The 115343-nt window shown below is 72.8% G+C and carries 101 protein-coding genes, 5 tRNA genes and 1 pseudogene (1 of these 107 running past the window's edge); 30 read left to right on the plus strand and 77 right to left on the minus strand.

Annotated elements, in window-relative coordinates; genetic code table 11:
- The coding region (locus tag CLV63_RS34050) for a hypothetical protein (RefSeq protein WP_211301270.1) at window positions 1-561 on the plus strand (561 nt) is incomplete at its 5' end.
- A 196-nt stretch (window positions 562-757) separates the two neighbouring features.
- Here the strand turns inward: CLV63_RS34050 and tyrS are convergent.
- Window positions 758-2056, minus strand: a complete 1299-nt coding sequence (gene tyrS, locus CLV63_RS11465) for a tyrosine--tRNA ligase (protein ID WP_106582971.1) — start codon at window positions 2054-2056, stop codon at window positions 758-760.
- 212 nt (window positions 2057-2268) lie between these two features.
- Between tyrS and CLV63_RS11470 the strand changes: the two genes are divergently transcribed.
- The 4 genes from CLV63_RS11470 (at window position 2269) to CLV63_RS11485 (ending at window position 5094) form a co-directional block, all read left to right on the plus strand.
- The gene (locus tag CLV63_RS11470) at window positions 2269-3114 is read left to right on the plus strand and encodes an alpha/beta fold hydrolase (protein WP_106582972.1); all 846 of its coding nucleotides are present in this window, start codon (window positions 2269-2271) and stop codon (window positions 3112-3114) included.
- Window positions 3107-3721 (plus strand): TetR/AcrR family transcriptional regulator, encoded by a 615-nt coding sequence (locus tag CLV63_RS11475; RefSeq protein WP_106582973.1) that lies wholly within the window; start codon window positions 3107-3109, stop codon window positions 3719-3721. Before CLV63_RS11470 ends, CLV63_RS11475 begins: the two co-directional genes overlap by 8 nt.
- 4 nt (window positions 3722-3725) lie before the next feature.
- Window positions 3726-4301, plus strand: a complete 576-nt coding sequence (locus tag CLV63_RS11480) for a permease (RefSeq protein WP_106582974.1) — start codon at window positions 3726-3728, stop codon at window positions 4299-4301.
- Between the two features lie 148 nt (window positions 4302-4449).
- A complete protein-coding gene (locus CLV63_RS11485; RefSeq protein WP_106582975.1) occupies window positions 4450-5094 on the plus strand; it encodes an HNH endonuclease family protein in 645 nt (214 codons plus the stop codon).
- A 76-nt stretch (window positions 5095-5170) separates the two neighbouring features.
- On the opposite strand, the gene CLV63_RS11490 is transcribed toward CLV63_RS11485, so the two are convergent.
- The 29 genes from CLV63_RS11490 to CLV63_RS11630 all read right to left on the minus strand — a co-directional run bounded on the left by CLV63_RS11490 (window position 5171) and on the right by CLV63_RS11630 (window position 39070).
- Window positions 5171-5533 carry a DUF742 domain-containing protein gene (locus tag CLV63_RS11490; protein ID WP_106582976.1) on the minus strand — a complete coding sequence of 121 codons (363 nt, stop codon included), beginning with the start codon at window positions 5531-5533 and terminating at the stop codon, window positions 5171-5173.
- Entirely contained in the window at window positions 5526-7655 is a 2130-nt protein-coding gene (locus tag CLV63_RS11495; protein WP_106582977.1) for a sensor histidine kinase, read from the minus strand. Before CLV63_RS11495 ends, CLV63_RS11490 begins: the two co-directional genes overlap by 8 nt.
- Window positions 7656-7826: 171 nt before the next feature.
- Window positions 7827-8654, minus strand: coding sequence for a sirohydrochlorin chelatase (locus CLV63_RS11500; protein WP_106583163.1), 828 nt, complete (start codon window positions 8652-8654; stop codon window positions 7827-7829).
- Between the two features lie 188 nt (window positions 8655-8842).
- A complete protein-coding gene (locus tag CLV63_RS11505; RefSeq protein WP_245928740.1) occupies window positions 8843-9457 on the minus strand; it encodes a GTP-binding protein in 615 nt (204 codons plus the stop codon).
- Window positions 9438-9806 carry a DUF742 domain-containing protein gene (locus CLV63_RS11510; protein ID WP_245928762.1) on the minus strand — a complete coding sequence of 123 codons (369 nt, stop codon included), beginning with the start codon at window positions 9804-9806 and terminating at the stop codon, window positions 9438-9440. Before CLV63_RS11510 ends, CLV63_RS11505 begins: the two co-directional genes overlap by 20 nt.
- 170 nt (window positions 9807-9976) lie before the next feature.
- On the minus strand, window positions 9977-10420 hold the full coding sequence (locus tag CLV63_RS11515; protein ID WP_106582980.1) for a roadblock/LC7 domain-containing protein: 444 nt from the start codon (window positions 10418-10420) through the stop codon (window positions 9977-9979).
- Between the two features lie 4 nt (window positions 10421-10424).
- Window positions 10425-12944 (minus strand): sensor histidine kinase, encoded by a 2520-nt coding sequence (locus tag CLV63_RS11520; RefSeq protein WP_106582981.1) that lies wholly within the window; start codon window positions 12942-12944, stop codon window positions 10425-10427.
- Between the two features lie 360 nt (window positions 12945-13304).
- Window positions 13305-14762, minus strand: a complete 1458-nt coding sequence (gene argH, locus CLV63_RS11525; RefSeq protein ID WP_106582982.1) for an argininosuccinate lyase — start codon at window positions 14760-14762, stop codon at window positions 13305-13307.
- Between the two features lie 74 nt (window positions 14763-14836).
- On the minus strand, window positions 14837-15382 hold the full coding sequence (locus CLV63_RS11530) for an arginine repressor (RefSeq protein WP_106582983.1): 546 nt from the start codon (window positions 15380-15382) through the stop codon (window positions 14837-14839).
- A complete protein-coding gene (locus CLV63_RS11535) occupies window positions 15379-16590 on the minus strand; it encodes an acetylornithine transaminase (protein ID WP_106582984.1) in 1212 nt (403 codons plus the stop codon). Before CLV63_RS11535 ends, CLV63_RS11530 begins: the two co-directional genes overlap by 4 nt.
- The gene (gene argB / locus CLV63_RS11540) at window positions 16587-17534 is read right to left on the minus strand and encodes an acetylglutamate kinase (protein ID WP_106582985.1); all 948 of its coding nucleotides are present in this window, start codon (window positions 17532-17534) and stop codon (window positions 16587-16589) included. Before argB ends, CLV63_RS11535 begins: the two co-directional genes overlap by 4 nt.
- On the minus strand, window positions 17531-18682 hold the full coding sequence (gene argJ / locus CLV63_RS11545) for a bifunctional glutamate N-acetyltransferase/amino-acid acetyltransferase ArgJ (RefSeq protein WP_106582986.1): 1152 nt from the start codon (window positions 18680-18682) through the stop codon (window positions 17531-17533). Before argJ ends, argB begins: the two co-directional genes overlap by 4 nt.
- A gap of 82 nt (window positions 18683-18764) precedes the next feature.
- The gene (argC, locus tag CLV63_RS11550; RefSeq protein WP_106582987.1) at window positions 18765-19793 is read right to left on the minus strand and encodes an N-acetyl-gamma-glutamyl-phosphate reductase; all 1029 of its coding nucleotides are present in this window, start codon (window positions 19791-19793) and stop codon (window positions 18765-18767) included.
- A gap of 127 nt (window positions 19794-19920) precedes the next feature.
- Entirely contained in the window at window positions 19921-21369 is a 1449-nt protein-coding gene (locus CLV63_RS11555) for an NAD(P)/FAD-dependent oxidoreductase (RefSeq protein WP_106582988.1), read from the minus strand.
- Between the two features lie 117 nt (window positions 21370-21486).
- Window positions 21487-21984: a MarR family winged helix-turn-helix transcriptional regulator gene (locus CLV63_RS11560; protein ID WP_106582989.1), complete on the minus strand. Its 498-nt coding sequence runs from the start codon at window positions 21982-21984 to the stop codon at window positions 21487-21489.
- Between the two features lie 196 nt (window positions 21985-22180).
- Window positions 22181-23410: an aminotransferase family protein gene (locus CLV63_RS11565; protein WP_106582990.1), complete on the minus strand. Its 1230-nt coding sequence runs from the start codon at window positions 23408-23410 to the stop codon at window positions 22181-22183.
- A gap of 415 nt (window positions 23411-23825) precedes the next feature.
- The gene (pheT, locus tag CLV63_RS11570) at window positions 23826-26321 is read right to left on the minus strand and encodes a phenylalanine--tRNA ligase subunit beta (protein ID WP_106582991.1); all 2496 of its coding nucleotides are present in this window, start codon (window positions 26319-26321) and stop codon (window positions 23826-23828) included.
- The gene (pheS, locus tag CLV63_RS11575; RefSeq protein ID WP_106582992.1) at window positions 26321-27439 is read right to left on the minus strand and encodes a phenylalanine--tRNA ligase subunit alpha; all 1119 of its coding nucleotides are present in this window, start codon (window positions 27437-27439) and stop codon (window positions 26321-26323) included. Before pheS ends, pheT begins: the two co-directional genes overlap by 1 nt.
- A gap of 158 nt (window positions 27440-27597) precedes the next feature.
- Window positions 27598-28689, minus strand: a complete 1092-nt coding sequence (locus CLV63_RS11580; RefSeq protein ID WP_106583164.1) for a sensor histidine kinase — start codon at window positions 28687-28689, stop codon at window positions 27598-27600.
- A 464-nt stretch (window positions 28690-29153) separates the two neighbouring features.
- Entirely contained in the window at window positions 29154-29972 is an 819-nt protein-coding gene (locus CLV63_RS11585) for a TrmH family RNA methyltransferase (RefSeq protein WP_106583165.1), read from the minus strand.
- A gap of 15 nt (window positions 29973-29987) precedes the next feature.
- Complete coding sequence (rplT, locus tag CLV63_RS11590) at window positions 29988-30365, minus strand: 50S ribosomal protein L20 (protein ID WP_106582993.1); 378 nt, start codon at window positions 30363-30365, stop codon at window positions 29988-29990.
- A gap of 108 nt (window positions 30366-30473) precedes the next feature.
- The gene (gene rpmI, locus CLV63_RS11595) at window positions 30474-30665 is read right to left on the minus strand and encodes a 50S ribosomal protein L35 (protein WP_106582994.1); all 192 of its coding nucleotides are present in this window, start codon (window positions 30663-30665) and stop codon (window positions 30474-30476) included.
- A 194-nt stretch (window positions 30666-30859) separates the two neighbouring features.
- Window positions 30860-31555 carry a translation initiation factor IF-3 gene (infC, locus tag CLV63_RS11600; RefSeq protein WP_106583166.1) on the minus strand — a complete coding sequence of 232 codons (696 nt, stop codon included), beginning with the start codon at window positions 31553-31555 and terminating at the stop codon, window positions 30860-30862.
- Window positions 31556-31966: 411 nt separating this feature from the next.
- Window positions 31967-32812 (minus strand): shikimate dehydrogenase, encoded by an 846-nt coding sequence (locus CLV63_RS11605; protein ID WP_106582995.1) that lies wholly within the window; start codon window positions 32810-32812, stop codon window positions 31967-31969.
- The gene (gene mltG, locus CLV63_RS11610; RefSeq protein WP_146165549.1) at window positions 32812-35133 is read right to left on the minus strand and encodes an endolytic transglycosylase MltG; all 2322 of its coding nucleotides are present in this window, start codon (window positions 35131-35133) and stop codon (window positions 32812-32814) included. The genes CLV63_RS11605 and mltG overlap by 1 nt, the downstream gene beginning before the upstream one ends.
- Window positions 35130-35609 (minus strand): Holliday junction resolvase RuvX, encoded by a 480-nt coding sequence (gene ruvX / locus CLV63_RS11615; RefSeq protein ID WP_245928742.1) that lies wholly within the window; start codon window positions 35607-35609, stop codon window positions 35130-35132. Before ruvX ends, mltG begins: the two co-directional genes overlap by 4 nt.
- A 40-nt stretch (window positions 35610-35649) precedes the next feature.
- Entirely contained in the window at window positions 35650-38322 is a 2673-nt protein-coding gene (alaS, locus tag CLV63_RS11620) for an alanine--tRNA ligase (RefSeq protein ID WP_106582997.1), read from the minus strand.
- Window positions 38322-38681, minus strand: a complete 360-nt coding sequence (locus CLV63_RS34520) for a DUF6167 family protein (RefSeq protein WP_245928743.1) — start codon at window positions 38679-38681, stop codon at window positions 38322-38324. The genes alaS and CLV63_RS34520 overlap by 1 nt, the downstream gene beginning before the upstream one ends.
- Complete coding sequence (locus CLV63_RS11630; protein WP_106582998.1) at window positions 38678-39070, minus strand: DUF948 domain-containing protein; 393 nt, start codon at window positions 39068-39070, stop codon at window positions 38678-38680. Before CLV63_RS11630 ends, CLV63_RS34520 begins: the two co-directional genes overlap by 4 nt.
- A gap of 375 nt (window positions 39071-39445) precedes the next feature.
- On the opposite strand from CLV63_RS11630, the gene CLV63_RS34525 reads away from it, so the two are divergent.
- The 5 genes and pseudogenes from CLV63_RS34525 to CLV63_RS11655 all read left to right on the plus strand — a co-directional run bounded on the left by CLV63_RS34525 (window position 39446) and on the right by CLV63_RS11655 (window position 46341).
- Window positions 39446-41326, plus strand: a complete 1881-nt coding sequence (locus CLV63_RS34525) for a serine/threonine protein kinase (protein ID WP_245928744.1) — start codon at window positions 39446-39448, stop codon at window positions 41324-41326.
- A gap of 507 nt (window positions 41327-41833) precedes the next feature.
- A pseudogene (locus CLV63_RS11640) lies at window positions 41834-43781 on the plus strand (SpoIIE family protein phosphatase).
- A gap of 22 nt (window positions 43782-43803) precedes the next feature.
- The gene (locus tag CLV63_RS11645) at window positions 43804-44484 is read left to right on the plus strand and encodes a phosphatase PAP2 family protein (protein ID WP_146165550.1); all 681 of its coding nucleotides are present in this window, start codon (window positions 43804-43806) and stop codon (window positions 44482-44484) included.
- 64 nt (window positions 44485-44548) lie between these two features.
- Window positions 44549-44971 (plus strand): acyl-CoA thioesterase, encoded by a 423-nt coding sequence (locus CLV63_RS11650; RefSeq protein WP_106583000.1) that lies wholly within the window; start codon window positions 44549-44551, stop codon window positions 44969-44971.
- Between the two features lie 44 nt (window positions 44972-45015).
- Window positions 45016-46341 carry a replication-associated recombination protein A gene (locus tag CLV63_RS11655; RefSeq protein ID WP_106583001.1) on the plus strand — a complete coding sequence of 442 codons (1326 nt, stop codon included), beginning with the start codon at window positions 45016-45018 and terminating at the stop codon, window positions 46339-46341.
- A 10-nt stretch (window positions 46342-46351) separates the two neighbouring features.
- Here the strand turns inward: CLV63_RS11655 and CLV63_RS11660 are convergent, their stop codons facing one another.
- Complete coding sequence (locus tag CLV63_RS11660) at window positions 46352-46984, minus strand: TetR/AcrR family transcriptional regulator (protein WP_106583002.1); 633 nt, start codon at window positions 46982-46984, stop codon at window positions 46352-46354.
- 119 nt (window positions 46985-47103) lie between these two features.
- On the opposite strand from CLV63_RS11660, the gene CLV63_RS11665 reads away from it, so the two are divergent.
- Window positions 47104-49326 (plus strand): MMPL family transporter, encoded by a 2223-nt coding sequence (locus tag CLV63_RS11665; RefSeq protein ID WP_106583003.1) that lies wholly within the window; start codon window positions 47104-47106, stop codon window positions 49324-49326.
- 69 nt (window positions 49327-49395) lie between these two features.
- Here the strand turns inward: CLV63_RS11665 and aspS are convergent, their stop codons facing one another.
- Entirely contained in the window at window positions 49396-51165 is a 1770-nt protein-coding gene (gene aspS / locus CLV63_RS11670; protein ID WP_106583004.1) for an aspartate--tRNA ligase, read from the minus strand.
- Window positions 51166-51332: 167 nt separating this feature from the next.
- A complete protein-coding gene (locus CLV63_RS11675; RefSeq protein ID WP_106583005.1) occupies window positions 51333-52007 on the minus strand; it encodes an MBL fold metallo-hydrolase in 675 nt (224 codons plus the stop codon).
- A gap of 448 nt (window positions 52008-52455) precedes the next feature.
- On the opposite strand from CLV63_RS11675, the gene CLV63_RS11680 reads away from it, so the two are divergent.
- The gene (locus CLV63_RS11680) at window positions 52456-53688 is read left to right on the plus strand and encodes a DUF349 domain-containing protein (RefSeq protein WP_106583006.1); all 1233 of its coding nucleotides are present in this window, start codon (window positions 52456-52458) and stop codon (window positions 53686-53688) included.
- 73 nt (window positions 53689-53761) lie between these two features.
- Here the strand turns inward: CLV63_RS11680 and CLV63_RS11685 are convergent, their stop codons facing one another.
- From CLV63_RS11685 to CLV63_RS11775, 19 genes are all read right to left on the minus strand, one after another.
- On the minus strand, window positions 53762-55942 hold the full coding sequence (locus CLV63_RS11685) for a RelA/SpoT family protein (protein ID WP_106583007.1): 2181 nt from the start codon (window positions 55940-55942) through the stop codon (window positions 53762-53764).
- Window positions 55943-56384: 442 nt separating this feature from the next.
- A complete protein-coding gene (locus CLV63_RS11690) occupies window positions 56385-56918 on the minus strand; it encodes an adenine phosphoribosyltransferase (RefSeq protein WP_106583008.1) in 534 nt (177 codons plus the stop codon).
- 230 nt (window positions 56919-57148) lie between these two features.
- On the minus strand, window positions 57149-57577 hold the full coding sequence (gene yajC / locus CLV63_RS11695) for a preprotein translocase subunit YajC (RefSeq protein WP_106583009.1): 429 nt from the start codon (window positions 57575-57577) through the stop codon (window positions 57149-57151).
- A 229-nt stretch (window positions 57578-57806) separates the two neighbouring features.
- Window positions 57807-58898: a Holliday junction branch migration DNA helicase RuvB gene (gene ruvB, locus CLV63_RS11700; protein ID WP_106583010.1), complete on the minus strand. Its 1092-nt coding sequence runs from the start codon at window positions 58896-58898 to the stop codon at window positions 57807-57809.
- Window positions 58899-58918: 20 nt separating this feature from the next.
- A complete protein-coding gene (gene ruvA, locus CLV63_RS11705) occupies window positions 58919-59551 on the minus strand; it encodes a Holliday junction branch migration protein RuvA (protein ID WP_106583011.1) in 633 nt (210 codons plus the stop codon).
- A 34-nt stretch (window positions 59552-59585) separates the two neighbouring features.
- Window positions 59586-60134: a crossover junction endodeoxyribonuclease RuvC gene (gene ruvC / locus CLV63_RS11710; protein WP_106583012.1), complete on the minus strand. Its 549-nt coding sequence runs from the start codon at window positions 60132-60134 to the stop codon at window positions 59586-59588.
- A gap of 183 nt (window positions 60135-60317) precedes the next feature.
- A complete protein-coding gene (locus CLV63_RS11715) occupies window positions 60318-61067 on the minus strand; it encodes a YebC/PmpR family DNA-binding transcriptional regulator (protein ID WP_106583013.1) in 750 nt (249 codons plus the stop codon).
- Window positions 61064-61672, minus strand: a complete 609-nt coding sequence (gene pdxT / locus CLV63_RS11720; protein WP_106583014.1) for a pyridoxal 5'-phosphate synthase glutaminase subunit PdxT — start codon at window positions 61670-61672, stop codon at window positions 61064-61066. The genes CLV63_RS11715 and pdxT overlap by 4 nt, the downstream gene beginning before the upstream one ends.
- A 145-nt stretch (window positions 61673-61817) precedes the next feature.
- On the minus strand, window positions 61818-62597 hold the full coding sequence (locus tag CLV63_RS11725) for a hypothetical protein (RefSeq protein ID WP_106583015.1): 780 nt from the start codon (window positions 62595-62597) through the stop codon (window positions 61818-61820).
- Window positions 62598-62848: 251 nt separating this feature from the next.
- Window positions 62849-63490, minus strand: coding sequence for a Uma2 family endonuclease (locus CLV63_RS11730; RefSeq protein ID WP_106583016.1), 642 nt, complete (start codon window positions 63488-63490; stop codon window positions 62849-62851).
- 106 nt (window positions 63491-63596) lie between these two features.
- A complete protein-coding gene (gene pdxS / locus CLV63_RS11735) occupies window positions 63597-64523 on the minus strand; it encodes a pyridoxal 5'-phosphate synthase lyase subunit PdxS (RefSeq protein WP_106583017.1) in 927 nt (308 codons plus the stop codon).
- Between the two features lie 159 nt (window positions 64524-64682).
- Entirely contained in the window at window positions 64683-65609 is a 927-nt protein-coding gene (locus CLV63_RS11740) for an FkbM family methyltransferase (RefSeq protein ID WP_245928746.1), read from the minus strand.
- A 104-nt stretch (window positions 65610-65713) separates the two neighbouring features.
- Window positions 65714-66244, minus strand: a complete 531-nt coding sequence (locus CLV63_RS11745) for a hypothetical protein (RefSeq protein ID WP_106583019.1) — start codon at window positions 66242-66244, stop codon at window positions 65714-65716.
- A complete protein-coding gene (locus tag CLV63_RS11750; RefSeq protein ID WP_106583168.1) occupies window positions 66241-67401 on the minus strand; it encodes a glycosyltransferase family 4 protein in 1161 nt (386 codons plus the stop codon). The genes CLV63_RS11745 and CLV63_RS11750 overlap by 4 nt, the downstream gene beginning before the upstream one ends.
- 4 nt (window positions 67402-67405) lie before the next feature.
- Complete coding sequence (locus CLV63_RS11755; protein WP_106583020.1) at window positions 67406-68317, minus strand: phosphatidylinositol mannoside acyltransferase; 912 nt, start codon at window positions 68315-68317, stop codon at window positions 67406-67408.
- 75 nt (window positions 68318-68392) lie between these two features.
- Window positions 68393-69016, minus strand: coding sequence for a phosphatidylinositol phosphate synthase (gene pgsA / locus CLV63_RS11760; RefSeq protein ID WP_106583021.1), 624 nt, complete (start codon window positions 69014-69016; stop codon window positions 68393-68395).
- Window positions 69017-69122: 106 nt separating this feature from the next.
- Window positions 69123-69680 carry an HIT family protein gene (locus CLV63_RS11765; RefSeq protein ID WP_106583022.1) on the minus strand — a complete coding sequence of 186 codons (558 nt, stop codon included), beginning with the start codon at window positions 69678-69680 and terminating at the stop codon, window positions 69123-69125.
- A gap of 74 nt (window positions 69681-69754) precedes the next feature.
- Window positions 69755-70594: a TerC family protein gene (locus CLV63_RS11770; RefSeq protein WP_106583023.1), complete on the minus strand. Its 840-nt coding sequence runs from the start codon at window positions 70592-70594 to the stop codon at window positions 69755-69757.
- Between the two features lie 156 nt (window positions 70595-70750).
- On the minus strand, window positions 70751-72412 hold the full coding sequence (locus tag CLV63_RS11775) for a DUF885 domain-containing protein (protein WP_106583024.1): 1662 nt from the start codon (window positions 72410-72412) through the stop codon (window positions 70751-70753).
- Window positions 72413-72589: 177 nt separating this feature from the next.
- On the opposite strand from CLV63_RS11775, the gene CLV63_RS11780 reads away from it, so the two are divergent.
- On the plus strand, window positions 72590-74314 hold the full coding sequence (locus CLV63_RS11780; RefSeq protein WP_106583025.1) for a hypothetical protein: 1725 nt from the start codon (window positions 72590-72592) through the stop codon (window positions 74312-74314).
- Here the strand turns inward: CLV63_RS11780 and CLV63_RS11785 are convergent, their stop codons facing one another.
- Window positions 74315-76441, minus strand: a complete 2127-nt coding sequence (locus tag CLV63_RS11785) for a tetratricopeptide repeat protein (protein ID WP_106583026.1) — start codon at window positions 76439-76441, stop codon at window positions 74315-74317. It abuts the gene before it with no gap.
- 264 nt (window positions 76442-76705) lie between these two features.
- Here CLV63_RS11785 and CLV63_RS11790 point away from each other — a divergent pair, with 264 nt between their 5' ends.
- Window positions 76706-76999, plus strand: a complete 294-nt coding sequence (locus CLV63_RS11790; protein ID WP_106583027.1) for a YciI family protein — start codon at window positions 76706-76708, stop codon at window positions 76997-76999.
- Between the two features lie 19 nt (window positions 77000-77018).
- Here CLV63_RS11790 and CLV63_RS11795 read toward each other — a convergent pair whose 3' ends face one another.
- Both CLV63_RS11795 and thrS read right to left on the minus strand, forming a co-directional pair.
- The gene (locus CLV63_RS11795; protein ID WP_106583028.1) at window positions 77019-77561 is read right to left on the minus strand and encodes a DUF1707 SHOCT-like domain-containing protein; all 543 of its coding nucleotides are present in this window, start codon (window positions 77559-77561) and stop codon (window positions 77019-77021) included.
- Window positions 77562-77702: 141 nt separating this feature from the next.
- The gene (gene thrS / locus CLV63_RS11800; RefSeq protein ID WP_106583029.1) at window positions 77703-79673 is read right to left on the minus strand and encodes a threonine--tRNA ligase; all 1971 of its coding nucleotides are present in this window, start codon (window positions 79671-79673) and stop codon (window positions 77703-77705) included.
- A 572-nt stretch (window positions 79674-80245) separates the two neighbouring features.
- Between thrS and CLV63_RS11805 the strand changes: the two genes are divergently transcribed.
- Entirely contained in the window at window positions 80246-80533 is a 288-nt protein-coding gene (locus tag CLV63_RS11805; RefSeq protein ID WP_106583030.1) for a PGPGW domain-containing protein, read from the plus strand.
- Window positions 80534-80675: 142 nt separating this feature from the next.
- Here the strand turns inward: CLV63_RS11805 and CLV63_RS11810 are convergent.
- A tRNA-Val gene (locus CLV63_RS11810) sits at window positions 80676-80749 on the minus strand.
- A 433-nt stretch (window positions 80750-81182) separates the two neighbouring features.
- On the opposite strand from CLV63_RS11810, the gene CLV63_RS11815 reads away from it, so the two are divergent.
- A complete protein-coding gene (locus CLV63_RS11815) occupies window positions 81183-81602 on the plus strand; it encodes an SsgA family sporulation/cell division regulator (RefSeq protein ID WP_106583169.1) in 420 nt (139 codons plus the stop codon).
- A 236-nt stretch (window positions 81603-81838) separates the two neighbouring features.
- Here CLV63_RS11815 and CLV63_RS11820 read toward each other — a convergent pair whose 3' ends face one another.
- Window positions 81839-82681, minus strand: a complete 843-nt coding sequence (locus CLV63_RS11820) for an aminotransferase class IV (RefSeq protein ID WP_106583031.1) — start codon at window positions 82679-82681, stop codon at window positions 81839-81841.
- 340 nt (window positions 82682-83021) lie between these two features.
- On the opposite strand from CLV63_RS11820, the gene CLV63_RS11825 reads away from it, so the two are divergent.
- The 5 genes from CLV63_RS11825 to CLV63_RS11845 all read left to right on the plus strand — a co-directional run bounded on the left by CLV63_RS11825 (window position 83022) and on the right by CLV63_RS11845 (window position 84001).
- On the plus strand, window positions 83022-83453 hold the full coding sequence (locus CLV63_RS11825; RefSeq protein WP_106583032.1) for a roadblock/LC7 domain-containing protein: 432 nt from the start codon (window positions 83022-83024) through the stop codon (window positions 83451-83453).
- A 142-nt stretch (window positions 83454-83595) separates the two neighbouring features.
- Window positions 83596-83668: transfer RNA gene (locus CLV63_RS11830), tRNA-Gly, on the plus strand.
- Between the two features lie 52 nt (window positions 83669-83720).
- A tRNA-Gly gene (locus CLV63_RS11835) sits at window positions 83721-83793 on the plus strand.
- Between the two features lie 50 nt (window positions 83794-83843).
- A tRNA-Cys gene (locus tag CLV63_RS11840) sits at window positions 83844-83915 on the plus strand.
- 14 nt (window positions 83916-83929) lie between these two features.
- A tRNA-Val gene (locus CLV63_RS11845) sits at window positions 83930-84001 on the plus strand.
- 114 nt (window positions 84002-84115) lie between these two features.
- Here CLV63_RS11845 and CLV63_RS11850 read toward each other — a convergent pair.
- From CLV63_RS11850 to CLV63_RS11885, 8 genes are all read right to left on the minus strand, one after another.
- Entirely contained in the window at window positions 84116-84988 is an 873-nt protein-coding gene (locus tag CLV63_RS11850) for an alpha/beta fold hydrolase (protein WP_106583033.1), read from the minus strand.
- 238 nt (window positions 84989-85226) lie between these two features.
- Window positions 85227-85424: a ferredoxin gene (locus tag CLV63_RS11855; protein ID WP_106583034.1), complete on the minus strand. Its 198-nt coding sequence runs from the start codon at window positions 85422-85424 to the stop codon at window positions 85227-85229.
- Window positions 85421-86662: a cytochrome P450 gene (locus tag CLV63_RS11860; protein WP_106583035.1), complete on the minus strand. Its 1242-nt coding sequence runs from the start codon at window positions 86660-86662 to the stop codon at window positions 85421-85423. Before CLV63_RS11860 ends, CLV63_RS11855 begins: the two co-directional genes overlap by 4 nt.
- 74 nt (window positions 86663-86736) lie before the next feature.
- The gene (locus CLV63_RS11865) at window positions 86737-88152 is read right to left on the minus strand and encodes an MFS transporter (protein ID WP_245928747.1); all 1416 of its coding nucleotides are present in this window, start codon (window positions 88150-88152) and stop codon (window positions 86737-86739) included.
- 274 nt (window positions 88153-88426) lie between these two features.
- Window positions 88427-89614, minus strand: a complete 1188-nt coding sequence (locus CLV63_RS11870; protein ID WP_106583036.1) for an acyltransferase family protein — start codon at window positions 89612-89614, stop codon at window positions 88427-88429.
- Entirely contained in the window at window positions 89611-90009 is a 399-nt protein-coding gene (locus tag CLV63_RS11875; protein ID WP_106583037.1) for a hypothetical protein, read from the minus strand. Before CLV63_RS11875 ends, CLV63_RS11870 begins: the two co-directional genes overlap by 4 nt.
- A gap of 160 nt (window positions 90010-90169) precedes the next feature.
- Complete coding sequence (locus CLV63_RS11880; protein ID WP_106583038.1) at window positions 90170-90829, minus strand: response regulator; 660 nt, start codon at window positions 90827-90829, stop codon at window positions 90170-90172.
- Window positions 90817-92073: a sensor histidine kinase gene (locus CLV63_RS11885; protein WP_245928748.1), complete on the minus strand. Its 1257-nt coding sequence runs from the start codon at window positions 92071-92073 to the stop codon at window positions 90817-90819. Before CLV63_RS11885 ends, CLV63_RS11880 begins: the two co-directional genes overlap by 13 nt.
- 378 nt (window positions 92074-92451) lie before the next feature.
- On the opposite strand from CLV63_RS11885, the gene CLV63_RS11890 reads away from it, so the two are divergent.
- Window positions 92452-94023 (plus strand): long-chain-fatty-acid--CoA ligase, encoded by a 1572-nt coding sequence (locus CLV63_RS11890; RefSeq protein WP_106583039.1) that lies wholly within the window; start codon window positions 92452-92454, stop codon window positions 94021-94023.
- A gap of 70 nt (window positions 94024-94093) precedes the next feature.
- Here the strand turns inward: CLV63_RS11890 and CLV63_RS11895 are convergent, their stop codons facing one another.
- The 7 genes from CLV63_RS11895 to CLV63_RS33530 form a co-directional block, all read right to left on the minus strand.
- A complete protein-coding gene (locus CLV63_RS11895) occupies window positions 94094-95206 on the minus strand; it encodes an ABC transporter substrate-binding protein (RefSeq protein ID WP_106583040.1) in 1113 nt (370 codons plus the stop codon).
- Between the two features lie 60 nt (window positions 95207-95266).
- On the minus strand, window positions 95267-96127 hold the full coding sequence (locus CLV63_RS11900) for an ABC transporter permease (RefSeq protein ID WP_106583041.1): 861 nt from the start codon (window positions 96125-96127) through the stop codon (window positions 95267-95269).
- A complete protein-coding gene (locus tag CLV63_RS11905) occupies window positions 96124-96954 on the minus strand; it encodes an ABC transporter ATP-binding protein (protein WP_106583042.1) in 831 nt (276 codons plus the stop codon). The genes CLV63_RS11900 and CLV63_RS11905 overlap by 4 nt, the downstream gene beginning before the upstream one ends.
- The gene (locus CLV63_RS11910; RefSeq protein WP_211301271.1) at window positions 96954-97958 is read right to left on the minus strand and encodes a dipeptidase; all 1005 of its coding nucleotides are present in this window, start codon (window positions 97956-97958) and stop codon (window positions 96954-96956) included. The genes CLV63_RS11905 and CLV63_RS11910 overlap by 1 nt, the downstream gene beginning before the upstream one ends.
- Before the next feature lie 88 nt (window positions 97959-98046).
- Window positions 98047-98742, minus strand: coding sequence for a hypothetical protein (locus tag CLV63_RS11915; protein WP_106583043.1), 696 nt, complete (start codon window positions 98740-98742; stop codon window positions 98047-98049).
- Window positions 98739-99503: an IclR family transcriptional regulator gene (locus CLV63_RS11920; RefSeq protein WP_170134204.1), complete on the minus strand. Its 765-nt coding sequence runs from the start codon at window positions 99501-99503 to the stop codon at window positions 98739-98741. Before CLV63_RS11920 ends, CLV63_RS11915 begins: the two co-directional genes overlap by 4 nt.
- Before the next feature lie 112 nt (window positions 99504-99615).
- Window positions 99616-101382 (minus strand): hypothetical protein, encoded by a 1767-nt coding sequence (locus tag CLV63_RS33530; RefSeq protein WP_170134205.1) that lies wholly within the window; start codon window positions 101380-101382, stop codon window positions 99616-99618.
- A gap of 243 nt (window positions 101383-101625) precedes the next feature.
- Between CLV63_RS33530 and CLV63_RS11930 the strand changes: the two genes are divergently transcribed.
- Window positions 101626-103224 (plus strand): PucR family transcriptional regulator, encoded by a 1599-nt coding sequence (locus CLV63_RS11930; RefSeq protein ID WP_170134206.1) that lies wholly within the window; start codon window positions 101626-101628, stop codon window positions 103222-103224.
- Here the strand turns inward: CLV63_RS11930 and gabT are convergent.
- Window positions 103219-104655, minus strand: coding sequence for a 4-aminobutyrate--2-oxoglutarate transaminase (gene gabT, locus CLV63_RS11935; RefSeq protein ID WP_106583046.1), 1437 nt, complete (start codon window positions 104653-104655; stop codon window positions 103219-103221). The genes CLV63_RS11930 and gabT overlap by 6 nt on opposite strands.
- Window positions 104656-104884: 229 nt before the next feature.
- Here gabT and CLV63_RS11940 point away from each other — a divergent pair, with 229 nt between their 5' ends.
- The 3 genes from CLV63_RS11940 (at window position 104885) to CLV63_RS11950 (ending at window position 108705) form a co-directional block, all read left to right on the plus strand.
- Window positions 104885-106078, plus strand: a complete 1194-nt coding sequence (locus tag CLV63_RS11940; protein ID WP_106583047.1) for a CaiB/BaiF CoA transferase family protein — start codon at window positions 104885-104887, stop codon at window positions 106076-106078.
- A gap of 127 nt (window positions 106079-106205) precedes the next feature.
- Window positions 106206-107396, plus strand: coding sequence for an acyl-CoA dehydrogenase family protein (locus tag CLV63_RS11945; protein WP_106583048.1), 1191 nt, complete (start codon window positions 106206-106208; stop codon window positions 107394-107396).
- Window positions 107397-107622: 226 nt separating this feature from the next.
- A complete protein-coding gene (locus CLV63_RS11950) occupies window positions 107623-108705 on the plus strand; it encodes a type I restriction endonuclease (protein WP_106583049.1) in 1083 nt (360 codons plus the stop codon).
- 140 nt (window positions 108706-108845) lie between these two features.
- Here CLV63_RS11950 and CLV63_RS11955 read toward each other — a convergent pair whose 3' ends face one another.
- Complete coding sequence (locus tag CLV63_RS11955; protein ID WP_106583050.1) at window positions 108846-109811, minus strand: HAAS signaling domain-containing protein; 966 nt, start codon at window positions 109809-109811, stop codon at window positions 108846-108848.
- Window positions 109808-110140, minus strand: a complete 333-nt coding sequence (locus tag CLV63_RS11960; protein ID WP_106583051.1) for a PadR family transcriptional regulator — start codon at window positions 110138-110140, stop codon at window positions 109808-109810. Before CLV63_RS11960 ends, CLV63_RS11955 begins: the two co-directional genes overlap by 4 nt.
- Before the next feature lie 236 nt (window positions 110141-110376).
- Here CLV63_RS11960 and CLV63_RS11965 point away from each other — a divergent pair, with 236 nt between their 5' ends.
- On the plus strand, window positions 110377-111126 hold the full coding sequence (locus tag CLV63_RS11965) for a S1 family peptidase (RefSeq protein WP_106583052.1): 750 nt from the start codon (window positions 110377-110379) through the stop codon (window positions 111124-111126).
- 36 nt (window positions 111127-111162) lie between these two features.
- On the opposite strand, the gene merB is transcribed toward CLV63_RS11965, so the two are convergent.
- A complete protein-coding gene (gene merB / locus CLV63_RS11970; RefSeq protein WP_106583053.1) occupies window positions 111163-111879 on the minus strand; it encodes an organomercurial lyase in 717 nt (238 codons plus the stop codon).
- Between the two features lie 95 nt (window positions 111880-111974).
- Window positions 111975-112964, minus strand: coding sequence for a LacI family DNA-binding transcriptional regulator (locus CLV63_RS11975; protein WP_106583054.1), 990 nt, complete (start codon window positions 112962-112964; stop codon window positions 111975-111977).
- A gap of 169 nt (window positions 112965-113133) precedes the next feature.
- On the opposite strand from CLV63_RS11975, the gene CLV63_RS11980 reads away from it, so the two are divergent.
- The 3 genes in view from CLV63_RS11980 to CLV63_RS11990 are tightly spaced (at most 27 nt apart) and all read left to right on the plus strand, a layout consistent with a single transcriptional unit that may run on beyond the window.
- The gene (locus CLV63_RS11980) at window positions 113134-113961 is read left to right on the plus strand and encodes an ABC transporter permease (RefSeq protein ID WP_245928749.1); all 828 of its coding nucleotides are present in this window, start codon (window positions 113134-113136) and stop codon (window positions 113959-113961) included.
- Window positions 113958-114746 (plus strand): ABC transporter permease, encoded by a 789-nt coding sequence (locus CLV63_RS11985; RefSeq protein ID WP_106583055.1) that lies wholly within the window; start codon window positions 113958-113960, stop codon window positions 114744-114746. The genes CLV63_RS11980 and CLV63_RS11985 overlap by 4 nt, the downstream gene beginning before the upstream one ends.
- 27 nt (window positions 114747-114773) lie before the next feature.
- Window positions 114774-115343: the 5' portion of an ABC transporter ATP-binding protein gene (locus tag CLV63_RS11990; protein ID WP_106583056.1), read on the plus strand. Its footprint extends 447 nt past the window's final position; the window shows 570 of its 1017 coding nt (coding positions 1-570); the start codon lies at window positions 114774-114776; the stop codon falls past the right edge of the window.

The following is a 115343-nucleotide window of genomic DNA, read 5'->3' on the forward strand; positions in this document are numbered from 1 at the left end:
GGTGGTCAAACCATTGTGAAGGCGAACCCTGACCGACATGGTCCTGGCGGACCATCATTGTCAATCAAAGGAATCCCACCACCACACACCCCGAAGGGTCCGGGTGGACGGGGCCAAAACAAACTTTGGCTTAAAGAAAATCGAACACGCGCTGTTGAGTTCTCAAGAAACAACCCGCACACCCGCATACAAAACCCGGAGGCTTCTTCTGTCGGGACGGTGTTGCGTTTCGTTTGTATCTTCTACGTTAACAGCCGTTTCCTGATCCGCCAAACCGGCGATATTCAGAATCAGACTGCCGAAAACCCGAATTCCTACGAGCAGAAGAACCGAGAGGAAGACTATCAACCGAAATCGAATGCTTCGGTCGATGAGGTTTTCGTGGGTATCGTGCGAGCTGGTTTCGAGGGCCGTGAAGGCCGCTCACCGCCTCGCAGTGCGTTCGTAACTATAAGGGCCGCACTCGGACGCGTCAAACTGGACCCCGGCTCTGGGCCGCTGCCCGAGCGCCGGAGCGTTTCGGCCTTCGGAGCAGGCCGCCACGTTCCCGAGTTCACGTGAGCCGGATCTTGCAGCCCACGTGGTAGGTCAGGTCTGTTATCTGCTGCACGAGCTTACTTGCCCCCGTGCCTGTCCGCTTAAACACGCGCCCCGCAAGGTTTGTTCCGGCCGTCCCGGACGCCGGGCAGCGGCGCAGCTCAGCGCGCTGCCCGGCCGCGGGCGCCCCCGGCGAGGCGGGGGCACCCGCGGCCGGCCGTCAGGTGACGACGACGCCGCCGACGCTGCGCTTCCCCCTGCGCAGCACCAGGTACCGGCCGTGCAGCAGGTCGCCGTCCGCCACGCGCGCGTCGATGTCGGTGACCTTGACGTTGTTCACGTACGCCCCGCCGTCCTGGACGGCGCGCCGCGCGGCCGACTTGCTCGGGACCAGGCCGCTCGCCGCGAGGAGGTCCACAACGGGCGGCAGCGCCGCGGCCGGGCCGTCGGCCTCGGTGCGCGGTACCTCGGCCAGGGCGGCGTCGAGGGTCGCGGCGTCGAGCCCGGTGAGGTCGCCCTGCCCGAACAGCGCCTTGCTCGCCTCGATGACCTTCCGGCACTCGTCCTCGCCGTGGACGAGGGTGGTGAGGTCCTCGGCGAGGGTCCGCTGCGCGGTGCGAGCGGCCGGCCGCTCGGCGGTCAGGCGTTCCAGCTCCTCGATCTCCGCACGCGTGCGGAATCCGAAGACCTTCAGATACCGGACGACGTCGCGGTCGTCGGCGTTGAACCAGAACTGGTAGAAGGCGTAGGGAGAGGTCAGCTCCGGGTCGAGCCACACCGTTCCGCTCTCGGTCTTGCCGAACTTGGTGCCGTCGGCCTTGGTGAGCAGGTTGGTGGTCAGCCCGTGGACCGGGCCGTGCGGCTCGTTGCCGTCCATCCGGCGGATGAGGTCGGTGCCGGCGGTGATGTTGCCCCACTGGTCGGTGCCGCCGATTTGCAGGGTGCACCGGTGCCTGCGGTAGAGCTCCACGAAGTCGTAGGACTGGAGCAGCACGTAGCTGAACTCGGTGTAGCTCATGCCCTCGCCGCCGAGGCGGCTCTTGACGGTCTCGCGGGCCAGCATCTGGTTGACGCTGAAGTGCTTGCCGACATCGCGCAGCAGTTCGATCGCGCCGATGGAGTCGAGCCAGGCCCCGTTGTTCTCCAGGACCGCGTCGGTCGGCTGCGGCGCGCTTCCCTCGGGGGTGAAGCGCAGGAACGCGGACAGCTGCCGGCCGAGCACGTCGACCCAGTGCGCGATGGTCTCCGGTGAGTTGAGGGAGCGCTCGCCGCCGGGCTTGGGGTCGCCGATGAGCCCCGTTCCGCCGCCGACCAGCGCGATGGGACGGTGACCGGCCCGCTGGAACCGGGCGAGCGTGAGGACCTGGGTGAGGTGCCCCACGTGCAGGCTCCCGGCGGTGGGGTCGAAGCCGCAATAGAGGGTGATCGGGCCATCGGCGAGAGCCTTGCGGAGTCCGTCAAGGTCGGTGGTCTGCGCGAGCAGTCCGCGCCATTGGAGTTCGTCGATGATCTCGGTCACTGTGCTGTCCCGTGCTCTTTCCATGCGGCCCACGCGCGTTGCGCGGTGTGCGACTCGGGTCGTCCGGGCGCAGTGCCGCCCCCTGGACCTGCGGGTGCGCCCGTGTGCCCGCGGACTCCCCCACGGTATCGGCTGCCGATGGGCACCACCGAACCGATATCCGCGCATCGAACCGCTTGACGCGCGAGGCTAACGATATTAGCTTTCTGGCTATGGACATTAACGAGCAGGCGTCGGCACCACCCGAGACCCGGTTCCTGAACCGCCCCGAGGGCCGCATCGCGTACGACCTCTACGGTGTCGGCAACAGCGGGCCGGTCGCCATCTGCGCCCCCGGCATGGGCGACCACCGCACCACCTACCGCCACCTCGCCCCCGCCCTGGCGGCCGCCGGCTGGCGGGTCGCGGCGCTGGACCTCCGCGGCCACGGCGACAGCGACACCGGCTTCACCGACCACTCCACCCGCGCCCTCGCCGACGACATGACGGCCCTTGCCGAAGAGCTCGACGGCGGCCCCGCCCTCCTGATCGGCAACTCCATGGGCGGCACCGCCGCTGCCTGGGCCGCGGCCGCCCGGCCCGACCTCGTCCGGGGCGTGGTCCTGATCGCGGCCTTCCTGCGCGGCGAGGGGGTCCAGGGCCCGATGAAGTGGGCGCTCAAGCTCGCACTGCTGCGGCCGTGGGGGCCCAGGTTCACCCACTCCTACCTGTCGGGCCTGTTCTCCGGCCGGACCGCCGACGACCACGGCGACCACGTCGGCGCCATACGCACCCACCTGTCCGACCGCCGGCGCTTCCCCGAGATCATCGCCACGGTCGGGAACGCGTTCCACGCGCCGCCCGCCCGGCTCGACGACGTCCGGGCGCCGGTCCTCGTCGTCATGGGCGAGCTCGACTCCGATTTCCCCGACCCCGCGGCCGAGGCCGCGTGGCAGGGCGAGCGCCTCGGCGCCGAGGTGCTGACCGTCCCCGACGCCGGGCACTACCCGCAGGCGCAGCGCTCCGATGTCGTGGCGCCCGCCGTCGTCGCGTTCGCCCGGGCGGCGTCCCGTGGCTAGGGCCGGCCTGACACCCAAGGCCGTCGCGCAGGAGGCCGCCAAGGTGTGCGACGAGAAGGGGGCGGCGAGCCTGTCCTTGGCGACGGTCGCCAAGCGGTTCGGCGTCGCGGTCCCGAGCCTCTACAAGCACGTCGACGGCTTGGGCGGGCTGCGGCGCGAGGTGGCGCTGCTGGCCTTGGCCGAGCTCGGCGCCGCGCTGCGCCGGGCGACGACCGGCCGTTCCGGCCCCGATGCGATGCGCGCCCTCTCCCGTGCCTACCGCGGCTACGCCAAGGCCCATCCGGGACGCTACAGCGCCTTGCAGCAGGCACCGGGGAGCGGCGACGCCGAGGCGACCGCGGCCGCGGAGGAGGTGCTCGAAGTGATCTTCGCCGTGCTGCGCGGCTTCGCGGTCCCCGAGGGGTCGATGGTCGACGCGGTGCGCGCCTTCCGCAGCACCGTTCACGGCTTCGTGGACCTGGAGGCGCGCGGCGCGTTCGGCCTCCCCCAGGACGTCGACCGCAGTTACGGACTGCTGGTCGAGGGTTTCATCGGCACGCTCGTGTCATGGCCGCCCACCGAATCGCCCACCGAATCGATGGATCCGGACAACCGGAAGAAGGGATAGCACCATGCTCGCTGGACATTTCGGAGTCGCGGGGATCGTCAAGGCGGTACGCCCCGAACTGCCAATGGGGGTGCTGCTGGTCGCCAGCCAGGTGCCCGACCTGTTCTTCCTCCCACTGAGCATGGCGGGGGTCGAGCGGCTCGCCCCGGTCGCCGGGGCCGACGGCTACGGCGCCAACCTCATCACGGCCCCCTTCTCGCACGCGCTGGTGTCGAACGTGGTGTTCGCCGCCCTCGCCGGGGTGCTGGTCGCCGTCCTGGCCCGCGGCCGGTGGGGCCGGGGAGCGGGGTGGATCGTCGCCGGCACCGTGTTCAGCCACTGGCTGCTGGACCTGATCGTGCACCGCCCCGACATCGCCGTGCTGCCAGGGAACGCGGGCGGGCTCCCGTTGCTGGGCCTGGGCCTGTGGGAGGCCCCCGTCGCCGCGGCGGTGGTCGAAGGGGCGCTCGTCCTCGCCGGGATCGTGCTCTACGCGTGGCGCACGCTCCGCGATCACCCGGACCGCACGCGGGCGCTGCTGTACAGCGCGGGGATCGCCCTGCTGCTCGCCGGCTCGTTCGTCGCCGACCTGCTGGGCTGATGCCGGAGGCCGCCCGAAACCCCCGCGCGGGCGGCCACATCCGGCCACGCTTCGTCACCTTCCATTAACCGCCCGCTATTGCGCTCTCCGCTGTTTCGGTTGAGGGTTTCCAATGTCCGAAAGCACCCGCTCTGCTTTGGAGACCTTTATGCGCACCCCCCTGCGCCGCATTCCCGGGGCAGTCCTGGCCGCGGCCGCAACCACCCTCCTCGTCCTCGGCGGCGCCGCACCGGCGTCCGCCGCCCCTCCCCCGCCGCCCTCACTCGACGAGGTCCGCGGCCTGCTCGCCGAACTGGAGGTCGAGGACGAGGGCTCCGGCTCCGACTACGACCGCGACCTCTTCCCGCACTGGTCCACCGTTGAAGGCAACTGCAACACCCGCGAACACGTCCTCAAGCGCGACGGCGACGGTGTCGAGACCGGCGAGGACTGCTATCCGACAGCGGGCTCGTGGACCAGCGTCTTCGACGACGTCACCGTGTCCGACCCGTCGGAGATCAGCGTCGACCACTTCGTTCCGCTCGCCGAGGCGTGGCGCTCGGGCGCCGACACCTGGACCACGGATGAGCGGGAGAAGTTCGCCAACGACATCGACACCGGCCAGCTCTGGGCGGTGACCCCGGCCAGCAACTCCGCCAAGGGCGACAAGGACCCCGCCAAGTGGATGCCCGAGCAGGAGTCGATCCACTGCGACTACGCCCTGACCTGGGTCCACGTGAAGTCGACGTGGAAGCTGAGCATCGACGCGGAGGAGAAGGCCGCCGTGGAGGGGCTGCTCGACTCCGCCTGCTGACCCCCGCCCATTGATCGACCCGCGTCGGCGGCCGGTATCCGTACCGGCCGCCGACGCTCGTGTGCGCGGCCGGCGTCTACAGCGCGCGCAGGCCGTCGAGGACGGCCCGCAGGATGCCCTGGTCGGCGTCGTCGCCCGCGTGCCGCGCCGCCCCGCGGCGCAGGTCCCCTTCGGCGATCATGTCGGCCGCGAGCCGCTTGACCACGCTGACCGGCAGGTCGAGCCGCGCGGCGAGTTCGGCGATCGAGAGCGGCCGGGCGCACACGGTCAGCGCCTGCTCCCGCTCGGGCCGCAGGGCGTCGTCGCGGTCGGGCGCCCGGGTGGCGGCGACCATGGTCATCAGGTCGACGGCGGGCCCCGCGGCGCCGGCCGAGACCTGCACGGCGAACGGCCGCAGCAGGCGTCCGGGGTCCTCGTCGGCGGCGTGCCGGCTAGTCATCGGCCTTGCCCCTGCCCCGGCCCCCTTGGCCGTCGAGGCCGCGCGGGTCCGCGGTGCCCCGGCCGGTCTTCGTGCTGAGGAGGGTCACGGGGGCGAGCTGCGACTCGTCGGGCCCCGGGGCGTCCTCCAGCAGCCGCTGCGGCAGCAGCGCCGTGGCACGGGTGCCGCCGTAGGGCGACGGGGAGAGGCGCACCTTGACGCCGTGCCTGGCGGCGAGCCGGGCGACGACGAACAGGCCGAGCCGGGGCTCCTCCGGGAGCGCCATCACGTCGAACTCGGGCGGGTCGGCGAGGGTGCGGTTGGCGGCGTCCATGGTCTCCTCGGTCATGCCGAGCCCGCGGTCCTCCACGTCGACGGCGAGCCCGCCGGGGACGGCCCCGCTGTTGACGTCGACGGGCGAGCCCGCCGGGGAGAACTGGGTGGCGTTCTCGACCAGCTCCGCGACCAGGTGGACGACATCGGCCACGGCGAACCCCTGGATGTGCAGCTTCGGCGCCGAGGTGAGACGTACGCGCTCGTAGTCCTCGGTCTCGGAGATGGCGGCGCGCAGCACCTCCACCAGCGAGCGGGGTTCCCGCCAGCGCCGTGCCGAGCCCGCGCCGCCGAGGATGATGAGGTTGTCGGCGTAGCGCCGCCCGCGGGTGATGAGGTGGTCGAGGCGGAACAGCCGTTGCAGCGCGGGGGCGTCCTCCTCGGCGAACTCGATCTCGTCGAGCAGCCGCAGCTGCCGCTGGACGAGTGCCTGGTTGCGGTAGGCGATGCCGAGGAACACGCGGGTGGCGCCCTCGCGGATCTCGGCCTGCTTGACGGCCGCCCCCACGGCGGTGCGCTGGGCGGTGTTGAAGGCGTCGGCGACCTGGCCGATCTCGTCGTCGCCGTGGGACAGCGGGGGCAGCTCCTTGGCGACGTCGACCCGGCGCCCGCTCTGCGCCGCCGCCACGAGTTCGGGCAGCCGGGTGGCGGAGAGCTCCAGTGTGTCGCCGCGCAGCCCGCGCAGGCGCTCGGTGACGCGGCGCGAGGAGCGCAGCGCCACGACGATGGCGACGCCCCCTGCCGCGAGGGCGATCAGGCAGCCGCTGAGGTTGGTGCCGATGCGCCACAGCGCCGCGCTGGTCGCCTCGCTGATCGCGGTGTCGGTCTGCGCGGCGACCAGCGCGTCGAAGGCGGGTGCGGCGTCGCGGACGGCGTTGTCCCAGTCGGTACCGCTCACCGGGATCTCGGTGTTGAAGGCGGCGCCGTCGCCGGTCGTGGCGCCGGGCGGGTCGGCGACGACCGGGGCGCGGGTGACGACCCGGCGGCTGAACTGCTCGGTGCGGACCCAGGACGCGTCGCCGAGCATCTCCTTGAAGGAGGCGCGCTCGGCGGGCCCGAGGTTGCGCTCGGCGCGGGTGAGCGTGTCGCGGTAGGAGGCGGAGAGGTAGGTGAACCGGGCCGTCTCCTCGTAGGTCATCTCGCCCGCGGTGAGGGCGCCGGCGAGCAGCGCGTCGGCCTGGGAGTACTGGTCGAGCGCGCCCATCAGGTCGAGCGCGAGGACGCCGGCGGCGAGGCTGCGGTCGTCGTCGAGCTGGACGACGACGGCCTCGGCGACGAGGAGCGCGTCGCTGATGACGGCGGTGTAGCCGTCGAGGACGGCGGCGCGGTCGGCCGGCCCGGCGGAGTCCTGCTCGTCGACGCCCGTGCGCAGGGCCGCGAGTTCGGCGCGGTCGCCGAGGAGGCTGTCGACGCGCCGGTCCAGCTCTCCCTCCCCGTGGTCGTACAGGCCCTCGGCGCTCTTCGCCGCACTCTTCAGGGCGCGGTCGGTCTCGGCCCGTTGGCCGCGCAGCCGGGCGAGGACCGACACGGCGGCGTCCTCGTCCAGGCCGGCCAGGTGGACTTGGCTGAGCCTGCGCTCCTTGCGCAGTTCGGCGGCCACATCGGTGAGCGCGTCCAGGCCGCGGCCGCCCTCCTTGACGGTGAGCAGCGCGGCCCCGGCCTGGACGGTGCCGGTGGCCGTGATGACGGCCCACAGCGCAAGGAAGCTGATGCTCGGGATCAGCACGATGCGCGTGAGCTGGCGCCGGATGGTCCGCTTCGGGCCCTTCCCCTGGTCCGGGGCGGCCTTCGACGCGTGTTGTCCTCCCATGTCCCCTCCCCTGAGACTTGGGTGGGCGCACGTGCCGCGTAGGCCGCGGGGGGAACGACGCGTGTCAGGGCCGTGCGGTGCTTCCGTGCGCCCGGGAATGCGACGACGCTACCGGAAAAACATTGCCCTGTGTTGTCAAATAATTACGATAAGTTATCGAGGTGCGGTTGTTCAGCTCTCGGGGCGGTGCCTCGATCCCACCGGAGCGGGGAGTTCCTCCAGCGAGGGCTGCCTTTCGGCGCCGAGCGCGTTGAGGACCTCGGCGTAGCGCCACGCCACGATCTTGCCCAGCAGCGGCTCGGCGCCCAGCGGCGAACCGACCCTGATCCGGTGGCGCTCGGAGAGCCGGGCCAGCGACCGCGGCCCGAACTCGGCCGCGATGACGCTCGGCGCGACGACCGGCCGCACACTCCCCGCCTCGGACAACTGGGCGAGGACCCCCTTCAGCCCCGCGTCGTCGCCGAGGTCGGCCGGCAGCACGGTGACACCGAGCCGCGCCGCCAGCAGCACCGCGGAGACACCGGCCCCGCTGACCGCCTCGGCGCCGCCCACGGCGCCGACGATCACCCCGTCGGCCATGGTCGCGGAGGCCGCGGTCACGCTGATCCGGCGCATCCGGTCGGCACGGACCAGGCCGTCGACGGCGAGGCGCTGATGCAGGGCCTCGGCGAGCATGGGGTGCGGGCCGAGGACGTCGGTGACCCTGGCGTCGGCGCCCGCGGCCCGCACAGCGGCGTCGACGGCGTCGGTGACCTCGGGGTAGGGCGCGGTGAGCAGGGGGACGACGACCGCGCGCAGGGCGCGGCCCTCCTCGGCGCGCAGGCCGCCCAGCGCCTCGGTCAGCGTCTCGCGCTCGCCCTCGGTGTGCCCGTAGCGGACCTCCACCTCGGGCCGGTGCGCGCGGACGAGGTCGACCATGCCGGGCCCCACTGTGCCGCCGGCCGGCCCGGGGACGGCGAGCACCAGCGCCGGGGTGCCGATCCACTTGTCGAAGGACAGCGGGTCGCGGTGGCGGCCTGATCGGCGCTTGGGCAGAGCACGCGGGGGGAGGGCGCCCGATTTCGGCGTCGTGTCAGAATTCACGCGAACGATGCTAACGACTCAGGGACGCCGATCTCTCCGCAACCTGTACTCAACAGCATGGAAGCACTCCGAGGGGTGATGTCCGGCGCACGCGCCGGGTCGTGTCAGTCCAGCGCGGCACCCGCGCCTCCGTTGCGCCGGATCGCCTGCTCCACCAGGGTGATCAGCACGTTCTTGCCGGCCTCGCGGTCGCGGGCGTCCGACATGAGGACGTCGACCTCGCCGCCGACGTCCAGCGCGGCGCGGATCTCGGCCGCGGTGTAGGGGCAATCGCCGTCAAAACGATTCACGGCGATGACAAACGGCATACCCCGCTCCTCGAAGAAGTCGACCGACGGGAAGCAGGTGTCGAGCCGGCGGGTGTCCGCCAGCACCACCGCGCCCAGCGCGCCGCGCGCCAACTCGTCCCACATGAACCAGAACCGCCCCTGCCCCGGGGTCCCGAAGAGGTAGAGCACCACCTCGTCGTTGACGGTGATGCGGCCGAAGTCCAGCGCCACGGTGGTGGTGGTCTTCTGCTCCACACCGTCGAGGTCGTCGACGCCGAGGCTGGCCTCGGTCATGACCTCCTCGGTGTTCAGCGGGGGAATCTCGCTGACCGCCCCAACGAGGGTCGTCTTCCCCGCCCCGAATCCCCCGGCGACCAGGATCTTCACCGCCGCCGGGATGGCCGGTGCCATGGCGCCCGCAGGCGCCTGCTCAAAGCTTGCGGATTCCATCGAGTACCGCCTGAAGTATGTTCATTTCGGGAGGCTCCGCGGCGGGCCGCGGAGCCCGCGTGTGCACGTCGCCCCTGCTGATCAGATCCCCCAGCAGCACCTTGACCACGGTCATCGGCAGGTCGAGGCGCGCCGACACCTCCGCCACCGACACCGGGCGCCGGCACAGCCGCAGGATGTCGGCGTGCTCGGGTTCGAGCATGCGCCAGTCGATCCGGGTCCGCGCCGCCACGACGAGGCTGATCATGTCGAGGCCGGTGCCCTTGGGGCGGGTCCGCCCGCCGGTGACCGTGTAGGGGCGCACCAGCGGGCCCGTCCCCTGATCCCCGCCGGCGGCCGGGGCTGCCACGGCGGCGGGCGACGTCGGGGGCCGCGCGGCGGCGCCGGACGGCTCGGGGGCAGCGTGCGCCCGGCGCGGCGGCGCGTTCGCGCCCTCGCGGCCGCGCAGCCCGGGGTGGCGCGAAGGCGCGGGGAACGCCTCCGGCGCGGTTCGGCGCTCCCCCGGGGCGTCGGGGTAGGTCATGATCCCCCTGTTCCGGCCGCGCCGGCGGTCGAGGGCTCAGCGTCGTCCTCGGTGCGGCGCGGCGCCGAACTCAGGAACTGCCCGACCCGCTTCACCCGCATGTTCATCTCGTAGGCGACGAGGCCGACATCGGCGTTCTCCGCCGCGAGGACGGCGAGGCAGGCCCCCTCGCCCGCCGCAGTGACGAACAGGTACGCGCATTCCATCTCCACTACGGTCTGGCGCACCGCACCGCCGCCGAAGTGGCGGCCCGTTCCGCGCGCCAGGCTCTGGAAGGCCGACGCCACGGCGGAGAGGTGCTCGGCGTGCTCGCCGGACAGCTCCCTCGACCGGCCGATGGGCAGCCCGTCGGCGGAGAGCACGATGGCGTGATCAGCGCCGACGACCCGGTCGACGAGGTCGTCGAGCAGCCAGTTCAGATCGCCCGCGGTGTTGCTCATTCGGTCACTCGCTCTTCTCAGTAGGATCGCCGGTTCCCGACCGACCGGTGCCGCGGGAGGTGCTGCCCGCGGGTTCACGGGCGGGCCCGTCCCCGCCTCGGGGGGCGGACGCCTGCGGCCCGGAGGGCGCCTGCGCGGGTGGCGAGCCGTTGTCGGCCGGGTCGGCCTCGCGGCCGCGCCGGGTGCCGCTCTGGAACGCGCTCAGCGTCCTGCGGATCTCCTCCGGCGAGCGGTCGGTGCCGCCCGCCGGCGCGGCCTGCTCGGCGAACACGCCCGGCCCGTTCTCCTGGGAGCGCAGCTGGGGCGCGAGGCTGGCCTGGCGGCGCCGCTTGGGCAGGCCGGGCGTGCCCCCGCCGGGCGCCGCGCCGTCGGCGGCACCGTCCAATGCGCCGGCGGACCCGACGCGCGGCTGCCGCTTCGGCAGCGCGTCGACGCTCGGCAGCGGCGCCTTGGCGGTGGCGGGCGGTTCGGGCGGGCGCTCCCTTGGTGGGCGGCGCCGGGGATCCGCGCCCGGCCCGGCGCCGGTTGCCGACGCGAGGAGGTCGCCACTGGGCTCGGCGGGCGGCGCGCCGCCGTCGGAGCGTGCGCCGACCGCCCGCAGCGAGCGCTGCCGGGTCTCGGCGCCCCGGTCGTGCTGCGGCGCGATGAGCACCGACGGCAGCAGCACCACCGCGCGCACCCCGCCGTAGGGCGAGGGGCGCAGCTCCACGCGGACGCCGTGCTTCTCGGCGAGCCGGGCGACGACGAACAGGCCGAGCCGCGCGTCGTCGGTCATCGCCATGACGTCGTACTCGGGTGCGTCGGAGAGGGTGCCGTTGGCGTCGGAGAACGCCTGATCGCTCATTCCGAGCCCGCGGTCCTCGATCTCCAGGACGACGCCCTTGGGCACGTTCTCGCAGTGGATCTGGACGACGGAGTGCGGCGGGGAGAACGCGGTGGCGTTCTCCACGAGCTCGGCGACGAGGTGGATGATGTCGGCCACAGCGGCGCCGTGCAGCGCGATGTCGGGCACCAGCCGCAGCTTGACCCTGGCGTACTCCTCGGTCTCGGAGATGGCGCCGCGCAGCACGTCGACGAGCCGGATGGGGTTGCGCCAGCGCCGGCCCGGCTGCGAACCGCCGAGGATGATGAGGTTCTCGGCGTTGCGGCGGCCGCGGGTGGCCAGGTGGTCGAGCTGGAACAGCTCGTGCAGCAGGTCGGGGTCGTCCTCCTCGCGCTCGATCCGGTCGAGGAGTTGCAGTTGGCGCTGCACCAGCGACTGGTTGCGGTGCGCGATCCCGAGGAAGACCCGGTTGGCGCCGTCGCGGATCTCGGCCTGCTTGACGGCCGCGGAGACCGCGGTGCGCTGGGCGATGTTGAACGCGTCGGCGACCTGGCCGACCTCGTCGTCGCCGTAGTCGAGGTGCTGGAGTTCGGTGTCGAGGTCGACGGGCTCGCCCCGGCCCAGGCGGCGCACGATCCGCGGCAGGTCGTCGCGGGCCAGCCCCAGTGCGTCGGCGCGCAGGGACGCCAGGCGGGCGATGAGGCGGCCGGCCGACCGGGACGCGGCGATGTAGGCGAGGCTGCCGGCGAGCATCGCGATGGCGGCGCCCACCGCGGCGAGGGCGAACGCGCGGTTCGCCGCGGCCGCCGTCGCGTCGACGGCGAACTCGGCCTGCGCGTCGGCGAGCACGATGAGGTCGGCCGCGACGGGGTCGGCGACGGCGCGCCAATCGGCCCGCTCGGGCGCGGCCCTGGCGTCGTCGGCGACCCGCTCGGCGAAGGTGGCCGTGCGCCGCCACTCCGACGCCTCGGTGAGCGCGCGGTGGGCGCCGGCGGGCGCGCCCGTCAGCGCCGGGACCGCGTTGGCGAGGTACTCGCGCGTGGCGGAGTACAGGCCCGCGAACCGGGTCCGTTCGGGCCCGGTGAGCCCGTCGTCGCCGAAGGAGCCGCTGAGCATCGCGTCGGCCTCGGCGAACTGCTCCTGGGCGCGCATGAGGCGCAGCGCGTCGGCGCTGGCCGACACCGCGGGGCCGTCGGCGAGCAGGCGGCCGGTGACGTCGTAGAGGCCCAGTGCGGGGTCGATGAGCTCGCGGTAGCCGTCGATGGCGGCGCCCCTGCCGATGGTCGACGCCATGACCTGCTTGCGCAGGTCGGTGCGCTGGTCGAGGGCGCCGAACAGGACGGTGGCGGCCTTCTGGACGGTGGCCTCGCCGTGCCCGCGCAGCGCGGGGCCGCGGTCCTGGAGGTCGTCGATGGTGGCGTCGGTGGCGTCGGCCTGGCCGCGCAGCGCCTGGAGCGCCCGCGGCGACGGTCCGGCCAGGAACTCCACGGCGAGGCGCCGCTCCTTCTGCAACTCGACCACCGTGGTGTAGAGCTGCACCCCGCTCCTGCCGTCGGACGCCGCGATGTGCAGGGACACCGCGCGCATCAGGGTGGCGCCGCTGATGGCGGCGAACAGCAGGAGGAAGGTGACGCTCGGGATCAGCACGACCCGGTTGAGCTGCGACCTGATACTGCGCTCGGCACGGCCCGGCTGGCTCATCGCGCTCCTCCCACGGCGTACGCGCGGGCACCGGCGCACCCGCGCGGCGGCGCGGTCGGTGGTGTCCCGTCCGGGACGGGCGGCGCCGCAGTGGCACGGCGACGGCGGAGCGCACCGGCCCCGGCGGCACCATCAGCACCCGCGGCACCTCTGGTCACTTTCCGCCAGTGGACGCACACCCTTGGTGCCCACAGCTTCAGGACGCTACAGGATCGGTGTCGCCGCTACCTCGGTTTCCGCGAATTCGCCCCGCGGGTGCCGACCTCCCGGGTGCAGCGGCCGCGCCCGGGTCAGGGACACGCGCCGGCCCGGGGCCGCCGCCTGCGCCGCCGCCCCGGGCCGGGTACCCCGCAGGGCCGGTCAGCCGCCTGCGGCGAACGCGCGGTGCTCGGCCGCTTCGGCGCGGGCCTGCTCCAGCTGCTCCTCGACCCGCGCGGGGGCCGTGCCGCCCTTGCCGGAGCGCGACGCCAGCGACCCTTCGACGGTCAGTACCTCGCGCACATCGGGTCCGAGGTGCGGGGAGATCGCGGCGAAGTCCGCGTCGGTGAGGTCGGGCAGGTCGACGCCGCGCTCCTCGCAGACCCGGACGCAGGCCCCGGCGATCTCGTGGGCGTCGCGGAACGGCACCCGGCGGCGCACCAGCCACTCGGCGATGTCGGTCGCCAGGGAGAACCCCTGGGGCGCGAGTTCGGCCATGCGGTCCCTGTTGACGGTGAGGGTGGCGACCATGCCGGTGAACGCGGGCAGCAGCAGGGTGAGGGTGTCGGCGGCGTCGAACACCGGCTCCTTGTCCTCCTGGAGGTCGCGGTTGTAGGCGAGCGGCAGGCCCTTGAGGGTGGTGAGCAGCCCGGCGAGGTCGCCGACGAGCCGCCCGCTCTTGCCGCGCGCCAGTTCGGCGATGTCGGGGTTCTTCTTCTGCGGCATGATGGACGACCCCGTTGCGAACGCGTCGTCCAGTGTCACGAAGGAGAACTCCTTGGTGGACCAGAGGATGACCTCCTCGGCCAGCCGCGAGAGGTCCACGCCGATCATCGCGGTGACGAAGGCGAACTCGGCGACCACGTCGCGCGCCGCGGTCCCGTCGATGGAGTTCTCCGCCGAGGCGGAGAACCCGAGTTCCGCCGCCACCGCCTCGGGGTCGAGGCCGAGGGAGGATCCGGCCAGCGCGCCGGAGCCGTAGGCGGAGACGTCGGCGCGCCGGTCCCAGTCGCGGAGCCGGCGCACGTCGCGCAGCAGCGGCCAGGCGTGCGCCATGAGGTGGTGGGCGAGCAGCACGGGCTGGGCGTGCTGGAGGTGGGTGCGCCCCGGCATGGCGACCCCCTCGTTGGCGTGCGCCTGGTCGATGAGCGCCCCCACCAGGTCGAGGACCTCGGCCGCGATGGCGCGGGCCTGCTCGCGCAGGTACATGCGGACCAGGGTGGCGATCTGGTCGTTGCGGGAGCGCCCGGCGCGCAGCCGGCCGCCCAGCTCCGGCCCGACCCGCTCCATGAAGCCCCGCTCCAGGGCGGTGTGCACGTCCTCGTCGGCGAGGACGGGCGTGAACGCGCCCGAGGCGACATCGGCGGCCAGCACGTCCAGTCCTTCGAGCATCGCCGCGAGTTCGGCGTCGGTGAGCAGCCCGGCCCCGTGCAGGACGCGGGCGTGCGCGCGGGAGCCGGCGATGTCGTGGCGGGCCAGCCGCCAGTCGAAGTGCGTGCTCAGGGAGAGCCGCGCCAGCGCCTCCGAGGGTCCGCCGGCGAAGCGGCCGCCCCACAGGCGGGTGACCTCGGCGCCGTTCTCCTGGGGCGCGGTGCTGCTGGATTCGGGTCCCTCACCCACGGTGGGCCGCCCTTTCGCGTGAATCGTGCATGGGGCCGTCCCGGGCGGCGCGGCGCCGTTCCGGGGCGGCGGTGTCAGGGGCGGCGGTCGGCCAGCCGCAGCAGCGCCGCGGCGAGCTCCCCGCCGCCTTCGGGGTCGCGGGCGATCACCAGGATGGTGTCGTCGCCCGCGATGGTGCCGAGGATCGCCGGGATGTCGGTGTGGTCGATCGCCGACGCCAGGTACTGGGCCGCGCCGGGCGGGGTGCGGACGATGACCATGTTCGCCGACGCCTCGGCCGCGACCAGCAGGTCCTCGGCCAGGCGGCTGAGCCGGGAGTTGGACATGTGCGCCAGGTCCAGGTCGTCGGGCCGGGCGCGCTGGAGGCGCTCGCCGCCCTCCCCCGGCAGGACGTACACCAGGTTCCCGTCGACGGTGCGGAGCTTGACCGCCCCCAACTCGTCCAGGTCGCGCGAGAGCGTGGCCTGGGTGACCAGGACCCCGGCTTCGGCCAGCAGCCGGGCCAGCTCGCTCTGCGAGCGGACGTCGCTGCGGGTCAGCACCTCGGTGATGCGGGCGTGCCGGGACGCCTTGGTCAGCGGGTTGTGGGACGCGGCCGGCCCCTGGCCGTCGGCGGTCATCGTCGGCGGTCCCCGTCGTCGCCCTCGGCGGCGTCGGCCAGGATGGCGGGCAGCGCCGCGGTGAACTCCAGGACCTCGGCGCGGGTGATGGTCAGCGGGGGCGCGATGCGGACGGTGTCGGGCGCCACGGCGTTCACGAGGTACCCGCGCCGCGCCGCGGCGTCTTGGACCCGGGCCGCCGCGGGCCCGTCGAGGACGACGCCGCGCCACAGCCCGGCGCCGCGCACGGACGCGACGAGCGGGTGGCCGAGCGCCGTGATCCGCTCGGCGAGCAGCGCGCCGAGTTCGGCGGCGCGGTCGAGCAGCCCCTCGCCCTCGATGGTGTCGAGGACGGCGAGGGCGGCGGCGCACGAGACGGGGTTGCCGCCGAAGGTGGAGCCGTGGTCGCCCTTCGCGAAGGCGGTGGCGTAGTCGCCGAACCCGACGCACGCGCCGATGGGCAGGCCGCCGCCGAGCCCCTTGGCAAGGGTGAGGACGTCGGGCACGACGCCCTCGGCCTGGTGCAGGAACCAGTGGCCGGTGCGCCCCACCCCGCTCTGGATCTCGTCGAGGACGAAGGCGGCGCCGGTCGCGTCGCAGATGGCGCGCGCCTCGCGCAGGTACCCCGCGGGGGGCGGGACCACGCCGGCCTCGCCCTGGACGGGTTCGAGGAACACCGCGGCGCAGGAGTCGGTGACCGCGGCGCGCAGCGCGTCGGCGTCGCCGTAGGGCACGAACCGCACGTCCATCCCGAAAGGGCCGAACGGTTCCCGGATGGCGTCCTTGCCGGTGAGGGCGAGCGCCCCGGAGGTGCGGCCGTGGAACGCGGCGGCAGCGGCGACGAAGTAGCCGCGTCCGGGGCCGGCGGCGCGCTTGACCAGCTTCAGCGCCGCCTCGTTCGCCTCGGTCCCCGAGTTGGCGAGGAACACCTTCGCGTCGCCGCCGAGCAGGGCCCGCAGCCGCTCGGCCAGTTCGACCTCGCGCTCGTGCAGGTACAGGTTGCTGGTGTGCGCGATGGCGGCCGCCTGGTCGGCGACCGCCTTGACCAGGGCGGGGTGGCCGTGGCCGAGCGCCGACACGGCGATCCCCGCGACGAGGTCGAGGTAGCGGTTGCCGTCGGCGTCGTAGACGTGCCGTCCCTCACCGTGCGAGAGCGCGATGGGCGGGGTGCCGTAGTTCGGCATCAGCGCGGCGTCGAACCGCGCCTGGAGCTCCGTTGTGGCGCTCATTCCGCGGCCGCCTCCTCGCCGAGCCCGACGGCGCCGGTGAGGTCTTCGGGTCCCGCCGCCTCGGCGACGACCATGGTGCCGATGCCGTCGTTGGTGAACACTTCGAGCAACATGGCGTTGGGCACCCGGCCGTCGAGGATGTGCGCCTGGGGGACGCCGCCGCGCACCGCGCGCAGGCACGCCTCCATCTTCGGGACCATCCCGCTGGTCAGGTCGGGGAGGAGGGATTCCAGCTCGCTGGCCGACAGCCGGTTGATCAGCTCGGTGTTGTCGGGGTAGTCGGCGAACAGCCCTTCGACGTCAGTGAGGACGATGAGCTTCGCGGCGTCGAGGGCGACGGCGAGCGCGGCGGCGGCGGTGTCGGCGTTGATGTTGTACACGCCGTCGCCGAGGTCGGAGCGGGCGATGCTGGACACCACGGGGATGCGCCCGTCGTCCAGCAGCGAGCGCACCGCGCCGGGCTGCACGTCGACGACCTCGCCGACGAGGCCGATGTCGACGGGCACGCCGTCGACGATGCCGGGGCGGCGCTCCGCGGTGAACAGGTGCGCGTCCTCCCCCGACATGCCGACGGCGAACGGGCCGTGGTCGTTGACCAGCCCGACGATCTCCCGGTTGACCTGGCCGACCAGGACCATCCGCACGATGTCCATGGTCTCGGGGGTGGTGACGCGCAGGCCGCCGGCGAACTCGCTCTGCACGCCGAGCCGGTCGAGGTGCGCGCTGATCTGCGGGCCGCCGCCGTGCACCACGACCGGGCGCAGCCCGGCGTAGCGCAGGAACACGATGTTCTCGGCGAAGCGGGCCCGCAGCCCCGGGTCGGACATGGCGTGCCCGCCGTACTTGATCACGACGGTCTGGCCGTGGAAGCGTGCCAGCCAGGGCAGCGCCTCGATCAGCGCGTTGGCCTTGTCGAATGCTTGCTGGTGGGTTCGCGCAGTCATGTGGAGTAAGCCGAATTCTCGTGAACGTAGCCGGTGGTCAGGTCGGTGGTCCAGATGGTCGCGGCGGCGCTGCCCGCTGACAGGTCGACGGTGACGGTCACATCGCGCGGCTTCAGGTCGACCTTGGACCGGGAGTCGCCGACGGCGCCGCTCCGGCAGATCCACACGCCGTTGATCGCGACGTTGAGCTGGTCGGGGTCGAACACCGCGTCGGTGGTGCCCACCGCCGCGAGTACCCGGCCCCAGTTGGGGTCCTCGCCGAACATGGCGCACTTGAACAGCGCGTTGCGGGCGATGGTGCGGGCGACGGTGAGCGCGTCGTCCTCGCCGGCCGCGCCCACCACCTCGATCGCGATGCTCTTGGTCGAGCCCTCGGCATCGGCGATGAGCTGCTGGGCGAGGTCGGCGCAGACCTCGGTGAGCAGGGTCTGGAACTCCGCCTCCGACGGTGCGGTGCCGCTGGCGCCGTTGGCGAGCAGCAGCACCGTGTCGTTGGTGGACAGGCAGCCGTCGGCGTCGATCCGGTCGAAGCTGACCGCGGTGGCGGCGCGCAGCATCCGGTCGCACTGCTCGGCGGTGAGGTCGGCGTCGGTGGTGACGACCGACAGCATGGTGGCGAGCGCCGGGGCGAGCATGCCGGCGCCCTTGGCCATGGCGCCGATGGTGTAGCCGCTGCCGCGCCGGAACGCGATCTTGGCGACGGAGTCGGTGGTGCGGATGGCGTCGGCGGCCGGGAGCCCGCCGTCGCGTGCCGCGGCGGCCACGGCGGCGTCGGCGCCGGCGAGCAGCTTCGGCATGTCGAGCCGCTCCCCGATGAGGCCGGTGGAGCAGACCGCGACCTCGGCGGCGGAGTCGTCCAGCGCCGCCGCCACCCGCTCGGCGGTGGTGTGGGTGTCGGCGAACCCGCCGGGGCCGGTGCATGCGTTGGCGTTGCCGGCGTTGAGGACGACGGCGTGCACCCGCCCGCCCTTGACGACCTGCTCGGACCAGAGGACAGGGGCCGCCTTGACCCGGTTGCGGGTGAAGACCCCCGCCGCGGCGCGGTTGGGTCCGTCGTTGACGATGAGGGCGACGTCGCGGGCGCCGCTGGGCTTGAGCCCGGCGCAGACGCCGGCGGCGCGGAAGCCGCGTGGTGCGGTGACACTCACGGTATGGCCTTTCGGATCGTCGTGCCGCACGGGGCGCGACGCGTGGTCTCGGAGGTGCTGCGCTGGTGCTGCGGCGGTGCGCCTAGGGCGCGACGCCCGCCTGCGGCAGGCCGGTGGTCTCGGGGAGTCCCAGTGCGAGGTTCGCGCTCTGGACGGCGCCGCCCGCCGTACCCTTGGTCAGGTTGTCGATGGCGGCGACCGCGACGAGGCGGCCGGCCGCGGCGTCGACGGTGACCTGGATGGCCGCGGTGTTGGCGCCCAGGGTCATCGCCGTGGTGGGCCACTGCCCCTCGGGCAGCAGGCGCGCGAAGGGCTCGGCCGAGAGTCGCCGCTCGTAGGCGGCGCGGACCCGGTCGCCGTCGGCTCCGGGGCGCAGCCGCGCCGTGCAGGTGGCGAGGATGCCGCGGGCCATGGGCACCAGGACCGGGGTGAAGGACACGGTGACCGGGGCCCCGGCCAGGCCGCTGAGGTTCTGCGCGATCTCGGGTGTGTGCCGGTGCGCGCCGCCGACCCCGTACACGCTCGCCGAGCCCATGACCTCGCTGCCGGTCAGATGCTGCTTGGGTGCCTTGCCCGCGCCGGAGGTGCCGGAGGCGGCGACCACGACGACGTCGGGTTCGACGAGCTCCTCGGCGAAGGCGGGGAGCAGGCCGAGGGTGGCGGCGGTGACGTAGCAGCCGGGGACGGCGACCCGGCGGGTGGCGGCGAGCGCCGCGCGCGCACCGGGGAGTTCGGGCAGCCCGTAGGGCCAGGTCCCGGCGTGCGGGCTGCCATAGTGGCCCTCCCACGCGGCGGGGTCGGCGAACCGGAAGTCGGCGCCGCAGTCGACGATGAGCGCGGCGTCGCCGAGCTCCTCGGCGATGGCGGCGGACTGCCCGTGGGGCAGCGCGAGGAAGACGACGTCGTGCCCCGCGAGGTTCTCGGCGGTGGTGGCGAGCAGCTCGCGGTCGGCCAGCGGGAACAGGTGCGGGTGGTGCCCGCCCAGGCGGGTGCCTGCATTGCCGCCGGCGGTGAGGGCGCCGATCTCGATCTCGGGGTGGTCGATCAGGATGCGGAGCAGCTCGCCGCCCGCATAGCCGCTGGCTCCGGCGACCGCCGCCGTGTGCCCCATGTCGTTACTCCCCGATCAGTGTGCCGCCCGCCGCGGAGGACCCCGCGAACATCTGGACCATCATGCATCCGAATGCAAATCTATGCAAGCCACGGGAGGGCGGCGGAGCCGGAACCGCGCGGCCCGGTCACCGCTCGGCGATACGGGCCGCCAACCGCGCCCACGGGGAGGTCTCCGATCCGCCGGCGGCCTCCCTGCGGTCGGCGGTGCGGCGCAGGCTGTGCACCGCCTGCGCGCCGAGCCGGTGCGGCCGGTCGGGGCCGCCGCCCTCGCGGCCGGCCCACGGCAGCCGGGTCAGCTCGGTCGAGCGGCCCAGTACGAGGTCGCGCAGTGTCCGGCCGGCCAGGTTCGCGGTGGTGACGCCGCTCCCCGCGGCGCAGCCGGCCCAGCCGAGCCCGGTCGCGGGGTCGAGGTGCAGGGCGGGGGCGCCGTCGCCCGGCACCGCCACCGCGCCGGACCACGCGTGCGCGACCGGCACCTCGGCCGCAGCGGGGAACATCCGGACCAGCACCCGCCACAGCTCCGCGATCGCCTGCGGAGCCGTCGAACCCGCGCGGTCCTCCGCAGCGCCGGACCGCGACGGGACGCCGGGGCCGCCGATGGCGATGCGGTCGTCGGCGGTGCGCTGGGCGTGGACGGAGGCGTGCGAAGCGTCCACGACGAGGCCGCCGCCGTCCCAGCCGATCTGCTCCCACACCGCTGCGCCGATGGGCTCGGTCGCGATCATCGAGGCGCGCGCGGGCGGCCCGCTCCGGCCGCCGAGTGCGCCGGTGTACCCCTCGGTCGCGCGCAGCACGTGCTCGGCGCGCACCGCGCCGCGCTCGGTCACCGCGCACGCTGCCGCACCCTGGCGGCGCGGCCGGATCTCGATGACCGCGGTGTCCTCGAAGAGGTCGACCCCCAGCGCCTCGACCGCCGCGGCGAGGCCGACCGCCAGCTTCGCCGGGTGGATGCGGGCGGCGTGCGGACTGAAGGCGGCGCACAGCGCCCCGTCGACGCGCAGGAGCGGTTCGCGGGAGAACTCCGCGGCCTCGCGGAGGTACAGGTCCTCCGGCCAGTGTCCCCACTCCTGGAGGTAGTCGACCAGCCCGTGCAGGCGGGCGCGCTGCGCGGCGTTGGTGGCGACCAGCCGCACCCCGTCCTTTGCGGCGTCGGCGTCGATGCCCTCCTCGGCGGCGACCCCGATGACCTCGTCGACCGACGCCATCATGGCCCGTTGCAGGGCGACCGTCGCACCCTTGCCGTGGCTCGCCGCGAGGCGCTCCTGCACGCCGAGCCGCCCCGGGAACTCCGCGGAGAGGCGGCCGCCGTTGCGCCCCGCCGCGCCGAACCCGGCGAACTCGCGCTCGACCACGGCGACACGCAGGTCGGGCTGGGCCTTCTTGAGGTAGTAGGCGGTCCACAGGCCGGTGTAGCCGGCGCCCACGACGCACACGTCGTAGTCGGCCGAGCCCGGCAGCGGAGCACGGCGCGCGGGCGGCCCGCTCTCGCGGAACCAGAAGGAGACCCCGCCGTTGCGGAACCCGGCCGAGCGCGGGATCGCGCGCATCTCCGCGGCACTGGCAACGAGCTTCATGGGTCCCCCCGAACGGTTCCGCACACCCCGCGGCGGGGCTTGTGCGGCGCGCCGGCCGGGCCGCGCTGCGGCCGCCGACGGCCGGACCCGCGCCGATCTGCCGGGGTCATCCGGATTTTAGCGCGCCGCCGCACCCCGCTCGGCGTCGGCGCTGGCCCGCGCCTCGTCGCGGAGCAGCCGCGCGGCGTCGGCGAAGGCGCGCAGGCCGTCGTCGCCCAGCGGCGCCAGGACGTGCTCGCGCAGCAGGGCGACGTGCTTGGCGCGGGCCTGCTCGGCGAGCGCGATGCCGTCGTCGGTCAGCGCGGCGTAGGTGACCCGGCGGTCCTCGGGGCAGTGCTCGCGGCGGAGGTAGCCGCGGTGCTCCAGGCGGTCGGCGAGCTTGGTGAACCCGCCGCTGCTGAGGGAGACCTCGCGCGCCAGGCGGCTCATTGGCAGCCGGTGCTCGGGCGAGCGCTGCAAGCGGATCAGCACCTCGAACCAGGGGCCGGACATGTCCTTGCCGCAGGGGTCGATGCCGCGCAGCAGCAGCGGCTCGGTGTCGCGCAGCGCCTCGTGCAGCAGCCCCCATGCCGTGATGAGTTCGTCGTCGGTCGGCGCCCGCACTGGTTTACCCACCTCTCGCTCCACCTCCCCGTCCGGACGCGGCACGGGCCTGGGGGCGACCGGCGCCGGTCACCAGCCATCCTAACAGGAAATATCTTTCCAGTTAACTAAATGGGAACTCGGGGGGCACCCGCGGCACCGCCGCCCGCGGCGGCACGATCGGGGTGCGGCCCGGCCGCACCCCGATCGACGACACACCCCGCGGCGGCTACGCCGAGTGGCGGTCCGCCACGGCGTCGAGCCCGTAGCGGAGCGTGGAGACCAGGTGGTCGATCTGCTCCCAGGTGGTGATCAGCGGAGGCGAGACGAGCAGCCCGGTCGGCACCGCCCGCAGGACCACGCCCCGCGCCCTGCACTCGGTGAACACCTCGGCGGAGGTGATGCCCGATGCGAGCGCCTCAGGCGTGAACTCCACCGCGGCCATGACACCCGTCCCCGAGCGCACCTCGCGCACGAGCGGGTGGTCCGCCAGCGGGCGCAGCGCGTAGTCGAGCCACGCCTCCACCTCCAGCGCGACGGTGAACAGGTCCTCGCGCTCCAGGATGTCGAGGTTGGCCAGCGCCGCGGCGCACGCCGTGGGGTGCCCCGCATAGGTGGTCCCGTGGTGCAGCGGGTTGCCGGGCTCGTTCCAGAACGGCTCGGCGATCTCACCGCTCACGACGATGCCGCCGAGCGGCAGGTAGCCGCTGCTCACACCCTTGGCGAAGACGATCATGTCGGGGGTGACGCCGAACCGCTCGATCCCGAACCAGTTGCCCAGCCGCCCGAACGCGCAGATGACGCTGTCGACGATGAACAGGATCCCGTACTGCTTGCACAGCTCGGAGACCCCGGCGAAGTAGCCGTCGACCGGCGCGTGGACCCCGCCGGAGCCGATGACGGGCTCGGCGAAGAACGCCGCGACGTTCTCGGGGCCGATCCGCAGGATCTCGGCCTCCAGCGCCTCCAGCGAGTCGTGCGGCACCACCGAGGTGTCGGCGAGCAGGGGCCCGTACCCGGCCTGGAACCGCTCCATGCCGATGAGGCTGGTGCCGATGCCGTTGAGCCCGTGGTACCCGCCGGTGCGGGTGATGAAGTGCACCTTCTCCGGGCGGCCCCGGACCGACCAGTACTGGCGGGCGATCTTCGCCGCGCTGTCGATGGACTCGCCGCCGCCGCACGTGAGGACGACCCGCGCGTCGGCGACCGGCGCGTGCGCCCCGATGCGCTCGCTCAGCGCGAGCGCCGGCACGTTGGCGAAGTCGCCATAGGTCGCGAACGCGTCGAGGCTGGTCATCTGCTTGTAGACGGCCTCAGCGATCTCGACGCGCCCGTGCCCGACATTGCAGTACCAGAGGCTCGACGTGCCGTCGAGGAAGCGGTCGCCCGCTTCGTCCCACAGCCACGCGCCCTCGGCGCGGGCCACCACGAACTTCGGTCCTTTGGAGACCACGTTCATATCGGAGAACGTGTGCCAGTAACGACTCGGCTCAAGAGCCTTCGGCTGGTTTTGGGCATACGAAACCACTGTTTCGGTCAATTGACGACCTCCGAGCTGGGATGTGCGTGTGATCCGCACAAGTAAACGCCGAATGAAACAGCTGTTCCGCGAAGGTGCTCATAGCCCTGATCGCGGCAGATGCCTGCACACTAAATTCTCGACCCGCCCCCGTACAAGAGCCGAAACGAGAAATAGTTCCCCGGTTAACACGAAGCATTCGCGCTACCCAGGGAGCGCATCCCCAAAACACCCCCTGACGTGCGAAAACACTGCCCAAAGAAAAATATGATCAGGGTGTTTCGGGGCAACACGCGGGGGGCCCGCCCCCAAGGACGGACCCCCCGTAAACCGCCGCAGCGGTCCGAAACGACGCTCAGCCGCGCAGCCGCGCTCCCGTCAGCTCCCCCGCACTCGCCACAGCGGCGTCGCGCGCCGCGGTGGCCTCCTCGGCCGTGAGCGTGCGGTCGCCCGCGCGCAGGCGCAGCGTGTACGCGAGCGACTTGCGGCCCTCGCCGACCTGCGCGCCCGTGTAGACGTCGAACAGCCGCACCGCCTCCAGCAGCTCCCCCGCGCCGCTGCGCAGGGCCGCCTCGACCGCACCGGCGGGGACGGACTCCTCGACCACCAGTGCGACGTCCTGGGTCGCCACCGGATAGGTGGAGATGAACGGGGCGTCCGCCGGGGCGATGGCGGCCTCGATGAGGTCGAGCCCCACCTCCATGGCCACACTGCGCTCCGGCAGCCCGTACGCCTTGACCACGCGCGGGTGCAGCTCCCCCGCATGGCCCACGACGACCTCGCCGTCCGGGCCCGGCACCGAAAGGGCCGCGCACCGGCCCGGGTGCCACGGTACGGCCTGCGCCTGGGCGACCCGCAGCGCCACCCCGGCGGCCCGAGCCACCTCGTGCGCCGCCTCCACGGCGTCGGCCCAGTTCGCCTGCCTGCCGCCGCCCCACCAGCCGGCGGGTTCGCGGTCGCCGGCCAGCACGGCGCCCACCCGGTAGGGCTGGTCGGGGATCGCGGCGGCCAGCGCGGTCAGCTCATCGGCGCCGGGAGCGCGGTCGACGGCCGGGGCGGGGGCCCGCGCCGGCGCCCCGTCGCGCGGGAGGTAGACCAGGCCCGCCTCGAACAGCGACACCGACGTGCTGCCGCGCCCCGCGTTGCGCGCCAGCGTCTTGAGCAGCCCCGGCAGCAGTGTGGTGCGCAGCAGCGGCTCGCCGTCGCTCATGGGGTTCGCCAGCGCCAGGCTCGCCCGGCGCGGGTCGTCCTCGGGCAGGTGCAGGCCGTCGAGGTCGCGCTCCCCGACGAACGGGAAGGACAGCACCTCGGAGTAGCCGGCCCCCGCCAGCCCGCGGCCGACCGCGCGGCGCAGCCGCTGGGTCCGGGTCAGCCCGCGCCCGGCGGGTGCGCGCGGCGGAATCGCCGGGATGTTCTCGTACCCCTCGAACCGGATGACCTCTTCGGCGAGGTCGTTGGGGTCGCTGATGTCGGTCCGCCACGGCGGCGGCACGACGCTGAGCACACCGGGCAGCTCCTCGACCGTGCAGCCGATGGCGCGCAGCCAGGTCGACGAGGTCCCCGCCGGGTAGTCGACCCCGGCGACCTTCGCCGCGTGGTCCTCGGCGACCACGATCGGCGGCGGTGCCAGCACCTCGGGGTCGACGTCGGTGAGTCCGCCCATGCGCCCGCCGCCCAGGAGCAGCAGCAGCTCGACCGCCCGCGCCGACGCGTACGGCGGCAACCGGCGGTCGACGCCCCGCTCGAAGCGGCGCGACGCCTCCGAATGCAGGTTGTGCCGGCGGCTCATCCGCGCGGTCCCGCTCTCGGAGAAGTGCGCGGCCTCCACCACGAGGTCGGTCGACGCGTCGTCGATCTCGCTGTTGAGGCCGCCCATGGTCCCCGCCATGGAGATGGGGCCCGAATCGTCGGTGATGAGGATGTCGTCGGGGTCGAGCGCGCGGTCGACGTGGTCGAGGGTCTCCAGCCGCTCGCCGGCGCGGGCCCGGCGCACCACGATCCCGCCGCTCAGCTTCGCCCGGTCGAACGCGTGCAGGGGCTGCCCGGTCTCCCACATGACGTAGTTGGTGACGTCGACGGCCAGCGACACGGACCGCATGCCGGCCAGGGCGAGCCGGCGCTTCATCCACAACGGGGTCGGCGCATCGGTGTCGAACCCGCTGATGTCGCGCAGGACGAAGCGGTCGCAGGCGTCGAGGTCGGCGATCGCGGCCGGATAGCCCTCCCCCTCGGTGGCGGGCGGCTTCACCTCGGCGGGGTCGGTGAACGCCGCCCCGTACAGGACGGCGGCGTCGCGGGCCACGCCCCGCATGGACAGCGCGTAGCCGCGGTCGGGGGTGACCGCGATGTCGAGCACGTCGTCGCGCAGGCCGAGCAGGTCGAACGCGTCGGTGCCGGGGTCGGCGAAGCCCTCGGGCAGCACGACGATGCCGGCGTGGTCCTCCCAGAGGCCCAGCTCGGTGGCGGAGCAGATCATGCCCTCGGACAGCCGCCCGTAGGTCTGCCGCGACCCGATCGCGAACCCGCCGGCGAGCACCGCGCCCGGCAGCGACACCACGACGAGGTCGCCGACGGCGAAGTTGACGGCGCCGCAGATGATGTTCTGCCGCTCACCGCTGCCGTTGGCGGTGCCGACGTCGACCTGGCAGTAGCGGATGGGCTTCTTGAAGCCGGTCAGCTCCTCGATGGCGGCGACGCGGCCCACCACGATCGGCCCGGCGAGCTCGGCGCCGACCTCGTCGACGGTCTCGACCTCCAGGCCGACCGAGATGAGCTTCGCGGCGAGGCCGCGGGGGGTCACGTCGGCCGGCAGGTCGACGTACTCGCGGAGCCAGGAAACGGGGACGCGCATCAGATCTCACTCCCGAACGCCGCGGTGAAGCGGACATCGCCCTCGACCATGTCGTGCATGTCGCGCACGCCGTGCGCGAACATCAGGGTCCGTTCGACACCGAGCCCGAACGCCCAGCCGCTGTACCGGCCGGTGTCGACACCGGCGGCCGTGAGGACCTTCGGGTTCACGACGCCGCAGCCGCCGATCTCGATCCAGCCCTCGCTGGAGCAGGTGCGGCACGGGCGGTCGGGGTCGCCCACCGAGGCGCCGCGGCACGCGAAGCACTCCATGTCGACCTCGGCGGACGGCTCGGTGAACGGGAAGTAGGACGGCCGGAACCGGGTCTTGAGCCTCTCGCCGAACATGCCGAGCACGAACGCGTCGATCGCGCCGCGCAGGTGCCCCAGTGTGATGCCCTCGTCGACGACCAAGCCCTCGACCTGGTGGAAGACCGGGCTGTGGGTGGCGTCGAGCTCGTCGGTGCGGAACGTCTTCCCCGGGCTGATCACATAGACCGGCAGCTCGCGGTCGAGCAGCGCCCGCACCTGCACCGGCGAGGTGTGGGTGCGCATGACGAGGCCGGACTCGGCGCCGTCGGCCCCGGCGACGAAGAAGGTGTCCTGCATGGAGCGGGCGGGGTGGTCGGGCAGGAAGTTCAGGGCGTCGAAGTTGTACCACTCGGCCTCGACCTCGGGGCCTTCGGCGACCTCGAAGCCCATGGCGACGAAGATGTCGGCCATGCGCTCGGCGACCGTGGTGATGGGGTGGCGCGCGCCCCGCTGGCCGCGGTCCCACGGCAGGGTGACGTCGACCGCCTCCTCGACCAGCACGCGGGCGTCGCGCTCGGCCTCCAGTTCCGCCTGCCGGGCCTGCACCGCCTCCGACACCTCGCGGCGGGCGCCGCCGACCCGCCGGCCGGCGTCGGACTTCGCGGCGGGCGGGAGCGCGCCGATCTCGCGGTTGGCCAGGGCGAGCGGGGACCGGTCGCCGACGTGCGCGACCCGGACCGCTTTCAGCGCGTCGAGGTCGGCGGCGCCGGCGATGGCGGCGAGCGCGTCGTCGCGCATGCGGGCGACCGCGTCGGGGTGCAGCGAAGCGACCTCGACCGGATCGTATGAGTTGTTGGGTGCAGACATGTTCAATCGCCTCGCCGCCCGCACGTGAAGAGCGGGCGGTGCGTCACGGTCCGCGGCGCGCGAACGCCGCGGAGCCAAGCCGACAAGAAGGAAAAGCTCGTTGCGGTGGTGGAGCGCCCGCCGCTCCCAGCCGGATCGTCGGAGGAGTGGGGTCCTCGCTAGACGAACTCGGGGGTGCCGACGGGCACGGTAAATCGGAACTCCGCGCCGCCGCTGGGCGCGTGGCCGACCGTGATCTTGCCGCCATGCCCCTCGACCAGGCCCTTGACGATGAACAGCCCCAGGCCGGTCCCGCTGCGGCGCTTGCCGCTCCAGAACTGGCGGAACACGCGCGGCACGGCCTCGGGCGCGATGCCCTCGCCTTCGTCGCGCACCGACACGGCTGCTCCCCCTTCGTGCGGCTCGATCACAATGGTGACAGTACCAGCGCCGTGCCGCATCGCGTTTTCGAGGAGGTTCGCGAGGATCTGGTCGATCTTGTCGGCGTCGAGCCAGGTCTCCGGCAGCGGGCGGTGCACCTCCAGGCGGAACCGGTCCTCGGGGTCGCCGGAGGCGACCCGCCCGGCGATGATCTTGCGAGCGCGTTCGGGCAGGTCGACGAGTTGGCGGCGGATCTCCAACCGGCCGGCCTCGATGCGCGACACGTCGAGCAGTTCGGCGATGAGCCGGGTGACGCGGTCGGCGTCGACGTTGACCGTCTCCAGCATCATCAGCTTCTGGTTCTCGGTGAGGCGGTCCCACTTGGCCAGCAGCGTGGCGGTGAACCCCTTGACGCTGGTCAGCGGCGAGCGGAGCTCATGGGCGACGGTCGACACCAGGTCGGCGCGGTTGCGCTCGCCGCGCGCCCGGCGGCGGGCGTCGCGGAGGGTGACCACCAGGCGTTCGAGGCTGCCGTTGGGCGCGCCCCTGAGGTAGCGGGCCGACATCAGGACCTCGCGGCCATCGGCGAGGAGCAGCGGGCGCTCGGGCTGGCGGGTGCGGATGCGCAGCCCGCCGTAGGGGTCGGTGCACTTCCACCAGTCGCGGCCGTCGAGGTCGTGCAGCGGCAGGACGTCGCGGAAGTCACGGCCCAGCGCGGCCTCCTCCGGGATGCGCAGCAGCCGGGAGCCCACCTTGTTGAGCGTGACGACCCGGCAGGAGCGGTCGGCGATCAGCACTCCGTCGGGGATGTCCTCGGCCGACAGCGATGCGGGTGGCGCCGGCACACGGTGCACCGGCCGGGCGGCACGCGGCGGATCGTCGGTTCCCATGCCTGCGCCATTGCCCGACTGGTCGCTGCTCACGACCGCCTCCCCGCCCTCAACTCGACCATCAGCGCTGCCGGAATGCCGGACCCGTGGAAGCCACCGGTGCAGCGCCGACCGGCGCTCCCCTCCGCCGGCGCTACCGAAGTGGTCAGTACCCGCGACTCCGTTCGACTACGCGTGGGAAGACGCCTCTGCGGCGGCCGGATGCGCGACAGGCATGATCCTGCGCACCGGCGCCGTACGAAGCTTGCAGCGTATCGGCAACAGAGGGTAGGCGGGCAAGTCACAGCCGGGACGGCGCACCGCCGAAATGGGCGCCAACGCGGCGTTTGCGCCGCCCGAACGGCCCGAACGGCCCCTCCGACCAGCACGCGGACCAACCGGCCCGCGCCTACCCGCATTACGGGTAGGCGGGTGTGTGACGCATAGCATTCCGGCCGATCGGGAGCCGCGCGCACCGGCAGCGGTCAGCGCACCGGTGCCGACCGCTGGCAGCGGGCGGTGGTGTACAGGCACACCGCCGCGGCGGTCGCGAGGTTGAGGCTCTCGGCACCGCCGTAGATGGGGACGCTCACGGCGCCGTCGGTCAGCGCGACGGTCTCCTCGGGCAGGCCCCACGCCTCGTTGCCGAACACCCAGGCGACCCCGTCGTCGAGGGTGCCGGAGTCGGCCGCGGTGTCGAGGTCGGCGGGCCCGCCGCCGTCGGCGGCGAGGATCCGCATGCCGTCGTCGCGCAAGTGGGCGACGACGTCGCCGATGCGCGGGCCGACCACGATCGGCAGGTGGAACAGGCTCCCGGCGGACGCGCGCACGCACTTGCCGTTGTACGGGTCGACCGAGGCGTCGGTGAACACCACGAGGTCGGCGCCCGCTGCGTCGGCGGTGCGCAGCACGGTCCCGGCGTTGCCGGGATCGCGCACGTGCGACAGCACCGCCGCCAACCGGGCGCCGCGGACGCTTTCGAGCGGCACGTCCACGAACTCGCAGACGGCGAGGATGCCCTGCGGGGTGACCGTCTGGGCGAGCTCCGTCATGACACCGAGGGTGACCGGCTGCACCGGGAGCCCCGCGGTGTACGCGGCGTCCACGAGGTCGCCGTGCCGCTGGATCGCGTCGGAGGTCGCGAAGAGCTCCTTCGCGACGCCGTCGGTGGCCAGCGCCTCGCGGACGGCCTGCGGGCCCTCGGCGAGGAAGCGCCTCTCACGCTGCCGGAACGCGCGTTTGGCGAGCCGACGAGCCGCCTTGATCCGAGGTGAGTGGATACCGGTGAACTCGTGGCCCGCCATCATCGACGACCGGTGTCAGGCCGCGGTCTGCGCGGGAGCCGGGATGTTCTGCTTCGCCACGTGCACGAGGGACGCGAACGCCGCGGCGTCGGTCACCGCGAGGTCGGCCAGCATCCGGCGGTCGACCTCGATCCCGGCGGCCTTGAGGCCCTGCATGAACCGGTTGTAGGTGAGGCCGTTGGCGCGGGACGCTGCGTTGATGCGCTGGATCCACAGGCGCCGGAACTGCCCCTTGCGGTCCTTGCGGTCCCGGTAGGAGTAGGTCATCGAGTGGAGCATCTGCTCCTTGGCCTTGCGGTACAGCCGCGAACGCTGGCCGCGGTAGCCCTTGGCGCGATCGAGAACGACCCGGCGCTTCTTCTTGGCGTTGAGAGCCCGCTTCACGCGTGCCACTGGAACTCCCTGGTCTCATGTTTCCGGTCGGCGCGGGCGCGCGCCGCCGGACGGCCCGCGGGGATCGCCCGCGCGCCGGTTTCGGCAATGGTGCTGGGAACGGCTCGATCAGCCGAGGAGCTTCTTGATCTTCCTGGTGTCAGCCGGGGCGAGCACGACCTCGTCGCTGAGGCGGCGCTTCCGCTTGCTCGGCTTGTGCTCAAGGATGTGGTTCTTGTTGGCACGGCGGCGCATGATCTTGCCGGAGCCGGTGACCCGGAAGCGGTCCTTGGCTCCACTGTGCGTCTTGTTCTTCGGCATGTTCGCCGTCGTCTCCTTACAGCATTGGCTACATGTGCCGCCGGTGCACCGGCGGCACGGTCCGACGATCGCTTCGGTACCGCGACTCGATCTCGGGCCCCACGGCGAGGGCACCGGGTCCGGGCACGCGGGAGCAGGCACCGGGACCAGCAGGTCTCCGGCGGTGCTCCCGGTACCGGCGGACCGTCGAGCGGTCAGCTCTCGGGCAGGTCTTCCCCTCCGCCGGCCCCGGCCTCGACCGCGGCGTCGTGACGCTGCTCGCGGCGGGTCCGGCCACCGGCGGCGGCGCGCGCCTCGGCCTTGTGCTCGGACCGCCGCTTGTGCGGGCCGAGAACCATGACCATGTTGCGGCCGTCCTGCTTGGCCTGGGACTCGACCAGGCCGAGGTCCGCGACGTCCTCGGCGAGTCGGCGCAGCAGGCGGTGGCCGAGCTCCGGCCGGGACTGCTCGCGACCGCGGAACATGATCGTCACCTTGACCTTGTCGCCGCCCTTGAGGAACCGCACCACGTGACCCTTCTTGGTCTCGTAGTCGTGCGGGTCGATCTTCGGGCGGAGCTTGATCTCTTTGATGATCGTGTTCGTCTGGTTCTTGCGCGACTCACGCGCCTTCACCGCGGACTCGTACTTGAACTTGCCGTAGTCCATCAGCTTCGCGACCGGCGGGCGGGCGGTCGGGGCGACCTCGACCAGGTCGAGGTCTGCCTCCTGGGCCAGACGCAACGCGTCCTGCACCGGGACGATGCCGACCTGTTCGCCATTGGGCCCGACGAGTCGGACCTCGTTCACCCGAATACGGTCATTGATGCGGGGCTGCTCAGCGCTGATGGGACCCCTCCCTAAATTCGTCGTATGGGATCTGCGTGGTGGGGCCGCGTCCGCAATAGGGATGCGGACGCAAAAAACCCCGCCGGCGTGTGCAAGCGGGGTGATCCAACCGGTAAGCGCGGACATCGGCCGAAAAGGCCGCGGTGCCGACGCGCCGCGATCCCGGAACCGCCTGGGGCTGCCGCCCCGGGTGGCGCCGGATTCGCGCACCGGATACCTCCACGGGTTGCAACCCGGCAGGTGGGAGGATCGACCTCCGCTTACGTGTCCGGCGGCCGACTGGTGGGCCGGTCACCGGATCAGGTTCGTGAGGCCAACTCTACCAGCAGCGCAACACCTGGGAAGCCCGCCGACCGCACGGAACCGCCCGGCCGCCGCCGTGCCCGCCACGGCCCCCGCCACCTGCGACTCCGCCGCCGGACAGCGGGGCCGGGGCCGCCGTTCCGATGCGGCAGCGGTGTGGCGGGCCGGACGCTAGGCACCGCGGCGGCGCAGTTCCGCCTCGCCCGCCCTGCGCATGGCCGCCACCGGGGCGTGCTCCACCCCGGTCATCAGCTCGACCTGGCGGGCCGCCTGGTGCAGCAGCATGGGGAACCCGCCGACCACGGTGCCGCCCGCCGCGGTGACCGCGGCGCCCAGAGACGTCGGCCACGGGGCGTAGACCACGTCGAGCACCGGCACACCGCTCTTCGCGACCGCCGGCGCGAACCGGTCGGCGGCCCCCGCGGGGAGCGTCGACACGACAAGGTCGACGCCGAGGTGCGCCTCGATGCCGCCGGGCCCGCCGAACTCCGCCACCGCGATCCCCGCGCCCATCCGCTCCGCGGCGGCGCCCAGCTCGCCCGTGCGGTCGAGCGAGCGGACCAGCGCGGTCACCGCTCCGTCGCCGGTGGCGCCGAGGCCGCGCAGCGCGGCGAGCGCCGACGCCGCCGTCGCCCCGCCGCCGAGGATCGCGGCCGTGCGGACGCCGCCGATCCCCGCCTCGCGCAGCGCCGCCACGATGCCGTCGACATCGGTGTTGTGGGCGTGCCGGGACCCGCCGCGAAACACCAGCGTGTTGGCGCCGCCCACCTCGACAGCCACCGGGTCGACGGTGTCGGCGAGCGTCATGGCCACGCGCTTGAGCGGCATGGTAAGCGACAGTCCCGCCCACGGGTCGGCGGCCTCGCGCTCGCAGCGGGCCAGGAACACGGCCAGCCCCTGCTCGTCGCACTCGTGGCGCTCGTAGTGCCAGTCCATGCCGAGTTCGGCGTAGGCGGCGGTGTGCAGGACGGGCGAGAGCGAGTGCGCGATCGGCGACCCCAGGACGGCGGCGCGCATCACCCGGGGCTCTGCGTCTGCCGGAACTTCTGCTGCAACTTCTCGAAGTCCTCGTAGGTCTCGGCGAACTCGGTCACATTGTTCTCCGGGTCGGTCGCCACGAAGTACAGCCACTTGCCTTCGGCCGGGTCCAGCGCCGCCTCGATCGCGTGCGTGCCGGGGCTGACGAACGGACCGGCGGGCAGGCCCTTGCGGCCGTAGGTCGCGTAGTCGCTGTTGGCGGCCTTGCACGCGGTGAGCTGGGGCGCGGTCAGCGCGATCCCGTACTCGTCGATGACGTAGAAGCAGGAGCTGTCCATGCCGAGCTCCATGTCCTCCTCCAGCCGGTTGTGCACGACCCGGGAGATCTTCGGCATGTCGGCGTGCTTGCCCGACTCGGCCTGGATGATGGCCGCCGCCGCCATGACCTCGTTGGGCTTCAAGCCGACCGCGTCCGCCCGCTGCTCCAGGTCCAGCTTCTCGGTCTGCTGCTTGTAGCGGGCGACCATGTCCTTGAGCAACGACGCCGCCGTGGCCTTCGGCTCGACCGTGTAGGTGTCGGGGAACAGGTAGCCCTCGGGGCCCTTGGCCGCGTAGTCGGGCAGGCCCAGCGCCTTGGTGTCCTTGTAGGCGGCCTTCAGGTCCTTGAGCGGGATGTCGGTCTTCTTGGCGAGCTCGGCCAGGATCTGGGTGGAGCGGAGCCCTTCGCGGATCGTCACGCGCGCACCGACCCGCGACGCGGGGTCGAGGAGCATGTCGAGGGCCGACTCGGCGCTCATCCCGCTGCGCAGCGCATAGGTCCCCGGGGTGATGCCGCCCGCGTTCTCGCCGCTCATGGCGTTGGTGAAGGCGCGCACGCTCTTCACCACACCCTTCTCCTCCAGCGTCTCCCCGACGTCGGTGCCGGTCTCGCCCTCGGCCACCACGACCTGGACGTCGCCCTTCCCGTCGCCCTCGAAGTCGGGCGGGACCACATAGGTCCGCAGCAGGACGTAGCCGCCGGTCCCGACGCCCCCGATGAACAGCAGGACGACGAGCACCGCCAGCATGGACGCCTTGCGGCCGCGTTTCGGCCCGCGTTTCGCCGCGGGGCCGGGGCGCCGCCCGCTGCGCGCGGCGCGCTTGCGCGTACCGGCGCGGCGGCGGCGCGGTTCGGGATCGTCGTCCTCGGGGCCGTCGTCATCGAACGGGAGGTCGAGCGGTACCGCGCCCGCCGCGGCGGCGTAGTCCTCGACTTCGCCGTACGGGTCGTCCTCCGCGGGTTCGCCGCCGAAGGGGCGGCTGCGCGCGCGCCCGGCCGGCTCGTCGTCGAGGTCGCGCCGCAGCGGGGCGTCGTCGCGGTCGGCGTCGAAGGCGTCGAACCCGGCGCCGCCCGCGGGGTCGTCGCCCGGCGGGTCCTCGCGCCGGCGGCGCGGGCGCCGCCGCGGCGGCGCGTACTCCTCGGGCTCGTCGTCCTCGGGGACGTCGTAGCCGCCCCTGCGCGCGGGGCGGGGACGCAGGGCGTCGTAGGGGTCGCGGACCGGAGTCGCGGCAGCGGCGGCCGCGCCCGCGGCGTAGGCGGTGTCGGGGAGGTCGTAGTCGTCCAGGTCGTCGACCGGATCGGGCGCGGCGCGGCGGCTGCGCGGACGCAGAGCGGCGTAGGGGTCGGGGCCCTCGGGCGCGGCGAACGGGGTGGGGTCGGGCTCGTGGCCGCCCGCGCGGGCGCGGCCGCCGAGGTCGGGGGCGTCGGCGGGATCAGGGCCAAAGGGGTCGGGCCGGGACCGCGGGGGTTCGTAGGAGCGCGGCCCGGTGGCGGCGAAACCGCCGCTGTCCGGTCCCGGCGAGCGGAGGCCGTCCGACCCCGGGCCCGAGGCGGGGAACCCCCCGCTGTCGGGCGAGCGGAACCCGCCGGAATCCGGCCCGGCGACCGGGAAGCCGCCGCTCTGCGGACCGCGGGCACGGAATCCGTCGGAGTCCGGGCCCGAGGCGGGGAAGCCCCCGCTGTCGGGCCCCGGCGAGCGGAACCCGCCGGAATCCGGCCCGGCGACCGGGAAGCCGCCGCTCTGCGGGCCGCGCGAACGGAAGCCGTCCGACGCGGGGCCCGAGGCGGGGAAACCCCCGCTGTCCGGCCCCGGTGACCGGAATCCGCCGCTGTCGGCGCGCCCCGGCACGCCGCCGGCGTCCTCCGACTCGGGCTTGCGGCGGCGCCCCCGCGGGCGGGCGGCCGCCGGATCGGCGCCGAACGGCTCGGTCCGCGGTTCGCGGGGGCGGTCGTCGTCGGCCGCCCGGGAATGGCGCCCGTGCCGGCCGCGCCGCGGGCCGCCTTCGCGCGGGGTCTCGCCGTAGTCGTCCCTGTCGCTCATTGCGCCCCCTCGACCGGTTCGCCGGGGGGTGTTCCCGTCTGGCGCTCGGCGTCGAGTGCGCCCTGGAGCAGGACGGTCGCCGCCGCCTGGTCGATCACCGACCGCCGTGCGCGGCCGCCGCCGGCGCCGCGGCGGCCGAAGGACGCCCCGGACCGGAGCTGGCTCTGGGCGGTCACCGTCGTGAGCCGCTCATCGACCAGCCGGACCGGGACCGGGGCGAGTCTCCGGGCCAGCGTCGCGGCGAAGCCGCGGACCCGGCGCGCGGCCGGGCCCTCCTCGCCGGAGAGCGACGCGGGGAACCCGACGACGACTTCGCGCGCGTCGTTCTCCACGACCAGGGCCGCGATGCGATCGATGTCGCCGCGTCCCCTGGGGACCGTTTCGACCGGGGTTGCCAGGGTTCCGCCGGGATCGCTGCGTGCGATCCCGATGCGTGCGTCGCCCGGGTCCACCGCGAGTCGTACGCCGTGCCTCAACGAGTGGGCTCCATGAGTCGGGGGAAGGGACTGCGGATGCTCACTGGGCGTCCGCGACGCGCTGCGCGACCGCGCGCAGTGCGGCGTCGAGCGCGCCGGGGTCGGTGCCGCCGCCCTGGGCGACGTCGGGCTTGCCGCCCCCGCCGCCGCCGAGCGCACCGGCGGCGACGCCGACGAGGTCGCCGGCGCGCAGCCCGCGCTGCTGCGCGGCCTTGTTCGCGGCGACGACGACGACCGGCCGGTCCTTCGGCACCGACGCGACGACCACGGCCACCGGGCGGTCCTCGCCCAGGCGCCCGCGGACGTCGAGCGCGAGTTTACGGACGTCGTCGGCGCCGGTCCCCTCGGGGGCCGTGTGCGAGACGAGCAGGGTGCCCCCGACCTCGCGGGCGCTCTTGGCGAGGCCTTCGGCGGCCTGGAGCACCTGGGCGCCGCGCAGCCGCTCGATCTCCTTCTCGGCGGTGCGCAGCCGCGAGACGATGGAGTCGATGCGCTGCGGGAGCTCCTCGCTCGGGGTCTTCAGCTGCTCGGAGAGCCGGCCGACCAGCAGGGATTCTTTGGACAGCCGCCGGAACGCGTCGATCCCCACGGCGGCTTCGACCCTGCGCACACCCGAGCCGATGGAGGACTCGCCGAGGAGCTTCACCACGCCGAGTTGGCCGGTGGCGCCGACGTGGGTGCCGCCGCACAGTTCGCGGGAGTAGTCGCTCATCTCCACGACCCGCACGCGGTCGCCGTACTTCTCGCCGAACATCGCGAGCGCGCCCATGGACAGTGCCTCGTCGAGCGAGGTCTCGAAGTAGCGGACCGGGATGTCGCCCGCGAGGACGGTGTTGACCTCCTCCTCGACCTCGGCGAGTTCGGCGGTGTCGAGCGCCTTGTTCGCGGTGAAGTCGAAGCGCAGCCGGCCCGGCTGGTTCTCCGAACCGGCCTGGCCGGTGGCGGGGCCCAGCGCGTTGCGCAGTGCGGAGTGGATCAGGTGGGTCGCCGAGTGGGCACGGGAGACGGCGGCGCGGCGGTCGGAGTCGATGGCGGCTGCGACGGTGTCGTCGACGACGATCTCGCCCTCCGTGACGGTGCCGCGGTGCACGAACAGCCCGGGGATGGGCTTCTGCACGTCCTCGACGTCGATGCTGCCGCGCCCCTCGACGGTGAGGGTGCCGGTGTCGGCGAGCTGCCCGCCGGACTCGGCGTAGAACGGGGTGCGGTCGAGGACGATCTCGACCTGCTGCCCGGCGCGCGCCGCGGTGGCCGACGCGCCGTCGACGATGAGCCCGAGCACGCGGGCCTCGCCCTCGTGGTCGGTGTAGCCGAGGAAGTCGGTGCTGCCCGAGCCTTCGAGCAGCCGCGCGTACACCCCGATGTCGGCGTTGCCGAGCTTCTTGGCCTTGGCGTCGCGCTTCGCGGTGTCGCGCTGGACCTGCATGAGCGAGCGGAACTCGGCTTCGTCGACCTGGAGGCCCTGCTCGGCCGCCATCTCCAGGGTGAGGTCGATGGGGAAGCCGTAGGTGTCGTGCAGCTGGAAGGCGTCGGCACCGGAGATGCCCGCGCCGCCGGCGGACTTGGTGCGCTCGGCGGCGCGGTTGAACAGCGCCGTTCCGGAGCGCAGGGTGTCGGCGAAGTTCTTCTCTTCGGTGTCGATGACCTCGTGGATGCGCTCGGCACCGCGGTGCAGGTCCGGGTAGATGCCCGCCATGGCCTTGATGGCGGTGTCGGTGAGGTCGTGCAGGAAGGAGCTCTCGCCGCCGGAGAGCAGCCGCAGGTTGCGGATCGAGCGCCGCAGGATGCGGCGCAGGACGTAGCCGCCCTTCTCGTTGCCGGGCCGCACGCCGTCGGAGACGAGCATCACCGCGCTGCGCACGTGGTCGGCGACCACGCGCAGCATGACGTCGGAGCGCTCGTCGGCGCCGTACACGACGCCGGTGCGCGCGGCGGTCTCCTGGAGGATGCGGCCCAGTGTGTCGGTCTCGTAGATGTTGTCGACGCCTTGGAGGACGGCGGCGAGCCGCTCCAGCCCCATGCCGGTGTCGATGTTCTGCTTCGGCAGGTCGCCGAGGATCGGGTAGTCCTTCTTGGCGCCGCCCTCGCCCCGCTCGTACTGCATGAAGACGAGATTCCAGATCTCGACGTAGCGGTCCTCGTCGGCGATCGGGCCGCCCTCGGCGCCGTAGGCGGGGCCGCGGTCGTAGAAGATCTCGGAGCACGGGCCGCACGGCCCGGGCACGCCCATGGACCAGTAGTTCTCCTCGACGCCCATGCGCTGGATGCGCTCGGGGGCGACGCCGACGACGTCGCGCCAGATCGCGGCGGCTTCGTCGTCGTCGAGGTAGACGGTGACCCAGAGCCGGTCGACGTCGATGCCGAACCCGCCTTCGGCGACCGGCTTGGTGATGAGCTCCCAGGCGAGCGGGATGGCCCGCTCCTTGAAGTAGTCGCCGAATGAGAAGTTCCCGAGCATCTGGAAGAAGGTCGCGTGCCGCGAGGTCTTGCCCACTTCTTCGATGTCGATGGTGCGGATGCACTTCTGCACGCTGGTGGCGCGGTCGTAGGGCGGCGTGCGCTGACCCAGGAAGTACGGCTTGAACGGCACCATGCCTGCGGGAACGAACAGGAGTGTGGGGTCGTCGGCGACGAGGCTTGCCGATGGCACCACGGTGTGTCCGTTGTCCTCGAAAAAAGCGAGGAAGCGGCGAACGATTTCTGCCGTCTCCATCAGCGGCCGTCCTTCTTCTCGGGTGCGGGTGGGTCGTGCGCGTCGCGCGCGGACCGGCGGGGGGTCACGGTGCCGGAGGCGGATCCGTGCGCGGCCGCGCCGGGGAGCGCGTGCCTGCGCGGGGTCCCGGGGACGGCCGCGGCGGGGTACCGGCGGCGCAGCTCCGACTCGCGTTCCTCGATGGCGTCGCCGACGTCCTCGTTGAACTCGCGGAGCGCGGCGCGGTAACCGGCGAACCGGTCCTCGACACGGTGCGCGATTCCGCCCGGGGACCACGCCTGCGCAGCGCGGTTGACCCTGTGCACAAGATACCCCCCGAGGGCTGCCCCCGCGACGAAATAGAACGCCCGGCCGATCATCGGCGCTCCCTCCTGCGGCGGGTGCGGACCAGGGCGAGGGCGCGCCGCTGGCCGAGGACGCGGCGCATCCCGTAGGAGAACGAGGCGACCTTGACCAGCGGGCCGGTGACCACGGAGCGCGTGAGCGCCGTCATCGTGGAGACGTCCTCGGTGGTGGTCGCGACGTTGGCGGTGATCTCCTCGACCCGGTCCAGCGACGCCCCGGCGCGCTCGACGGTCGTCGCGACGTCGTCGAGCAGTGGGGCGGAGCGCTCGCCGAGCTCGGAGACGACCTTGGTGGCCTCGGACAGCAACCGGGTGAGTCTGACCAGGGCCACGCACATGAACGCGGCCAGAACTGCCCACACCACCGCTGCGATCAGGGCGGCCAATTCTCCACCTGTCAGCATGCGGACTCCGTTGACGTATCGGGACCGTCCGTATCTGCCGCGGACGGGGGAGGACCTGCGGGACCCGTGCGGCGCACTCGGCACAGGGGGCTCGGCAGGGCCGTGCGGATCCGCAATGGGGCCGACCCTATCGCGTCCGGGAAACACGGCACCTCAGTCGGCGTGCGCGCGTCATAGGTGTCGTAGGCGATGGGGCGCGGCCGTCGCGCCGGGCCCCTGACTCGGGCATCGACGGGGGCGCGGCCATGCAGGAGAATCAGGCGTCATCGGGTCGTTGGCTACGATTGCGCCGCACGCCCAGCGAGTGTCCCCGGTGCCGAGCCGCGGCGCGGGCCCCCTTCCCTGCCACGAAGCGACTTTGGAGACAGGACGCCGATGAGCCGCCGATCCGAGCGTGAGATCTTCGTTCTCCTCCCGCCCGACCTACTGCCGCTGACCTCCGACGACCCCCGCAGGGTCGGCCCGCATGTGCTGATCGGCCGGGTCGGCGCCGGGCGCGCCGGCACGGTGTACGCCGGGGTGAACCCCACCATCACCGCCGACGCGGTCGTGGCCGTGAAGACGCTCGACCCGTCGCACCTGACCGACGAGCACACCCGCACCGAGCTCGACCGGCGGCTGCGGGCGCTGGTGGGGGCCGACAGCCGCTGCTACGTTCCGCCGCTGTCGCACGACGCGTACGCGTCTCCCCCGTGGCTCGCGATGCCGTACGTCTCGGGGGTCCCGCTGGCGCAGTACGTGCGCAAGCGCGGCCCGATCCCGCTGGGACGGCTGATCGCGCTGGCGGCGGGGCTCGCCGAGGGGCTGGCGGCGCTGCACCACGAGGGGATCGCGCACGGCGACCTCAAGCCCAGCAACATCCTGCTGGGCTCCACAGGCCCGCGGATCCTCGACTGCGCCCTGCCGGGCGACGAGTCCATGATGCGGCAGTCGGCCGCGTGGCTCGCCCCTGAGCGCCACCAGGGCGTGCCGCCGAGCCCCGCCAGCGACGTCTTCGCCTGGGGTGCCGTCATCGCGTTCTCCGGCACCGGGCGGCTGCCCTACGGCCTGGGCGAGCCGCACACCCTGATCGAGAAGGTGCTGAACGGCCGGCCCGACCTGGAGGGCCTGCCGCCGGAGCTGCTCCCGCTGGTGCGCCGCTGCCTCGCCAAGGAGCCGGGCGACCGGCCGTCGGTACGCGAGCTGATCGGGGCGAGCATCGCGGTCTGGGAGGCCACCGCCGCCACCGGCGAGGGCGGCGTCCCCGGCACCGCGGTCACCCGGCTGCTGAGCCGCGAGTGGCCGGGCATCGTCGAGCCCGTCAGGATCCCGCGCGTCGTCCACCTCGACGACGGGACGGTGCGGCCGACCGACTCCGAGGGCGCCAAGCCGAAGCGCACCCCGCGCGCCGCGCGGCGCAAGGCCGCCGCCGGCGGGGCGACCGGCATCGATGCGCTGAGCGGCGCGCCGGGCGCGTCGTCCTATACCGAGGGGCACGGCCCCGCGCCGGTCCCGCCGCCGATGCCGGACGTCCCCCCGCTCCCCGGCGCGCGGAGCGGCGCGGCGGGTGCGGGCGGAGCGGGTGCGGGCGCCGGCGGAGCAGGTGCGGGCGGAGCGGGCGCCGGGCCGGGCACGCGGGTCCCGCACGAAGCGCGGCAGCCGCCGGGCGGCGACGCCCCGGGGCCGCCGCCGGTCCCGGCGCCCGGCGGGCGCTCGCGCGGGCCGAACCGGCTGCTGATCGCTGGCGTCGCCGTCCTGGTGGTGGTGCTCGTCGGTGCGGGCGCCTGGGCGGCGTCCGGGCTGGTGTTCGGCGAGGCGGCGCCCAAGCCCTCGCAGTCGGCGTCGGAGTCGGAGTCGCAGGCGGCACCGACCACGATGGTCGTGCGGTTCGCCAAGGGCACGCAGGACTCCACTGCGGGACCGTGGGTGTTCACCGAGGTCACCGAGACCGCGAAGGGCGATCCGGGCGACGCCGCCGACCTCACCCAGCAGGAGTGGAGCAAGCGCTGGAGCGACAAGAAGGGCGCGAAGCCGGCCAAGGCCGTCATCAAGCCCGACACCGAGGTGCTCTGCGCGAAGTTCTGCCTGCTCCCCGGGCAGGCGTTCACCGACGACGCCGGAAAGGGCACCTTCGACGACGTCAAGGGCAGCGACTTCACGAACTACCTCGCGTGGGGCGACGACGTCATCGCCGAGGTGGAGTTCGCCAAGGGGGCGGCGGGGAACGGCCCGCGGGAGATCGTCCGGGTCACCGAACTGTTCGCGCCGGCCTCGTGACCGGCTTTGCAGAAAAGGCATATTTACCCTGATTTGTCAGCGATACCGATCGGTAGGTATCAGCCGCCGCGCCCGATCGGTCCGCTGTTGCCCCTGCGGCGGTGGCGCCCAGCCGATATGCTGGCCATCGCAGTGAGCGGTCCCGCACCACGCGACGGCCCCGAATCCACGCAATCAAAGGCAAAGCAACGATTTCGGCGACTTGCGGCCATGAGAGATGAGAAACCGACCCGGATTTCCGTCTCTTGGCCGCATTTTCGTTGTCGGGCGTAATATGACGGGCCAATTCGGAGGCATTGCCGGGCCAAGGACGGACAAATCGCACCATGGCGGTTCTCACCAGCCCGAATGCCCGGGCTTGTCGTTAAACTAGGCCGAATCGGGTGTCCGCGGGGGGCGGTCCGTACGCGGATGTGGCATCTGGGACAACGCAGGGATGATCGTTACGTGAGTGGCAGCAGTGGCAGCACCGGAGGGGGCGGGCGGTTCGGCACCGCCGGAGGCGGCATGTCCGGCGGCCTCGCCGACGCCGCCTTCCAGCATGCCCCCGCGGCCATGCTCATCACCGACCAGGGCGGCGACGTCGTCCTGGCCAACGACTCCTTCGCCGAGTACTCCGGCGTACCCGCGCGCGGAGATCGTCGGCAGGCCGTGGGCCGGGACCCTCGCCATCGGCGACTTCGAGCACGGCCTGCGGCTGCACTCCGAGGCGCTGACCCAGCCGGCCGAGGCGCCCCGCCGCACCCTGTGCCTCATGCGCGCCGACGGCACGCCGCGCCCCAGCGTCGTGGAGACCCGCTCCTTCACCGCCGACGGCGCCACCGGCGTGGTGGTGCTGTTCCACGGCACCCGCCGCGACGAGGAGACCCTCAACGTCGTCACCGAGCTCCGGCTGCGCGACGCCGACACCGCACTGTGGACGCTGGACCTGCGCACCGGCAACCTGTACGAGCTGTTCGGCCCGTCGCCGCTCGGGCAGCTCCTCGCCGGGGAGTCCAACGGCCTCGAGGAGATCCTGGCCCGGGTGCACCGCGATGACATCGCGCGGCTCCGCGACGCCGTCGAAGCCTCCTACCAGGGGCGCGACTTCGAGCAGCGGTTCAGGATGTTCGACCAGGTGGGCGACGAGCGCTGGCTGTACGCCCGCGCGCGCTTCGCGGGCGACGAACCCCCGCGGCTGATCGGCATCATCGACGACCTCACCGAGCACGTCCAGCTGGTGCGCCGGCTGGCCGACCGCCGCCGCATCGAGGCCGCGCAGGGGCGCCAGGTCACCGACCTCGCCGCCAAGCTGGTCTCCGCCACCACCGTCGACGAGGTCACCAGCCTGCTCACCGAGGACTTCGTGCCCATCTTCGGCGGCAGCAACGCCGGGGTCATGCTGGTCGAGAACGGCCGGTTGAAGCCCTCCCCCGTGCGCGAGGACGACGGCGGCACCATGCCCATGATCGAGGGCCGCGACGCCGCCGACACCACCTACCCCATGGGCGCGGTCATCTCCGACCGCCAGCCGCGCTTCTTCGAGAGCCGCGCCGAGGTCCTCGAACGCTTCCCCGCGGCGCAGGACCTGCTGCACCGCACCAACGCCCAGTCGTGGGCGACCGTGCCGATCTTCGGCGACAAGCGGGTGGCGCTGGGTGTGTGGCAGGTCGCGTGGGCGCAGCCGCACCACGCCACCCCCGACGAGCGGGCGCTGATGCTGACCCTGGCGGGGCTCGCCGGGCAGGCGCTGCAACGGGTCAGCCGCCAGCAGGAGGAGCTGGAGCTGGCCGACGCCATCCAGCAGCGGATGCTGCCGCCGCAGATCCCCGACTTCGACGAGCTCGAAAGCGCGGTGCGCTACCTGCCGTCCCGCGCCGGGGCGCGGGTGTGCGGCGACTTCTACGACGTCATCAAGCTGCCCGACCGCCGTGTGGGTCTGCTGGTGGGCGATGTCCAGGGCCACGGCGTCGAGGCTGCGGCCGCCATGGGCCAGATCCGGGTGGCGTTCCGCGCCTACGCCAGCAATCAGGCCGACCCCGGCGTGGTGCTGGCCGAGACCAACCAGCTGCTGTCCGAGACCGGCGAGATCGTCTTCGCCACCTGCGGCTACCTCGTGCTCGACCTCGACTCCGGCGAGATGCAGGCGGCGTGGGCCGGGCAGCCGCCGGCCATCATCGCAGGCGAGAGCGGGTTCGAGGTGTGGGGGCCCGAGACCGGCCCGCCGGTGGGGGTCGAGGCCGAGGCGAAGTACCCGGTGACCCCGCGGCGGCTGAAGTCGGGCGAGACCCTGCTGCTGTGCTCCGACGGCCTGGTCGAGAGTTCCGCCGTTCCGATGGACGACGGCCTGGAGCGGGTGGGCGCCGCCCTCCAGCCCATGGCGGCCGACGTCAACGGCGCGGCAACGTCGCTCGCCGACCTCGCCCCGGCGGGCCGCGGCGACGACATCGTCATCCTGCTCGCCCGGATGCGCTGAGCGGGAGGCGCCGGCGCCCGGTTTGCGGCGACAATGGCGGGACGGCCCGAGGAGGTTCCCCATTTCCCGTCGCACCCCGCTCCTGGCAGGAATCGCCGCCCTGCTCGTGTTCTGCGCGCTGACCGTGCTGCTGCTGACCGACGTCGCCGATCCCCCGTTCGACGGCCTGGACGAGGCGGCGGACGCCGCAGGCGGTGAGGGCCGGTCGTTCCCCCTCGCTGTGCTCGCGACCGGCCTGCACTACGGCGGGAAGTTCCCGTGGAACATCCCGCTGATGCTGCTGGTGGCGGCGGGGGCGCTGTACGCGCGGCGGCACTGGACCGGGGTGGCGCTGGTCCTCGCGTCGTGGGCGCTGACCTCGGCGGTCACCGTCCCGCTCGTCAAGGTCGTGCTCGACCGCGAGCGCCCGCTCGACCAGCTCGTCCAGGAGGCGTCGGCGTCCTACCCGTCGGGGCACACGGCGTTCGCCGCGATGATGGGGGTGACGGTCGTCGCGATCGTGACCCGGTACCGGGGCTGGGCCGTCGCCGCCGCCGTGGCGTTCACCGCTGCGATGGCGTGGAGCAGGGTCTATCTCGGTGTGCACTGGCTGTCCGACACCGTTGCGGGCGCCGCCATCGGTGCCGGTGTCCCGCTCGTCGCCTGGTGGCTGTGGCTGGTGATCGAGGAGCGGCGCGGCGCCATGACCCGGGCCGACCGGTGACGCCCGCGCACAGCGGCGCCCGCAGATCTAGACTCTCCCGGACCGCTCGGCGACAGGGGGGCAGATGAGGGAACCGTTCCAGACCCGGGTCCGGGTCCGCGGCTACGAGGTCGACATGCGCGGGCACCTCAACAACGCCGTGTACCACCAGTACGCCGAACACACGCGCTGGGAGTGCCTGCGCGCTGCGGGCCTCACCCAGGAGAAGATGACCGCAGCGGGGCTGGGTCCGGTGCAGTTGGAGGCCACGATCCGGTTCCGCAGCGAGCTGGTCGACGGCGACGAGGTGGACGTGTCCTGCGTGTTCGTGTGGGGCGAGGGCAAGACCTTCCGCCTCGACCAGGACTTCCGCCGCCCGGACGGGACGCTCGCCGCCGAGCTGACCACCACGGGCGGGCTGCTGGACCTCACCACGCGCCGCCTGGTGGCCGACCCCGCGGGGCACTGGCGCGGGCTGGTCGGCGTCCCCGAGCTGCTCGGCCTGTGACCGCCTGCGCCGCGGTGTCGTGACCGGCGTCTAGGCTGGGCGGCGTGTCCGAAACACTGTTCGACGACGCCGGGGCCGAGGCGCAGCGCGCGCAGGAGCCCCTGGCCGTCCGCATGCGCCCGCGCACCCTGGACGAAGTGGCCGGCCAGCGCCACCTGCTCGGCGAGGGCAGCCCGCTGCGGCGCCTGGTCGAGGACGACGCCCCCATGTCGCTCTTCCTGTGGGGGCCGCCGGGGACCGGCAAGACCACCCTGGCCACCGTGGTCAGCCGCGCCACCCAGCGGCGGTTCGTGGAGCTGTCGGCCGTCACCGCCGGGGTGAAGGACATCCGCTCCGTCATCGACGACGCCCGCCGCCAGATGGGCATGCGCGGCACCCGCACCCTGCTGTTCGTGGACGAGGTGCACCGCTTCTCGAAGACCCAGCAGGACGCCCTGCTGCCCGCGGTCGAGAACCGCTGGGTGAGCTTCATCGGCGCGACCACCGAGAACCCGTTCTTCTCCGTCATCAGCCCGCTGCTGTCGCGCTCGCTGCTGCTGACCCTGGAGTCCCTCACCGACGACGACGTGCGCGGCGTCGTCGACCGCGCGCTGACCGACGACCGCGGGCTCAAGGGCGGCCACACCCTCGCCCCCGAGGCCGCCGACCACCTCGTCCGGCTGGCCGGCGGCGACGCCCGGCGGTCCCTGACCTACCTGGAGGCCGCGGCGCTGGTCAGCGGCGACCGCGCGGAGATCACCGTCGACGACGTCGAGCGCGCGGTCGACCGGCACGCGGTCCGCTACGACCGCTCGGGCGACCAGCACTACGACGTCATCAGCGCGTTCATCAAGTCCATGCGCGGCAGCGACGTCGACGCCGCGCTGCACTACCTCGCCCGCATGATCGAGGCGGGTGAGGACCCCCGCTTCATCGCGCGCCGGGTGGTCGTGCACGCCAGCGAGGACGTCGGCATGGCCGACCCCAGCGCGCTCCAGGTGGCGATGGCGGCGGCGCAGGCCGTCGAGCTGATCGGGTTCCCCGAGGCGCGCATCAACCTCGCGCAGGCGGTCATCCACATCGCGCTGGCGCCCAAGTCCAACGCCGTCATCTCGGCCATCGACGCCGCAATGGCCGATGTCCGGTCCGGCAAGGCCGGGCCGGTGCCGTCGCACCTGCGCGACGCCCACTACAAGGGTGCCGAGAAGCTGGGCCACGGCGAGGGCTACAAGTACGCGCACTCCTACCCGGGCGGGGTGGTGGCGCAGCAGCACGCGCCCGACGCCGTGGCCGACCGCGAGTACTACACCCCCACGACCCACGGCGCCGAGCGGCGCTATTCCGAGGTGCTCGACCGCATCAAGGGGGTCCTGCGCGGCGACGACCGGTGAGCCCGGTCCCTCAGTCCCGGGCGGGCGGCTCCGCCCAGACGTCGGCGAGGTAGCTCGCGAGCACCCCGCGCAGGTCGCGGACGAGCCGGTCGCGTTCGTCGCCTTCGGCGGCGACGATCAGCGGCATGAGGCCGCGCACCAGCTGGATGGCGACCGTCGCCGTGCGCTCGCGGTCGGCGCGCGCGAGCCCCGGTGCGCGCACCTGGAGCAGCGCGTCGATCCGGCGGTGCACGGCGCCGTTGAGGGGGGCGGTCGCCTCGACCAGGGCGGGCGGCATGTCGGTGCGGGCGAACAGGGTCTTGAATCCGCGGTTGGCGAGGTTGAACGCGATGAGCGGCTCGGTGACCCGCTCGATCACCTGCTGGAGCGGGAGTTCGGCGAGGTCGGCCGGTCCGAACGCCGCTGCCTGGGCGGCGCCGAGTTCGGCGACGTAGCGCTCGGCGAGTGCGCGCGCGACGGCGTCCTTGTTCGCGAAGAACTGGTAGAGCGAGCCGGGCGAGATGCCGGCCCGCGCCGCGATGGCGTTGGTGGTCGCCGCCTCGAACCCCGCGTCGGCGAACACCTCGGCCGCCGACTCCAGGATCTGGGCGATCCGCCGTTCGCCTCGGGCCTGGCGTTTCGGCGCGCGTTTCGCCTCGTCCACACCGCACCTCCTTTCCGAATGGCACCCATCACTCGACAATACGAGTCTTTGCTCGTATTCTCGGGACCTCAAACACGATGAATCACTCGTGTTTTCCAGGTTAGCAGGAGGGCACCGCCATGCTCGGACGTCTCGTCACCGGCTACCCGCGCCGCATCCTCGCACTCGCGGGCCTGCTGTTCCTCGCCCTCGGCGTCGCGGCGGCCGGCGCCATGGAGGCGCTGTCCCTGAACCGCTACGAAGGGGTCGGCTCCGAGTCCGCCCAGGCGAGGGAGCTCCTGGCCGACCGCTTCGACACCGGCAGCGCCAACATCGCCGTCCTCGTCACCGCGTCGGACGGGACCGTGGACGACGCCGACGTCGCCGACGCCGGAGCGGCCCTCGCACGCGACCTCGCCGCCCACCCCGGTGTCGGCGACACCTGGTCCTACTGGAGCCCCGACGCGCCCGCCACCCTCGCCAGCGAGGACCGCAGGCACGCCCTTGTCATGGCCTGGGCGCCCGGCGACGCCGACCACGTCCGGCGCGAGCTGCTGCCCGGCATCGAGGCCGACGTCGTGCGGCCCGCGTCGCAGGGCCCCGTGGAGCTGCGGCTCGGCGGCGGCGACAACGTCTTCCGCGCCGTCGCCGAACAGGCGCGGACCGACTTCATCCGCGCCGAGATGGTCATCCTGCCGCTGGTCGCGCTGCTGCTCTGGGCGGTGTACCGGCGCATCGCCCCCGCCCTCGCGACGCTCGCCGTCGGCGTGTTCTCCGTTGTCGCCAGCCTGGCGGCGCTGCGCGCGGTCGCCGCGTTCACCGACGTGTCGACCTTCGCGTCCAACATCGCGCTGGTCATGGGGATCGGCCTGGGGGTCGACTACGGCCTGTTCATGACCTACCGCTTCCGCGAGGAGCTCGCCGCCGGCCGGACGGTGCCCGACGCGGTCCGCCGCGCGACGGCCGGCGCCGGGCGCACCGTCGTCTTCAGCGGCGCGACCGTCGCCGCCTCCCTCGCGTCGCTGCTGGTGTTCCCCTCCGCGTTCCTGTCGTCCTTCGCCTACGCCGGGATCGCCGTGGTGGTCACCGCCGTCATCGGCGCCACCGTCGTGCTGCCCGCCTGGCTGCTGCTCCTCGGCCACCGCGCTGCCCGCCGCAACGGCGCCGCCCCCGCCGCCACCGGGTTCTGGTACCGGACGGCGGCCACCGCGATGCGCCGCCCACTGCTCACCGGCGGCCTCGGCATGGCCGTCCTGCTGCTGCTCGGCGCGCCGGCACTCGGCATCGACTTCGGCTCGCCCGACGACCGGCTGCTGCGCTCCGACCAGCCCGTGCGCGCCATGTACGACACCGTCCGCGCCGACTTCGCGACGGAGGAGGCCGACGCCGTCCAGGTCGTGGCGCCCACCACCGGCCCCGACGAGGTCGCCGGGTACGCCGCGCGGCTGTCGGAGCTGGACGGGGTGCTGCGCGTCGACTCCGCCGCCGGGGCCTTCGCCGACGGCGTGCGGGCCGGACCGGCCGGGCCCGGCGGCCCGGAGCGCTTCACCGCGACCTCCGGCGGGCCCGGCACCCGGCTGTCCGTCCTGCCCGACGGCGACCGCCTCGGACAGGACGCCGGCGGGCTCGTCGCCGAGGTGCGCGCCGCCCCGGGCCCCGACGGCGTGCTCGTCGGCGGCTACCCCGCCGACCTCGCCGACTACCGCACCGAGGTCATCGACCGGCTGCCGCTGGTCGGCGCGATCATCCTCGGCGTGACGTTCGTGGTGCTGTTCCTGCTGACCGGGTCGGTCCTCGCCCCGCTCAAGGCGTCGGTGCTGAACCTGCTGTCGATGTCCGTCATGTTCGGGGTCCTGGTGTGGGGCTTCCAGGACGGCAACCTGGCCGGCCTGCTGGGATTCACCCCGACGGGGACCATCGAGCCGAGCATCCCGCTGCTGATGTTCTGCATCGCCTACGGGCTGTCGATGGACTACGAGGTCTTCCTGCTCGCCCGGATCAAGGAGGACTACGACCGCACCGGCGACCCGATCGGCTCGGTGCCGCGCGGAATCGGCCGCTCCGCGCCGCTGGTCACGGCGGCCGCGCTCATCCTCGCCGCGTCATTCGCCGTGTACGTCTCCAGCGAGGTGACGTTCCTCCAGCAGATGGGCATCGGCATGGCCCTGACGGTGCTGGTCGACGCCACCGTCATCCGCGGGCTGCTGGTCCCGGCGCTCATGCGGCTGGCCGGCCGCGCCAACTGGTGGGCGCCCGCCCCGCTGCGGCGGCTGCACGCGCGCATCGGCGTCGGCGAGGACGCCGGCCCGCCGCCGCCCGGCCCCGCGTCCACCCCGCCGCAGCGGGCGGCCGCGGGACGCTGACCGCACGAGGGGGGCGGGCCCGAAGCGGGCCCGCCCCCCTCTGTCGCGCGCTGCTACTGCTTCTCGTCCTCAGGCCTTCTTGTCCTCGGGCGGCAGCTGCACGCGGATGTGGACGTCGCGCAGCTGGGCGTCCGACACCGCCGACGGCGCGCCCATCATGAGGTCCTGGGCATTCTGGTTCAGCGGGAACGCGATGGTCTCGCGGATGTTGGGCTCGTCGGCGAGGAGCATCACGATGCGGTCGACGCCCGGCGCGATGCCGCCGTGCGGCGGGGCGCCGAACTTCAGCGCCCGCAGCATGCCGCCGAACTCGGCCTCCACGACCTCCTTGGGGTACCCGGCGATCTCGAACGCCCGGTACATGATCTCCGGGGAGTGGTTCCGGATCGCGCCGGACGACAGCTCGATGCCGTTGCACACGATGTCGTACTGCCAGGCCAGGATGTCGAGCGGGTCCTTGGACTCCAGCGCCTCCATGCCGCCCTGCGGCATGGAGAACGGGTTGTGGCTGAACGCCACCTCGCCGTCGTCGGTCAGCTCGAACATCGGGAAGTCGACGATCCAGCAGAACCGGAACGCGTTGTCCTCGAACATCCCGGCGCGCCGGCCGACCTCGACCCGCACCGGGGCCATGATGCGGTTGATCTCGGCGTCGTCCTCCGCTGCGCAGAAGAACACGCCGTCGCCGGGGGCCGCGCCCACGGCGGCGAGCAGCTCGTCGGCGATCTCACCGATGAACTTGGCGATGGGGCCGGCGAGCTCCCCGTCGTCGCCGACCTTCACCCAGGCCAGGCCCTTGGCGCCCTGTTCGACCGCGTAGTCGCCGACGCCGTCGAAGAACTTGCGGGGCTGCGCCCCCGCTCCGGGCACCGCCAGGGCGCGCACCCTCTTGCCGGCGAACGCCTTGAAGTCGGTGCGGGCGAACAGGTCGGTGACCTCGTGCATCCGCAGCGGCACCCGGAGGTCGGGCTTGTCGGTGCCGTACCAGGCGAGGGAGTCGAGGTAGGCGATGCGCGGGTACGGCGAGGTGACCTCGCGGCCCGGGGCGAACTCCTTGAACAGGCCCGTCATCATGGTCTCGATGACGTCGAACACCTCGTCCTGCTCCACGAAGCTCATCTCGACGTCGAGCTGGTAGAACTCGCCGGGAGAGCGGTCGGCGCGGCTGTCCTCGTCGCGGAAGCACGGCGCGATCTGGAAGTAGCGGTCGAAGCCCGAGACCATCAGCAGCTGCTTGAACTGCTGCGGCGCCTGCGGCAGCGCGAAGAACCGGCCCGGGTGCAGGCGCGACGGCACCAGGAAGTCGCGGGCGCCCTCGGGGCTCGACGCGGTGAGGATCGGGGTCTGGAACTCGTTGAACCCGAGGTCGGTCATGCGCCGCCGGATCGCGGCGACCACCTGGGAGCGCAGCATGACGTTCGCGTGCATGCGCTCGCGCCGCAGGTCGAGGAAGCGGTGGGTGAGCCGCCGCTCCTCGGAGGTGGAGTCCTCGGGGAAGATCGTGAACGGCAGCTCGGCGGCGGTGCCGAGCACCTCCAGCTCGCCGGCCTCGATCTCGATCTCGCCGGTGGGCAGGTCGGGGTTGACGTTCTCACGGGAGCGGGCGACCACGGTGCCGTCGACCCGGATGACGGTCTCCTTGGGGAGCTTGGCCAGCTGCTCGAACACCGGGGAATCGGACCGCGCCTGCAACTGGACCAGGCCGTAGTGGTCGCGCAGGTCGACGAAGAGCAGCCCGCCGAGGTCCCGGCGGTTGTGCACCCAGCCGGACAGGCGCACCGAGGCACCGACGTCCGCGCTCGTGAGCTGACCGCAGGTATGTGTCCGAAAACGATGCATGAGCTACCAAGTTCATTGAATTGCACGATTGATGATGAAGCCCGCCGGGCGCCGGGAGCGGCCGTGCGCGGGGGCGGCGCCACGCTCACCAGGCTGGGGAAATCCTACCGCCTGCCCGGCGCCCCCACCGGCGCTGCGCCGGATCGGGCGCGATCGGCCGGGCCCGGTCAGAGCCCGCGCAGGAACGGGTTGCCGGTGCGCTCGGCCCCGATGGTGGTCTGCGGACCGTGGCCGGGCAGCACGACGGTGTCGTCGGAGCGGCGCAGGCAGACCCGCTCCAGGCTGCGCAGCATGGCCTCGTGGTCGCCGCCGGGGAAGTCGGTGCGCCCGATCGACCCGGCGAACAGCAGGTCGCCCGCGAACATCACCTCGGGGCGGTCGGCCGCGGCGGGCAGGGTGAAGGTCACGGAGCCGGGCGTGTGGCCGGGCGCGTGGTCGACGGCGAGGCCGAGCCCGCCGAACGGCAGCACCTCTCCCCCGCTGAGTTCCACCAACTCGTCCGGTTCCCCGGGGTTCTCGCCGCCGAACAGCTCCGCCAGCCGGTCCGCGAGCGCGGGATCGAGCCCCTTCGCGGGGTCGGTGAGCAACTCCCGGTCGGCGGAATGGATGTGGGCCGCGATCCCGTACGCCGCGCACACCCGGGCCGCCGACCACACGTGGTCGAAATGACCGTGGGTGAGCAGCACGGCCACCGGCGTGAGGCCGTGCTCGGCGACGAGCTTCGCGACGCCGTCGGCGGCGTCCTGGCCAGGGTCGACGACCACGCACTCGCCGCCTTCGGCGGCGGCGACCACGGAGCAGTTCGCGGCGAGCGGTCCGGCGGGGAATGCGGAGATGAGCACGGCTGCGGGTGACCTCTCTACGATCTCGGGGACCAGGCACGACGGGGCGGCCCCGGTGCCGTGGTGCTGCCGAGCCTACCGACGCGCACGCCCGCGCGGTCCGGCCCGGACCGTTCCGATCACCTTTCGATTACCAGACGGGCCGTGGCCCTTTGCCAATCGGTCCCGCAATGTCATATTGGTCCATGCCTTGGCAGTTCAACCGAGGGTTATCAAGCCCGGCGGCGAACCCGCACGGCGCCCGCGGCAGCCAGCACGCCACGGACGGCCGGCCGGTGGATCCGCCGCTGCCGACCGCCACAGCAAAGGTCGATATCGGCTGGTGTGAATGGATATCGTGCATAGTCACGGACCGTCGCCCCGGCCGGGCCGGCACCATCGCGTACCGCGCCGCCGCGACCGCACGGACCTGGCGTCCTCGTCAGGCTCACTACAGCAGGAGGACACGGTGACCACGGACCCCTGGGGCCGCGTAGACGACGACGGCACGGTCTATGTGCGCACGAGCGAGGGAGAACGGGTCGTCGGGTCGTGGCAGGCCGGCGCGCCCGAGGAGGCCCTGGCGTTCTTCCACCGCAAATACGACTCCCTGCTCACCGAGGTCGAGCTGTTGGAGAAGCGGCTGAGCACCACCGACCTCTCCGCGGGGCAGGCGCTGGCGAGCATCGACAAGCTGCGCGGCCAGGTCGCCGAGGCACACGCCGTCGGCGACCTCGACGCCCTCGCCGGCCGCCTCGACGCCCTGGCCGCCCGCGCCGAAGAGCGCAAGGTCGAGCAGAAGCAGGCCCAGGAGCTGGCCCGCCACGAGGCCCGCGACATCAAGGAGCGCATCGTCGCCGAGGCCGAGCGCGTGGCCGAGGAGACCACCCACTGGAAGTCCGGCGGTGAGCGCATGCGCCAGCTCATCGAGGAGTGGAAGGCCGCGCCGCGCGCCGACCGCGGCACCGAGCAGGCGCTGTGGAAGCGCATGTCGAGCGCCCGCAACTCGTTCTCCAAGCGCCGCAAGTCCTACTTCGCAGGGCTCGACCAGCAGCGCGAGCAGGTGCGGGTCGAGAAGGAGAAGATCGTCACCGAGGCCGAGGCCATGGCCGACTCCACCGACTGGGGCGGCACGGCGTCGCACTACCGCGAGCTGATGCAGCAGTGGAAGTCCAGCGGCCGCGCCGACCGCGCCACCGAGGACAAGCTGTGGGCGCGGTTCAAGGCCGCGCAGGACCGGTTCTTCCAGGCCCGCAACGCGCAGTTCGCCGAGCGCGACGCCGAGCTCCGCGGCAACGCCGACGCCAAGGAAGCCATCCTTAACGAGGCCCGCGAGGCCGTCCTGCCAGTGTCCGACCTGCGGCGGGCCCGCGCCCAGCTCCGCGAGTACCAGGAGCGGTGGGACGCCGCCGGCACGCTGCCGCGCGAGTCGCGCGACCGCCTCGAAGGGGCGTTCCGCAAGATCGAAGAGGCCGTGCGCAAGGCCGAGGAGCAGGAGTGGCAGCGCTCCAACCCCGAGGCGCGCGCCCGCGCCGAGGCCACCATCAACCAGTTGCGCGGCTCGATCGAGCAGCTCCAGACCAAGCTCGACAAGGCGCGCGACGCCGGCAACGACCGCGGTGCCCGCGAGGCCGAGGACGCCATCGAGGCCCGCCGCGCCTGGTTGAACGAGGCCGAGAAGGCACTGGAGGAAATGCGCTGACCCCCGCCGCGGCCCGTCGGGGCCGGCGGCGGGTGCCCGTGCCGCACGTCCGCGCGCGGGCGTGCGGCAGGGGTCAGTTCTTCATCCGGTAGACGTCGTAGACGCCGTCGACGCTGCGCACGGCCTTGAGGACGCTGCCGAGGTGCGTGGGGTCGGCCATCTCGAAGGTGAACCGGCTCAGCGCCACCCGGTCGCGGCTGGTCTGCACGGTGGCCGACAGTATGTTGACGTGCTGGTCCGACAGGATGCTGGTGATGTCGGACAGCAGCCGGGTGCGGTCGAGCGCCTCGACCTGGAGCGCCACCAGGAACATGGAGTCCTCGGTGGGCCGCCACTGCACCTCGACCATGCGCTCGGTGTCGAGGGCGCGGGTGTTGACGCAGTCGGCCCGGTGCACCGACACCCCGTTGCCGCGGGTCACGAAGCCGACGATCTGGTCGCCGGGCACCGGCGTGCAGCACTTCGACAGCCGCACCCACACGTCGGAGTCGCCGTCGACGACCACACCGGGGTTGCCCACCGGGCGCTGGCGGACGCGCTGCATGCTCGGCAGCGCCGACTCGGCGATGTCCTCGGCGGCGCCCTCGATGCCGCCCATGGACTCCACGAGCTTCTGCACGACGTTCTGCGCGCTGATCTGGTTCTCGCCGACCGCGGCGTACAGCGCGTCGACGTCGGCGTAACGCAGGTCGCGTGCCAGCGCGATCAGGGTCTCGCCGCTGAAGAGCCGCTTGATGGGCATCTCCTGCTTGCGCATGACCCGCGCGATGGCGTCCTTGCCCTGCTCGATGGCTGCTTCGCGCCGCTCCTTGGTGAACCACTGCCGGATCTTGTTGCGCGCCCGCGGGCTCTTGACGAAGTTCAGCCAGTCGCGGCTCGGCCCGGAGTCGGCGGACTTCGCGGTGAGCACCTCGATGGTCTCGCCGTTGCCGAGCTCGGAGTCGAGCGGCACCAGCCGCCCGTTCACCCGCGCGCCGGTGGTGCGGTGCCCCACCTCGGTGTGCACCGCGTAGGCGAAGTCGACGGGGGTGGCGCCCTGCGGCAGGGAGATGACGTCGCCCTGCGGGGTGAAGACGAACACCTCGTGCACCGACAGGTCGAAGCGCAGCGCTTCGAGGAACTCGCCGGGGTCCCTGCTCTCCTGCTGCCAGTCGATGAGCTGGCGCAGCCACGCCATGTCGCCGCCGGCGCTGGCCTTGGAGCCGGAGTCGCCGCCGGAGTTGCGGTCCTCCTTGTACTTCCAGTGCGCGGCGATGCCGTACTCGGCCCTGCGGTGCATGGCCCGGGTGCGGATCTGCAACTCGACCGGGTTGCCACCTGGGCCGATGACGGTCGTGTGCAGCGACTGGTACATGTTGAACTTCGGCATCGCGATGTAGTCCTTGAACCGCCCCGGCACCGGGTTCCAGCGCGCGTGGATGGTGCCGAGCGCCGCGTAGCAGTCGCGGACGCTGTCGACCAGGACACGGATGCCGACGAGGTCGTAGATCTCGTCGAAGCCGCAGTTGCGGGCGATCATCTTCTGGTACACGGAGTAGTAGTGCTTCGGCCGGCCGCGCACCGTGGCCTTGAGCTTGGCCTCGCGCAGGTCGGCCGAGACCTCCTTGATGACGTCCTGGAGGTAGACGTCGCGGCGCGGGGCGCGCTCGGAGACCAGCCGGGCGATCTCGTCGAACCGCTTGGGGTAGAGCGTCGCGAACGCGAGGTCCTCGATCTCCCACTTGATGGTGTTCATCCCGAGGCGGTGCGCGAGCGGGGCGAAGATCTCCAAGGTCTCGCGCGCCTTGCGCTCGCGCTTGTCCTGCGGCAGATAGCGCAGCGTGCGCATGTTGTGCAGCCGGTCGCAGAGCTTGATGACCAGCACCTTGATGTCGCGCGACATCGCCACGATCATCTTGCGGACGGTCTCGGCCTGGGTCGACTCGCCGTAGGTCACCTTGTCGAGGCGGGTGACGCCCTCGACCAGCTCCGCGATCTCGTCTCCGAACTCGCCGCGCAGCTCGGCGAGGGTGTACTCGGTGTCCTCGACGGTGTCGTGCAGCAGCGCCGCCGCCAGCGTGGGCTCCTGCATCCCCAGCTCGGCCAGGATGGTGGCCACCGCGAGCGGGTGGGTGATGTAGGGGTCGCCGCTCTTGCGCCGCTGGTCGCGGTGGTAGTGGGCGGCGACCTCATAGGCGCGCTCCACCAACCGGACGTCGACCTTGGGATGGGTCGCGCGCACCGTCTTGATGAGTGGTTCGAGGACCGGGTTCATGGTTACCCCCCGCTGGGCGCCGAGGCGGGCGAGCCTGCGGCGCACGCGCACGGTGGATGAAGGACCGGCAGCGCCGGTGGACGCGGGGCGCGGCTCCCGCTCGGGATGGGACGATCCCCGCGCGGCACCCGCCGGGCCGGGACCCGCCTGCTGTGCGCGCGCCGCAGGGCGCGCGGTCTCCTCGCGAGGGCGCTCCCGCGCCGGCCCGTGCTGCGGCGCGCCAGGGTCGCCACCCGGGTGCGGCCCATCGGCCGATTCCGGAGTGCCCCCCGCGCGAACGGGGCCGACTTCACTTCGCATGCACGAAACCTTCCGCCGGAGAATAGCCGCCGCATCCGCAGCCGCCAACGCCTTCAGGCCGGTCCGGATTCCAGTCTAACCGGCACCGAATACGACAAATCGGCTGGTCATCGACTGTTGCGGCGTGATGGGCCCCGACGGCTCAGACCGTTGTCAGTGCGCGCAGCGGCACATCGGTGAGCCTGTCGCGGCCATTGAGGAACGCGAGTTCCATCACGACCGAGAATCCCACGACCGTACCACCCGCCTCGCGGACGAGATCGGCGGCGGCGCGCGCCGTACCCCCGGTGGCGAGGACGTCGTCGACGATGAGCACGCGGGCACCAGGGGTGAACGCGTCGGCGTGCACCTCGACGGTCGCCGACCCGTACTCCAGATCATAGGTGCGCCGCAGCGTCCGCGCGGGGAGTTTGCCGACTTTGCGGATCGGCACGAACGCCGCGCCGAGCGCCAGCGCGACCGGGGCGGCGAACACGAACCCCCGCGCCTCCAGACCCGCGACGGCGTCGATCGGGCCGTACCCGTCGCCGAGGGCGTCCACGACCGCGCGGAAGGCGTCGACATCACCCAGTAGCGGGGTGATGTCCTTGAACACCACCCCTGGCTCGGGGAAGTCGGCGACGTCGCGGACGCGCTTCTCGATGAGCGCCTTCAGGTCGGAGGTCTCGGGGGTCATAGTCCAGTTCTCTTGCTCGGTCGTCTTGAGCCACGCCGATCTTGATGAACCTGTTCTCTCAACCATGAGGTCGACTTTCAGCGTTGGGGGTCGGGGGCCGGTGGTCAAGCGACGGGATGTGCGTCGGCCGTCGCTGCTGTGCAGCAGCGACGGCCGACGCACACCGCCCCGATGACAGCACGACCCCCACCCACCACAACGACTACGGAACAACCGAAAGCTCACTTCCCCTACGGGCGGGGGTCGTTGTCGCCCTTGCCGGGGTCGTCGCCGTCGGACCGCTGGGTCGGGAAGTCGGGGCGGTCCTCGACCGGGGTGTCGCTGTAGTCGGGCTCGGCGCCGGCGCCGGGCTCCGGCGGAGTGAGGACGTCGCGGATGCCCGCCTTGAGCATCTTGATGCGGGTACCGGGCGAGATCTCCAGCTCAACGGTGTCGTCGTCGACGGAGGTGACGGTGCCGAAGATGCCGGCGTGGGTCATCACCTCGTTGCCGATGCCGAGGCTGCTCTGCATCTGCGAGTCGCGCTGGCGGCGCTTCTGCTGCGGCCTCAGCAACAGGAAGTAGAAGACCACCGCCACGAGCAGGAAGGGGAAGATCATGCCGAGCAGACCGCCACCGTCGTTGGACTGGGCTTCTGCTGCGAGTTCAATGCCCTGCACGGGGGCGTCCTTTCCGTATGGATCACAAGTGCGCGAGTGCTGCCGAGAGCGCTCAGCGCGGGACTCCCGGGAAACGGGTCCCGCGGGCCTCCCGCCGACCGGTGGAACCGGCGGCACGAGGGGCGGCACTCTCCGCTCTAACGAGCGGGGCGGCCGCCATGTTCCCCGGGGTCAGCTTACGCTGACCCCGCGTACGGTCGGCCTGCCGGAGTGGTGCCGAGCTAACGGTTCAGTGCCGATCCGGTCCCCGGGACGGCGGGCCCGGCGGTTCGGGGACCGCCGATTCCACGGGGGCCATCGCCCCATAGACCGCGTCGGGCGGCGGCACCAGGCCCATGTGCGTCCACGCCTCCGGGGTCGCCACCCGCCCGCGCGGGGTGCGGGCGATGAAGCCGGAGCGGACCAGGAACGGTTCGGCGACCACCTCGACCGTCTCGGGCTCCTCCCCCACCGAGACCGCCAGGGTGGACAGGCCGACGGGTCCGCCGCGGAAGCTCTTCAGCAGCGCGCGCAGGACGGCGCGGTCGAGCCGGTCGAGGCCCTCCTCGTCGACCTCGTAGAGCGTGAGGGCGGCGCGCGCGGTGTCGATCCCGAGCCGCCCGTCGCCGCGCACCTCGGCGTAGTCGCGGACCCGGCGCAGCAGGCGGTTGGCGATGCGGGGGGTGCCGCGCGAGCGCCCGGCGACCTCCTCGGCCGCTTCGCGGGTGAGCTCGACGCCGAGCAGCCCGGCCGAGCGGTTCAGGATCCGTTCCAGCTCCTCGGGCCGGTAGAAGTCCATGTGCGCGGTGAACCCGAACCGGTCGCGCAGCGGGGCAGGCAGCATGCCCGCCCTGGTGGTGGCGCCGACGAGGGTGAACGGGGCGATGTCGAGCGGGATGGCGGTGGCCCCGGGGCCCTTGCCGACCACGACGTCGACCCGGAAATCCTCCATGGCGACGTACAGCATCTCCTCGGCCGGCCGTGCCATGCGGTGGATCTCGTCGAGGAACAGCACCTCCCCCTCGTGCAGCGTCGACAGCACCGCGGCGAGGTCGCCGGACCGCTCGATGGCGGGGCCGGAGGTGATGCGCAGCGGAGCGCCCAGCTCGGCGGCGATGATCATGGCCAGGGTGGTCTTGCCCAGACCCGGGCCGCCGGACATCAGGACGTGGTCGGGCGCGCGCCCGCGCCGCATGGCGCTGCGCAGCACCAGCGACAGCTGTTCGCGGACCCGTTCCTGGCCGACGAAGTCGTCCAGGTTCTTGGGCCGGAGCGCGCTCTCGATGACGCGCTCGTCCACCTCGGCCTCCGGCGACACCAGGTCGCGGTCGTGCTCGCCCATCGGGGCCCCTCCCTCCGGTTTCAGGCCCGGCTCAGCTTGCGCAGGGCGCTGCGCAGCAGCCCGGCGACGTCGGGCTGGTCGCCGGCCTCGTCGGCGACGGCCGCCGCGGCGGCCTCGGCGTCCTTACCCGACCAGCCGAGGTTGACCAGCCCGTTGACGACCTGCGGGCGCCAGGCGGCGTCGGCCGCCGACACGGCCGCGGTGCCGGCGCCGGTTCCGCCGCCGGTGCCGAGGACGTCGTCGCCCTCCAACGGGGCCCCCAGTTTGTCGCGCAATTCCAGCACGATGCGCTGGGCGCCCTTCTTGCCGATGCCGGGGACGCGGGTGAGCGCCGCGGTGTCCTCGGCGGCGACGGCCATGCGCAGCGTGTTGGGGGTGTGCACGGCCAGCATCGCCAGCGCCACGCGCGGGCCGACCCCGCTGGCGGACTGCGCCCGCTCGAAGACGTCGCGCTCGTCGTCGTCGGCGAACCCGAACAGCGTCAGCGAGTCCTCGCGGACCACCAGGGATGTGGCGACGGTCGCGGTCTCGCCGACGCGCAGCGCCGCGAGGGTCGCCGGTGTGCACTGCACGCTCATACCGACACCGCCGACGTCGATGACTGCCACCGCTGCGCCGCGGGACGCGACCCGCCCGGTCAGGAATGCGATCACGAACCCACTACCTTCTCTGTCGTCCCCACCGGGATCACCGGTCGCGCGCGCGGCGCGCCAACTCGACCTTGCGGGCGAACTCCTGCTTGGCGTTCGCGATGCGGGACTGGGCGCCGCCCCGCCAGATCTGGCAAATGGCGAGGGCCACCGCGTCGGCGGCGTCGGCGGGGCGCGGCGGGCCGTCGAGCTTCAGCAGCCGCGCGACCATCATCCCCACCTGGGCCTTGTCGGCGCGCCCGCTGCCCGTGACGGCGGCCTTCACCTCGCTCGGCGTGTGCAGGGCGACCGGCAGGCCGCGCCGCGCCGCGCAGGTGATGGCGACCGCGCCGGCCTGCGCGGTGCCCATGACCGTGGCGACGTTGTGCTGGGCGAAGACCCGCTCGACGGCGACCGCTTCGGGGCGGTGGTCGTCGAGCCACGCCTCGACGCCCCGTTCGATGCCCAGCAGGCGCGCGGCAAGGTCCTCCTCCGGGGATGTGCGGATGGCGCCCGCACCGACCAGGGCGAGCGGCGTACCGATGGAACCGTCGACCACACCGACACCGCATCTGGTCAGACCGGGGTCGATCCCCAGAACCCGCACTCCTCGGCTCCCCTCGCCGCACACCGCCACGCACCTCGAACGTCCGTTCGCAGAGCCTACCGGGCGGCGCCGTCACGGCGGGCGGGGTGTGCACCGCCGCGTGTCCCGAAGGTGCCGAGGCCGCCGCGGGCATACGGAACCCCCGCCGCCGGGAAGGGCGACGGGGGTGCGTTCCGACCCGGGTCAGCCGATCTTCTCCATGACCTCGTCGGGGATGTCGGCGTTGGTGAACACGTTCTGCACGTCGTCGGAGTCCTCGAGGGCGTCGACGATGCGCATGACCTTCTTCGCGTTCTCCTCGTCCAGCGGGATCTCCAGGCTCGGCAGGAAACTCGACTCGGCCGACTCGTAGTCGATACCGGCCTCCTGAAGCGCGGTGCGCACCGACACGAGGTCCGTGGCCTCGCACACGACCTCGAACGCCTCGCCGATGTCGCTGACGTCCTCGCCCCCGGCCTCCAGCACCGCGAGGGTGACGTCGTCCTCGGTCGTGCCCTCCTTCGGCACGATGACGACGCCCTTGCGGTTGAACAGGTAGGACACGGACCCGGCGTCGGCCATGGTGCCGCCGTTGCGGGTGACCGCGACGCGGACCTCGGAGGTGGCGCGGTTGCGGTTGTCGGTCAGGCACTCGACCAGCAGCGCGACCCCGGCGGGGCCGTAGCCCTCGTACATGATGGTCTGCCAGTCGGCGCCGCCGGCCTCCTCGCCGCCGCCGCGCTTGCGGGCGCGCTCGATGTTGTCGATGGGGACGGAGTTCTTCTTCGCCTTCTGGATGGCGTCGAACAGGGTGGGGTTGCCGTCAGGGTCGCCGCCGCCCGTACGCGCAGCCACCTCGACGTTCTTGATGAGCTTCGCGAAGAGCTTGCTCCGCTTGGCGTCGACCACCGCCTTCTTGTGCTTGGTGGTGGCCCACTTGGAGTGGCCGCTCATGCCTGTCCTTTCACCATGTCGACGAAGAGTCCGTGGATACGCGCGTCCCCTGTGAGTTCGGGATGGAACGAGGTCGCCAGTAGGCTCCCCTGCCGCACCGCGACGATCCTACCGGCCCGGTCACCGCTGGAGACCTGGCCGATCGCGACCGTGTCCGTACCGATGGACTCGACCCACGGGGCGCGGATGAACAGCGCCTCGACCGGGTCGCCCGCGAGTCCGTCGATGCCGACCTGCGCCTCGAAGGACTCGGACTGGCGGCCGAAGGCGTTGCGCCGCACGGTCATGTCGATGCCGCCGACGGTCTGCTGGTCGGCGGTACCGTCGAGGATGCGGTCGGCCAGCATGATCATGCCCGCGCAGGTGCCGTAGACCGGGAGCCCTTCGCCGACGTGCTTGCGCAGCGGGTCCATCAGGTCGTAGCGCACCGCGAGCTTGGACATGGTGGTCGACTCGCCGCCGGGGATGATCAGGCCGTCGACGTCGTCGAGCTGGTCGGCGCGCAGCACGGACCTGGTGCGCACCCCGAGTCCGCCGAGGACGCGCAGGTGCTCGGCGATGTCGCCCTGGAGGGCGAGCACACCGATGGTCGGTGGAGCGGACAACAGGGGACCTCGCTTGCGGTAGTCCGGTTGGGGCGGCGGGCCGCGGGTTTCGGGGCGGCGGTGCCACTCCCGCGGTCCAAGCCTATTCGCCTGCCGGGACAACGGCCGAACCGCCGCCGCGCATTCCGCACCGGAGCGCGGCCCGTCACCCGTCCCCCGATCGGGGCGGCTCCGGCACCGGGAAGCGGCGCGCCTTGACGTCGTCGCCGCGGTTCCAGATGGCGGGCCGGTATGCCGCGGGGTCGGCGGCCGCCGCGGGGTCGGCCAGCACCTCGGCACGGGCGGCACGGGCGACGCCGACCATGCGCCGGTACTCGGCGAACACCTGGAGCTCGCCCTCGTCCGTCACCCAACCGGACCGGAAGGTGAGCCCGGCGAGTTCCTGGTAGTCCATGGGAAAGGACTCGAACGACAGGTGGTGCGCCGAGACCGCCCAGTCGCGGAGGACGATCGGCGCCCCCTCCAGCACCAGCGCGCCGCTGCGCACCTCCACCAGGTGGCGGCGGACGTGGTCGTGGCTCTCAGGGCGGCCGCCCAGCCAGTCCCGGTACTCCGTCCAGCGGTCGCCGCCCGAGCGGTCCGGATCGGGTCCGAACCGCGCCAGCCCGTGGGTCTGCCAGCGGACGGTGCCATCGCCCACGCCGAGCGGCAGCGCCCGGCGCAGGGCGCGCGCGGCGCCGGTGGGCAGGGCGGACGCGGGAGGGCACCCGAACACGATGGGCATGGACGGCTCGGCGTCGAACGGGTTGGGGTCGAGGAACGGCGGGCCGATGCACACGATGGTGCCGGGGCGGCGCTGGTACGACAGGCCCCACATCAACCGGGCGAGGAACCGCGCGCCGCGCAGGTCGCTGAGTATGTGCCAGGTGCCGTGGAAGTGGTTGACGGCGAACCGCACGTCGGTGCCCGGGCGCGGCGTGACCACGGTGTAGTCGCGGCCGTCGAGGCGCAGGTGGTGCCGGTGCAGCTTGAGTCGGTCGGCGGTACTCCTCCGGGCATCGGGACGGGGGGATTTTGCGGTCAGCGCACTGCCTTTCCAAAAACGGCGATCGGGTCCCGACAGTGTGCCAGCCACCCCGACCACCGTCACCGCCTTTTCCCGCACCGGAAAGGACGGCGCACCGCTGCGCCCGCCCTTCTGCGGTGAGCGGCGCCCCGCCATGGCGTTGGCGGCGGTCAGGTGCCGGTCGTCCCGTAGCGGGGGAGCTTCGCGGTGTCGATCGACACCCCGGACAGCGGCTCGGGCAGCGCGACCGGGTCGCCGAACTTGAGCCGGTGCACCCCTTGGTACGCGCCGTCGCGAGGGTCGGAGTAGAGGACGATCTCCCCCTTGCGCGGATCGACCAGGAGGAAGATCGGGATCATCCACTCGGCGTAGGTGTGCACCTTGGCCACGGTGTCGGTGGTGGCGTTGCCCTTCGAGACGACTTCCAAGGCGAGGTCGACGATGTCGGCGGTGAAGAGCCATTCGTCCTCTTCCTCCACCGCGCTGGGCAGCACGAGGAGGTCGGGAATGGCGTAGTCCTCGCTGTCGTCGTCGTTCTCGATGGAGGTCGTCTGAAGGCAGATCCGCTCCTCGGGGAGCTGCCGTTCAAGGGTCATCATGATCCGGGAGACGATGCCGTTGTGCCGTGCCGAGCGAGGCGGTGAAACGACGATTGCGCCATCGATGACCTCGGCCCGGTACGCGGGATAACGCGCGGCTATCCGGTCGGCGGCAGCACGAAGCCACCCCGCCTGCTGAAATGCCCCGGGGGATGCCTGTTCGCCGGACGCGGCGACCGCCATGTGCCCCACCCCTTTTCGGGCACAGATCATAGTGCTCGGCTCCCTGCCGCTCCGGAGAACGAAGGTTCTCCGCAGGGTCACCCCGAAAAGGAAGGACGCCCGGTGGTGGGCACCGGGCGTCCTTGGGGTGGGGCGGTTACCAGCCGCGGCCGGCGTAGCGCTGGGAGTCGTCGAGCTCTTCCAGGTTGATGCCGACCATCGCCTCGCCGAGGCCGCGCGAGACCTTGGCGAGGACCTCGGGGTCGTTGTAGTGCAGGGTGGCCTGGACGATGGCGTCGGCCCGCTTGGCGGGGTCGCCGGACTTGAAGATGCCCGAGCCGACGAAGACGCTCTGCGCGCCGAGCTGGCGCATCAGCGCGGCGTCGGCCGGGGTGGCGACGCCGCCGGCGGAGAACAGCGGGACGGGCAGCGCGCCCAGCTCCGCGACCTCCTTGACGACGTCGTAGGGCGCGCGCAACTCCTTGGCCGCGCCGAACAGCTCGGCGGCGTCGAGCGTGCCCAGGCGCTTGATCTCGCCCTGGATGGCGCGCATGTGCCGGGTGGCCTCGACGACGTTGCCGGTGCCGGCCTCGCCCTTGGAGCGGATCATGGCCGCGCCCTCGGCGACGCGGCGCAGCGCCTCGCCCATGGTGGTCGCGCCGCAGACGAACGGCACGGTGAAGGCCCACTTGTCGATGTGGTGCGCCTCGTCGGCCGGGGTGAGGACCTCGGACTCGTCGATGAAGTCGACACCGAGGGCCTGGAGCACCTGCGCCTCGACGAAGTGCCCGATGCGCGCCTTCGCCATGACGGGGATCGAGACGGCCTCGATGATTCCGTCGATCATGTCGGGGTCGGACATGCGGGCCACGCCGCCGTCCTTGCGGATGTCGGCGGGGACGCGCTCCAGCGCCATGACCGCGACCGCACCGGCGTCCTCGGCGATCTTGGCCTGGTCGGGCGTGACCACGTCCATGATCACACCGTTCTTCAACTGCTCGGCCATGCCGCGCTTCACGCGCGTGGTGCCGACCGTGCTCGTCGTCGGGTTCTCCTGGGTTGTGGACACGGTGGCGGACTCCAAGCTTCTTGGGCGGCCGCGACGCGACCGCCTCCATACGCGGGTGATGGTTGTCGGCGCAGAGCGGCATGCGGCCGCCGCGCCTCCTCCCATGGTAGGTCCTCGCCTACCTCCGGCTTTGCCCGGCGTACACCGTTTTGGACCGGAGGGCGGCGACGACGTTCACCCGACCTCGCGCGGCGCCACCACGGCACCGTTCGGCAGGCTCTCGGCGCGCGCCATCATGCAGTCGAACTCCAGGACGCGCCCGGTGCTCTCCTCCCTGGTCACCGGGAACATCCCCGTGACCTCGAAGCCGGCGTCCTCGTAGATCGGGACGGCCTCCGCCATGCGGGGCATGCCTTCGTAGATCTGCATCAGCGCGACCTCGGACTGCATGCCCACGAACTCCTTGATTCGCGTGCCGGCCCCGGCGAACGCCTCAAGGTCGTAGCCCTGTGTGTCGAGCTTGAGGTACGGGCGCGGCTCGTCGATCCCTTCGAGTGCCTCGTCCATGACCTCGTCCAGGCGGCGCACCTGGATCTCCTGGGTCCTGGTCTTGGCGAACCGCTTGTAGCGCGTCGACCCGTACTCACTGGGGCCGAGCAGGGAGCTCATCGAGCCGAAGACGACGTTCATCTCGGTGGAGGTGGCCTCGCGCCCGAGGGCGCAGGGGTACACCAGCCAGTCGGGGTCGTCCTTGGCGGCCTCGCGCAGCTGCTCCAGGATCTTCTGCACCGGCTCGAAGGAGACGATGCGCCCGGTGTAGCCGTCGCGGCGCAGGTGCTTGGCGTACTGGCCGATGTTGGCGCCGACGTCGAACACGCAGTTGACCTGGTAGTGGCGCAGCAGCGCGGCGGCGTGCTGGCGGCCGAGGTATTGGGACGCGGCACGTTCGACAGGGGCCTGCACCTTGTCGGCGGCACCGCTGACGACGAGTTGGGCGCCGCCGCCGAGCTGGTGCACGCGCATGCCCTGGGCGATGGCGAACTTCTTTACGGCGGCGTCGGCCCGCTCCGCGGACCGCTTCTTTCCCTTACCGTGACTGACCAGCCAGGTCTTGGTGGAGACGGATTCGACACGTGGCGAGTTTCTGCGGCTGAGCAGCACAGTGCCGGGAGCGAGGTCCGTGACGTTGAGACCGAATCGCGCGACTAGGCGCAGGAGACGTCTGTGCAGTGTTGCCATATCGCCAAGATGCCAGACACACGCTCCTATCGCGAGTCAACTTTCCGCCGCCCTGGCGGGAAAACCGGCGGTTCGTCGTCCATTTCGAAGAACTCGGGAATAGGCGCGCGGCCCGCCAACCGGAAAACGCGTACGACGCGCCGGGCCCGCGCCTCCCTGGTCATCGCCACCACGTTGTTGTAGAAGCTGCGGGCCATCAGCACGCGTTTCGCGGCGGCCTCGACTTCGGCGAGCGCGGCCGGCGGGACCCCGCCGGGCACCGGCTCCGCCGCGGCCTTCCGGAGCACCCGCGACAGCTCGCTCTCGGCGAGTTCGCGTTCGGTCCCGCTCGACCGCGCGGCGCCCTCCGCCGCCGAACCGAGCAGCCGCCCCGGCTCGGCGGGCAGGTCGGCGGCCAGCGCGCGGGCCGCCGCGGCGCGCCGCGACAGTGCGGCGTCGAGTGCGACGCGGGCGGTGTCGCCGCGGGCGTGCAGCCGGTCCAGCCGGCCGGCCCGCCACGACAGGTACCACGCGGTGAGGACGAGCGCCGCGGCGGCAGCGGCGAGCGCGGCGGTCATGACGCCCGGGGCAGCCGCGGGCCGGTGTCGGCCCGCACCCGCACCCCGCCGGAACCGGCGGGGCTGATCGTCTCGTACACGTCGGCGACGTCGGCGGCGACCAGCCGCCAGTCGTAGCGGCCGACGGCGAGCCGCGCCGCCCGCGACAGCGCCTCCCTGCGTCCGGGCGCGTCGAGCAGTTCGGCGGCGGCGTGCGCGAGGGCGGCGGGGTCTCCGGTGCGGAACAGCGCACCGGCGCTGCCCCAGCCGAGTACCTGCTGGAACGCCGGGATGTCGCTGGCGAGGACGGCGGCGCCCGCTGCCATGGCCTCGGTGAGCACCATTCCGAAGCTCTCCCCGCCCAGGTTGGGCGCGCAGAACACGTCGACGGACCGGTAGGCGCGCACCTTGTCGGCCTCGCTCAGCCGGCCGGTGGTCAGCACGCGCCCGCGCAGGTCCGGGTCGACCCGGGCGAGGACCCCGGCGGGCTCGCCCGGCCCCGCGAGCAGCAGCCGCAGGCCCGGCCGGGAGCGGCCGAGCAGGTTGAACGCGTCGAGGAGCACCCCGAGCCCTTTGCGCGGCTCGTCCATCCGGCCGAGGAAGCCGAGGACCCCGCCGTCGCCGGGCCACCCGGGCCACGGTTCGGAGTTCTCGTATCGGCGCACCGCGACCCCGTTGGGGATGAGCACCGCGTCGCCGCCGAGGTGGCCGACCAGCGTCGCGCGCGCCGCCTCCGACACCGCGATCCTGCCGTTGACCTTCTCCAGCGCGGTGCGCAGCAGCCCGGCCGAGACCGCCATGGCGCGCGAGCGGGTGTTGGCGGTGTGGAAGGTCGCGGCGATGGGGCCTTCGGCCGCCCAGCAGGCGAGGATCGCGAGGCTGGGCGCGATGGGCTCGTGGACGTGCAGCACGTCGAAGCCGCCGGTGCGGATCCAGCGGCGCACGCGCGACGCGGCGCGCGGCCCGAACGACAGCCGGGCCACCGACCCGTTGTAGGGGACGGCGACGGCGCCCCCCGCGGACACGACGTGCGGCGGCAGGCCCTCCTCCGACGCGCACGGCGCGAGGACCGACACCTCGTGCCCCGCGGCCAACAGCTCCTCGGCGAGGTCGCCGATGTGCTGTTGGACCCCGCCGGGGACGTCCCAGGCGTAGGGGCACACCAACCCGACGCGCACGTCCTCACCGGCCCCGTTCGACGCCCGGCCGCCCGGCGAGGTCGGCACCGAACACCGGTTGCAGCATGTGCCAGTCCTCCGGGTGCTCGGCGATGGCCCCTTCGAAGACCCGCGCCAGCTCCTGGGTCATCCCCATGACCCGCTCCGCGCGCCCGCCGTGCGCGGGCGGCGCGATCTCGGGGTGCACCCTGATGTACCACCGCTGCCCCTCGAACCAGAGGGTGACGGGCATCAGCGCCGCGCCGGTGCGCTCGGCGAGCGCCGCCGGGCCCGCGGCGAACCGGGCCGGGGCGCCGAAGAACTCGACGTCGACGCCCGACCCGGCGAGGTCGCGGTCGGCGAGCAGGCAGACGAGGCGGCCCGCGCGCAGCCGCCCTGCGAGGGTCGCGGCGGTGTGCGCCCCGGCGTCCAGCGCCAGGACCTCCATGCCGAGCCCTTCGCGGAACGCCGTGAACCGGCGGAACAGCTCCTCGGGGCGCAGGCGCTCGGCGACCGTGGTCAGGGGCGTGCCGCGCAGGGTGATCCAGGCGCCCGCGTGATCCCAGTTGCCCATGTGCGGCAGGGCCGCGACAACGCCGCGGCCCCCGGCGACGGTCTTCTCCAGCACGTCGATGCCGTCACTGTCGGTGCGCCCCAGGATGTCGTGCTCGCTCATCGCCGGCAGGCGGAACGCCTCGTACCAGTACCGCAGGTAGGAGCGCATCGCCGCCTTGGACAGCGCCCGGATCTGCGCCGGTGTGGCGGCGGGCCCGGCGACCCGGCGCAGGTTCGCCTCGAGGGTGCGGACACCGCCGGCGCGGTGCCGCCACGCGTGGTCGGCGACGCGGTCGAACACGCGGCGCCCGGCACGCTCCGGGACCCGGCCGACCGCGGCCCACCCGGCGGCGTAGGCGGCCGCCGCGATCCGCTCGTCCATGCGCTCCTCCTCACCGGTCTGCGAATGCCCCGTGGGGAGCCCGTTCTCACACCCCTCCTTGTTCAGGGGCGGCCCTCAGGAGCTGTCGGCGGCCTGCCGGGGCTCGGTGAGCCTGGCGCGGGTCTCGATCAGGCGCTGCGCGATGGTGATGGCGCTGATGAGCGCCAGGCCGACCAGTCCGACGGGCAGCGCGTGGGGGACACCGAGCTCGTTCAGGCCGACGGCGGTGAGCAGCACGATCAGCCGCTCGGTGCGCTCGGCGATGCCGACGTCGCAGTTGGCGCCCAACGCCTCGGCGCGCGCCTTGACGTACGACACGCCGAACCCGGTGACCAGGCAGAACAGGGTGATCGCCGCGAGCGACAGGCTGTCGCCCCCGCCCGTGAACCACAGGATCAGGCCCGAGAGGATCGCGGCGTCGGCCAGGCGGTCGAGGGTGGAGTCGAGGAACGCACCCCACCGGCTCTCGGCGTCGGAGGCGCGCGCCACCGCGCCGTCGACCATGTCGAACAGCGCGAACACGGTGATCATCAGGGTTCCGGCGAGCAGCTCCCCGCGCGGGTAGAAGTACAGGGCGCTCGCCACGACCCCGGTGGTACCGAGGAACGTGACCGTGTTCGGGGTGAGGCCGACGCGGGCCAGGCCCCGGCCCAAGGGCGCGAGCAGCCGGGCGATGACGGGGCGCAGGATTCTCAGCATGACTGGTTCTGATCCTAGAGCGCCCGCGCGTGTGCGCCGGTAACGCACCACCGGTGGTGTCGGACTCGCGCGCGGGTGTTCGGGGTCGAGAGGGGGACGGGGGGACTCAGCGGTCGTCCGCCGGCCAGTGCGCGACGAGGGCGTCGCGGGTCTGGCCGAGGAGTTCGGGCAGCACCTTGGTGCGCCCGACGACCGGCATGAAGTTGGTGTCGCCACCCCAGCGGGGGACGATGTGCTGGTGCAGGTGGGCGGCGATGCCGGCGCCGGCGACCGATCCGAGGTTCATCCCGACGTTGAAGCCCTGCGCTCCCGACGCCGAGCGCAGCGCCGTGATGCCCTGCTGGGTGAGTGCGGCGATCTCGGCGGCCTCGGCGGCGTCGATCCCGGCGTAGTCGGCGACGTGCCGGTAGGGGCAGATCAGCAGGTGCCCGCTGTTGTACGGGTACAGGTTGAGCACGGCGAAAGCGCTCTTGCCGCGGGCGACGACGAGCCCCTCGGGGTCGGGCAGGCCGGGGACCCGGCAGAACGGGCAGCCGTCCTGCGGCTCGGACCCGGTGGGCTTGTTCTCCCCTTTGATGTAGGCCATGCGGTGCGGGGTCCACAGCCGCTGGAACCCGTCGGTCTCCCCTGCCCCGGGGTGATCGGCCCGGTCGTCAGCACTCATGGCCACCAGCCTAATGAGTCGGGGCCGCCCGGCGTGCGTTCGCCGGGCGGCCCCTCCGATGATCGGCGCGGCCCTCAGTCGCCCGCTGCGGGCTTGTCCTGCGAGGGCTCTGCCGCGGCGCCGCCGGGCGCGGCCGGCTCGGGGGCGGACTCGGAGTAGCGGCTGGCGAGCTTGACGGGGGTGCCCTTGGGGTCGGCCCCGGCCTTCCTCCGGCGCCGCCGGCCCGCGAGGAGGTTGAGCACCTCGACGAACAGCGAGAAGCCCATGGCGGTGTAGATGAAGCCCTTCTCGATGTGGAAGCCCGCGCCCTCACCGATGAGCGTCATGCCGATGAGCAGCAGGAACGCCAGCGCCAGCATCTTCACCGTGGGGTGGTTGTGCACGAACCGGCTCAGCGGCCCCGCCAGGACCAGCATCACGATGCACGAGATGACGACGGCGGCCACCATGACCCAGATGCCGCCGGGCTGGTCGCCGATCATGCCGACGGCGGTGATGACCGAGTCGAGCGAGAACACCATGTCGAGGATGATGATCTGGATGATCACCCCGGTGAAGGAGGCGCCGACCTTGGAGCCCTTGTGGTCCTCCTCCCCTTCGAGGCTCTCGTGGATCTCGTAGGTCGCCTTGCCGATCAGGAACAGGCCGCCGGCGAGCAGGATGATGGACTGCCCGCTGAAGTCGTGGCCGAAGAGCGTGAACCAGGGCGCGGTGAGCCCCATGATCCACGTGATCGACAGCAGGAGCAGCAGGCGCGTGATGAGCGCCAGCGCGATGCCGAGGTTGCGGGCCTTGGCCCGTTGGCTCTCGGGGAGTTTGCTGGACAGGATCGAGATGAAGACAAGGTTGTCGATCCCGAGAACGATCTCCAACGCCGTCAGGGTGAAGAATCCGATGATGAGGTCGCTGGACATGGGGGGTTAGGTCAGCTCCGCAGATGGGACGAAAGCCCGCAGGCCATGGAAGAAGCGGAAAGACCTTAGAAAAGGAAAGATAAGCCGCACATAAAGATTCCCGTGCGGCCTTAACTTTCCGCGACCCGGCGGCTACCCGGCCGGCCCAGGGGTCGGCTACCCGGTCAGCCCCAGGAGCGTGCGCAGGTGGCGGGGCGACGGCGAGCCGTGCGCGAGCATCGCGTCGTGCAGTTCCCTGCGGCGGGCCCGCGGCCGCGCCTCGGACAGGTCCCTGGCGATGTCGGCGACCTCCCGGTACCCCACGTAGTAGGTCGACAGCTGGGCGCTGGTGAGCTGGGCGCGCCGCCACTTCCCCGCGGCCTCGCCCTCCTCCTGGTGGCCCCGCTCCATCAGCAGCGCCATGGCCTCGGCCCCGGTCATGCCGCCGGAGTGCGTGCGCACGTCCAGGATCGCGTTCAGGATCATCCGCAGCCGCATCTTCAGCTGCACGAGCCGCAGCGTGCGGTTGTCGGTGGTGCCCTCCTCGCACCAGCCGCGCCGGGCGAGCGCGTCCTCGGCGTAGACCGCCCAGCCCTCGATGAACGTGCCGCTCCACAGAGCGTGCCGGACCTTCGTCGCCCCCTTGTACCCGGCGGCGTGGCCCAGCTGGAGTGCGTGGCCGGGAAGGCCCTCGTGCACCATCAGATTGCGCAGCATGGCGCCGTTGTACTCGCGGTGGAAGGAGCGGCGGCGCTCGGTCGGCCAGTCGGCGGGCGGCGGCGCGACGGCGATCAGCGTCGGCTCTCCCGTCTTCGGGCTGAGCGGCCCGGGCGGGTCGCAGTAGGCCGTCGCCACGCCCCGGCGCGACTCCGGCATGGGGATGATCCGCACCGGCTGGTCGGGCATCGTCGCGAAGTCGGTCTCCTCGATCCGCGCCAGCAGGTGCGCGTAGGCGTCGCGGCACAGCGGTTCCAGGGTCTCGGGGGTGGTGGCGTACTCGGTCGCGATGCGGTCGAGGACGTCGCGGACCTGGCCCGGGTAGCGGGGCGCGCCGTCGTACTCGGCCGCCGCCTCGGCGATCTCCTCCTCGGCGCCGAGCAGGTCGCTCTCGGCGCGGGTGAGGAGCGTGTCGGGGGACAGCTCGGAGTCCAGCTCGTACCAGAGCTGCGCGCCGTAGGCCCGCGCGCCCAGCCGCGGATCGGCGGTGGCGCCGTCGATCCGGGAGCGCAGCCACTCCGCGTGCTCGCCGACCGCCCGCAGAGCGGCGTCGCGCGCGGGGCCGACCGCCGACCGCATGCCCGGCTCCTGCACCAGCAGGGCGTCGACCTCGCCGCTGAGCATCGCGGCGACGCCGTCGGCCTGGGCGGCCGCGGTCTCCACGTGGACCCGGGGCATGCCCGGGCCGTCGTCCAGCCGCCGCCGCGCGTCGGCGAGGTAGTCGGGGACCGCGGCGCAGCGGGCGGCGAGCAGTCGCAGCCGCTCCCCCAGGTCCAGGGTGTCGCGTGCGATCAGGCCGTACAGCGCGTCGCCGGGCAGCTGCGCCAGGGGGTTCCATGTGTGCGGGCGCAGCTCGGTGAGCCGCCACAGGTCGGCGCTGACCCGGGAGCGCAGCATCTCCAGGTCGACCTGGTCGGCCGCTGGGAGGAGGGCGTCGTCGATCTCGTCGAGCGCGCCCAGCGCGTCGGTGAGCACACCGGCGCGGCGCGCGTCGGCGTCGGCCGAGTTGTCGCTGAGCCGGTCGGCGAACCGGTGGTCGCCCAGTTCGCTCGCCCACTCCGGGGCGTCTTCGAGGAGCGCGTCCAGGATGCGGGTCGAGACCGTGTGGAACCGGTCGGTCATGGCATTGGGCGGCTGCGGGCTCTCCTGATTCGCACTCATGGCCCTTAATGGTGCCTCCTCGGCGGCCGCCGCGCACCATCCGCCCGCGGTGCGGTCCCGCCCATCCGCCCGGGGGCGCGTTCGCTACCCTGGGACGCCGTCGCACGCGCGGGCCGGCGGATGCAGCAGAGGGAGCGGATGTCAGTCCACGAACGTCTCAGCGTGCCCGTCGGCGCGGCGGCGGCGACCTGGTCGACCCGGCCCGGCACCCGCCGCGTGCTGGTGGTCGCGCACACGGTCACGGCGCTGACCCGGCTGCTCGACGTCCTCCCCCTGCTGGAATCGGACTTCCGGGTGCAGGTGGTCGCCACCCGCGCCCGCACCTCGAACTTCCGCGAAGGCGTCACCGAATTCCTTTCCGACACCGGGCTCGCGGTCATCCCGTGGGACCAGGCGGTCGAGGAGGAGTTCGACCTCGCGATCACCGCCAGCCTCGGCGACGACCTCCAGGACATCAAAGCGCCGATAGTGGTCCTTCCCCACGGAATCGGCTACAATAAGCTGGAAAAGGGAAAAGGGAAAAGGGAAAAGGGAAAAGGGAAAAGGGAAAAGGGTTCGACGTTCGGCATTTCGGCCGAGACCCTCATCCGGCACGGCGCGCTCATCCCCGCCGCCCTGGTCCTCTCCCACCCCGAGCAGCTCGACCGCTTGCGATCCGGCTGCCCCGAGGCCGTTCCGCGGGCGGTGGTCGCGGGCGACCCCGCGTTCGACCGGATCCTGGCCGGGCTCCCGTGGCGCGCACGGTACCGCCGGGCACTCGGCACCGGTACCCGCAGGCTGATCCTGCTCTCCTCCACCTGGGGCCCGTCGTCCCTCCTCGGCAGCCGCCCGGATCTGATCGGCGACCTTCTGCGCGCACTCCCCGTCGACGAGTACCAGGTGGTCCTCGCCGCCCACCCCAACCTCTGGCACGGGCACGGCGACTGGCAGGTCCGCGCCTGGCTCGCCGGGTACGAGCGCGCCGGCCTGCGGGTGCTGCCGCCGCGCGCGGGATGGCAGGCCGCGCTGATCGCGGCCGACCACGTCATCGGCGACCACGGGTCGGTGACCGCCTACGGCGCCGCCCTGGGCACGCACACCATGCTCGGCGCCTTTCCTCACGGCGAACTCGACCCCGGCTCCCCCATCGCGGCGTTCGGCCGGGCCGCGCGGCTGCTCGAGGACGACAAACCGCTTCTCGACCAGATCACCGACGACGCGGCCGTGCACAGCGACGACCGGTTCGCCGCGGCGACCCGGCTGCTCACCTGCAATCACGGTGCGGCGGGCACGGCGCTCCGCACCGTGTTCTACCGGTTCCTGGGGGTGGCCGAGCCCGTTCGGCCCCCGCGGACCGTGCCGCCGGAGGTCCCCCACGCGCCCCGGCGCGCATGGCCCGACGCCGCCGGCCGGCCGCCCCTGCTCGTGACGGCGGAGCACAAGGACGGTGACGTGGCGGTCCGGCGCTTCCCCGCCGAGATGTTCGACGGGACGGCCCCGCGGCCCGAACGGCCGCACCTGGTGGCGGCGGACGACGAACCCGACCCCCGCTGGCGCGAGAGCGCCGACATCCTCCTCATCGCAGAGCCCGGAACCGGCGCCGGACCCACCGGCCCGGCGCGCATCGCCGAACTGCTGCGGGCGCACCCCGCCGCCCGGTTCGCTGCGCTGCGCGCGGACCGCGGTGCCGTCGTCGGCGACCGCGGCGGCCGACTGGTCCGGCTCGCACCCGAGGCCGGCGCCGACCCGTTGGACCCCGACCTGCTGCCCTCCGCGTACTGGCGGGTCCGCGCGGAGGGGACGGTGGACGACCGGGGGTCGGCGTTCACCGTCCGGACCGGCTCCCAACGGGCCCGGGTCCGCGTCGAGCCGATGGGCCGCTGATCACCCGAGGTCCCATTCGCGCAGGAGGCCCGCCACCCGCTCGGCCTCGCCCGCGTGTCCGATCACCGTGTAGATCGCGGCGGCCCGCGACAGGTCGGCCCGCGCGCCCTCCTCGTTGTCGGGCCGGACCGCGCACCCGCGTTCGACCAGCGCGTCGGCCGCGCGCTTGCCGTCCCTCGCGGCCTCGTGCAGTTCCACGGCGGTGGTCAGGAATCCGAGCGCCGTTCCGCGCTCGCCCTTCGCGGTGTACAGCGTTCCGAGCGTGGTGCTGATCCTGGCGATGTTGTAATCGTCGGAGATCTCCTCCGCGACTCTGAGCGCCGACCGCGTGTTCGCCTCGGCCGCGTCGAGGAGCCCGAGGTCCAGTTGGACGCGGCCCACCTGGTGGCGGGCGTTCATCTCCGCTCGCGGATCGGGCGGGGACAGCCGCTCGGCAATGCGCAGCGACTCCGTGTGCAGGTCCAGCGCGACCCGCAGTCCTCCGTCGGTCTCGTAGAGCTTGCCGAGCGCCTCCAGGGCGGTGTGCAGGGGCAGGCCCTGCCCCGACGCGCGCGCCGCATCGACCGCCGCCTCCGTGTGCTCGTAGGCGCGGTTCCGGTTGCTCCGGACCTCGGCACCCGGTGTGCCGGGCTCGGCGGCGGACGGCTCCTCGTCGATCCGGTCCGCGTAGGGGCGCGCGAGCTGGATCAGCATCCGCGACAGCATGGTCCGCGCGGGCCCGCCCATGGCGCGCGCCGAACGCACACCGAACCCGTGCGTGTGGATCCAGTCGGGGTAGCAGGAGAGCCGCAGGTAGAACGCCCACAGCGCCTCGCACAGGTCGCACACCAGCGCGTGCTCGCCCGCGTCGAACGCGGCCTCGACGACCTGGGCGATCGCCGCCCGCTCCAGCTCCATCCGGTCCAGCGCACCGGCCTGGTCGGCGAACACCGCGTCGGGTACCGCCGACGGGCGCCCGATCAGGTACCGGCCGGGGAGCAGGACGGCGCTGACGCCCCGTGCCAGCCCCAGGTAGTGGCCGCCGATACGGCGGAGGACGGCGCCGCCTTCGGCGGGGTCCGACCGCCGGGACGACCGGAGCGCGTGGGCGCGGACCGGGCCGGGCAACTCGTACCTGTCGTGCCCGCCGACCTTGGCCAGGGTCACCAGACCCGCCAGCCGAAGGGCCTCGATCTCCGTTCGCGGTTCCGGCGCGCCGTCGAACACCGCTGCGACCAGCTCCGGCCCGAAGCCTCCCGGCGGGTGCCAGGCCAGAGCGCGCAGCAGCGCCGCCCGGGAGTCGGGCAGCGCCTCGTACGATGCGGCGATGGCGCCGTTCATGGGGGCCTCCTCTGCCGGAGCGTCGCCCGCCGTGTCGCCGCCGCGCGCGCAGCGGCCGGCGGTCAATGAGATGGACAGCGGGTACCGGTCGCCGCGGGCCACCGCCGCCTGCGCGGCCTCTTCGGTCAGCTCCTCGGCGCCCGACATCCGGGCAAGGCTGAGGTTGAGCAGCCGGGCGGCGCCCGCCGCCGACAGCGGTCCAGCGCCGACCTCGCACGGCGGGGAGACGGCCGCCATGTGGGGATCGGCCCGGTCGACGTCGTCGATCTGCTGGTTCGCGGTCAGCACCACGACGCTTCCGGGAGCCGCGGGGAACAGCGGCTGGGCCGCCCCGATGGTCGCGGCGTTGTCGATGAGCAGCGCCATGGCACCCAGGTCGCGGCTTGCCCGGCGGTAGCGCAGCGACCGCAGCACCGGGTCGACGGGCACCGTGCTCGGCGGCACCCCGAAGTCGCTCAGGAGGTCCCAGCTCAGCCGTTCGGCGGTGCCCTGCCGCAGGTCGACCGTTCGCACACCGCCGGTGAACCGGTCCGGCTCATGGTGCCGGACCTCGTGCAGGAACATCTCGGCCAGCACCGTGGAACCGGCGCCGAGCGGCCCGGTGATCGTGATCAGGGTGACGGCCGAGCGCCCGTCCCACACCGCGCGCCACATCCGCGCGATCTGTTCGTCGCGCTGCACCAGGACGGCACCGGGCCGCAGCCGCAGCTCTCGGGACCCGCCGCCGACGTAGGTGACCGGTGCGTAGTGCACGGACACGTCGCGGGCGTCGCGGAACTGCATCGCCACCCCGTGGTTGTCGCCCATTGCGCTGGTGGTGTCCGATCCTCGGGCCGGTGGGTACCGCTCCGGCATGACATTCCCCGCCTCGCCATCGGTGTGCGCCGCCTTTGGCGTCCGACCCTACGAGGAGGGGCGCGCACTCCGATGATCTTGTCCGGATCCGGACGGTCCCGGGCCGCGCCGCCCCGCCGTGCCCCGCGCGTCACGCTGCGGCGGGGCCGCCGCGTGGCGGCGCGCCCGTGCGCGTTGCCGGCACCCTGTGCCGCGCCGATGCGCAATGATCGCGGCATGCTCCATGTACTGCTGCTGCGCTACACGCGGACACCCGACGACGCCGCCCCGCACGTCCCCGATCACGTGGAATACCTGGAGACCCACCACGACGACGGGACCTTCGTCCTGTCCGGCCAGACGGCCCCCGACGGGACCGGCGGGGTCATCCTGGCCCGCGGGTCGCGGGCGGCGGTCGAGCGGATCGCCGCCGCCGACCCGTTCATCGTGGCGGGGGTGGGGTCCTACGAGATCATCAGCGCCGAGCCCGGCCGGGGCGCCCGGGAGGTACTCGACCTGTTCGGCCCCTGACCCCTCTGCCGCGGGGGCTTCAGCGCCAGGCGTGGCGGATGCGCAACCGGCCGAATCCCATGGCCCCGGAGATCCGGATCCTCGGCCCGCTGGACCGGGCCTTCCGCGGGGGCTGGTAGCGCACGTCCTTCCACTCGGTGTGCAGACCCTCGACGTCGACGACCGCGTCGCGGGGCACCGTGATCCGCGCTCCGCCGGTTCCGAGGTTCAGCTCGATGTCGACCGTCGGATGCTCGATGATCGCCCGGGACAGGTCCAGGTGCACCCGCCCGAATGCCGACTCGACCTTGAGGGTCCGGGGGACCCGCCATTCGCCCCGCCGCAGGATCCGTCCGGTGGCGGCGCCGATGGTCGACGCGGTGCCCGGGCGCTCCGCCGGGAGCGCGGCCAGAGCCGACGCGAACTCGCCGGAGGTCTTCGCGGCGAGCAGCTGGTCGAGGCGCTGCTCCATCTCCTCGTGCGAGATGCGCTCATCGGCGTACGCCTCTTGCAGGCGCCGCACGGCCGCTTCGCGGTCGTCTTCGGTGAGGGCCGGCAGCGGGTCTTCCCGCGGAGAGGTCACCGTCGTACCTTAGCGCCGCGCCGAGGACCGGAAAGTCCCCATATTCGGGGCGCGCGAGGACCGGCGCACGATGTCCGGCCGCTCATGGCGCCGACCGCGCGGACCCGGGGTCCGCGCGGTCGGCGCCGGACGCGGGTGCCGCTAGGCGCGGGTGCGGACGGCCGCCACGATCTCGGCGACGGCGTCGTCGATGGCGACACCGTTGTTCTGCTCGCCGCTGCGGTAGCGGAACGACACCGCGTCCTTGCTGACGTCGTCGTCGCCGGCCAGCAGCATGAACGGGACCTTCTGCTTCTGGGCGTTGCGGATCTTCTTCTGCATCCGGTCGTCGCCGGAGTCGACCTCCACCCGGATGCCCTCGGCGCGCAGCCGGTCGGCGACCCGCTCCAGGTACGCCACGTGATCGTCGCTGATGGGGATGCCGGTGACCTGCACGGGGGCGAGCCACGCCGGGAACGCGCCCTCGTAGTGCTCCAGCAGCACCGCGAAGAACCGCTCGATCGACCCGAAAAGCGCGCGGTGGATCATCACCGGGCGCTGCCTGCTGCCGTCGGCGGCCTGGTACTCCAGGCCGAACCGCTTGGGCTGCTGGAAGTCGACCTGGATCGTGGACATCTGCCAGGTGCGGCCGATGGCGTCCTTCGCCTGCACCGAGATCTTCGGGCCGTAGTACGCGGCGCCGCCGGGGTCCATGACGAGGTCGAGGTCCTGCTTCTCCGCCGCCTGGCGCAGCCGGTCGGTGGCCTCGGCCCACTCCTCGGGCTCGCCGATGAACTTGTCGGAGTCGCCGCGGGTCGACAGCTCCAGGTAGAAGTCGTCGAGCCCGTAGTCGCGCAGCAGGTTCAGCACGAAGGTGAGCAGGGCGTCGAGTTCGTCCGGCATCTGCTCGTCGGTGCAGTAGATGTGCGCGTCGTCCTGGGTGAACCCGCGGGCGCGGGTCAGCCCGTGCACCACGCCGGACTTCTCGTACCGGTACACCGTGCCGAACTCGAAGAGGCGCAGCGGCAGTTCGCGGTAGGACCGGCCGCGCCCCTTGAAGATCAGGTTGTGCATCGGGCAGTTCATGGCCTTGAGGAAGTACTCGGCGCCTTCGAGCTCGATGGGCGGGAACATCGACTCGGCGTAGTTCGGCAGGTGGCCCGACGTCTCGAACAGGGCGCGCTTGGAGATGTGCGGCGTGTTGACGAACTCGTACCCCGCCTCCTCGTGGCGGTGCCGCGAGTACCCCTCCATGGCCTTGCGCACCACCCCGCCCTTGGGGTGGAACACCGCCATGCCCGACCCCAGTTCGTCGGGGAAGGAGAACAGGTCGAGCTCCGCGCCGAGCTTGCGGTGGTCGCGCTTCGCGGCCTCTTCCAGCATGGTCAGGTAGGACTTGAGGGCGTCCTTGGACTCCCAGGCCGTGCCGTAGATGCGCTGCAACTGCGGGTTCTTCTCGCTGCCCCGCCAGTAGGCCGCCGCCGAGCGCATGAGCTTGAACGCCGGGACGACCTTGGTGGTGGGCAGGTGCGGGCCGCGGCACAGGTCCTTCCAGCACAGCTCGCCGGTGCGCGGGTGCAGGTTGTCGTAGATGGTGAGCCCGCCCTCGCCCACCTCGACGCTGGACCCGTCGTCGTCGCTGGACCCGCCCTTGAGGCCGATCAGTTCGAGCTTGTACGGCTCCGCGGCGAGCTCCGCGCGGGCCTCGGAGTCGTCGATCGGGCGCCGCGCGAAGCGCTGGCCCTGTTTGACGATCTCCTGCATGCGCTTCTCGACGCGCTTGAGGTCTTCGGGTGTGAAGGGCTCGGCGACGTCGAAGTCGTAGTAGAAGCCGTTCTCGATGGGCGGCCCGATGCCCAGCTTGGCCTCGGGGAACAGCTCCTGCACGGCCTGCGCCATGATGTGCGCCGCGGAGTGGCGCAGGATCGACCGGCCCGTCTCGGAGGCGATCTGGACGGGCGCGACGTCGTCGCCTTCGGCGACCTCGGCCGCGAGGTCGCGCGGCTCCCCGTTGACGTAGGCGGCGATCACCGTGCGTCCGTCGGCCTCCAGCGCCTCGCCTGCCGTAGTCCCGGCCGCCACCACACGCTCGACTCCGGCGAGGGTGATACGCAGCTCAGGCACAGCGGACACAGTTTCTCCCTGGTGGACGTCGCAGAGGATCCGCGAGATTGTCGATGGGTCGGCCGTTGGGACGGCGCGCGGCCCCCGCCGTCGCGGTGCGCTCAGCGGAGGCGATCCCCTGATGCTATCGGCTGGCGGAAAGCCCGACGGCCCTGTTGCGGCCGTTCGCCGGTACCCGGCCCCGCGCCGGAGCGGGGCGCCCGCGCAGGGCGGCGGCCCCGGGACACGCCCGGCCGACGCCGGCGGGAACGCCGGGGTGCGCCGGAGGCGGCAGTGGGTAGGGGTCTGCTACCGGGCGCCGCAACGGCGCCGCGGGTTGCCGGGCGCCGGCCTGCGGTGGGAGTCTGCGGCACTCCCCGCGGCGGGCGCCGCGTCTTCATCCGATTCCTACATGGGGAACGGCTACCCTCCCCGTGATGGGTCCGAAACCAGTCCTTGATGCCGCCGATATTGTGAGCCCCATGGCACCGAGCCCTCGAGCCGACTCCGATCCGCAGGTCCCGACGCCGACCGGCCGCCGGCAGATGTGGCGTCGCCGTTGGCTGCGCACGCGCGCCCACCTGAGGATCTGGCGCAAGCGGATGCACTCGCACCCTGTCCTGCACTGGACCTGGCGCAGTGTGATCATCGTCGTCGGCGGGTTCATCCTGCTCGCCGGTATCGTCATGTGCGTGACGCCGGGCCCCGGTGCGCTCGGGATCCTGCTCGGCCTGGCGATCCTCGCCACGGAGTTCTCCTGGGCGCACAACCTGCTGCACCGGGCGCGGGTCTGGGAGCGCAAGGCCCGCGAGAAGGCGATCGCCACGCAGCGCCGCCGCCGCGCCCGCAAGGCCGCATTCCGGACGGACCGGCCGCATCAGGGCTCTTAAAGCTCGCACCAAACCGGTGTGTTCACCGGCCCAAAAGCAGGGATGGGCCGCGGCAGCCGCCGCTGTGGCGCCTTCGGCGGCGGACCGGAATGGAAAACAGGTGAGGCCGACTCCCCGTTTGGGAGTCGGCCTCTCGGTACTGTGGGCGATACTGGACTCGAACCAGTGACCTCATCGGTGTGAACGATGCGCTCTAGCCAACTGAGCTAATCGCCCGCCCACGCCCCGCTTACGCCGGGCGAACAAAGAAAACTGTAGCGCATCCGCGCCGCGAATCGTGCAGGGTTTCCCGATGGACCCGGGGCGACGTGACCGACGTCTCCCTGCCGGTTTCACACCCTGCGACCGGGGCCGAACCGGTGCCGAACACCCTCGCATCCTGGCAGTCCAAACCTTTACCTGGTCTGGACCGCCCAGGTGCGGCGTGCCCGGGTGATGCGCCACACAGATCATGCGGAAATTCCTGGTTTACGCAGCTCATTAGAGTTACGGAGGGTAGGAAGACGCGGCGGCGACCCCGCCCCTTCCCCCACGCCCGAGTAAAAGACACCGGTTGCGCGTCATAGTCATGAACCGGCCGCGTTGGAGCGGGTGACACTGCAACCGACCCGCCAGAGAGCGGGGCCGGAGGAGAAAAGGTTTGGCGAACATGAACAGTAGCGGTACCACTGCAACCGCCGAGCTGGGACTACGGCTGGTCGTGCCCGACCGCACCGCGGTCCCCCTCGTCGCCCGGCTCGACTACAGCGCAGGCGACCCCTACGCCATCAAGGTGTCCTTCCACGTCGGCGAGGACGAGCCCGTCGAGTGGATCTTCGCGCGCGAACTGCTGACCGTCGGAATCGTGCGCCCCGCCGGCGACGGCGACGTCCGCGTGTGGCCCGCCAAGGGCGGCGACGAGCGCACCGTGAACATCACCCTGTCGTCGCCGTTCGGGCACGCGCAGTTCGACGCGCCGGTCTCGCCGCTCGCGGAGTTCCTGCACCGCACCTACGAGATCGCGCCCGCCGGGCAGGAGGCCGACTACGTCGACCTCGACGCGGAGATCGAACAGCACCTCTGCTCCTGAACCCGGGCCGGGCGGCACACCGCCCAGGCACGGACGAAAAAAAGTCACCCGGTGTCGCACCGGATGACCATCGGCCCCTGCGCTCGATCAGCGGAATCGAGCGCGCAGGCCCGATTTTCGGCATACCCGCCCCTCGCGAGGCGAAACGTCCTCTCCTGCGGCGGTCTGCCCGAAACGCCGAACACCTCCCGTCCCGCGGCGGTTCGCGCCCGGGCGGCAGTGGTCCGGCGCCGCCCTCACGGGTCGAGGTCGGCGGCGCTGCGCTCGGCGAACACCTCCACCGCCTTCTGCGAGACGGGACCGGGGACCGTGCCGAGGACCCGCCCGTCGATGGCGCGGATCGGCTGAACGTCCCGGCCGGTGGAGGTCAGGAACGCCTCGGTCGCCTCGCCCAGCGCCGACATCGGCACCTCGGCCTCCTCACCGCCGAACCATTCGAGGACCAGTTCGCGGGTGATGCCCGCAAGGGGCCCCGCTGACAGCGGCGGGGTGACCAGCCGCCCGCCGAGCACGACGAAGATGTTGCTCCCGGTGCCCTCGCAGAGGTTCCCCGCTGTGTTGGCGAAGAGCGCCTCGCTGCCGCCCCGCTCCTTCGCGTAGTTCAGCGCGAGGACGTTGTCGGCGTAGGAGGTCGTCTTCAGGCCCGTGAGCGGCCCGTTCTCGTTGCGGGTCCACGGCACCACCACGACGTCGGTGCTCGCGGGGACGGCCGAGAAGGCGCCCACGGCGATCACGCACGTCGCCTCTCCCCCGCTGCGGTCGGAGCCCAGCGGCCCTGGTCCCGCCGTGACGGTGATGCGCACCCGGCCGGGATCGGTTCCCGGGTTCGCTTCGAGCGCCAGCCGCACACCTTCGGCGAGGAGGTCCGTGTCGGGGGCCGGCAGCCCGAGGCCCTCGGCGGACCTGGTGATCCGGCGCAGGTGCCGGGTGAGGGCGAACGGGCGGCCGCCGACGGCCTTGACCGTCTCGAACACGCCGTCGCCCACGGTGATCCCGTGGTCGAGTGCCGGGATCCGCGCTTCGTCGGCGTCGAGCACCGCGCCTTGGCCATAACCGGCCCCGGCGATCCACACCCGCATATGAGTCCATCCCCTCGTCGTCCTCATTCGGCCAGATCCGATCCTGCCAGCACCGCCGCGCGATACGGCACACGCCCCCGATCGGCCTCGACGGATCCCCCATGTGCAGTTCAGATCGGGCATCGCGTGGGTACGGTAGCGAACCACCCACCCCGGCACCATTTCCCCCGAACAACCGGCGACCGACCGAATTGGCCGCAAAACTCCGCAGCGATGTCACGTTTGGCTATCATCTGGACAACGCTTATCGGTTCCCCCTCGAACCGCTGCACCCTCACCCCTCACACGACCGGCCCGGCCCCCACGGCGATCACGCACACGACACAGATCTAAGAGAGCCATGACCTCACGGAGTACCGCCCCCGGCGAACTGAGCTGGTTGCTCGACGACCTCCTCACCCGAGCCACCGGAACCCGCCACGCCATCGTCCTGTCCACCGATGGCCTGCTCATGGCGGCATCCAGCCAGATGGACCGCTCGGCGGCCGAGCACCTCGCCGCCATCGCATCCGGCCTGCACAGCCTCGCCGGCGGCGCGAGCAAGCAGTTCGCCGCCGGCGGCATCAGGCAGAGCATCATCGAGATGGACGACGCGTTCCTGTTCGTCGCCGCGGCCGGCGAAGGTGCCTGCATGGCGCTGCTCGCCGACTCCGAGTGCGACGTCGGCCTGGTCGCCTACGAAATGAACAAGGTCATCCAGCGGGTCGGCCAGTACCTCTCCGCGCCGCCCCGCCCCGACATGCCGTCCACCCCCGCCCGCATCGAGCGCTGACCCGTCGAACCGCCCCGGCACCGCACTCGCACGGTCCCGGGTCCTCGGCGAAACCGTTCGCTCCAACTGCGGGGATCCGCTAAAGTTCAGAGTGCTGCGAGGGAATCGCCCCGGTCATCACCGGGACGCCCTTCCCTCCCGTGCGGACGTGGCTCAGCTGGTAGAGCATCACCTTGCCAAGGTGAGGGTCGCGGGTTCGAATCCCGTCGTCCGCTCGCGATCATCGACGACCATCGGTGTGCACTATGGGGTCAGCCCCCATGCAATGCGGACGTGGCTCAGCTGGTAGAGCATCACCTTGCCAAGGTGAGGGTCGCGGGTTCGAATCCCGTCGTCCGCTCGGAGGCGGTCGTTCGGGTATCTCCCCACCAGGCTCGGACAGCCGAACGCGGCGGAGTGGCCGAGTGGCTCAGGCAAGGGACTGCAAATCCCTCTACACGGGTTCAATTCCCGTCTCCGCTTCCGAGCACGTACTCGGGCGATTAGCTCAGGGGGAGAGCGCTACCTTGACACGGTAGAGGTCACTGGTTCGAAACCAGTATCGCCCACCGAAGTGAACAGCAGGTCGGAACGGGCCTCCCCGAGACCTCTCCGCCGGGCCCGGCCCGCCGCGAGAGGTGCCGGGGAGGCCCTTTTTCGTTCCCCGGGGTCTTTCCGGGGGCTCAGGTCTGCTCCGCGAGGATCCGGCGCAGGGTGGCGGCGAAGGCGTCCGGCTCGCCCTTCATGCCGAACTCGCCGCCGCCGAAGCCGCCGTGGTGGCTGGGGAAGGTGACCGCCGCCGTGCCTAGCCGCCCGGCGACACCCGCGCCCGAACGACCCGTCAGCTCCTCGGCGGACTCGGTTCCGACACCGAGGACGATCCGGGTCGGTGCCGCCCGCAACGCGTCGAAGTCGGGCTGGAAGTGGATGCACGAGAGCATGTTCTGCCCGATCATCGGGTCGTCGCGGGAACCGTCGTCCTCGGCCGGCAACCCGAACTCGGCGGGATCGGGGGCGGGCCGGTGGGCGAAGTCGGCGGGGATCGGCCCCTTCGCGCCGGTGAGCGCGATGAACTTGGCCATCGCCGGGCCCAGGCCGCGCCGCTGGTAGGTCCGGTGGATGTCCATGGACGCGGCCAGCACCGCCCCGCAGTCCGGCAGCACCTGGGCGAGCGGCGGCTCGTGCGCCACGAGCGTGCGCACCAACTCCGGGTGGCGGGCCACCAGGGCGAACGCGTTGACCGCGCCGCCGCTGCTGGCGAAGATGTCGACCGGTCCGCCGCCGAGGGCGGCGATCAACCGGTGCAGGTCGTCGGCGTGCTCGTCGGGTGTCGACTCGACCACGCCGTCGGAACGCTCGCTGCGGCCGGTACCGCGGGGGTCGTAGGTCACGACCGTGCGATCGGGGAAATACCCGGCGAGGGTGGTGAACCCGGCGGCGTCCATCGGGGATGCGATCATCAGCAGGGCGGGCGCCGCATCGGATCCGGTGCCGCGGACGTCGTAGCGCAGCACTGCGCCCGGGACCTCAAGGCTGCGGGTGGTCGGCTCGGCCATGGGGAGCCCCCTTCCGGGAGTGGTGTCGTGTGCCGATACCGACCGGCGGGACCGGCAGGACTCATCGGCGCGGCGCGGGGCGCGCGGACCCGCGCGGGCGGTGCCGCCGCGGGCACCGCCCCGCCCCGTCCGCTTCGGCCGTCGACGCGGACCCGCGGGAGTGCGGCCTCAGGCCGGGTGCCGCTCCGCTGCGGTCGGCCGCGGCGGAGCGGCACCGGTCATGGGGCGTGCCGAGCGGTCACCGAGCCGACAGTGCGATCGCCCGGGCCGGGCAGAGGCGCGCCGCCGTACGGACGCCGCCGTGCAGCCGGGGGTCGGGGCCGTCGTCGAGGAGGGTGACGACGCCGTCGGTCTCGCGCTGGTCGAACACCGCGGGGGCGCTCATGACGCACTGCCCCGATCCGGCGCACGCGTCCTGGTCGACGCGGACCCTCATCGGCCCCCTCCGTCCGTGCGCTCCCAGGTGACGGGGAGTTCCCTGACCCCGTAGAAGACCGCGTTGTGCTTGAAGACCAGGTCGGCCAGTGGCACGGCGGCCGCCAGCGTGGGAATGCGCCGGAAGAGGGTGCCGAAGACCGCCTGGAGCTCCACGCGCGCCAGTGACTGGCCGAGGCACTGGTGCGCGCCGAAGCCGAACGAGACGTGGTGGCGCGCCGCGCGGTGGACGTCGAGCGTGTCGGGGTCGGGGAACGCCGCCGGATCCCGGTTCGCGGTGCTCTTGACCGCGATGATCCCGTCGCCCTTGCCGATGTGCCGGCCGCCGACCACCAGGTCCGCGCGTGCGACGCGGCGGGCCTCGGTGTGGGTGACGGACAGGTACCGCAGGAGCTCCTCGACGGCGCCGGCGACCACCGCGGGGTCGGCGCCGCCGCGGAGCACGTCCAGCTGCTCCGGGTGCGCCAGCAGCGCCGCCGTGCCCAGGGCGATCATGTTCGCGGTGGTGTCGTGCCCGGCGACCAGCAGCAGTTGGCCCGCCGTGGCTATCTCGCGGCGGGTCATCGCGCCGGTGCGGTACTGCTCGACGGCCATCCTGCTGAGGACGTCGTCGCCCGGCTCGGCGTCCTTCGCGGCGACGAGGTCGCCGAGGTAGGCGTTCAGCTCCTCGCTGGCCGCCATGGCCCGCGCGGGGTCGCCGCCGTCCATGACGAGTTCGCCAGCCACCCGCTGGAAGAAGGAGCGGTCGGCGTAGGGCACGCCGAGCACCTCGCAGATCACCAGTGAGGGGACCGGCAGGGCCAGCGCCGCCACCAGGTCGACCGGGTCCGGCCCGTCGATCATGGCGTCGATGTGGTCGTCCACGATCCGCTGGATCCTGGGCCGCAGCGCCTCGGCGCTCTTGACCGTGAAGTCCGCTGCCATCCGCCGCCGGTGGGTGATGTGCTCCGGCGCGTCCATCTGCATCAGCGTCGTCATCCGGGTGTCGCGCGCCTTGCTGACCGCGTTGGTGTGCGGAAAGCCGGGCCAGGAGACCTCGGCGCTGACGCGCGGGTCGGTGAGCACGGTGCGGACGTCGGCGTGCCGGGTGACCAGCCACGCGGTGCTCCCGTCCCAGAGCCGTACCCGCGACACCGGTTCGCCGTCGTTCAGCAGGCGCAGTCCCGGCGGCGGGTCGAACGGGCACGCGGCGGCACGGGGCATCGGGAACGCGGGCGGCTCCGCCAGGGCGTCGGGCATGGCATCTCCTTGCGTTGACCAGGGGTTATGTGCGGGTGCGGCCCCCGAGGCGTCCCGGGGTGCGGGCGCGGGTGTCACGCGTCCACCCCCGCCGGGGCGCCCGTGCGGGCGGCGCGGTCGGCCGCGTAGGCGGTGGCGGTGCCGATCGCGCAGATGAGCGCGAACCCGAAGAGCATGTACCGGGCCGAGTCGAGCATCGAGGACCCGCCCAGGTGCACCAGGACCCCGGCGACCGCCGTGCCGAACGCGATCGACAGGCTCGTCACGGTCGCGATCGCCGCTGCCGCCCGCCGCCCCTCCGCCGGGTCCTGGGTGCTGGACATCGCGGCAACGGACAGGTGCGGGTAGGCCAGACCGATGCCGGATCCGGCGACGACCAGCACCGGCACCCAGCTGAACACCAGCCAGGCCGGCGCGTCCTGCCATTGCAGCAGCCCATGGGCGAGCAGCCCGAGCGCCAGCAGCAGCGGACCGATGACGCGCAGGCGGCGCACCGTGCGCTCCTTGACGGCGGAGGAGCTGAGGATCTGGGTCGCCGACCAGCCCAGCGAGATGGCGGCCCCGAAGAAGCCGGCCGCGGCGGGCGCCAGCCCGCCCAGCCGCTGGCCGAACAACGGCACGAACGACTCGACCGCGACACCGAACGTCAGCAGCGCGAGCGTCAGGTACACCCACTTCAGCGGCGAGCCCTTCCGGTAGGTCGCGTGCGGGAACACCCGGAGTTCGCTGCGGCGCTCGTGCGCGATGAACCCCGCGACCAGCAGCAGCGCCACCGCGATCCCCGCCGCCATGGCCGCGGTCGAGGACAGCACCCCCGCCACGCTGACCGCCGCCGTGGCGGCGGTGACCAGGAGCAGCGACACGGCGGGGACCGGCGCCCGCGCGTCGCTGCGCTCCCCGCGCGGCAGCACGCGGGGCACCAGCAGGCAGCACACCGCCGCGATGACCGCCATCAGCACGAACGCCAGCCGCCACGAGCCGAACTGGGCGAACAGGCCGCCGAGCGCCGGACCGGCGAAGTTGCCGACGCCGTACATCGCCGACATCAGCGCGTTGCCGCGCGTCCACATCCGCCGGGGCAGGGCGGACCGGATGACGGCGAAGCCCAGCCCGGACAGCAGTCCCGCGCCGATCCCCTGGAGGCCGCGCCCGGCCAGCAGCACCGGCATCACCGGGCTGAGCGCGCACGCCAGCGAACCGGCGAGGAAGACGGTGAAGCCGAGCAGGTAGGCGCCGACGTTGCCCCAGCGGGCCAGGACCCGGCTGACGACCATCGTCGCGATCACCATGGCGACGAGGTAGACCGTCATGTTCCAGGCGTAGAAGTCGGCGCCGCCGATGTCGGCGACGGCCGTGGGCAGCAGGCTCGACGCGAGGTAGATGTTGACCGCGCCGACGAGGACGCCGACGGCCAGCATGATCGCCGAACCGGCGTGCTCCGGGCCCAGCAGCTCCCGCCACGTGGCCGATTCGGATGGGGGTGTGCTCACGCCGCCACCCCCGCCCTCAGGCGGGGCGCCGCGGCCGCGCCGCGGCCCGCCCCTCCGCCGGCGGGTCCGGGGCAGTCGGTCGGACGGGTCGGTCGATTGCGTCGCCGCAGGCAGCGGGACGCCGCGCCGAACGGCGCGTTGTCGCGAACATTCATGGGTTCAAGCGTGACCGTGAACCGTCCCCGGAGACTTTCCCCCGCCATCCCGGGCCCGGACGGCGAAAACCCTCAACCCCGGATCCAACCCCTCCCCCGGTCCCCCGCTCCCGGCGCCGTCACAGGACGCGCCGCGCGAGGGGCAGTGAGCGCACGGGCCCGGCGAGTGCGAAGCTCACGGCGACCGCCAGCGGGGCGCCGAGCGCGAATGCGAGGAACGGCGCCTCCGGCAGGGCGTCCAGCGCGACCGTGAGGCCGGCGATCACCGGCAGGTGCAGGAGGAACACCGTGAACGCGTGCCCCGACAGGTAGCGGCCCAGCCGCCCCTGCCGGTCGAAGCGGCGCCGGAACAGGGCGAGGACGCCGAACGCCATGCCGACGCACATGACGGCCTCCCACAGCGCGTACACGAAGGACGCCCAGTGCCCGCCGCCCAGCATGCCGGGCCCCGCGACGAGGGCGACCGGGAACAGGAGGAGCGTGCCGGCCCCCGCCGCCGCGAAGCCGATGGTGCCCGCCCGCGCCGGGACGGTGCGGAACCAGTCCCGCTGGTAGGCGAGCGCGCCGAGCGCGAACATGGCGAGGTACTGGGGCAGGTGCGAGGGGGTCGGGACGTTCAGCAGGCCCGCGCCGAAGGGCAGCCCGATGCGGACCAGATAGGTGAGCAGGGCGAGGGCGCCGACAAAGGCGGCGACCGCCCGGAAGGACGGCGGTGCCGTGCGCCGCGGGTCCGCGCCGCGCCCCCACCGTCCCGCCGCGGCCGAGACGGCCGCTGCGGCAAGTGTGAACGCGAGCAGCACCTCAAGGAACCACAGCGCACCGACGGAGAGGTTGGCCAGGTACACCCGCCAGAGCGGCCCGGAGAGGTCGGCGCCGCTCTTGGCGTCCAGCGCGGTGATCGGGCTGAGCAGGACGACGTAGCCGGCCAGCGGGAGGAGCAGGCGGCGGAACCGGTCGGCGAGGAAGCCCCCGACGCCCTTGCGGGCCAGGGACGCCGGGGTGAAATATCCCGCCAGCAGGAAGAACAGCCCCATGAAGAACGACTGGTCGATGAGGGTGACCAGGGTCAGCACCCCCGTGCTCACCGCGTCGGGGCCGCCGAAGGACAGCGCCGAATGGTGGAGGACGACCAGGACCGTCAGGACCACCCGGGCGTTGTCGGCGAAGAGCAGCCGTGTCCGGGGGACGGCCGCGTCGGGCGCGTCCCGTCCCGGCGGGTGCGCCGGTGGACGGCCCGCGTCCGGTGTGGCGGCGCTCGCACCTGCCGCTGTCGGCAGCCGGGCCGCGGGGCCGTGGCCGCGCGTCATCCCAGCCACGCGCGGAGCTCGCGCTCCCAGTCGGGATTGTCGGTCTTCTCCAGGAACGCGCGGTGATCGAAGAGCGCGTAGACCTGGGCGCCTTCGGTGAGGGTGAGCACGATCGGCGCGCCCCACTCCTTCGACCCGCCGCCCAGGAAGCGGCCGTAGAGGCCGGTGAACTCGCGTGCGACCGCCGTGACCTCGGACCGGTGCACGGTGACGTCGGCGTCGCCGTCCCAGCCGGTGAACACCAGGCGCTCCGGTTTCAGGTGGGCCTCGCCCCGGTGGGGGAAGAGGACGCGCTGGTCGATGGCCGCGGCGACTTTCGCCGCCGGGCCGGCGGCCCGCAGCTCGTCGGCCGTCGCCGCGATGTAATGGCTCGTACGCAGGATCTGCTCGCTCATGGCCGCGACGCTACGGGCCCGGCCCGCCGCCGGGCATCGTCGCAAAGGCGGCCGGTGCCGATGCGTTGGTCGGCGGCGCCTCATACCAATGGATGAGCACGCCGCGCGGCGCGGTGCCGCCCGAGCGGCACCGCGGCGGCCCGGTTCGTTGCCCGCGGGCTCAGGGCCGGGCGGCCTCGTAGGCGATCAGGGCGACCTGGACCCGGTTGGTCCGGTCCCACTTGGCGAGGATCTGGCCGACATGGGTCTTGACGGTCGGGACGCTCATCCCGAGCCGGGACGCGATCTCGCCGTTGGTGAGCCCTTCGCCGATGGCAGCGGCGATGTCGCGCTCGCGCGGGGTGAGCCGCGCCATCAGCCGGTGCGCGGACTCGCGGGGCCCGGAGTCGGAGTCGACGTGCTCGATGAGCCTGCGGGTGACCGAGGGCGACAGGGTCGGCTCCCCGGCCGCCGCCATGCGTACGGCGTCGATGATCTGCGCCGGGTGGGTGTCCTTGAGCAGGAACCCGGCGGCGCCGAGCCGCAGGGCCGCCAGGATCGACGCGTCGGTCTGCAAGGTGGTGAGCATGACGACCGCCGGCGGGTCGGGCTCGGCGAGGACGTACCGGGTGGCGGTGAGGCCGTCGGTGCCCGGCATCCGGATGTCCATGAGCACGACGTCGGGGCGGTGCCGGCGCACGGCGTCCATGACGTCGGCGCCGTCGGCGACCGCCGCGACGATCGCGAGGTCGTCCGTTGCGCCGAACATGGTGGTGAGGCTGCCGCGGACGAACGGGTCGTCGTCCACGAGCAGGACCGTCGTGGCGCTCACGGCGCCCATGGTAGCCACGCCCACACCCGGTACTCGCCCGCTGCGGTGCGCCCGTACTCGAACCGCCCGCTCGCGAGGCGCACCCGTTCGGACAGTCCGATCAGTCCCGTGCCCGATCCGGGCACGGGAAGCGCGCCCCGGCCCGCAACGGCGACCGCGTTTCGCACCTCGACCCGGACGCCCCGCTCGGCATCGCCGGTCACGGTGACGCGGACCGGTTGCGCGGGCGCGTGCTTGCGAGCGTTGGTCAGGGCCTCTTGGACGATGCGGTAGAGGCAGGCGGCCGTGGCGGGGGCGGGTTCGCCGTCGATCGCGTGCTCGAAGTCGACGGCCTGCCCGCTCCCGTGGTTCTCCGCGACGAGCGCGTGCAGGTCGGTGACGCCGTGCCGCGGTTCGGGGAGGGGGTCCTCGGCGTCGGTGGCGCGGAGGACGCCGATGATCGCGCGCAGCTCCACCAGCGAGCGGTGCGCGTTCTCCCGGATCGCCTCGGAGCCGCGGGCGATGTCCTCGGCCGGGGAGTCGGGGCGGAAGCCGAGCGCCCCGGCGGCCATGCTCAGCCGGGCCAGCCGGTGCGCCAGCGTGTCGTGCATCTCGCGGGCGATGGCCTCGCGCTCCCTGCGGCGGGCCCGCTCCGCGATGAGCCGCTGCTCCGACTCCGCGCGCACGGCCCGCTCGCGCAGCGACACCACCAACTGCCGTCGGGCGCGCAGCGCGAGGCCCCAACCCACGCACAGCAGGCACACCAGTGCGGTGGTCCCCGAAGCGCTCCAGTACACGGCGCCGGACAGCGCCGGATCGAGGGCGAACTGGGCGAAGGCCGAGGCCACGGCGAGGCCCGCGGCGGCCAGCGCCGTACCCGCCCGCCGGTGGACCGCCACGGTGAACAGCGCGATCGCGCTCGGCCCCGCCACGACGGGGAACCACACCGAGGCGACGATCAGCACGACGGCGAGCGCCACCGGGACGCGCCGGCGCCACCACATGGCGGCGCACGCCGCGACCAGTACGGCGCCGGCGGCTTCGGGCGCCGCGGGCCCGCCACCGCTCTGCGGGCCGATGAACCACACGAGCCCGGCCGCCGCGCTGAGCAGCACGCACAGCGCGTCGACCGCGATGTCGCGCGCTGTCCGCCGCGGCGCCGCACCGGAACGGCCCTGCCGCGGTGTGAGCAGTCCCGGGAGCAGGCCCGGGTGGTCGATCCCCGGGCCGCCGGTGTGCTCCGCCGCCGCGCCCGCCGGCACCCGACCGTCCACGCGCACTCCCCCTCCAGTCGCCGCCGCCCCTCCCCCCAGGGTCCCCCAGAAAAACCCCCGCCCCGCCCCACACCGCCACCCGCGCCCCCACCGAGCCCCGGACGCCCGCAGCCCCGCGACGTCCCGACCGGCCCGCCCCGCACTCGGGTCGGGGGCGCCCTGGCGAACCTGCGGCGGCTGCGGCCTCTGATCACCGCCGATCTCGACGCCTACGACCGCATCATCGGTCTGCTCGCCCCGGCCCCCCAGTAGCGGGCCTCGCCGTGGCGGGGGCGGGTGGTCTTGTCCGAGGGTGGGCGGGGGTCGTAGTTTCTTGGCACCGGGCCGACCCGCAGGTGCCGCGGGCCCGACACCGCTGCCGTAGGGAGAGCACACGCCATGGAAACCGCACTGACGCCCCTGGAGTTCGCCCGGCGCACACGCAGGCTGCACCCGCGGCGCAAAGCGGTCGTCGACGGCGACCTCCGCCTCACCTACGAGCAGTTCTTCGACCGCTGCGACCGCTGGTCGGCGGCGTTGCAGGGCATGGGGGTCGCCAAGGGCGACCGGGTCGCCTACATCGCCCCGAACACGCACGCCCAGCTCGAATCCTTCTACGCGGTCCCGCAGCTCGGCGCGGTGCTGGTCCCGGTGAACTTCCGGCTGACCGCCGACGACTTCGCCTACATCGTCGGCCACTCCGGCGCGAAGGTCGTGTGCGCGCACGCCGACCAGCTCGACGCCGTCGACTCCGTCCGCGACCGGATGCCCGGTGTCGAGCGGTTCGTCGCGCTCACGGGCGCCCACGACGGCTGGGAGGACTACGAGGCCCTGGTCGCGGCGGCGCCGCGGGAGTTCGAGCGGCCCGACATCGCCGAGACCGACCTCCTCACCATCAACTACACCAGCGGCACCACCGCACGCCCCAAAGGCGTGATGATCACCCACCGCAACGCCTACCTGAACACCGTCGGCACCCTGCTGCACCTGCGCATGGACGTCGGCGACCGGTACCTGTGGACGCTGCCCATGTTCCACGCCAACGGCTGGACCTACACCTGGACGGTCACGGCGGCCGCCGCCACCCACGTCTGCCTGCCCGCCGTCGACCCGGCCCGGGTGTTCGAGCTCATCCGCGCCGAACGCGTGACCTGGCTCTGCGCGGCCCCCACCGTCCTGATCATGCTCGCCAACGCCACCGCGGAGGCCAGGGGCGCCCCCGCGCCGGGCGTGCACGTCGTCACGGCCGGCGCCTCGCCAGCGGCCGCGACCATCGAGCGCCTGGAGGACGGTTTCGGCTGGACGGTGACCCATGTGTACGGGCTCACCGAGACCGCCCCGTTCATCACGGTGTGCGAGCCCCGCCCGGAGCACGAGGGGATGGACGCGCGCGAGCGCGGCGTCCTCAAGGCGCGCCAAGGGGTCGAGCTGATCACCTCGGGCGCGCTCGCGGTGCTGGGCGCCGACGGCGCCGAGGTCCCCTGGGACGGGGCGACCGTCGGCGAGATCGCGGTGCGCGGCAACGTCGTCATGGCCGGCTACTACCGCGACCCCGATGCCACCGCCCAGGTCATGGGCGACGGCTGGTTCCACACCGGCGACGCGGCCGTCACCCACCCCGACGGGTTCGTGGAGATCCAGGACCGCCTCAAGGACGTCATCATCTCCGGCGGTGAGAACATCTCCTCCGTCGAGGTCGAGGGGGTCCTCCTGCGCCACCCCGCCGTCCAGGAGGCCGCGGTCGTCGGCGTGCCCCACGAGCGGTGGGGGGAGACCCCGAAGGCGTCCGTGGTCCTGCGCGAGGACGCCGACGCGACGGCGGCCGACCTCATCGCCTTCGCGCGCGGCCACCTGGCCCACTTCAAGGCGCCCACCCAGGTCGAGTTCGTGGCGCAGCTACCGAAGACCGCCACCGGCAAGATCCAGAAGTTCGTCCTGCGCGGCGGCGCGTCGGCGGTCGCGCGCCAGTGACCCGCGCCCGGCCCCGGGGCGCGCCCGCCCGGCGCCGTTCGCGGGCGGGCGCGGGCCCCGGGAGCAGTCCTTAGTCGCCCTGGTCCTGCTTCCAGGACGCCGCTTCCTCGCGGACCGCGTCGGCGTCGAACTTGTTGTAGGAGTCGGCCAGGGAGTAGTCGAGGATGCCGTCGTCGGCGAGGTCGACCTTCGACGGGATGATCTTGTAGCGGGCGAAGAGCTCCATGGTCTCGTCCATGTCCGCGGCCTCCTGCACGCCGAACCTGCCGTCGGGGCCCTCGCCGCCGGTGGCCTTCAGCCGCGCCGACACGATCCGCACGGACTGCTTCAGCGCCTCCTCGTCCGACATCTCCGCGGACTTGGACTGCGGGAACTCCGCCCAGTGCATCTCGATGGCGGCCTCGGGGTTCTCCTCGGCGAACACCATCGACTTGAAGAACGCCCGCGCCAGCCCGGCCACGTCGTCCGGCCGGTTCTCGATGGACTCCTTGGCGACGACGAGCGCCGAGGTCCCCGTGATGTCGTTGATCGGACTGGGGATGTCGCGGAACTCGCCGTCGAGGAGGTCGGCGATGACCACGTTGGGCCCGTCGTAGCCGGAGTAGGCGTCGATGTCGCCGCTGCGCATGGCATCGGCGGCCTGCGCCCCGTAGCCGACCGGCAGGTACTCCACGTCGGACTCCGGTGCCAGCCCGGCCTCGCCGACGACGGCCTTGGCGTTGAGCGCGGTCGCCGACGCGAGGCTGTTCGCGCCCACGGTCTTGCCGGCCAGGTCCGCCGGCTCCTTGATGGCGCTGTCCTCGGGGACCACGACCCGGAACATGTTGCCGTTCGTCAGGCCGATGACGGCGAGCCCGTCGTCCTTCGCGGCCGCCGCTGCGGCGGCGCCGGTGGAGGCGTAGGTCATGAACGCCTGGCCGGTCGCGACGGCCTGCACGGCGGACAGCGCGTTGTCGACCGGTTGGACGGTGACGTCGAGCTTCTCGTCGTCGAAGTAGCCCGCCTGGATCGGCACCGAGGTGTAGGACGCGGTGGTCGCGGTCAGCGACTTGTCGGGGACGACGAGGGTCACCGGGGTGCCGCCGCCGGAACCGGCGCCGCCGCAGCCCCCCGCGGCGAGGACGAGGGCGAACGCGGCACCGGCGACGGATGCGCTTCGGATACGGGATCGGACAGCGGGCATTGGTACCACCAGGGTCGTGTCGGGAAGGGGTGCGAAGGCAGCCCCGGAAGGGCCGGGCCCTCAGCGGTTGCGGCGCACGAACCGCTCGGCCAGGGTGAGCAGGCCGTAGAGGGCCAGCCCGAACAGGGAGAGGACGACGAGCATGGCGTAGGTCCCCGCGACCTCCCCGGTCGTGGTGAACTGCTGGATCGCGTAGCCGATGCCGACCCGCGCCGCCACGAACTCCCCGACGATCGCGCCGATCAGGGCGAGCACGGCCGCGCTGTTCAGGGCCGGGAAGATGAACACGAGCGCGTTGGGGATGCGCAGATAGCACAGCTCCTGCCAGCGGCTGGCCCGCAGCGAGCGGAACAGGTTGACCTCGTCGTCGGAGACCTCGGTGAGGCCGGCGATGGTGTTGGTCAGGACCGGGAAGAAGGCCAGCAGCGCCGCGAGGACGATCTTGGGCATGAGGTCGTAGCCGAACGCCGCCACGATCAGCGGGGCGATGGCGACCTTCGGGAAGGTCTGGGAGACCAGGATGTATGGGTAGACCGCGGTGCGCACGATCGGCGAGAACGCGAACGCCGACCCGATGACGATCGCGGCCGCCACCGCGATCGCGAAGCCGGCCACGGTCTCCTGAGCCGTCGCGGCCAGGTGGGGCCACAGCGAACCGTCGCCCACCATCCGGACCAGTGCGGCGAACACGTCCGCCGGGGGCGCCAGGATCAGTGGCGAGACGACGTGGAAGGCCGTGGCGCCCTGCCAGGCGCCGATGAGGACGACGAAGATCGCCGCCGCCAGCACCGCCGAGCGGATCCGCAGGGAGCCGGGCCCGCCCCGCCCGCCCCGCCCGGCCGCGCCCGACGGCGCCTCGGCCGCCTCGGGCGACCCGGTCGCGGCGGTGCTCCTCGTGGTGCCTTTCGTGGTGCTCTTCATCGCCCGGCCCCTTCCTGTCGGGATGCGGTCCCGACACCGCGCGCGTCGTCCAGCACCGAGCGGACGTCGCGGATCACGTCGTAGAACTCCGGTGCGTTGCGGAGCGCGCGCGGGCGCGGCCGCGGCAGGCCGATCGGCACGACGTCGTGGATGCGGCCGGGCCGGGCGCTCATGACGACGACCCGGTCCGAGAGGAACACGGCCTCGGAGATGCTGTGGGTCACGAACACCACCGTCTTGGGCTCCTGCTGCCAGACGGTGAGCAGTTCGTCGTTGAGGTCCTCCCGGGTGAACTCGTCCAGCGCGCCGAACGGCTCGTCCATGAGCAGCAGGGACGGGCGGCTCACCAGGGACCGCGCGATGGCGACGCGCTGCTCCATCCCGCCCGACAGCTCGCGGGGGAAGTGCCGCTCGAACCCGTCGAGGCCCATGAGCCCGAGCAGTTCGGTCGCGCGCCGCCGGCCGGCGTCGTCGAGCGTCCCGCTGATGGTCAGCGGGAGGCAGACGTTGTCGATGACGTTGCGCCACCGCAGCAGGGTGGGCTTCTGGAAGCTGACGGCGACCTGCGGGAGCGGTGCGCTGACCGGCTCGCCGTCGACCCGGACGTCGCCCGTGCTGGTCTCCAGCAGCCCGGCGACCAGCTTGAGCAGGGTGGACTTGCCGCACCCGCTCGGCCCGATGAGGGAGACGAACTCGCCCGCGCCGATCTCCAGGTGGGCGTCCTCCAGCGCGTGCACGGCGCGGGACCTGGTGTGGAAGGTCTTGGCGACCCCGTTGACGGTGATGGCGGCGGGTGCGACCGCCGCGGCTCCGGTCGGCGCGCCCATCAGGCCGCCCCGCCTTCGGCGCGCGCGGTCCGGTCGCCGGCCGGCAGCACCTCGCGGTAGACCCGCAGCCAGTTGCCGCCCATGAGGGCCTCCGTGTCGGCGGCGCCGAAGCCTTCGGCGCGCAGCGCCGCCGCCATGGCGGGGAACGCCGAGGTGTCGGGGAACCAGTCCAGCGGCGGCTGCTTGCCCGGGTTGCCCGCCGACCCGGCGCCGTACTGCGGGGTCCTGCTCCAGCGGCCCTTGCGCATCCACTGGAGGTCCTCGAACACCACCTTGCGGCCGAGGTCGGTGCCAATCCCGACGTGCGCGGTCCCCACCAGGTCAACGGTACGGGCCACCATCGAGGCCCACGCGCCGATGCTGTGCGCGTACTCGCCGGAGAGGTTGCGGTAGCCGGTGAGGCCGACGACCCCGCCCCGGGCGGCGAGCGCCTTGAGGACGTCGTCGGTGACGTTGCGGCGGTGCGGGACCAGCGACGCGGGGTTCGCGTGCGAGACCGCAACGGGCACCGCCGAGTGCTCGATGGCGTCGCGGGCGGTGCGCATCCCGACGTGGGCGAGGTCGACGAGCATCCCGACCCGGTTCATCTCGGCCACGACCTGGCGGCCGAACCGGGTGAGCCCGGGGTCGACCTCCTCGTAGCAGCTCGCGCCGACGTCGTTCTGGATGTTGTAGGTGAGCTGGCCGACCCGCACCCCCAGGTCGGCGAACAGTTCGACGAATCCGATGCGCCCGGAGAGGAAGGCGGTGTTCTGGAAACCGAGCAGGATCGCGGTGCGGCCCTCGGCGGCGATCCGTTCGATGTCGGCCGCCGTCCGTGCCACGCCGATCAGGTCGGCGTTGTCGCGTTCGAGTTCGCGCCAGTGCGCCAGTGCGTCCATCGACTCCACGGCGTCACCCCAGTAGCCGCACGTGACGGTGACGCAGCCCAGGCCGCCGGCGCGGAGCTCGGTGAAGATCTCACGGTCGAATTTGCTGCATTCGAGGCCATCAACGAAGATCACGCGGCCTCCTTCGTAGTCGTAGCGATTGGTGCGGCCGGTCGCGGCCGTTCGGTGCGGTCCATCGGGGGTCGCCGTCGCGGTCCGCTGCTCAGCCGGAACCGGCGGCGACGTAGTCGGGGTCGGTGCCGGACGCGGCCGGTGCGCCGCTCCCGGGTGCGGGCAGGGCGCCGGCGTGCCCGCGGGACAGCGGCGTGTCCTCGGTGAGTGCGTCGTTGGAGCGGTGGTACAGCCGCCACCACAGTGCGGCGTCGACGTCGAAGCCGCCGTGCACGGCCGCGGTCAGGTGCCGCCCGCCGTGGGGGGCGGCCGCCCGGTCCGCGGCGGTGGGTGCCGCCGCGCCGAGGTGGCGGAGCCGCGCGCTGTCGGGCCCGGTGACCGCCGCCTCCAGCCGCGCCCCGTAGCGGTGCGCGGCCGGGACCAGCGCGCCCAGCAGCGCGGGATCGGGCGCCCCGGTCACGTCGAGCACCGCGCCGCCGTCCCGGTCCGCCGCGGCGATCACGAGGTCGAGCAGCAGCGGCGCCACGAACAGGCTCGGCACGCCGCCCGCGTCGACGGCCGCGCCGCCCGGAGCGCGCCGCCGCGGCGGCCGCCAGCCGTCGCGCGGCGGGCGGTCGAGCCACTCCAGCGCGCCGAGTCCCAGCGCCTCGGCATCGGCGACCAGGTCCCGCACAGCGGGCCGCACCCCTTTGGGCACGCCGTGGAGCATCAGGTGGCGCTCCGCGGTCAGTTTCAGCTCCCGCACGCTGACCCGCAGGCCGCCGCGCGGTTCGGTGTGGTGTGTCACCCCGTTCCCCTTCCGTCGCCGGCTTTCGGGCCGCGGCCCGAAAGCGCCTGGTTGATGTCTGCCACGCGCGCCATCAGCGACGCGACGGCGGCCGGGACGTCGAAGCGGCCGCTGGGCCCGGCGAGACTGAGGGCGCCCACGCAGCGGTCGTCGATGTCGAAGACCGGTGCGGCGATGCCGACCACGCCGTCCATCCACCGGCCGCGGGAGATCGCGTGGCCCTGCTCCCTGATCTCGTCGAGCGCCGCCTCGTCGGGCAGTTCGACGCCGAGTTCGGCGAGCTCGGCGCGCTGGCGCTCCGTCGAGAAGGCGATCAGCACCCGGCCCGATGCGCTGCGGCTGATCGGCATCTGCGCCTCGGCGCGCAGGTCGACCTGCAAGCGCCGCCCCGGTTCGAGGCGCTGGATGATCGTCGCGCTGCCGTGTTCGAGGATCGCGAAGGACACGGCCTCGCGGACCTCGTCGACCAGCCGCTCCATCGCGGGCATGACCCGGTCGCCCAGCCCCGCCTGGCGCATCGCCGCCTGGCCCACGCGGGTCGCGCGCAGGGTGAGCCGGTAGGACCCGTCCTCGTTCTGCTCCATCCAGCCCGCGTTGACGAGCGTGACGAGCTGCTGGTGCACCGCTGCGCGCGACCAGCCGAGTTGCCGGCCGAGCTCCGAGACGCGGACGGCGCGTTCGGCCTCTGCGACGGCTTCGAGGACGCGGAGGCTCTTCACCGCGGTTTGCAGCGGCTGGGTCTTGGGGGGTCGCGGCGTCATGGGGTTCTCTCTTCCGGGGGTCGAGGCGGCGGGGGTCCGGCGCGTCCTCGATCCTCTCGGCCGGCGGCCGCGCGCGGGGACGCGAGGGCGCGCCCGGCGGGGCGTCCCGCGGTCACGGCCGCCGCTCCGGTTCCGCGGGGGCCCACCAGGTGTCGTCGGCGCCGGTCCGGCCGAGCTCGGCGCGCGAAGGGGTGCCCTGGAAGATGAGGCCGCGCAGCGTCCGGTTGAGGTAGTCCTTCGTCCGGTCGAGGCCATAGAGGGCGCCGTTGACCAGGCGGATGCAGCGCGCCGGGACGAAGTCGTCGTCGAGCACGTCGACGTGCGGGTGGGCGTACGGCGCCGCGCTCAGGGCCTGCACCCGTTCGGCGGTGGCCCGCAGTTCGGGGTGCTCGAACAGCACCTCGCCGACGCGCGCCGCGGGGTCGCATCCGCGGAGGACCGCGTCCAGGCGGCGCACCTCGCCGGGCAGGTCGACGGAGAGGTCGAAGCCGCCCGAGGTCTCCTCGCGCGGGCCCGACCGCGGCTCCTCGGAGGAGCGGGACTTGTACCAGATGCGGCGCCGCTGCGCCTCGTCGGCGATCGGCAGCTCCAGCGCCCACGCGAACGCCGTGCCGAGGAGTTCGCGCAGCCCGGCGACTGTCATGGCCGGGTCGCCGACGAGGTGCTCGTCCACGATGAGCTGCGGCAGCAGCGCGTCGCACACCTCGGGGACCAGTTCGGTGAGCAGCGCGTCGAGCGTTTCGGCGGTGTCGGCCGACGCGGTTGCGGCGACCTCCCGGCGCAGCTCCTCGAAGGGGTGCTCGGCGGGGGCACCGCGCGTGCCGCCGTCGCGGCGCAGCCGCTCGACCAGCGGGACGATGCCGCGCAGCTCGGCGGCGACCGTGGCGCTGGGGGTGAAGACGCCGTAGTGGACGCGGTCCTGCGCGCGGTAGGTGGCCATGCGCTCCAGCAGGCCGATGAGCCGCCCGTACGCGGGGTCGCCGGGGGGCGGCGCGAGGCGGCGGGCGGCGAGGAGCGCCTCCTCGCGCAGCCACAGCCACTGGTGGACGAGCCGGGGGTGGTTCGCGGTGAACAGCACCAGGCCCAGCGCCGATCCGTTACCGAGCCCGAGGTAGCGCCGCCACGACGGCGCCAGCCGCGCGGCCGTTCCCGTCCCCTCGGCCGCGCACGCGGCCATGTGCTCGCAGAGGTCGAACCCGAACTCGCGCATCAGGTACGCGGTCAGCAACTGGGCGTGGTACGGCAGCCGCAGAGGGTGGTCGGGCCCGTAGGACAGGAAGGTCTTCGTGCCGAACGTGCCGTTGCCGTCGAGGCCCGTGTTGCGCATCAGGTAGCCGATCCCGGTGAGCACCTCGGCGTCGGGCTGGCGGCCGGCGGCGAGTTCGGCGACGGCGTGGTCGAAGGCGCGCAGGCTCCGGTTGGACCGGCACCACACCAGGGTGCCCGGCGCCGCCCGGCCGGCGTACAGCTTGGGCATCTCGGCGCGCGTGCGGGCGACCCGCTCGTCGTCGGCCTCGCCTTCGAGGAGCGCGCCGACCATGTCCCAGCTCTGCCCGATGATGCGGGGCGTGCGGTCGACCATCCGCGGTTCGGAGCTGAACGCGACGAACGACAGGATGCCGCGCCCGGTGTCGATGCGGTAGCGCACCGTGCCGGCGCCGTTGCGGTCGAGGTCCATGCCGTCGAGCGTGATGGACCAGCCTTCGCGCAGCAGCACGGCTGCCAGTGAGCGGGCCGCGCTGAGCCGGTTGGGCTGCATCGCGGCGAGCCGGACCGGGTCCATCAGCTCGCGCGGGTCGCGGTGGGCGATACCCGCGGGATCCGCGGGCGCGCCACCGTTGCCGGCACCGGCTGGACTGGCGGCAGAGACGAGAGCCATCCGTTGAACCACTCCATGTCATGTATATACAGACATCGTCTGTTCCTGGTTGACACTAAAGGGTGGTCCGGTGCTTCCACAAGAGGTGAGCGACATCTCAACACCGCCGCAAAGCGCCCGGAACACACCCGTGACCGGGCCGGCCGCGGGGGGCGGGGCGCGGCGCACGGCGCCTCGGACCTCTACATTTGCCAGCGGGACCCGGACCGGCCGGGTACCGGTGCGGCAGGAGGGGCGGCGACCATGGCGATGCCGGTCGGATGGCTGCTCACCCGCTCCCACCTGGGGCTGCGCGCCGCGGCGGGACGCGCGGGCCTCGACAGGGAGGTCCACTGGGCGCACGCCATCGAACTCGACGACCCTGCGCCGTGGCTCACCGGCGGCGAACTCGTGCTGACCACCGGCCTGCGGCTGCCCGCCGACCCGGAGCCGCGCCGCGAGTACATCGCCCGGCTCGACGGCGGCGGCGCTGCGGCCCTCGGATTCGGCGTCGGCCTGTCCCACCCCGCGATCCCCGCTGACCTGCTCGACGCCGCCGAGGAGCGCGGCCTCCCCGTGCTCGAAGTCCCCCTCGCCACCCCGTTCGCCGCGGTCACCCGCGCCGTCGCCGACCGGCTCGCCGACGAGCGCATGCGGGAGATCCAGCAGACGGTCCGCCACCAGGAGCGCATGGCGCGGGCGGCGATCGAGTCCGGGGTGGGCGGCGTGGTGCGGACGCTGGCCCGGTCCACCGGCGGGCAGGCGCTCGTCGTCTCCCCCGGCGGGGCGGTCCTGGCGGCGGAACCCCGCGACGACCCCCGGTCGGCGGGGCTGGCCGGACGGGTGGCCGCCGAACTCGCCCGGCGGCGGCCGCCCGGCGTCCGGTTCGCCCTGACGGCCGACGACGAGCACGGCCACCTGATCGTCCAGTCGCTCGCCGCGGCATCGGTCCGGCGCGGCTGCCTTGCGCTGGCGACGCCGCGCGCGCCCGCGCCCGCGGACCGGCTGCTGCTGAGCCACGCCGCCTCGCTCCTGGCACTGGAGCTGGAGCGGCCCCGCGACGCGCGCGCGGTCGAGCGGCGGGTGCGCGCGACGCTCCTGCGGCTCCTCGCCGAGGGCGGGCTCGACCCCGCCGCCGTCGACGCGCACGTGCTGCCCCTGGGGCTGCGCGGCGACCAGCGGGTCGCCGCGTTCGCCGGGTACGCGGCGGACGCCCGGTCGGCGGCCGCCGCCGCGGAGGAGGCGTGCGCCCGCATCGGTGCGCCCTACCTGCTCGACGCGGCCGACGGCGCGCGCGGCGCCGACGGCGGAGCGGACCGCGGCGGGGAGACGGTCGTCGTCGTGCCCGCCGGCGACGCGGCCGACGCGGCGCGCGAATGGGCCGCGCTCGTCCGCACCGACGCCGGGCCGCCGCCGCACGTCGGGATCGGGGCGGCGGCCGCGCTCCGGGACGTCGCGGCGAGCCTGCGCCAGGCCCGGTTCGCGCTGCGCATGGCGCGCGACGAGGGGCGGCCGTCCGTCGACTTCGCCGAACTGGGCGTGTTCAGCCTGCTCTTCGGCGAGCGCGCCGGCGTGTCCGCCGCGGCCGTCGCGGCAGCGGTCTTGGACCCCCTCGTCGCCCACGACGGAGCCCGCAACGGGGAGTTGCTGGCGTCACTGGACGCGTTCCTGCGCCACAACGGCACGTGGGAGGCCGCGGCCGCGGAGGTCGGCGTCCACCGCCACACCCTCCGGCACCGGATGCGCCGGGTCGAGGAGCTGACCGGACGCCGCCTCGACTCGGCGCGCGACCGCGCGGAGTTCCTCATCGCCCTGGCGGCGCGCGACGTGGGCGCGCCGCCGGGGCGCACCGGGCGGTCATAGCCCGGCGAACGCCCGCTCGATGATGCCGAGCCCCTCGTCGAGCAGGTGATCGGGGATGACCAGTGGCGGCAGGAAGCGCAGGACGTTGCCGTGCGTACCGGCGGTGAGCACCAGCAGGCCCTCGGCGTGGCAGGCCGCCAGGACCCGCCGCGCGGTCTCCGGCGCCGGGGCGGGGTCGTCCGCACCCTGCACCAGTTCGATCGCGATCATCGCCCCGCGCCCGCGCACGTCGCCGATCGCCTCGGTGCGCTCCGCCAGGGCGCGCAGGCGGGCCAGCATCACGGCGCCGATCCGCCCGGCGCGCTCCACGAGGCGCCCCTCCTCGATCTCGGCCAGCACCCCCAGCGCCGCCTCGCACGCCACGGGGTTGCCGGAGAACGTGCCGCCCAGGCCGCCCGCCGGAACGGCGTCCATGATCTCGGCGCGCCCGGTGACCGCGCCCAGGGGCAGCCCGCCCGCGATGCCCTTGGCGGTGGTGATGAGGTCGGGCACGAGCCCTTCGTGCTCGCACGCGAACATGTCCCCGGTGCGCGCCACGCCGGTCTGCACCTCGTCGGCGACGGTCACGATGCCCCGTTCGCGGCAGAACGCGAACACCCGCTCCAGGAAGCCGGGCGCGGGCACCACGAAGCCGCCCTCGCCCTGGATCGGCTCGACGACGACGGCGGCCAGGTTCCCGGCCCCGATCTGCTGGTCGACCTGGTAGGCGAACTGGGCGAACGCCTCGTCGGCGCAGTGGTCGGCGCCCGTCGGCCAGCGGAAGGGTGCCGCCATCGGCGCGCGGTGCACCTCCGGGGCGAACGGCCCGAACCCCTGCTTGTAGGGGACGTTCTTCGCGGTCATCGCCATGGTCAGCAGGGTCCGCCCGTGGTAGGCGTGGTCGAACACGAGGACGCCGGGCCGCCCGGTGGCGCTGCGGGCGATCTTCACCGCGTTCTCCACGGCCTCGGCGCCGGTGTTCACGAGCACGGTGCGCTTGGCGTGGTCGCCCGGTGTCAGCCGGTTCAGCGCCTCGCACACCGCGACGTAGGACTCGTAGGGGTTCACCAGGAAGCACGTGTGGGTGAACCGGGCGAGCTGCGCCGAAGCGCGCTCGACGACCCGTTCGGCGCTGTTGCCGGCGCCCGTCACGGCGATCCCGCTGGCGAAGTCGATGACCGAGTTGCCGTCGGCGTCGACCACCACCCCGCCGCCCGCCGCGGTGACGTACACCGGCAGGACGGAGCCGAGCCCCGCCGGGACGGCGTCCCGCTGGCGGGCGAGGAGCGCGCGCGAACGCGGCCCCGGCACCTCGGTCACCAGCCTGCGCACCTGGTCGAGGCGCGGGCCGCCCGCGGGCGCACCGCCGCCCGTCCCCTGTGTCGTGCGGTCCGCGGCACCGGTGCCGCCGATCGCGCCGTCGGCCGTGCTCCCGACCACTGGCTCTGGCATCCCTGCTCCTCCTCGCGTCGGTCAGCCCGACGGTAACCCCGCGGGACCGCCGGGCCGTTGTACAGAACGCACAGATCGCCGGTGCCGGATGCGCCGAACCGGCAGGGTGCGTGCGGAGTCGGCCGGGATAGCGTCGGTGCACTCGGACAGCGGCGCTCTCGCCAGGAGGAACGGCCATGCACACCACCGACCGCGCCCGGCGGCTCCGCCGGTCCAGGGCGGCGCCGCGATGAGCGGCGGCCCGTTGGAGGGGATCCTTGTCGCCGACTTCAGCCGGGTCCTCGCCGGCCCGCTCGCGAGCAGCACCCTGGCCGACTTCGGAGCGACCGTCGTCAAGGTCGAGCGCCCCGGCGGCGGGGACGACACCCGCGCATGGGGCCCGCCGTGGACGGGAGAGTCGTCCGCCTACTTCGAGTGCGCGAACCGGAGCAAGCGCAGCGCAGCCCTCGACCTCGCCGAACCCGAGGGCGCGGCGGCGGCCCGGGCCCTCGCGCGCCGCGCCGACGTCGTCGTGGAGAACTTCCGGCCCGGCGGGCTCGCGCGCTACGGGCTCGGCTACGACCAGGTGCGCGCCGCGAACCCCGGGGTCGTGTACTGCTCCATCTCGGGGTTCGGCAGCGCCGGAGGCGCCTCGCTGTCCGGGTACGACTTCATCGTGCAGGCGGTCGGCGGCCTCATGAGCATCACCGGTGCGCCGGACGCGGCTCCGACCAAGGCCGGTGTGGCGCTCGTCGACGTCCTCACCGGCAAGGACGCCGTGACCGGGATCCTCGCCGCGCTGCGCCACCGCGACAGCACCGGCGCGGGCCAGCACGTCGAGGTGAACCTGCTCGCCAGCCTCCTCGCCTCGCTCGCCAACCAGTCGGCCGGCTACCTCGCCACCGGGGACAGCCCGCGGCGCATGGGCAACCGGCACCCCTCGATCGCCCCGTACGAGACGCTGGCCTGCGCCGACGGCCTGCTCGCCGTCGCGGCTGGCAACGACCGGCAGTTCGGGGCGCTGGGCCGCGCCGTCGGGCGCCCGGAACTCGCCGACGACCCCCGGTTCCGCGGCAACGCCGACCGCGTGCGCAACCGCGACGCGCTGGTCGCGGAGTTGGAAGGGGCGCTGGCGCACCGGACAACGGCGGCGTGGGAGGAGCGGCTGCGCGCGGCTGGGGTCCCGTGCGGGCCCGTGAACGACATCGGCACGGCGTTCGCGTTCGCCGCGGACCTCGGGCTCGACCCGCTGCACGACATGGGCGAGGGGCGCATCGCGCAGCCGCGCAACCCGATCGGCCTGTCCGGTTCGCCGCCGACCGCCCCGACCCCGCCGCCCCGGCTGGGCGAGCACACGGACGAGGTGCTCGCCTGGCTGACGTCCGAGGCACCGGCGCCGCTGTCCCCGCTGCCCGGGCCCGGCAGCGGGCCGCCCGCACCGTAACCGCCGCGCACTCCACCGGACACCGGGCCCCGCCTGGTGCCCGCGCCATCCGCCAACCATTTTCTTAGGGACACCCATCAGCCACACCCGGTCCTCCCGGACCGCCAACCATTCTTAGGGAACACCCATGACCACGCGCACACCGCTCCCCCGGTTCGACAGCGCGGACCCCATCGGGATCGACGACTGCCTGACGGCAGAGGAGGCCGAGATCCGCGCCACGGTGCGCAGGTTCTGCGCCGACCGCGTCGCCCCCGGCATCGCCGACTGGTACGAGCAGGGCCGACTGCCCGACGTGCGGGAACTCGCCCGCGAACTCGGGCGGATCGGCGTGCTCGGCATGCACCTCGACGGCTACGGCTGCGCGGGCATGAGCGCGGTGGACTACGGGCTCGCCTGCCTGGAACTGGAGGCCGCCGACTCGGGCATCCGGTCGCTGGTCTCCGTGCAGGGATCGCTGGCGATGTTCGCGCTCTGGCGCTTCGGCAGCGAGGAGCAGAAGCAGGCCTGGCTGCCGGACATGGCGGCGGGCACCGCGATCGGCTGCTTCGGGCTGACGGAGCCCGACAACGGGTCCGACCCCGCTGCGATGCGCACCCGGGCCCGGCGCGACGGCTCCGACTGGGTCCTCGACGGCCGCAAGATGTGGATCACCAACGGATCGGTCGCGAGCGCGGCGATCGTGTGGGCGCAGACCGAGGACGGCGTCCGCGGGTTCGTCGTACCGGCCGGCACCCCCGGTTTCACCGCGGTCGACATGGCGCACAAGGGATCGCTGCGGGCCTCCGTCACCAGCGAGCTCGTCCTCGACGGGGTACGGCTGCCCGCCGACGCGCTGCTGCCAGGAGCCCAGGGGCTCGGCGGCCCGCTGTCGTGCCTGAACGAGGCGAGGTACGGGATCGTGTGGGGCTCGATGGGGGCCGCCCGCTCGGCCTTCGAGTGCGCCCTGGACTACGCGGGATCGCGGGTGCAGTTCGGCAAGCCCATCGCGTCCTTCCAGCTCACCCAGGCCAAGCTCGCGGACATGGCCGTCGAGCTGCACAAGGGCATCCTGCTCGCCCTCCACCTGGGCCGGCGCAAGGACGCCGCGCGGCTGCGGCACGAGCAGGTCAGCTTCGGCAAGCTGAACAACGTGCGCGAGGCCCTGGACATCTGCCGGACCGCCCGCACCATCCTCGGCGCGAACGGGATCTCCTACGAGTACCCGGTGATGCGCCACATGGCCAACCTGGAATCGGTGCTCACCTACGAGGGCACCAGCGAAATGCACACCCTCGTCCTGGGCAACGCCCTAACCGGAACCCCGGCCTTCCGCTAACGGAGCCCCTGCCCCCGCCGACCGACCTAGGACCATAGCCATTCCCTATGGAAATCTGATATTTGTTAATGCGAACTCTGTGGCACGAGAAGCTCCGGGGACCATCATTGCGGATCCGTGTCAGAAAAACGGCGCCGGTTACACCGCGTGACTATCCCGATTCAATGCGACTACAGGGCTCACTCGGTTGCATAAATCGAATATCAGTCAGTCGCGGAGGTACCACATGGAATTTGACGACAAGATCGCTGCACTTTCCGCGAAGTTGCAGAACCAGCGTCATGGAATACAGACCGAGGAAGCCACCAAGAACGCCTTCATCATGCCGTTCATCTCAACGATCCTCGGTTACGACATATTCGATCCACACGAGGTGGTACCCGAGTTCACCGCCGACGTGGGCGTAAAAAAGGGCGAAAAGATCGACTATGCGATCATGCGCGACGGCGAGGTTCAGATCCTCATCGAATGCAAGAAGTCGAGCGAGCCGCTCAGGATCGAGCACGCCTCACAACTCTATCGATACTTCGCTGTAACGAACGCGCGGATCGCCGTACTCACCAACGGCGGCACCTACCAGTTCTACACAGATCTCGATGCGCAGAACAGAATGGATGAAAAGCCGTTCCTGGTCTTCGACTTCAATGACATTGACTACTCGCTGCTGCCGGAACTGCGCAAGCTGACGAAGGAAACCTTCGACCTTGAATCGATCATCAGTGCGGCAGGCGAACTGAAGTACATCGGCGAGATCAAGCGCACGCTTGCAGCACAGTTCAGGGAGCCCGACGATGAGTGGATAAGGTTCTTCACGAACCGTGTCTACGAGGGTTCGTTCACCAGGAAGGTGCGCGAGCAGTTCACACCGCTCGTCAAGAAGGCAGCCTCCCAATACGTGAACGACCAGGTGAACGATCGACTGAAGACTGCACTGGGCTCAAGTTTCCCCGAGACCGGTGCGGAGCCCGTCGGCAGCGATGAAGTCGCCGTGGAGGACCTGGACCGCGACACAAAGATCGAGACCACCCTCGAAGAGCTAGAGGGGTACCAGATCGTCAAGGCGATCGCCTGTAGTGAAGTGAAACCTCAGCGGATCGCCCATCGCGACTCCAAGTCATATTTCGCCATCCTGCTGGACGATAACAACCGGAAGACGATCGCGCGGCTGCATTTCAATGGGAAGTCAAAGAAGTATCTCGGTATCTTCGATGCCAAGAAGAACGAGAATCGCCATCTTATCGAATCCCTCGATGACATCTACCTCCACACCGAAGCCATCCGCGAGGCGGTACGAAACCACCTGACCTAGCACGAGCGCGACGAATCGCAGGGCATGGGTTCACGGCTGGGACGGGCACCATGGGGCACGGGGGTGGGTGGAGACTGGTGGGACTCCCCGGGGCGCGGGGTGCCCTGCTCGTGGGGGTGCCCCGGGGCGCCGCGGGGGGCTCAGCCGCGGGCGGCGAACGGGCGCGCCTCGCGGAAGCGCGTGATCACGGCTCCGGCGCTCACCGCGAGGACCACCAGTACCGCGGCGGTGTAGAACGAGTCGGGCGTGGTCCAGTCCCCGTTGAAGTCCGTCAGGAAGGCGGGGTTGAAGAACTCCTGCCGGTACAGGACCCACGCCAGCGGCAGCGCGAACAGCGCCTCGGCCGCCGCGTACCAGGCGGCCCGCTGCACGGTCCAGCCGCGCGCGGCGACCCGGACCAGTTCGAGGACCACGACACCGGCCAGCCCGGCGAGGATCGGCCAGATCCAGCCCGACCACAGGCCCGGGTCGAGCACCTGGAGCCGGTCGCCGCCCGCGCCGCCGGCACGGTAGGGCGCCGCGGTGTGCTGCCAGACGATCAGCCCGATCAGCAGCGCGTTGCCGATCGCGGCGGCGCAGGCCCCCACCCCGCCTCTGTCGGACGGCCGGTGTTCGGGCAGGTCGTCGGGGCTCCATGGACTGGCGCGGCGCTCCGGAGCCGCGCTCCCCTGGGCCCGCTCGACCAGGGCGAACACCACGGTGAGCCAGGCGACCATCTGGGCGCCGACGGTGATCACCGTGCCGATGCCGGTGCCGATGACCGTGCCCAGGCCGGCGCCGTCGATGACGTCGAGTACCACGGCCACGGCGGTCACCACCGGGAGCACGGCCGTCAGCAGGAGGACCAGGACCCGGATGTAGGTGGGGTAGAGGTCGGGGCCGATCAGCACGGTCGGCCGGTCCGCGTAGCGCGCGGCGAGCAGGGCGGGGTCGCCCATCTCGGTGAGCACGTCGCGCTCTGCCTCGTCAGTGGCGGCCGGTTCGCGGGCCTCGACGGTGTCGGCGATCGTCCCGCGCAGCTCCGCGGCGACGTCGTCGCGCTGACCGGCCGGGATGCGGCGGACGACCTCGTGCACGTAGCGCTCGGTCAGTGTGGTCGTGCTCATCGGTTCTCCTGGGTCAGTCGCGCGATCGAGTCGACGAGGTCCTGCCACTCGCGCACCAGGCCGGTGCGCACCCGGGAGCCTTCGGGGCTGACCCGGTAGAACTTCCGCGGGCGGGACTCCTCGGTGTTCCATTCGCTGCTGAGCAGCCCTTGCTTCTCCAGGCGGCGCAGCAGCGGGTAGAGGGTGTTGCCGTCGACGGCGACACCGGCGTCGTTGAGGGTTTCGAGCAGCGCGTAGCCGTACTGCGGCCGCTCCAGCAGCGCCAGGCAGGCGAGGACGACCGTGCCGCGGCGCAACTCCTGGGTCTGGCTGAGGATCACTTCTGCCATACTCACGCGCCACACAATACTGTGTGACACACACTAATGTCCAACGCCCCATTCGGTACGGGCGGACCCGACCTTCGTCAGGGGCAGGCGGGCACCTTCGGTCCATGTGCCGCCCCTGGCCGGGCTCCTAGCTTTGTCCCGGTCGGTGCACAGGCGCCGCGGCGACGAAGTGAGGACGGCACATGGGCGACAGCAGCAGAGACCGCAATCACCGGGGCGGCACGAGGCGTTCGGCGATGGCGGGAGCGGTGGGCGCGGCGGCGTTCCTCGCCGCGGCGGCGTGGGCCGCACCGGCGAACGCGATCATCGGGGGCACCGACGCCACCGAGGAGTACCCGTTCATGGTCAGCCTGAGCGACGACAAGGGCGTGCACTACTGCGGCGGCGCGCTCATCGACAAGGAATGGCTGGTGACGGCCGGGCACTGCACCGCGGGCGACGCCGAGCAGATCACGGCGCGGGTCGGCAGCGCCGACAACACCTCGGGCGGCAGCGAGAGGGGCATCGCGCAGATCGTCACGCACCCCGACTACACCGCCGACCCCGAGAACCTGCGCTCCGACATCGCGCTGATTCGGCTGGACGCGCCGGTCGAGGAGCGCCCGATCGGGATCGCCGCCGAGTCCGGCGCCCCCGGGTCCACCGCCCGCATCATGGGTTGGGGAATGACCTGCGAGGACGGGAGCGAATGCCCGAACCCGCCGCAGATTTTGCAAGAGCTGGACACCGAGATCGCCGCCGATGACCGGTGCACGGGAATCGACGGTGCGGGCGACATCTGCTCCGAGCACCCCACGCGCGAGGCGCAGAGTTGCAGCAACGACTCCGGCGGCCCCATGGTCCAGGGCGGCCCGGGACGGTGGGAGCTGGTCGGGGCGACCAGCCGCGACGGCGACGCCGAGACCGACCCGAGTTGCGTCGGCCCCGGCGTCTGGACCGACGTCCCTGCGCACGCGGACTGGATCCGGGCCACGGTCGGCGCCTGAGCACCCCGGCGGGGGCGGCCGCCCCCGCGGCGGCCCTCAGGCGCCCCCGTCGGTGGGCAGGCCCCAGAACGGGCCGCGCAGGCCGGCGTCCGCGAAGTAGGCGGCGGCCGAGGCGGGTTCGCGGCGGACGTAGCCGCGGTCCAGGCGCCCCGCGTACCAGCCGCGGGCGAGCCGCCACAGGGTCGCCAGGTCCATGACGTAGCCGCGCGTGCCGCCGTCGCGCGCCACCAGGGCGGCCACGCAGCCGGTCGAGCAGAACAGGCGCTGGTTGGCGCAGGTGCGCACGACGTCCGGCCACGCGTCGGCGACCGGTGTGCGGAAATGCGCGACCCCCTCCCCCGCCGGCGGCGCCGCGCGGCCGACCGTCCAGGCGAGCGCCGCGCCGCAGCCGGGGCAGGCGGTGGCGACGAGGACCTCGGGCTCGGCGGGGACCAGGTGCGGGATGGCGAAGGAGTCCCATGCGCAGCCGCCCCACCACAGGGTCCGCGCACCCATGACGGAGAACCCGAGCGGGATCGCGGAGAACGGGTGCGCCATGAGGATGCGGTCGCCGTCGTGCGGGTCGAGCACGACGTCCCTTGACGCGTGCAGCCGCCGGAACTCCTGCCGGACCTCCGCCGGGGTGCGTCCCACGTCGGTGGCGAGCTCCGCGGGCCGGGGCGCCCGGCCGTCGCTCGCGAACCGCGTGTAGACGGCCAGCCGGACCTGCTCGGTCCGGTCGGCGGCCGACTGCGCCGAGCCGTTGTCTGCCATCGTCTGTCCTCTGCCGGAGATCGGGTGGGGTCGGCGTCCAGGATGGGGCGCGGCGCCCACCGCTGTCTTGAACGCGGGCGCGGGGCGCGGCCGGGTCAGCTCCGGGGCGGCGGGGCGAGGGACCCGGCCAGGCGGACCGCCGTCGGCAGAGTCCTGCTGGCCGGCCGCGGCGTGCCGGGCTCCGCGTCGATGGTCGCGGCCAGTGCCGACACCGCCCGCTCCCCCAGTTCGGCGACCGGCACGCGGACCGCCGCCAGCGGGGTGCCGGGCAGGTCGGCGAAGGCCATGTCGTCGGCCGCGGCGACGCTGATGTCCTCGGGCACGCGCACGCCGCGCCGGCTCAGTTCGAAGACCAGGCCGAGCAGCACCGCGCTGTTGTAGGCGAGGGCCGCGGTGCAGCCGGACGCGCGGACCGCGTCGGCGGCGGCCGCGCCTTCGGTGAACTCCGGCCGCATCGGCCCGAAGACCTGGATGCGCAGGTCCGGCCGTGTCGCGTGGTCGGCGAGGGTCTGCCTGCGGCGCCGGTCCATCCAGGACCCGGGCGGGCCGGCGAGGTAGGCGACGTCGGTGTGGCCGAGTTCGACCAGGCGGTCGTGGATGCGGCCCAGCCCGCCGGGGGTGTCGACGGTGTAGGACGTGAGGCCGCCGACCTTGCGGTTGACGACGACGACGGGCCTGCGCTCGTTGACCCGCTTCAGTTCGTCGGCCGTACCCACGGGCATGAGCAGGACGAAGCCGTCGACCTGGCCTTCGAGCTCGCTGAGGGCGGCGGCCTCGCGTTCGGCCGAGCCGTCGGTGACGGCGATGATGAGCCACCGGCCGGTCTCCTTCGCCATGGCCTGGGCGCCGGCGATGGTGCCCGCGTAGAAGGGGTTGTCCAGGCCGGGGACGAGCATGGCCAGGAACCCGGTGCGCCCGGTGGTGAGGGCGCGGGCCGCGGGGTTGGCGCGGAAGCCGACCCGCTCCGCCGCGGCGCGTACGCGCTCCAGTGTGCGGGGCGAGACCATGTCGGGCCGGGTCATGGCCCTGGACACCGTCGAGGCGGAGACCCCTGCGAGCCGCGCCACGTCCTCAAGCCCTGCCATTGCGGCTCCCTTGCCTCGTCCCCGCACCGCCGTACCGCTCCCGCCTGGCGGGGCGCGCGATCACAGGCTACGATGCTGCAAGCGCTTGCAGAAGCGCTTGCAGCCATCCCCCCTGTTCGTAAGCCATGCAATCCGCGTTCCGGCACGCTCGGGCGCCGACCTTCCGGGGGTGGACGTGACCCGCCGCGTCACAATGCGCGTACTGCTGCTCCCCGGGCTGGCCGTGCTGCTGTTCGCGTTCCTCTACCCGGTCGTGGTCACGCTCGCGGCGCCGCCCGACGGGGACCCGGCGACCGTCGCACGCGAGACCGGGGCCCTGCTCAGCGACCCCCACCTGCTGCCGGTCATCGCCAGGAGCATCCGCGTGGCGGTCCTGACCACGCTGATCTGCCTGCTCCTCGGCTTCCCCACCGCCTACCTCATCTCCAGGGCGCCCGCCCGATGGGCCGGCAAGCTGCTGGCGCTGGCGATCTTCCCGCTGATGCTCAACACCGTCGTGCGCACCTACGGCTGGATCGTCGTCCTCGGCGGCAACGGCGTGGTCAGCACGGTGTCGCAGGCCCTCGGCCTCGGCAAGGTCCAGCTGCTCTACACCGAGACCGCGATCGTGCTCGGCCTGGTGCAGCTGTTCCTGCCGCTGATGATCCTGTCCAGCTACTCCAGCCTGTCGCAGCAGGACCCCCGGCTGGAGGACGCGGCGCGCGGACTCGGCGCCGCACCCGGCCGGGTGTTCCGCCAGGTCGTCTTCCCGCTCGCACTGCCGGGCGCGCTGGTGGGCTGCACCCTGGTGTTCGCCGGTGCGGTCACGGCGTTCACCACGCCGCAACTCCTCGGCGGCCCGCGCGAGCGCATCCTGTCCACCCTGCTCTACAGCAGGGTCAACGTGAGCCTCGACTGGCCCTCGGCCAGCGCCGTGGCCCTGGTCATGACGGTGCTGGTGCTCGCGGTAGCGGCGCTGTCGGGCCGGCTGAGCAAGCGGGGAAGCACCACCTCATGATCCTGAAACGTCCGCTGCTGTCGCTGCTGTGCGCGATCGCGTTCGTCATCATGCTCGGCCCCGTGGTGATCCTGCTGGGGGTGGCATTCACCGCGGGCAGCACGCTGACCTTCCCGCCCGAAGGGCTGTCCCTGCGGTGGTTCGCCGCCGCGGCGGCGTACCGGCCCTTCACCGACGCCCTGGTCACCAGCCTCGTCATCGGCGCGGTCGCCACCCTCGCCGCGCTGGCGCTCGGCGTGCCCGCCACGCTGGCACTGCAACGGGGATCCGTTCCGGGGCGCGCCCTGGTCGAGAACCTGTTCATGACCCCGATCATCGTTCCGGAACTCGTCCTCGGGCTGGCGCTGTTCCAGCAGCTCATGGTGGGTCTGCACATCACGGCGCTGGGTACGCTGATCATCGGCCACACCGTCCTGCTGCTGCCCTACACGGTCCGGGTCGTCGGCGCGTCGCTGGCGCTCGCCGATCCGAAGCTGGAGGAGGCCGCCCGCGGCCTGGGCGCCGGTCCGGTCCGCACCTTCTTCACGGTCACACTGCCCGTCATGCGTCCCGGGATCGTCTCGGCCACGATCCTGGCGTTCATCACCTCGCTCAACAACGTCCCGCTGTCACTGCTGCTGACCGGCCCCGGCGTGGCGACACTGCCGGTCGAGATGCTCAACTACGTGCAGTCCTCATTCGACCCGGTGGTCGCCGCCGTCAGCGTCGTGCTGCTCGCCCTCAGCGTGGGCGTCGCCCTGCTCACCGAGCGCCTCGTCGGATTCAACAAGGTCTTCGGCCGTTAGCGGCCGGGTTCAAGGAGGCACCGAGATATGACACCTGTAGTCCGGCTCGACGGCGTGGGGCGGCGCTTCGGCGGCGCGAAGAACGGTGTCGCCGCGGTCGACGGCCTCGACCTGAGCGTCGAGCGCGGCAGCTTCACGACGCTCCTCGGCCCGAGCGGGTGCGGCAAGACGACGACCCTGCGCATGATCGCCGGATTCATCCGGCCGACGTCAGGGCGCATCCTGCTGGAGGGCGCGGACGCCACGGCGACGCCGCCCGAGCGCCGCAACATCGGCATGGTGTTCCAGTCCTACGCCCTGTTCCCGCACATGTCGCTCACCGACAACGTCGCCTTCGGGCTGCGCGCCCGCAGGCTCGGCGCCGCCGAGGTGCAACGGCGCGCGGGCGAGGCGCTGGAGCTGGTGGGGCTGTCCCACGCCGCCGGGCGCAAACCCGGCGAGCTGTCGGGCGGCCAGCAGCAGCGTGTCGCGCTGGCGCGCGCCGTCGCCATCGAACCGTCGGTGCTGCTGCTGGACGAGCCGCTGTCCAACCTCGACGCCCGGCTGCGCGTGCAGATGCGCCAGGAGCTCCTCCGGGTGCAGCGCGAAACCGGGGTG

The sequence above is a fragment of the Murinocardiopsis flavida genome (assembly GCF_003014485.1).
GTDB classification, from domain to species: Bacteria; Actinomycetota; Actinomycetes; order Streptosporangiales; family Streptosporangiaceae; genus Murinocardiopsis; species Murinocardiopsis flavida.

Coding starts and splice junctions, on each gene's coding strand:
- CLV63_RS11535 (WP_106582984.1), bottom strand. CDS start 16,590: ATGAGCGCCACAACGGAGCTCCAGGCGCGGTTCGACGCCGCGCTGATG.
- CLV63_RS11650 (WP_106583000.1), top strand. CDS start 44,549: ATGAGGGAACCGTTCCAGACCCGGGTCCGGGTCCGCGGCTACGAGGTC.
- CLV63_RS11850 (WP_106583033.1), bottom strand. CDS start 84,988: ATGGCCGAGCCGACCACCCGCAGCCTTGAGGTCCCGGGCGCAGTGCTG.
- CLV63_RS11855 (WP_106583034.1), bottom strand. CDS start 85,424: ATGAGGGTCCGCGTCGACCAGGACGCGTGCGCCGGATCGGGGCAGTGC.
- CLV63_RS11730 (WP_106583016.1), bottom strand. CDS start 63,490: ATGATCTGTGCCCGAAAAGGGGTGGGGCACATGGCGGTCGCCGCGTCC.
- CLV63_RS11950 (WP_106583049.1), top strand. CDS start 107,623: ATGGAATTTGACGACAAGATCGCTGCACTTTCCGCGAAGTTGCAGAAC.
- CLV63_RS11900 (WP_106583041.1), bottom strand. CDS start 96,127: ATGAAGAGCACCACGAAAGGCACCACGAGGAGCACCGCCGCGACCGGG.
- CLV63_RS11765 (WP_106583022.1), bottom strand. CDS start 69,680: ATGAGTGCTGACGACCGGGCCGATCACCCCGGGGCAGGGGAGACCGAC.
- CLV63_RS11485 (WP_106582975.1), top strand. CDS start 4,450: ATGCGCACCCCCCTGCGCCGCATTCCCGGGGCAGTCCTGGCCGCGGCC.
- CLV63_RS11555 (WP_106582988.1), bottom strand. CDS start 21,369: ATGAAGCTCGTTGCCAGTGCCGCGGAGATGCGCGCGATCCCGCGCTCG.
- CLV63_RS11985 (WP_106583055.1), top strand. CDS start 113,958: ATGATCCTGAAACGTCCGCTGCTGTCGCTGCTGTGCGCGATCGCGTTC.
- CLV63_RS11905 (WP_106583042.1), bottom strand. CDS start 96,954: ATGGGCGCGCCGACCGGAGCCGCGGCGGTCGCACCCGCCGCCATCACC.
- CLV63_RS11940 (WP_106583047.1), top strand. CDS start 104,885: ATGAGCGGCGGCCCGTTGGAGGGGATCCTTGTCGCCGACTTCAGCCGG.
- CLV63_RS11755 (WP_106583020.1), bottom strand. CDS start 68,317: ATGGACGAGCGGATCGCGGCGGCCGCCTACGCCGCCGGGTGGGCCGCG.
- ruvB (WP_106583010.1), bottom strand. CDS start 58,898: ATGGGCGAGCACGACCGCGACCTGGTGTCGCCGGAGGCCGAGGTGGAC.
- CLV63_RS11975 (WP_106583054.1), bottom strand. CDS start 112,964: ATGGCAGGGCTTGAGGACGTGGCGCGGCTCGCAGGGGTCTCCGCCTCG.
- CLV63_RS11870 (WP_106583036.1), bottom strand. CDS start 89,614: ATGACGCGCGGCCACGGCCCCGCGGCCCGGCTGCCGACAGCGGCAGGT.
- CLV63_RS11690 (WP_106583008.1), bottom strand. CDS start 56,918: ATGACCCCCGAGACCTCCGACCTGAAGGCGCTCATCGAGAAGCGCGTC.
- CLV63_RS11790 (WP_106583027.1), top strand. CDS start 76,706: ATGCTCCATGTACTGCTGCTGCGCTACACGCGGACACCCGACGACGCC.
- CLV63_RS11955 (WP_106583050.1), bottom strand. CDS start 109,811: ATGAGCACGACCACACTGACCGAGCGCTACGTGCACGAGGTCGTCCGC.
- argB (WP_106582985.1), bottom strand. CDS start 17,534: ATGACTGCGCGAACCCACCAGCAAGCATTCGACAAGGCCAACGCGCTG.
- CLV63_RS11665 (WP_106583003.1), top strand. CDS start 47,104: ATGCTCGGACGTCTCGTCACCGGCTACCCGCGCCGCATCCTCGCACTC.
- CLV63_RS11580 (WP_106583164.1), bottom strand. CDS start 28,689: ATGGGAACCGACGATCCGCCGCGTGCCGCCCGGCCGGTGCACCGTGTG.
- CLV63_RS11470 (WP_106582972.1), top strand. CDS start 2,269: ATGGACATTAACGAGCAGGCGTCGGCACCACCCGAGACCCGGTTCCTG.
- CLV63_RS11960 (WP_106583051.1), bottom strand. CDS start 110,140: ATGGCAGAAGTGATCCTCAGCCAGACCCAGGAGTTGCGCCGCGGCACG.
- CLV63_RS11780 (WP_106583025.1), top strand. CDS start 72,590: ATGTCAGTCCACGAACGTCTCAGCGTGCCCGTCGGCGCGGCGGCGGCG.
- pheT (WP_106582991.1), bottom strand. CDS start 26,321: ATGCGCGTCCCCGTTTCCTGGCTCCGCGAGTACGTCGACCTGCCGGCC.
- merB (WP_106583053.1), bottom strand. CDS start 111,879: ATGGCAGACAACGGCTCGGCGCAGTCGGCCGCCGACCGGACCGAGCAG.
- CLV63_RS34520 (WP_245928743.1), bottom strand. CDS start 38,681: ATGATCGGCCGGGCGTTCTATTTCGTCGCGGGGGCAGCCCTCGGGGGG.
- CLV63_RS11685 (WP_106583007.1), bottom strand. CDS start 55,942: ATGAACCCGGTCCTCGAACCACTCATCAAGACGGTGCGCGCGACCCAT.
- CLV63_RS11930 (WP_170134206.1), top strand. CDS start 101,626: ATGGCGATGCCGGTCGGATGGCTGCTCACCCGCTCCCACCTGGGGCTG.
- CLV63_RS11890 (WP_106583039.1), top strand. CDS start 92,452: ATGGAAACCGCACTGACGCCCCTGGAGTTCGCCCGGCGCACACGCAGG.
- CLV63_RS11530 (WP_106582983.1), bottom strand. CDS start 15,382: ATGACCGCCGACGGCCAGGGGCCGGCCGCGTCCCACAACCCGCTGACC.
- CLV63_RS11775 (WP_106583024.1), bottom strand. CDS start 72,412: ATGACCGACCGGTTCCACACGGTCTCGACCCGCATCCTGGACGCGCTC.
- pheS (WP_106582992.1), bottom strand. CDS start 27,439: ATGTCTGCACCCAACAACTCATACGATCCGGTCGAGGTCGCTTCGCTG.
- CLV63_RS11505 (WP_245928740.1), bottom strand. CDS start 9,457: ATGGAATCCGCAAGCTTTGAGCAGGCGCCTGCGGGCGCCATGGCACCG.
- argC (WP_106582987.1), bottom strand. CDS start 19,793: ATGGGGCACACGGCGGCGGTCGCCGGAGCCAGCGGCTATGCGGGCGGC.
- CLV63_RS11965 (WP_106583052.1), top strand. CDS start 110,377: ATGGCGGGAGCGGTGGGCGCGGCGGCGTTCCTCGCCGCGGCGGCGTGG.
- CLV63_RS11920 (WP_170134204.1), bottom strand. CDS start 99,503: ATGACGCCGCGACCCCCCAAGACCCAGCCGCTGCAAACCGCGGTGAAG.
- CLV63_RS11945 (WP_106583048.1), top strand. CDS start 106,206: ATGACCACGCGCACACCGCTCCCCCGGTTCGACAGCGCGGACCCCATC.
- CLV63_RS11895 (WP_106583040.1), bottom strand. CDS start 95,206: ATGCCCGCTGTCCGATCCCGTATCCGAAGCGCATCCGTCGCCGGTGCC.
- gabT (WP_106583046.1), bottom strand. CDS start 104,655: ATGCCAGAGCCAGTGGTCGGGAGCACGGCCGACGGCGCGATCGGCGGC.
- CLV63_RS11565 (WP_106582990.1), bottom strand. CDS start 23,410: ATGAACGTGGTCTCCAAAGGACCGAAGTTCGTGGTGGCCCGCGCCGAG.
- CLV63_RS11585 (WP_106583165.1), bottom strand. CDS start 29,972: ATGGCGGGCCACGAGTTCACCGGTATCCACTCACCTCGGATCAAGGCG.
- CLV63_RS11520 (WP_106582981.1), bottom strand. CDS start 12,944: ATGAGCCAGCCGGGCCGTGCCGAGCGCAGTATCAGGTCGCAGCTCAAC.
- CLV63_RS11820 (WP_106583031.1), bottom strand. CDS start 82,681: ATGCGGGTGTGGATCGCCGGGGCCGGTTATGGCCAAGGCGCGGTGCTC.
- CLV63_RS11515 (WP_106582980.1), bottom strand. CDS start 10,420: ATGAGCAACACCGCGGGCGATCTGAACTGGCTGCTCGACGACCTCGTC.
- CLV63_RS11770 (WP_106583023.1), bottom strand. CDS start 70,594: ATGTCCAGCGACCTCATCATCGGATTCTTCACCCTGACGGCGTTGGAG.
- CLV63_RS11495 (WP_106582977.1), bottom strand. CDS start 7,655: ATGGGAGGACAACACGCGTCGAAGGCCGCCCCGGACCAGGGGAAGGGC.
- aspS (WP_106583004.1), bottom strand. CDS start 51,165: ATGCATCGTTTTCGGACACATACCTGCGGTCAGCTCACGAGCGCGGAC.
- rpmI (WP_106582994.1), bottom strand. CDS start 30,665: ATGCCGAAGAACAAGACGCACAGTGGAGCCAAGGACCGCTTCCGGGTC.
- CLV63_RS11630 (WP_106582998.1), bottom strand. CDS start 39,070: ATGCTGACAGGTGGAGAATTGGCCGCCCTGATCGCAGCGGTGGTGTGG.
- CLV63_RS33530 (WP_170134205.1), bottom strand. CDS start 101,382: ATGGCTCTCGTCTCTGCCGCCAGTCCAGCCGGTGCCGGCAACGGTGGC.
- CLV63_RS11745 (WP_106583019.1), bottom strand. CDS start 66,244: ATGACCGCCGCGCTCGCCGCTGCCGCCGCGGCGCTCGTCCTCACCGCG.
- mltG (WP_146165549.1), bottom strand. CDS start 35,133: ATGAGCGACAGGGACGACTACGGCGAGACCCCGCGCGAAGGCGGCCCG.
- CLV63_RS11480 (WP_106582974.1), top strand. CDS start 3,726: ATGCTCGCTGGACATTTCGGAGTCGCGGGGATCGTCAAGGCGGTACGC.
- CLV63_RS11605 (WP_106582995.1), bottom strand. CDS start 32,812: ATGCGCGCCGCCGTCCTGGGGTCGCCGATCGCGCACTCGCTCTCGCCC.
- CLV63_RS11490 (WP_106582976.1), bottom strand. CDS start 5,533: ATGACTAGCCGGCACGCCGCCGACGAGGACCCCGGACGCCTGCTGCGG.
- CLV63_RS11815 (WP_106583169.1), top strand. CDS start 81,183: ATGAACAGTAGCGGTACCACTGCAACCGCCGAGCTGGGACTACGGCTG.
- alaS (WP_106582997.1), bottom strand. CDS start 38,322: ATGGAGACGGCAGAAATCGTTCGCCGCTTCCTCGCTTTTTTCGAGGAC.
- CLV63_RS11880 (WP_106583038.1), bottom strand. CDS start 90,829: ATGGGCGCCGTGAGCGCCACGACGGTCCTGCTCGTGGACGACGACCCG.
- CLV63_RS11715 (WP_106583013.1), bottom strand. CDS start 61,067: ATGAGCGGCCACTCCAAGTGGGCCACCACCAAGCACAAGAAGGCGGTG.
- CLV63_RS11825 (WP_106583032.1), top strand. CDS start 83,022: ATGACCTCACGGAGTACCGCCCCCGGCGAACTGAGCTGGTTGCTCGAC.
- CLV63_RS11875 (WP_106583037.1), bottom strand. CDS start 90,009: ATGAGCGAGCAGATCCTGCGTACGAGCCATTACATCGCGGCGACGGCC.
- CLV63_RS34525 (WP_245928744.1), top strand. CDS start 39,446: ATGAGCCGCCGATCCGAGCGTGAGATCTTCGTTCTCCTCCCGCCCGAC.
- CLV63_RS11805 (WP_106583030.1), top strand. CDS start 80,246: ATGCACTCGCACCCTGTCCTGCACTGGACCTGGCGCAGTGTGATCATC.
- pgsA (WP_106583021.1), bottom strand. CDS start 69,016: ATGCTGAGAATCCTGCGCCCCGTCATCGCCCGGCTGCTCGCGCCCTTG.
- CLV63_RS11785 (WP_106583026.1), bottom strand. CDS start 76,441: ATGGGCGACAACCACGGGGTGGCGATGCAGTTCCGCGACGCCCGCGAC.
- CLV63_RS11860 (WP_106583035.1), bottom strand. CDS start 86,662: ATGCCCGACGCCCTGGCGGAGCCGCCCGCGTTCCCGATGCCCCGTGCC.